Raw genomic sequence first — 84,405 nt, 5'->3', positions numbered from 1 at the left:
CCGCTGGTGGCCCCCCCCCTGGGGGCGCCGCAACCGGCTCTCGGTGTTCCCTGCGGTGCTTCAGGGACGGCGGCCGTCGTCGGGGCCTTCGGCCCCGGCGTCGATGTCGGCCGCGATCTCCTTGCGGATCGCGTCCATGTCGAGCGCGCGGACCTGCTTGATCAGGTCCTCCAGGGCGGGCTCGGGCAGCGCGCCCGGCTGGGCGAAGACGACGATGCCGTCACGGATGGCCATGACGGTGGGAATCGAGGTGATGTCGAACCCCTCCGCCAGACCGCGCTCGGCCTCCGTGTCGATCTTGCCGAACTTGATGTCCTCGTGCTTCTGGGAGGCCTTCTCGAAGATCGGCCCGAAGGTCCGGCAGGGACCGCACCACGCCGCCCAGAAGTCGAGGAGGACGATGCCCTCGTCGGCGATGTCGTTGAAGTTCGTCTCGGTCACCGCGATGGTCGCCACAGGTGGTTCCTCGTCTCGTGTCTCGTCGTTTTCGATCGGCATAACCATCTACCCGGTTCCCGAATTCCGCACCTCCACGCCCTGCCGGACCGCCTGCCCCGCAGGGGCTACTGACGGCCGGCGGGGAGGCGGAGGCCGAGGAGCAGCGGGTCGTGGTCGGAGGACCGGAAGGCCTGCGGTGAGTACAGCGCGGGCGGGTTGAACTCGGTGTTGTAGTCCATGAACCTGCCCTCGTCCGCGTTGATGTGCCAGATCGTCGCGCCGGTCACCAGCTTGAGGAGGCGCTCGCCGACGAGCACGTGGTCCAGCTCGCCGGAGAGCCCGCCGAAGACGTAGCTGTAGCGGTCCTTCTTGTCGAGGAACTCCTTGCTGACGCTGGTCAGCTTGCCGGCCTCAAGGGTGTGGATCGGGTCCTCCTCGCCGTAGGCGTTGAGGTCGCCGAGCACGACCGGGTTGGGCAGCGCGAGCGTGTCGATCAGCCCGAGGATGGCCTCGGCCTGGCGGACGCGCTCCGCGTTGAAGCAGCTCTGCCCGTCGCCCTGGTCGAGGTCGGCTCCGGTGGCGCCGTCGCAGCCCTTCGACTTGAAGTGGTTGACGATCATCGTGAACGACGTCCCGTCGCCCTTGACGCGCTGGAACTCCTGGATGAGCGGCGGCCGGCGGAACACCGGGTCGCTGGAGGAGCGGGCGGTGCCGACCGGCTTGACCACCGCGGGCTTGTAGATCACCGCGACCTGGATCGCGTCGGTGCCCGGGACGGGCGAGGTGACGCCCTTGTAGGTGCCCGCACCGACGGCGGCGTTGAGCGCGTCGACCACGGCGTTCAGGGCGGTGGCGCCGTTGTTCTCGACCTCCATGAGCCCGGCGACGTCGGGGTCGAGGCCCTTCAGCGTGGCGACGAGCTTGGCGAGCTGACGGTCGCGCTCCTCGGCGGTGTTGGCGCCCCGCTCGTTCAGCGTGGTGAACCAGTTGAGGGTGTTGAGGCTCGCCACCCTGACGTCGCCGCCGACCTTGGCCGGCTTGGCCGGGCGGGGGTTGTCGGCCTTGAAGACGACCGGCAGCGTCGGCTCCACCCGGTAGACGCCGAAGCCGTAGGTCAGCACGCCGGTGAGCCCGGAGGTGCCGTCACCCACCCGCACGGTGTTGGAGCCGGTCGTGTGGTAGGGCAGGCCGGGCGGGTTCTGCACGTTGGAGGCGTCGTCCAGCAGGATCTGGCGCCGCGCGTTCAGCGCCGGGTCGACGTGGTCGCGGTCGGTCGGCTGGAAGAGCCGTCCTTCCGAGGAGAGGGTGATCTCACCGAAGCGGCCCAGGTTGAACACCTCGGAGACGGTGAGCTTCTCAGGGAAGGTGACGAGCACGCCCTCGAGCGGCTCGAAGCTCGCGCCCGCGGCCGACGGCAGATTCACCTTGGCCGGCTCGACCGTCCCGGTGCCGCAGACGTCGACGGCGGAGACCGAGGTCAGCTCGGTCAGGCCGCTGAACTCGGTCACGGTGCCGCTCACCAGCACCCGGTCGCCGGTGGCGGCGGGCCTGGAGGAGAACACGAAGACCGCGTCGGAGGTGGCCGGGTCGGCGTCCGGCGTCGGGTCCTGGATGTAGAAGCCGCCGAGTCCGCCCGTCGCCTGGTAGTCGCCGGTGACGACGCCTTCGACGCGCACGGTCTGGCCCGCGAGCGGGCTGGCCGCACCACTCCCCTGGACCTGGGCGATCTGGTGGGTCGCCGGGAGCTCGCACGGCTCGACCGTACGGGTCGGCGTGGGGCTCACCGTCGGCGTCTCGGTGGGCGTGGGCGTGTCGGTGGGGGTCGGGGTTTCGGTGGGGGTCGGCGTCGGATCGGTGGGCGTCGGGGTCGGGGTGCCCTCCGTGCCGCAGGGAGCGGCGGGCGTCGCCGAGTTGCGCGGCGCGGGCGCCCCGGCGGCGAAGTCCGCCGCGTTCGCGTCGGTGTCCGCGCAGCCGTGTTCCGCGCGGATCGCGGCGGTGGCGTTGGTCAGGGCGGGGGCCGCCGCGCCCTCGGAGAAGTTGGCCGTGCCGTATCCCACCAGGTCGGCCAGGAGCGCGAGCTGCTCGGCCGTACAGGGCGCCGAGCCTCCGTTGCAGGCGAGGCCGTCGGCCGACCGGACCAGGGCCACCTTGCCGGCGGTGCCGCTGAGGCTGAGGCCGCCCGTGCTGTCGGGGGCGGGCAGCGAGGTGCTGGGGGTCGCTCCGGCGGCCAGCTGGATCAGGTGGTAGCGCCCAGGGGCGAGGCTGCCGGACAGGTCGAGCTTGTTGGCGGCGAAGTTGCCGGTGCCGGTCGCGCTGGCGTACTGGAGGGACCATCCGTCGAGGGAGACCTCGGTGCCGCCGCGGTTGAACAGTTCCACGAAGTCGTTGGTGAACGGGGCGCCGGTGTTGCCACCGCCGCCGTACACCTGGCTGATCACGGCGGTCCCCGGTTCAGCGGAGGCCGGGGACGATGAGAGGGCGGCGACGCCGGCGATGGATATGCCGGCGGCCATGAGGGCGGCGAGCGCCCGGGATAGAGCACGCATGACCGGGAGCGTAGAGCCGGGAAACCCCGCGATCTCGTACTAGAACTAGATAGAAGATGAAATAGCGGAATCTTGACACTTCATGTCGACTAACGGCCGTAGGCTTGGCGTCCTTAGATCTAGCGGGCTTGAGGAATCAGACGCCCCGGATACACTCTGTCAGCTTTCCGTCACGATTTAGCGACCTGTTACCCGACATTGGGTATGACTTTGGCATGACGCCCCCGCTGAAGATTCTCTCTCTCGACGCCGGCTGGAAGACGTGTGACGCCTCCGCCGACTGCGCGGGCATCCCGTGCAGGCCGCACGACCGCTGCACGGCCCACCTGACGCCGGCCGAGCTGGAGGTGTTCCTTGTCGGGCTGGCTCCCGGCCACGGCGTCGACCTGCGTGGCACCGTCGTCACCGAGGACCTGCTCACCCGGGTCCTCGACGCGGTGGGACGCCACCTCGGCCGGGCCAGGTTCGACCGCGCCCACTTCACCGGCCCGGCGCGCTTCGCCGAGGTGGTCTTCGCCGGGGACGCGACCTTCGACCACGCGCGGTTCGACCGCCTCGCCTCCTTCTTCGGCACGCGCTTCACCCGCAACGCCTCCTTCCGCGAGGCCCGCTTCTCCCGCGAGTTCTCCATGCACGGAGCCCGCGTCCGGGGGCACGGCGCGTTCGACCGCGTGCGCATCGGCAGCGACGCGCTCTTCGGCGAGGCCAGGTTCGGCAGGGACGCCTCCTTCCACGGCGCCGAGTTCCACGGTTTCACGGCCTTCGACCACGCGATGTTCGACGGTGACGCGATCTTCCGCGCGGCGCGCTTCCGCCGGGCGGTGTCCTATCGCAAGGCGGTCTTCGCCGGCACCGCCGGGTTCGAGGGGGCGGGCTTCCACAGCGGCGTCTTCCTCACCCAGATCCGCGTCGGCCGCCGGCTGGCGCTCTCCGGCATCCACGCCTCGGGCCCGCTGGAGCTGGAGGTCACGGGCTGCCCCGTCGACCTGGCGGGCGCCAGGATCTCCGGCCGGCTCACCGCGCGGCTGTCGGACGCCGACCTCGACCTGCGCGAGGCCCTCCTGACCGCGACGGCGGCCGTCTTCACCCGCACCGGAAGGCTGCGGGTGGTGTCCCTGGACCGCCTGGACGCCTGCGCGCTCACGCTGACCGGCGCCGATCTCAGTGGCTGCCGGCTGGCCCAGGTGCGGCGGCCGGAGGCGCTGCGGCTGTCGGCCTGCACCTTCGCCGCCACGCCGAAAGGCGTACGCGTCGGGCTGCGCTGGCCCCCGGTCCTGTGGTGGACCAGCCGCCGCGTCGTGGCCGACGAGCACGCCTGGCGCGGCTGGTCCTCCTGGGCGGACCAGCCGCTGGACCCCGGCCGCCTGGCCGGGCTGTACGAGCGGCTCCGGCGCGCGGTCGACGACAAGAAGACCTCCGCGGACTTCGCCTTCGGCGCCATGGAGATGCGCCGCCTGGCGACGCGCAGGCGCCGGGTCAGGATCGCCCTCGCGGCGTACTGGCTGGCCTGCGGGTACGGCCTGCGCATGGGACGCACGCTCTGCTGGCTGACCCTGGTCACGGCGGTCACCGCGGCGGCCCTGTTCTGGTCGGCCGGCGCCCACCCGGCCAGACGCCCCATCAGCCACCGCTCCCCCACCCCGGCGCCCGCCGCGCACGCTTCCCCGGCGGGCGTGAACTGACCCCGAGTGGACCGGCCCCACGGCCGGACCGGTTGGTCCAGTGTTTTTTCCTACCTGTGCACCAGGGGTGTGTCAGGGATTCCCCCGATTACCCACCTCCCCTACCCGACGACACAATGGGGACCTGACGCGCATCACGGGCGGAACCTGGGGAGAACATGGCGAGCGCGAGTGTCATCGACGATTACGTGGCCACGCTCGACCGGACGCTGCGCGGGCCGGCGCGGGTCAGGCGCGACATGGTGACCGAAGCGCGCGACAGCCTCGCCGACACCGCCGACGCCTACCTCGCGGAGGGCGTGGACCGGGCCGAGGCCGAACGGATGGCGGTGGCCGAGTTCGGGCCGGTCAGGGTGATCGCCCCCGGCTACCAGGAGGAACTCGCCGCGCACCAGGGCCGCCGGACCGCCGCGGTGCTGTTCATCACCGTGCCGCTCCTGACCGTCATGTGGAGCGGCATCTGGAAGATCTTCCCCGAGCCCCCGCCGGCCGCCATGGCCGCGAAGCCCGCCTGGTTCACGCCGCTCTCGCACTTTCTCGACTGGTTCCAGCTCTGCATGGGCGTCGTCGGCGCCTTGGCCCTGTTGACCCTCGGACGGCCGCCGCGGCGCATGCGGCACCCCGGCCTGGTCACCCGGGCGCTGGGCATCCTGGTGTGGATCCAGGTGCCGGCGGTCCTGCTGATGTCGGCGGCGCTGTCGGCGGGCAACGCCGCCGCGCTGAGAGGCTTCTCCGACTACCCCCCGGGGGCGGTGGCGAGCACCCTCAGCTATCTGGTGGCGGGCTGGCTGCTGTACAGCGCGACCCGCTGCCTGATCGCCTCCCGCCCCCTGCCCATGGCGCCCACAGTCCGGCGGCAGCGAGTGCTCGGCTGAGGCGGCGGCTCAGAGGCGGACGCGGGCAGGTCACTCTTGCGGGCCTGACTCCTGGCGGTGTCACTCTTGCGGTCGGGGCGCGAGCACGCTGCCGATCGCGTCGGTGAACTGCCGCCATGACGACCGCTCGCCGGCCAGTGCGGCACGCCCGCTCTGGGTGAGCCGGTAGGTGCGGCGCTTGCGGCCCGCCACCGTCGCCCACTCGCTCGTCAGGTGGCCCAGGCGCTCCAGCCTGCGCAGCGCGGGATAGACCGTGCCGGTCGGCACGCTGAGCGCGCCTCCGCTGCGCTCCTGCAACGCCTCGATGATCGCGTATCCGTGCAGCGGCTCGTGTTCCAGGACGGAGAGCAGCAGAGCGTCCATGTGGCCGCGAAGCGCGTCGGGATTCACCGCTAAAGCCTATCCAGGTGCGTCATGCGACCCAGTCTATAGGTAGGCTCTCTACATGTAGGCAGACACAACTAGGGAAGAGGAGCCATGGACGTGCTCGACCTGGCCCGGCTGCAGTTCGCGGTGACGGGAAGCCTGCACTTCCTGTTCGTCGTGCTCACACTGGGCATGGCCCCCCTCGTCGCGATCATGCAGACCCGCCACGCCATCAGCGGCAAGCCGGTCTTCGAGCGCATGACCCGGTTCTGGGGTCAGATCTACGTGATCAACTACGCGCTCGGCGTGTTCACCGGCCTGGTGATGGAGTTCCAGTTCGGGCTGAGCTGGGGCGGCCTGACCCACTTCGCCGGCGACGTGTTCGGGGCGCCGCTCGCGATCGAGTCCCTCGTGGCCTTCTTCCTGGAGTCCACCTTCCTCGGCCTGTGGATCTTCGGCTGGAACCGCCTGCCGAAGAGACTCCATCTGGCGTGCATCTGGCTGGTCACGCTCACGGCCTACGCCAGCGCGTTCTGGATCATGGTGGCCAACTCCTTCCTGCAGCACCCGGCCGGCAGCGTCCGGCGGGGCGACCACCTGGTCCTGACCGACTTCTCCGCGCTGCTCACCAACCCCAGCCTGCTGATGGCCTTCCCGCACGTCATCGGCGCGGGACTGTTCGCCGGCAGCTTCGTCATCATCGGCGCCAGCGCCTACCAGCTCTTCCGCCGGACCCCCGAGCAGGAGTTCTTCCGCAGATCGCTGCGCACGGGCGTGGTCTGGGCGTTCGTCGGCACCAACCTCGCCGTCGGCTTCGGATACGCCCAGTTCGCGTTCGTCGGCGACATCCAGCCCGACAAGTTCAAGGGCGCGCTGCCCGGAGCCGCGCTCGGCAACATGATCCTCATCGGGCAGCTCGTCCACACCATCGTGATGTTCGTGCTGCTGCCACTGCTGTTCCGCAACCTGCTCGCCCGCGCTCGGTGGATGCACCCGGTGCTCATGCTCATGACGCCGCTGCCGTTCGTCGCCGCGATCCTGGGCTGGCTCACCCGCGAGGTCGGCCGACAGCCGTGGCTCGTGTACGGCCGGCTCACCGTGGCCGACGCCATGTCTCCCGGCCTCACCAAGGAGATGGTGACCCTGTCCTTCGCCGCCTTCGCGGGCGTGCTGGGGCTGCTCGCCCTCGCCGACTACCTGCTGATCGCCCGGGTGGTGCGGCGCGGCCCCACGCAGGTCGATCTCGGCGCCGCCGAGCCCGCCGAGCCCTCACCCGAGCCGGCCCTCGTCCTCTGACCGCCGTTCCCTCCCCCGTACCCCCTTTGAGGAGCTCCCCCCATGGAGATCATCTGGCTTGCGATCCTCGGCGTGCTGCTGATCGGCTACTTCGCCCTGGAAGGCTTCGACATCGGCGTGGGGATGATGCTCCCCGTGCTCAGCCGGGCCCGGGAGCGCGCCGGGGAGCCGGGCCCCCGCCGCCGGCACCGGGACCGCCTCGTGGCCGCGATGGCCCCCTTCGTGCTCGCCAACGAGATCTGGCTCATCGCCGCCGCGGGCACGCTGTTCGGCGCGTTCCCCTCGCTCGAGGGCACGGTGGTCAACGGCCTGTACCCGGTCGTGGTGGCCCTGCTGGTGTCCTGGATCCTGCGCGACGCGGGGCTGTGGTTCCGGCGCAGGCTCGACGGCGCCGCCTGGGGCGCGTTCTGGGACGCGATCCTGTGCGCCGCCTCCTGGGGCCTCGCCCTGAGCTGGGGAGTGGCCCTCGCCTCCGTGGTGCGGGGACTGCCTGACCGCCCGTTCGACCTGATCGGCCTGTTGTACGGCGCCGTGGTGGCCGCCGCGTTCGCCTTCCACGGCCGCGCCTTCACGGTGTGGCGGCTGTCGGGCCCGAGCGAGGCGCGCGGCACCGGCCGGCGCCTGCGGCTCTCGGCCGCCGTCGCGGCGCTGCCCGTCGCGGTGCCGCTGGTCCTGCTGGCGCCGGCGCTGCTCGATCACGCGGCCCCGTCGGCGACACTGAATGTGCTCAATCTCATCGTCCTGCCCGTCACTCCCATCATGGTGGCGGCGCAAGTATGGGTGTGGCGCACGTTCGGTCCCATCCGGTCCGCCGGCGCCACCACGGCCATCCCGTCGTTCTTCTGAGGAGCCGATGCACAAGGATCTCCTGCGCCTCGCGCGCAGCGAGCGGGCGGTCCGCCTCCATCTGCTGGTGTGCGCCGTGGCGGCCGTCCTCGCGGGGCTGCTCGTGCTGGCGCAGGCCGAGCTGCTGTCGGGTGTGCTGTCGGGCGCGTTCACCACGGCGGCACTGCTCCCGCTGGCGGCCGTGGTGGTGGTGCGGGCGCTTTTCGGCGGCCTGCAGGGGGTCGCCGCGGGCCGCACGGCCACGGCGCTGAAGTCGGTGCTGCGGGGCCGGCTGCTCTCCCGTCTGCGCGATCTCGGGCCCGCCCGGCTCACCGCGCACCGTTCGGGCGAGCTCGTCACGCTGGCGGGGCGCGGCCTGGACGCGCTCGATCCCTACATCACCGGCTACCTTCCGGCGGTCGCGGTGGCCGGTGTGGTGCCCCTCGCCGTGCTGGTCCGGCTCTTCGTCGCCGACCTCGGCACCGCCGTGATCGTCCTGCTGACGCTTCCCCTGATCCCGGTCTTCGGCGCGCTGGTCGGCTGGCAGACCAAGGCGGTCACCGAGCGGCAGTGGCGGGCGCTCTCGCGCCTCGGCGGCCACTTCCTGGACGTCGTCCGCGGCCTTCCGACGCTGCGCGCGTTCGGGCGGGCGCGCTACCAGGCCACGGTGATCCGGCAGGTGGCCGACGCGCACCGTTCGGCCACCATGCGCACGCTCCGTGTGGCGTTCCTGTCCTCGCTGGTGCTGGAACTGGTCGCCTCGCTGTCCCTGGCGCTCGTCGCCGTACCGGTCGGCCTGCGGCTGCTGTCGGGCTCGCTGGACCTGCGCACGGCCCTGCTGGTCCTGCTGCTCGCCCCGGAGGCGTACATCCCGCTGCGGGCGATGGGCACGAAGTTCCACGCCGCCATGGAGGGCGTCGCCGCCGCGGACGACACCTTCGCCGTCCTGGAACCGGACCCGGAGCCGGCTCCTGAGCCCGAGCCGGAGCCGGAATCGGCTCCTGGATCGCGACGGGCGCCGCGACCGGCGCCCGCCACGGACGAGGCCGCGACCGGCGGGGATCCGGCGGTCCTGCCGCCGCAGGGCGTGCCGGAGATCCGGCTGGAGAACGTCACGGTCCGCTACCCGGGCCGCGAGGACGCCGCGCTCGACGACGTCTCGCTGGTCGTCGCCCCCGGCGAGCGCCTGGCCCTGGTGGGCGAGAGCGGCGCGGGCAAGAGCACCCTGCTGCACCTGCTGCTCGGCTTCGTGACCCCGTCCGAGGGCCGCGTGCTGGTCGGCGGGGTCGACCTTTCGGCCCTGGACGTCGATCTGTGGCGCCGGCGGCTGGCGTTCGTGCCGCAACGGCCCCACCTGTTCGCCACCTCCGTGGCCGACAACATCCGGCTCGGCTCGTCCGCCTCCCCCGAGGAGGTCCGCGCGGCGGCGGAGGCCGCCCGGGCCGGCGAGTTCGTGGCGGCCCTGCCCGAGGGGTACGCCACCGTGATCGGCGAGCGCGGGGCCGGGCTGTCGGCGGGCCAGCGGCAGCGCATCGCCCTCGCCCGGGCCTTCTGCCGGCCGGACGCCGAGATGCTGCTGCTGGACGAGCCGACCGCGCGCCTGGACGGCAGGAGCGAGGCCGCCATCGTCGAGGCCACCCGGACGCTCGCCGAAGGACGCACCGCCGTGATCGTCGCACACCGCCCCGCCATGATCGATCTGGCCGACCGGGTCGTCCGCGTGGAGGCGGGGAAGGTCGTGTCCGACCACCTGGTACCCCGGCCCTCCGGCGGCGCGGAACCCGTCCGGGAACCGAGAACCCCAGACGGCGCGGAACCCGCCCAGGAACCGAGAACTTCGGGCGGCGCGCAGGTCGGAGGTTCGCGATGAGCACAGGAACCCTGCCCGGCACCACGGCGAGCGAGCGCGCGGCCTCCCCGAACGGCCGGGGGCTGCTAGCGGGGATGGGCGGCCGGATGCTGGCCGCCGTCGCCGCGGGCGCAGCCGCCGAGCTGGCCGCCCTCGGGCTCATCGGGGCGGCGGCGTGGCTGATCACCCGGGCGGCGGAGCAGCCGCCGCTCGCCGCCCTCAGCGTCGCGATCGTCGCCGTGCGGGCCTTCGCGACCAGCCGTGGCCTCTTCCGGTACGGCGAGCGCCTCGCCGGGCACGACGTCGCGCTGCGCGCGCAGGCCACGACGCGCGAGCGGCTGTACGCGGCGCTCATCCCGTCGGGGCCGCTCGGCCACCGGGGCGCCGACCTGCTGAGCCGGATGGTGGACGACACCGACGCTGTCCAGGACCTGCTGGTCCGCTGCCTGCAGCCCGCGCTCGCCGCCGCGGTGACCGCCGTCGCCGCGGTGACGCTCGGCGCGTTCCTGCTGCCCGCCGCCGCCCTGGTCCTTCTGGCGGGGCTGCTCGTCGCGGGGTTGCTGCTGCCCGCCGGCGCGGCCGCCGCCGCCCGGCGCTGGTCGGCCCGTGTCGCCCCGGCGCGGGCGGAGCTGGCGGCACGGGTCGCCGACCTGGTGCACGGGAGCGCCGACCTCGCCGCGTACGGGGCCGGCGAGCGGGCGCTGGCCGCCTCCGCCGAGTCCGACGCGAAGCTGGCGGCGCTGGAGCGGCGGCAGAGCAGGGCGAACGCCGCCGCTCTCGCGCTCGGCACGCTGGTCCAGGGCCTCACCGTGGCGGCGATCGTGCTCGTCGCCCACCGCGCCGGAATCGGGCAGGTGCCGACCGCCGTGCTGGCGCTGACCGCGCTGGTGTCGTTCGAGCCGGTGCTGCCGCTGGCGGCGGCGGGCGAGCGGTTCGCCGGGGTGACGGCGGCGCTGCGCAGGCTGCGGGAGGTCCAGGCCACGCCGGCCGCCGTACCGGAGCCGGCGGCGCCCGCGCCCCCGCCGGACGCGCCGCTGACCGTGCGGGTCGCGGACCTGGTGGTGCGCCACGCCGCGGGCAGGGCACCCGCCCTCGACGGGGTCTCCCTGACCTTGACCCCCGGCAGGCGGGTGGCCGTGGTCGGGCCGAGCGGGGCCGGCAAGAGCACCCTGCTGTCCGCGCTCATGCGCACCGTCGATTTCGAGGCGGGCCGGATCCTGATCAACGACACCGACGTCCGCGAGCTCTCCCCCGACGACGTCCGCGCCATGATCACCGGCCTGACGCAGGACCCGTACGTCTTCCGCGCGACCCTGCGCGACAACCTGCGGCTGGCCGGTCCGGAGGCGGACGAGGAAGAGCTCGCGCGGGCCGTGCACCGGGCGCGCCTTTCCACCTGGGTCGAGCGGATCGGCTGGGACGTGACGCTCGGCGAGGACGGCCGCACGGTGTCGGGAGGCCAGCTCCAGCGGCTCGCCCTGGCCCGCGCGCTGCTGCACGATCCCGAGATCCTCCTGCTCGACGAGCCGGCGGAGTCTCTGGACGGGGCCACGGCCGACGCGCTGATGGCCGACCTGCTCGACGTCACCCACGGGCGCACGACGCTGCTGGTGACCCACCGCCTGCACGGCCTGGAAAGCGTGGACGAGATCATCGTCCTTTCGGGCGGCCGGGTGACACAGCGCGGCCACCACGACGAGCTGGTGGCCGTACCGGGCTACTACCGGGACCTGTGGGAGTCCGAGGCCCTCACCGCGCCGGCCTCCTGACGTCCCCGCACCCGCACTGACACCTCGCCCCCGTACTGACACCTCGCCCCCGTACACCGGCGGCTCTTCGCGCTCGCCCGCCGCCGTCCCCGGCGAACCGCCTTCCCACTCTGCGCCGCACACTGGTTTACAACGCAAACCACTCTGGTTTATAGTTCAAACCAGTTTACGGTTCCTATCGAGGAGTGGTCATGCGGCCTGGCGACGCTGAGGACGCCGAGGACGAGCGGGCGCTGAGCCCGGAGGAGATGCTCCGGATCATCGAGAGCCAGCGCGCCGTGACGGCGCGCCGGCTCGGGGGCGACCCTCCGGTGTTCTACGTCGTCTGGGGGCTGGCGTGGCTGGTCGGGTTCGGCGCGTTCTTCCTGCACTACGGCCTCTCCGGCCGGTCGTACGCGCCCATCTCCGTCGGCTCGGCCACGGCGATCCTCTTCGCGGCGATGGCACTGGCCATCGCCATCACCTCCTACGTGGGGTGGAAGCAGAACAGCCAGGTGCGCGGGGTGTCGCAGGACCGCGCAACGATGTACGGCCTGTCATGGTTCTTCGCGTTCTTCGGTATGGGCATCATCGGCAGCCACTTCGACAAGGTGCTGCCGCCGGCCGAGTCGGGCCTGCTCTGGGCGTCCCTGTCGGTCTGGATCGTCAGCATCCTGTTCATGGCGGGGGCGGCGGTGTGGCGCCAGCCGGCGATGTTCTTCGTCGGCGTGTGGATCGCCGCCGTCAACATGGTCGGGGTGCCGGCCGGGCCGGGCTGGCACGCGCTGCTCGTGTCGGCCGGGGTCGGCGGCGGCTTCATCGCCATCGGCGCGGTCCTGCGCGTGCGGCTGCGCCCGGGGAAGGCATGAGCCCCGCCGGCGCGCTCCCCGAGCTTGACCCGGTCATCCATGCCCAGGCACGCCTGCGCGTCGTCACCGCGCTGTCCACGTTGCCGGAGGGAGACCAGATCAGCTTCCCGGGGCTGAAGGACCTCCTCGGCATGACGGCGGGCAACCTGTCGGTCCACCTCAGCAAGCTCGAGGACGCGGGATACGTCGAGATCGGCAAGACCCACCGGGGACGGACCCCCGTGACCTACGTGGCGCTCACCCGGCGGGGCCGCCTGGCCTTCGACGACTACACCACCGCCATCCGCGCGCTGCTCGACATGGCCGGCACCCACCCGGCGCAGGGGCGGCCGACATCCGACACGAATCCGAAAGAGACGGGGCAGAAACCATGACCGAGACACTCGCCCGCGCGGTGGAGGTCAGCCGCCGGTACGGCGACGTGACGGCGCTCCACCCGACCTCCCTGGACATCCGCGCCGGCGAGCTCATCGGCCTGCTCGGCCCGAACGGCGCGGGCAAGTCGACGCTGGTCAACCTCCTCGCCGGGCTGCGTCGGCCCACCTCCGGCTCGATCAGCCTGTTCGGCGGATCGCCCGGCGACCCGGTCCACCGCCGCTCGCTCGGCACGACCCCCCAGGAGACCGGGCTGCCGCCGACCCTGAAGGTCCGCGAGTGCGTCGACTTCGTCTCCGCGCACTATCCCTCGCGGGCCGACCGCGACGAGTTGCTCGAGCGCTTCGGGCTCGCCGAGCTGCGCGACCGGCAGATCGGCGGCCTGTCCGGCGGCCAGAAGCGGCGGATCGCGGTCGCCCTGGCGTTCGCCGGGCGTCCCCGGCTCGTCCTGCTCGACGAGCCGACCACCGGCCTGGACGTGGAGGCCCGCCGCGCGCTGTGGGACGCCATCCGCGACTTCCACGCCGGCGGCGGCACGGTGTTGCTGACCAGCCACTACCTGGAGGAGATCGAGGCACTGGCCGAACGGGTGGTCGTCCTCGGCGAGGGCCGCGTCCTCGCCGACGACAGCCTCGCGTCGGTGCGCGGCATGGTCGGCGTCCGCCGGGTCACCCTGACCGCCGCCGGCCTGCCCGAGCTGCCGGGCGTGCTCGGCGTCGAGACCGACGGGGCAAGGACGCACCTGCTGACCTCCGACGCCGACCGGCTGGTCCGCGAGCTGGTCCTGGCCGACGTCCCCTTCTCCGGGCTGGAGATCCGGGCCACCACCCTGGAGGAGGCGTTCCTGGCGATCACCGCCCAGGACGCCCACCCCACGGCGGTCTGAGCCCCCGTCCGGCACATCGGCCCGGCGCTCTGGACCCACGCCCTCCGCCCAGGGCCCGTACCGGCGCCGCCGCTCCGACACCCCCCGACCACGCCCTCAGGGAGAGCCCGATGTCACTCGTCGTCACGCACGTGAAGTACCAGTTCCTGGAGACCATCCGCATCCCCATCGCGGTGATCGGCAACATGTTCTTCCCCGCCGCGTCGATGCTGTTCTTCGTCGTCCCGTTCGCGGGCGACGACCCGGTGGCCGCGACGTACGCGACCGGGTCGATGATGACGTTCGCGGTGATGTCCACCTGCCTGTTCACCTACGGCATCGGCGTCTCGGAGGACCGGGCGCAACCGTGGGATCCCTATCTGCGCACGCTGCCCGCCGGCCCCTGGCCGAGGTTCGCCGGGCGGCTGGTGACCGGCATGGCGTTCATGGGCATCGCGCTGGTGCCCGTCGTCCTGATCGCGGCGTTCCTCACCAAGGCGACCGTCAGCCCGCTCGGAGCGCTGCTTGGGCTTGGGGCGCTGGCCATCGCCTCGCTCCCGTTCACCTTGCTCGGCCTGCTCATCGGGTACGCCCTGCCGTCGAAGGCGGCGATCGCGGTCGCGCAGATCCTGTTCTTCCCGCTGGCCTTCGGCGGTGGGCTGCTGAGCGCCCCGGGCAACGCGCCGTCGTTCATCGAGACCATCGCGCCGTTCCTGCCGACCCGCGGCTCGGTCGAGCTGGTCTGGGCGGCCACGGGAGACTTCACGCCGCACGTGGTCTCGCTGGTCATGCTCGCCGTCTGGACCGTCGTCGCCGGCGCGCTCGCCGCATGGGCCTACCGCCGCGACGAGGGCCGCAGGTTCTCCTGACCATCAGAGAAGCGGATGCGCCGCCGGGCCCGCAGCGTACCCGGCGGCGCATCCCGTCATGAGGTGCTCAGCTCGTGGTCGTCTTCTGCGTCAGGGTGACGGTGACCGTCGAGGTGGCGCCGCCGCGCACGTACGTCAGCGCGACCTTGGTGCCCGGCTGGTAGCCGCGGACGGCGCCCACCACCGTCTCGGCGCCGGACACGGGCTTGCCGTCGATCTGGGTGATCAGGTCGCCCGCCTTGAGCCCCGCCTGCTCGGCCGGGCTGCCGCTCTGCACGGAGCCGACGACGGCCCCCTGGACGTCGCCGGTGGCGTCCGCCACGCTGACGCCGAGGAAGGCGTGGGTGACCTTGCCCGACTTGATCAGCTGGTCGGCCACCTGGTGGGCGGTGTTGATCGGGATCGCGAAGCCCACGCCGATGTTGCCGTCGCCGCCGTTGGTCGCGATGGCGCTGTTGATGCCCACGACCTCGCCCGAGGCGTTGACCAGGGCGCCGCCCGAGTTGCCGGGGTTGATGGCCGCGTCGGTCTGGATGGCGCCGCCGATGGTCGTGCCGGTGCTCTGCGGCTGCGTCTGGCCCTGGCCGAAACCGCCGTCGCCCCAGCCGGGCGGCAACTGCTGCTGGCGCTGCTGCTGAGACTGGTCGCCGACGGTCAGCGTGCGGTCGAGCGCGCTTACGATGCCGGCGGTGACCGAGCCCTCCAGCCCCAGCGGGCTGCCGATGGCCAGCACCGCGTCGCCGACGCTCAGCTTGTCGCTGTCGCCGAGCGTCGCCGCGGTCAGCCCGGACACGCCCTGCGCGCGCACGACCGCGAGGTCGGTGGCGGGGTCGGTGCCGACGACGGTGGCCGAGGCGGTCTTGCCGTCACTGAACTTCACCTGGACCTTGGCGTCCTGCCCGACGCCCGAGACCACATGGTTGTTGGTGAGGATCAGGCCGTCCTGCGACAGGACCACGCCTGACCCCTCGCCCTGGCCGGCGGCGCTGCTCACGGTGATGGACACCACCGAGGGCTGCACGGCCCGGGCCACGTCGGCGACCGTCGTCACGGCGGCGTCGGACGCGGGCCGGACGATCGGGCTGGAGATCACGGTCCGGGTCCCGGCGGCGGCCGTGGCGACGAAGGCCCCCGCGGCTCCGCCTCCTACCGCCACGGCCGCGAGCGCGAGGCCCGCCACCGCCTTGCGGCCGGTCGTCCACCATCCGGGCGCCGCGCCGGCCGGCACGGCGCCTTCCCGCAGGGTGGGCATGCGGTCGGTGTCGCCGGCGGAAGGGCCGGCGGCGCTCCAGTGGCTCCGGAAGCCTCCCGTCTCGGGCGGGGTCCGGCCGAACTGGGTCCACCCCCGCGACTTCGGCGCCTCGGCCGGAGTGGTGTTTTCTGTCGCCTGCTCACGCGGGTCTTCGGTGCTCATCTCTTCCCCCAAGCTCGTCCGCACTCGCCGCTATTGTGCGGCGGCCGGTTGAGGACCGGTAAATCAATGATGGCGCACGGGCGATAAGAGCTGCCTAAGCCCTGACTGGACGTTACCTGAACGTCCCGCGCGCCTCCGGCGGACAGAGTGGAACATCCATGGACGGTACCGCGGACGGGCTGATCAGCGGGCGCCACAGGCCTCGCAACAGGCACGACCCCGTGCGCGGGCCGGCCGGAAATGTAAAGCCGGGATAAGGAGGAAAGCCTTCGGAAATACCGGTGCCGGGCGCATGGCGAAGGAGCATGCCCGCGACCTCCGGTGGCCATTCCAGAGAGTGCCGGATGATCGCCGGGGTAGGTTTCTCCAGGCACAAGCCCGTCCACCGTTACGGGCGCTTCGGGGGGTATTAAATATGAGACATATAGCTATATTGGTGGCCACGCTGGCGGGACTGACGATGGGTGCCTCGCCGGCCGCCGCCGAGGACGATCCTCTCGACTCGCTCTGGCTGCAGCAGACCGAGCGTCCCTCCCTTTCCATCACGACTCCCGACATCACCGGCCATCCCCACACGATCGGCTTCGTCGACATCGACGGGCACGCCGTGACCGAGGGGGACATCGTCATCGGCACCCCCGCCGACGCCTTCGCCGGGAAGATCCTGATGCCGGGCATATTCCCCGAGGCCGACCCGGACCTCCGCTCCGCAGCGGCGTTCCCGGACTCGACGCTCGCCGACCGGCCGGCCCGCTCGGCGGACTGCCCGAGATCCTCGGCCGGCGTGGCCACGACGCAGGCCGGAGCCCTGTGGCCGGACAAGAAGGTGCCCTACGTCCTGTCCCCCACCCTTTCCACGGCGGCCCGAGACGCGGTCACGCAGGCGATGAAGGACTTCCACGACAACACCTGCGTGCGTTTCATCCCCCGCACCGGCGAGACGGGGTATCTGAACATCATCTCCGGCAGGGGCTGTTACTCCTATGTCGGACGGGTGGGTTATCGGCCGCAGGACGTCTCGATCGGCAACGGCTGCGAGCGGAAGGGCATCGCCATTCACGAACTCCTGCACGCCATCGGCTTCTATCACGAGCATTCCCGTGCCGATCGGGACGGCGCGGTGACCGTTCACCTGGAGAACGTGATGAAGGGTTACGAGCCCCAGTTCCAGAAGCTCTCGCCCCCGCAGAACCGCCTCTTCGGCACCCTCGACTACGGTTCCGTGATGCTGTACGGGCGCAATTTCTTCAGCGCCAACGGGCTGGACACGCTCGTGCCCAACGTCCCGGCGCAGATCGGCCAGCGAGACGGTTTCAGCCCGGCGGACCTGGCCGCCGTCCGCACGCTGTACGGCTGCGCGTAGCGCCGGCGCGGACCCCGCCTCAGAAGGCGGCGCGCCAGTACTCGTCCCTCAGCAGGCGCTTGTAGAGCTTCCCCGTCGGATGACGGGGAAGCTCCGCCCGGAAGTCGACCGATTTCGGGCACTTGTAGTGGGCCAGGCGGGACCGGCAGTACTCGATCAGCTCCGCCTCCAGCGCCGGCCCCGCCTCAGCAGGGTCGACGGGCTGGACGACGGCCTTGACCGCCTCCCCCATCTCCTCGTCCGGCACGCCGAAGACGGCCACGTCCGCCACCTTGGGGTGGACCGACAGGACGTTCTCCGCCTCCTGCGGGTAGATGTTCACCCCGCCCGAGATGATCATGTACGAGCGGCGGTCGGTGAGGTACAGGAACCCGTCCTGGTCCAGGTAGCCGACGTCCCCCAGCGTCGTCCAGCCCCGCCCGCGCGGGTCCTGCGACGCCCGGGTCTTCTCCGGGTCACCGTGGTACTCGAACCGCGGGCCGTCGGAGAAGTAGACCGTGCCGTGCTCGCCGGGCGGCAGCTCGTCGCCGTTCTCGTCGCACACGTGCGTGACGCCGAGCAGCGGGCGCCCGACCGTGCCCTTGTGGGCGAGCCAGTCCTGCGGTCCGGCGTAGAGGAAGCCGTTGCCCTCGGTGCCGGCGTAGTACTCGTGCACGATCGGGCCCCACCAGTCCATCATCTGTTCCTTGACCGGGACCGGGCACGGCGCGGCGGCGTGGATGGCGCAGGTCAGCGAGGACAGGTCGTACTTGTTCCGCACGGCCTCCGGCAGCTTCAGCATCTTGATGAACATCGTCGGGACCCACTGGGAGTGCGTGACGCGGTACTTCTCGATCAGCGCGAGCGCCTGCTCGGGGTCGAACCTCTCCATCACCACGACGGTCGCGCCGACGCGCTGGAACGTCATGCAGTAACGCAGCGGCGCGGCGTGGTACAGCGGGGCCGGCGAGAGGTACACCGAATCGGCCGACGGGGCGAACAGGAACTGCACGAGCTGCAGCAGCGCGCCCGGCGTGTCGAGCGGCGCGTTGCCCAGCGGCGGCTTGACCCCCTTCGGGCGCCCGGTGGTGCCGGAGGAGTACAGCATGTCCGAGCCCTGGCACTCGTCCTCGACGGGGACCGGCGGCTGCGCCGCCACCGCCTCCTCGTAGGACTCGAAGCCCGGGGCGACACCGTCGATCATCAGCCTGAGCCGCACGTGCGGGGTCCGCTCGGTGATCGAGGTCGCCACCCCGGCAAGCGCCGCCGAGGAGATGAAGACCTCGGCCCCGCAGTTGTCGACGATGTAGGCGAGCTCGTCCGGCTGGAGCCGGGAGCTGATCGCCGTGTAGTACAGCCCGGAGCGGTGCGCGGCCCAAGCGACGACCAGGAACAGCGGGTGGTTCTCCAGCATGAAGGCGACGTGCTGCCCCGGCCGGAGCCCGGCGGAGCGGAAGACCCGCGCGAGCCGGTTGGACTCCTCGTCCAGCTCGCGATAGGTGACCACACGCCCGGAAGCGGCCATGATCACGGCCGGCTTGTCGGGCGTCTTGGCTGCGACTGCTCCCGGATGCATAAAACCGAACGCTACTCGGTTGCCTGCCCCGTGAAAAGCACCCACTTACCGGGCGTCCCGGCACTCTCGATCGAGCCCCGCGGCCTCAGGATCCGCCGTGCCCGCTCACCGCGCGCGGAAGCTCTCACCTGATCGCTCCCGGCCGTTTCCGGGCCGCGGCCTCGCTCATACGCCGGTCCGGTAGGGATCGCGAAGCGGCTCCACACGCGCGGCGAACTCGGCCTTCACCCGCTCCATCTTCGGCCCCGGAGCGTAGAAGCGGCCCTTGGTCTCGCCGTAAGGGGTGAGCCAGTCACGGGCGGCCAGTTCCCGCAGGTCGCGCGCCGCCTGCCCCTGGCTCAGCGACTCCTTCGCCTGGTAGGTGCCGCGCCGGAGCCGCCTGCTCACGAAGACCTGGTAGAGGGCCGGCACGCACCGGGTGTGCAGGCCCTCCTTGTCGACCTGCTCCTCCAGCAGCAGCCACACCTCCCCCGCCTCGGCGAGGCGACGCCGCACCCGCTGGGCCTGCATGTGATGCGCCCGCAGGCAGAAGCGGACCCAGGAGAGCGTGTGATCATGCGGATTCCAGGCTCCCTGCTGGACCTCACGCAGAGCCCGGTAATAGTCGACGGTGTTCTCGCCCAGGCCCAGCCATTCCTCGATTGAGCAGAACTCGGGGGTGAGGATCCGCTCCCTGCCGAGAACCAGCGTCTGCAGAGCCCTGGACATGCGTCCGTTGCCGTCGCGCCAGGGGTGGATCGCGACAAGATTGAAATGTGCCATCGCGGCCCGGACGTACCTCGGCACGTCGAGGTCTCCTCCATTGAGCCACTCGATCAGCTCGTCGAGCAGACCCGGGACCTCTTCCGCGTCCGGGCCCTCGTAGACGACCTCACCGGTCGCGGAGTTGCGGACGTAGATGCCGCCCGGCCGCACGGTGCCCGGGCTCTTGTCGTGGTGATGGCCGATCATCATGAAGTTCAGCGCGTTCAGCGATCCCGCGTCGAAGCGGAACGCGCGCGCCGTGGACAGATGCCGGACATAGGTGAGCGCCCGCCGGCATCCGGCGATCTCGCGCGCCACCGCCGAGGAGGTCTCCAGCGGCTCCTCGCCCAGCATGATGGACTCGATGTCCTCCACGCTGGCGCGGTATCCCTCGATGGAGTTGGACCCCTGGATCGCCCGCGCCTGGAGCTGCCGCCTGAGCTGGCCGTCCCAGCGATGCGGCTCGGCAAGGCGGTATTTGAGGTCGCGCCGCATGTCCTCGATCTCATCGAGGACCGCCTTGTCGGCCGGTTCCAGCTCCGGCGTTCCGTACAGCATGGCCTCATAACAGCATGGACGAATCATCCGATCAAGCAACCGGATGATTCGTCCATATTTGTGCGCCTACCGGTCCGGCCGGAGCCGGCCCGGCACCGATGCCCAGGTCAGGCGGCCCGGGCCGATGCGCCGTCCCGTCAGGCGGCGGCGGTCTCCACCACCGTGGCCGGGGTCAGCGCGATCTCCAGCACCTCGCGCACGTCGCTCACCGCGTGCACGGTCAGCTCGGCGCGCACCTCCGCGGGCACGTCGTCGAGGTCGGGCTCGTTGCGCGCCGGGATGAGCACCGTGGTGATGCCGGCCCGGTGGGCGGCGAGCAGCTTCTGCTTGACCCCGCCGATCGGCAGCACCCGTCCGGTGAGCGAGACCTCGCCGGTCATCGCCACGTCCGACCGCACCGGGCGGCCCGAGAGCAGCGAGGCCAGGGCTGTGGTCATCGTGACACCCGCCGAGGGGCCGTCCTTCGGGATCGCGCCCGCCGGGACGTGGATGTGCACGGACCTGTCCTTGAGCGACCCGACCGGCAGCTCCAGCTCCGCCCCGCGCGAGCGCAGGTAGGACAGCGCGATCTGCGCCGACTCCTTCATCACGTCGCCGAGCTGCCCGGTGAGCGTGACCGCCGTGGAGCCGGTCTCCGGGTCGGCCAGCGACGCCTCGACGTACAGGACGTCACCGCCCGCGCCGGTCACCGCCAGCCCCGTCGCGACCCCCGGCACGACCGTACGCTGCGCCGACTCCGGCAGCGAGGACTCCGGGACGTGCCGCGGCCTGCCGAGGTAATCGACCAGGTCACCGGCTCCGACGTGCACCGGCAGCGCCGACTCCTCCATGGCGGCCTTCGCCGTCACCTTGCGGAGCACCCGCGCGATCGACCTCTCCAGCGAACGGACGCCCGCCTCCCGGGTGTACTCCCCGGCGAGCCTGCGCAGCGCCTCGTCGTCCACCGTGACCTCGGCGGAGGTCAGGCCCGCCTTGTCGAGCTGGCGCGGCAGCAGGTGGTCGCGGGCGATCGCGACCTTCTCGTCCTCGGTGTACCCGTCGAGCGTCACGATCTCCATGCGGTCGAGCAGCGGGCTGGGAACGGCCTCCAGGACGTTCGCGGTCGCCAGGAAGAGCACGTCCGACAGGTCGAGCTCCACCTCCAGGTAGTGGTCGCGGAAGGTGTGGTTCTGCGCCGGGTCCAGGACCTCCAGCAGCGCCGCCGTCGGGTCGCCGCGGTAGTCGGCGCCCACCTTGTCGACCTCGTCGAGCAGGACGACCGGGTTCATGCTCCCGGCCTCGCGGATGGCGCGCACGATGCGGCCCGGCAGCGCGCCGACGTAGGTGCGCCGGTGGCCGCGGATCTCGGCCTCGTCCCGGACGCCGCCGAGGGCGACCCGGACGAACTTGCGGCCCATGGCGCGCGCCACCGACTCGCCGAGGGAGGTCTTGCCCACTCCGGGAGGGCCGGCCAGCGCCAGGACGGCGCCGCTGCGGCGCCCGCCCACCACGCCGAGCCCCTGGTCGGCGCGCCGCTTGCGCACCGCGAGGTACTCGACGATGCGCTCCTTGACGTCGTCGAGGCCGGTGTGGTCGGCGTCCAGCACGGCCCGCGCGGCGGCGATGTCGTAGGAGTCCTCGGTGCGCTCGTTCCACGGGATGTCGAGGACCGTGTCCAGCCAGGTGCGGATCCAGCCGCTCTCCGGGGACTGGTCGGAGGTGCGCTCGAGCTTGTCGACCTCCTTGAGCGCGGCCTCGCGGACCTTCTCCGGCAGGTCGGCCGCCTCCACGCGGGCGCGGTAGTCCTCCTCCTCGGAGGAGGCCTCGCCGTTCAGCTCGGCCAGCTCCTTGCGGACGGCGGCGAGCTGCTGGCGCAGCAGGAACTCGCGCTGCTGCTTCTCCATGCCCTCCTGGACGTCCTTGCGGATCGTCTCGGCGACGTCCAGCTCGGCCAGGTGCTCACGGGCCCACTCGACCAGCAGGGCGAGCCGCTCCGCGGGGTCGGGGTTCTCCAGCAGCTCGACCTTCTGGGGCGTGGTGAGCCACGGCGCGTAGCCGGAGCTGTCGGCGAGCACCGACGCGTCCTCGATCTGGTTGATCGCGTCGACGATCTGCCACGCGCCGCGCTTCTGCATGATGGTGGTGGCCAGGGCCTTGTACTCCTTGGCCGACTCCTCGGCGCGTCCGTCGGCGGGGACGGTCTCCATGAGGGTCGACTCCACCCACAGGGCGGCGCCGGGTCCCGTGGTGCCCGAGCCCATCCGCACCCGCTCGACGCCGCGGACGACGGCGGCGGGCTCGCCGCCGGGAAGCCTTCCGACCTGCTCCACGACCGCGGAGACGCCCACCGCGCCGTACTTGCCGTCGATGCGTGGAACTAGCAGCACCTGCGGCTTGCTCTGCTTCGATGTGGCCCTCGCGGCGTCGATGGCGGCCCGCACCTCGGCGTCCGACAGGTCGAGGGGAACGACCATGCCGGGCAGGACGACCTCGTCGTCCAGCGGGAGCACCGGAAGGATCAAGCTCTGACTCATGCGAACTCCAAAGGTTGAGTTACACCGACTCAATTAATGAGAGCCCGAGATTGTTCCCAACCCTGCGCATGTTCGCTTGCAGCGATCGTAATTCTGTAATCCTCACCCCCCAGCACCCCTCCGCCCCCCTCCATCCCGGCCGCTTCCCCTCCCCGTCCCGGCACCTCTCCGCTCCCACAGGCAGCTCACTCTCCGCCCGAGACCCCCCGAGAACCCCTCTCCGTCCGGGAACCCCCACCCGCCCGGGAACCCTCTCCGCCGCCGGGCAACTTCCCTCCCCGCACGAGTGCCCCCTTCCCGCGGTGTGGTGCTCGGGTACTTGGCGCCGGGGCGGCGGGAAGGGGTGCGGCGGACCCGGCGCCATCGTGCGGCGGGACCCGGCGAGCGTTCGTGATCGGTGCACTGGCTCTCTGGGGTGACGGCGGAAGATCCTCCCTAGGTACGACGTCACGCTCGCAGAGCGCTCGTAACCTTGGCCAGTTGACCTCCTCCCCCTCGTGAACGAGGGGGATCCCGACCCTCGCGGGTCAGGTTTCCTGCTTCACCGCCGGTCGCCCGCCAGAGAGGACTCTCTCTTTGAGGTCCACCGATTCGACTCCACACCATCCGACACCGTTCCACACCGTGCGACGACACCGTTCCACCCCCGTGCCGCGTTACCTCCCCGCCTGAAGGCGGAGGTCTCCACGCTTAAGGAGATTCGATGAGCTCCCGTGCCTGGGCCAGTCTGGTGCGGCCGGTGCGGCCGCTGGTCTCGGCGCTGGTGACCGGCACCGCCGAGCCGGCGACCCCCCGGTCACCGCGGCTGCGGCTCCGTCTGCCCCTCGCTCTGCGCCCGCTTCCCTTCGCCACCGTCGATCTCGTCGTCGTGGGCGACTTCGTACTCGCCTACATCCTCTACGCCAGCGGCATATCCGTGATGCAGGGAGCGGCGACCCTGCCCGAGCCCGGCAGCCACGGACCGATCATGTATCTCCTGGCCGCCGGTTTCTCCGTGCCGCTCGCGCTGCGCGACCGCTGGCCGGTCGCGGCGTGGCGGATCACCGCCGCGACGGTGATCCTCGGCGCCGCCAACCTCGACGTGCTCGGCGTGGAAGCATCCGTTCCGGCGGGCGAGGTACTCCCCTACAACGCCGGCGAGACGATCTGCTACCTGCTCTGTGCCTACTCCGTGGCCGTCCGCGCCGGTGGGGAGGTCACGCTCGGCGTGTGGATCGTGTCCGTCGTGGGCTCGTGGATCATCCACCCCAACTCGATGTTCCTGGCCTCCACCATGGTGACCGTCGCCCTGCTCTTCGGCTACAACGTGCGGGCGCGCAGGCGGGCGACCAACCGGCTGGCCGAAGAGCGGCAGCGGGGCGAGGAGCAGCGGGCCGCCAGGTCAGTACTGGAGGAGCGCGCCCGCATCGCCCGCGAGTTGCACGACATCGTGGCCCACCACATGTCGGTGATCGCGATCCAGGCGGAGGCCGTGCCGCTGCGGGCCACCGGCGACCCCGTGCGGCTGGAGGCCGGGCTCGCCGAGATCCGCGTCCTGTCGCTCGCGGCCCTGGCGGAGATGCGCCAGGTGCTCGGGGCACTGCGCGGCGAGGACGGCCGCCGCGAGACCGCGCCGCAGCCGGGGCTCGGCCGGCTCGACGACCTGACCGGGAACGCCCGTTCCGGCGGGCTCGCGGTCACGGTGGACGTCACCGGCTCGCTGGAGCTCCCCCCGGCGGTGGGCCTGTCCGCGTACCGGATCCTGCAGGAGTCGCTGAGCAACGCCATGCGGCACGCGCCGGGGTCGTCCGTGCGCATCGAGATCGTCCGCACGACCACAGAGCTGCGGCTTCAGGTGACCAGCGGTCCCGGGCGCAGGCCGGCCTCCCCCGGCACAGGCCCTGACCTCACCGGACGGCCCCCGCGCGACCGCCAGGAGCGTACCCCGCCTCCTTCCGGCGGCGGTCAGGGGATCATCGGCATGCGGGAGCGGGCCATCCTGCTGGGCGGCACCCTGGAGGCCGCGCCGACCCCCGGCGGCGGCTTCGCCGTCACCGCGACCCTGCCCATCGTGGAGGACGAGTGATCCGGGTCCTGATCGCCGACGACCAAGGCATGGTCCGCACCGGCTTCACCACCTTCCTCGGCACGCAACCCGACATCGAGGTCGTCGGCGAGGCCGTCAACGGCCTGGAGGCGGTCGCCAGGGCCGCCGAGCTCGAGCCGGACGTGGTGCTGATGGATGTCCGGATGCCGGTGATGGACGGGCTGGAGGCGACCCGCCGGATCCTCGCCTGCACGCTCACGAAGATCCTCATCCTGACCACCTTCGACCTCGACGACTACGTCTACGAGGCGCTGCGAGCGGGGGCGAGCGGCTTCCTGCTCAAGGACGCCTCCGCCCAGCAGCTCGTCGAGGCCGTCAGGATCGTCGCGTCCGGGGAGGCCCTGCTGGCCCCCTCGGTCACCAAGCGGCTCATCGCCGAGTTCGCCCGCCTCGGCGGTCCGCGCGCCCCCACCGTCAAGCGGCTGGACGACCTGACCGAACGCGAGACCGAGGTGCTGGCCTTGATAGCCCAGGGCCTGTCCAACGGCGAGATCGCGGGCCGGCTCGTGGTCTCCGAGCAGACCGTCAAGACCCACGTCGGCCGGATCCTCATGAAGCTCGGCCTGCGCGACCGCGCCCAGGCCATTGTCTTCGCCTACGAGACCGGCCTGGTCCGCCCCAACGAATAGAACATCCACGACCGACACACCGGGAGTTGGGAAAAGCGAGCGCCGGGTCGGCGAGGTCGCGCTGGAGGGTGACGCGGAGGACCACTCCGTGAGGGGACGCGGGTTAGGGATCTTGGTTCGTAGCTTTCGTCTGGTTCGCAGCATTTAGCGCGATCAGACAGGAGGCTTCCTCGTGGCCCGGAGCGTCTTCACCGCCGTGTCCTTCACCGCCTTGTCCCTCACCGGCGCCCTCGGCGCGCTCACCCTGCTGGCCCCCGCCACCGGCGATCACATGGTGCGGGTCTTCGGCGACCTCGCCACCGCCGACCGCGTGACGGTCATCGTCCCCGGCTCCGACGTCACACGTGCCACCTTCGACGGCGGCCGGCGCAAGCCGTACAGCACGCCGGGCGGAGCGGCTCGGGCCCTGATCGCCGAGGCACGGGCCGTCGACTCCCGGGCGCGACCCGCGGTGATCGCGTGGCTGGGGTACGACAGCCCGCGGACGATCAGCCTCGCGGTGGCCACCGACCTCGCCGCCGCGCGAGGCGCCGACGCGCTGCGCCGCACCGTCGGGGAGATCAAGCGCGTCACGCGCGCTCCGGTGACCCTTCTTTGCCACAGCTACGGTTCCGTCGTCTGCGCCAAGGCCTTGCCCGGTCTGCCCGTCGACGACGTGGCCGTGTTCGGCAGCCCGGGGCTCGGGGTGGGCAGCGCGGGCGACCTCGGCTCGGCGGCGCGGCTGTGGGCGGGGCGGGGCGCGAACGACTGGGTGCGTTTCGTCCCGCCGCTGAGGTTCGGGCCCCTCGGGTTCGGCGCCGATCCGGTACGGCCGTCGTTCGGCGCGCGGATCTTCGCCGCCGGCGCGGCCGGGCACAGCGACTACTTCCAGCCGGGAAGCGTCTCCCTGCGCAACCTGACGCTGATCGCCCTCGGCCGCCTCTCCGAAGTGGGCATCCTCCGATGAGCACGATCGGGCGGAGGCGGGCAGGACTCGCGGGGACGAGGGTCGCGCGGAGCTGGGCGCGGTTCGCGGAGCGGACCGAGGCGGCCACACCGGAGGGGCGGGATCGAGGGGCCGACGCGCTGCGGGCCATCGCCATCGTCGGGGTCATCGCCGGGCACTGGCTGGTCACGGCCTGGGTGGTGGACGGCCTGGGGCACGTTCGCGTCACCAGTCCGCTCGCCTCCATGCCGGGCTTCACGCCGCTGTCGTGGGTGCTGCAGACCCTGGCCGTCTTCTTCTTCGTGGGCGGGTACGCGGCCGGTGGAAGCCTGGCCCGCTCCCGGGACGCCCGGTCCTGGCTGCGGGCGCGGATCCGCCGCCTGCTGGGCCCGGTCGGGCCGCTCCTGCTGGTGTGGGCCGCCCTGCTCGCCGTGCTGGCCGGCATCGGGATGCCGCCGGGGTCGCTGCGCTCGCTCGCCGTGCCCGCTCTCGGCCCGCTGTGGTTCCTCGCGGTGTTCGGCCTGCTCACCGCCGCCACGCCGCTGCTGGTCAGGGTGCGGCCCTACCTGCTGGTCTGCGCGATGGTGGCGGTGGTGCTGGTCGTCGACGCGGTGCGCTTCGGGTCCGGCGGCCCGGGCTGGCTCGGCTGGACGAACGTGGCCGCGGGCTGGCTGGTCCCCTACGCCCTCGGGCTCGCCCGGGCGCGCACCGGCCTGTCCCCGTCCTCGCCGCGTGCCGCCTCGGGACCCTCCGCGGAGGCGTCCGGCATCCCGCACCCGGGGCGTGCGCGCAGGTGGATCGAGGGCAGGTGGGGGGCGGTGGCCATGCTGACCGGCGGGGTGGCCGGGACCGTCGTCCTGGTCACCGCGTTCGGCTACCCCGCCAGCATGATCGGCGTCACCGGGGCGCGGGTGTCCAACCTGAGCCCGCCCACGCTGGCCGCCGTCTGCTTCGGGGTCGCCCAGGTCGGACTGGCCCTGCTGCTCCACCGGCCGCTGGCCGCCCTGATGCGCCGCCCGCGGCTGTGGGCCGGGGTGGTGCTGGCGAACCTCTCCGCGATGACCGTCTTCCTGTGGCACCAGACGGCGCTGGCGGTGGTCGTGCTGGCCGCGCTTCCCTTCGGCACCGCCGTCCCGGGACTGCTCGCCCCGCCCGACTCGGCCGCCTGGGTGGTGCAGCGGCTGTCCTGGCTGCCGCTCCCGGCCGCCCTGGTCGCCGCAGCCTGTGCGATCTTCTTCCGCCGGAGTGGCCCGTACGGAAGGCAGCCGGCAGCCGGGTTGGAGACGTCTCTCCGGGCACGTGACACGGCTCGGTGACCACGGCGAACCGGCTGATGGTCCCATATCGAGTTATTCGCCCGCACATATACATCACTCCAAGGTGGAGCAAATCCATCCTCCGGCGTGACCGCCCGCCTTCGGATCGCCTTCCCGATGTGATCATTGCGGCACGTCGAGTCAGAGGAGTTCACTTGAAGGACGATCCGATGCTCCCGAATGTGGTGGCCGAAGCGCTCGCGACGTACCGGGCGGCGCTTGCCGAGCACGGCATGAGCTGGGGCGAGCCGCTGATCCCCTACGTCAGGCTGATGAGCGTGTCGCGGTTCGCCGACGAGGAGCGGTTCTTCCGCGCCGCCTTCGCCCGGGTGCGGGCCGAACTGCCGGAGGGCACCGAAGCCGAACACGAGGCCCGGGTGTTCGAGCTGGACTTCGACGAGGTGCTCCGGGACATGCTCACGCTCGACGAGGAGCCGCCGGACGCGCTCGCCGTGCTGCGGCTCACGGAGGAAGGGCACCGCCTGCACGGCCGCGCGCGCACCGTGCTGGGCTCGCGGCCGGTGCCGCTGACCCTGCTGATCGACAACGCTCGCGCGTCGGCGGTGGAGGTCGTCGCCGGTGACAAGGCGTACCGCCTCGCCGCGGGCGGCGCCCGCCTGGTCGACCTGGACACCGATACCGAGGTGGCCGCCTTCCCCCGAGGCCCTCTGGACGCCACGGCCGAGGCGAGCGCCAGGGCCGAGGCGACCGGCGAGGTTGAGCGGGTGGACCTGTCCGGGCTCACTCGCCCGGCCACCCCGGCGCGGCTCAGGTTACGCGCGGGGTTCCCCTGCCGGTGGAGCGTGTGGAGTGCGGGGCACCAGGGCTGGTATCCCGATGCCGCGCCCGCGAGGCGCGACCATCACGGCATCCCGTACTTCCACGGTGACGACATCGAGCTGGAGGTCCCCTCCGAGCCGCTGACCGTCCGGGTGACGCGGGGGATGGAGTACGGCTTCGCCGAGACGAAGGTCACCCCGTCGGGAGAGACGCTGCTCGAGCTGGTACCCGAGCGGCTGTACGACGCGGCCGCCACAGGATGGTATGGGGCGGACCTGCACGTGCACCTCAACTTCGTCGGGGACCTCGTCGCCACCCCGGCCATGGCGGCGGCCATGCAGCACGGCGAGGACCTGCACGTCCTCAATCTGCTCGCCGCGAACGTGTCCGGCCCGCGGGTGTTCGACCAGGAGGCGCTGGAGCACTGGGCGGGCCGGGATCTGCCGTGGTCGGACGCGACCCACCTGGCCCGCATGGGCGTCGAGTACCGCAACGACCTGCTCGGGCACCTCCACGCCTTCGGCATGACCGCTCCGCCCGGCCACTACCACAGCGGGTTCGACGGCGACCCCGACTGGCCGCCCCACGCCATGGTGTGCAAGGAGTTGCGCGACCTCGGCGCGATCGTCGGCTACGCCCACCCTTTCATGTCGCTGATCGAAACGCCGGAGGACATCATCGGCACCGGGCGGCCACAGTGCTCGGCGCGGATGGCGGTGGTGGACGCCGCGCTCGGCCTGGTCGACAGCATGGAGATCCTGCACTTCGCGTCCGCCGCCGGATCGTCGGCGGTGTACCGCCGGCTGCTCGGCGCGGGCAACCGGCTCGCCGCCGTCGCGGGCAGCGACTCGATGGTGTCGTTCACCCGCCAGCGGATGGAGATGGTGGCGAGCCCGCTCGGCTGGGAGCGGACGTACGCCAAGGTCAGCGGACCGCTGACCGCCGAATCCTACGCCAAGGCCGTGCGCCGGGGCCGGACGTTCGCGACCACGGGCCCGTTCGTCGAGCTCAGCGTGGACGGACACGAGCCGGGGGACCGCCTGGACCGTGTGCCAGGCGACCGGGTCGCGGTCACGGCCAGGGTCATCGGTCCGGAGGTGGAGCGGCTGGAGATCCGCACCGCGGACGGTGTGCTCGCCGACGGGCCGCCCGCGCAGGTCACCGCCGAGCTTGTCGTCGGGGAGCCGACCTACATCCTCGCGATCGCGGAGGGCGGCCCCCATCCGCGATCCCTGTACACCTCGGTGTTCGCGCACACCAGCCCGGTGTACGTGGACGTCGGCGGTCGCAGGGTCGCCCGGCCCGAGGACGTCCGGTGGTGCCTTTCGTGGCTGGAACGGCTGGAGGACCTGATCCGCGGCCGGGCACGGTTCGACAGCAAGCGACAGCTCGAGGACCACCTCGCGCTGATCGACGAGGCCAGGCGCGTTTATCTCCGCCGGTTGCCCCGCTGACGCCCGGCCGGAGCGCCCGCAACGGTACAGCCGGGGCCGGGCCCGCCCGGCCGGTCCACGGCAAGCCAGGCATGCCCGACAAATAGTGACGGATCAGCAAAGGACATAGGACTCCGCCAGGTCCAGCATGATGGTTCGCATGGAGAACGACGGCATACGTCTCAGGTCCCCCCGCGGCCGATGGGTGCTGTTCGCCACCGTCCTCGGCTCCGGCATGGCCTTCCTGGACGGCACCGTCGTCAACGTGGCGCTGCCGAGGCTCGGCGAGGAACTCGGCGCCTCGATGTCCGGGCTCCAGTGGACGGTGAACGCCTACACCCTCACCCTCGCCGGGTTGATCCTGCTCGGCGGCTCCCTCGGCGACCGGTACGGCCGTCGTAAGATCTTCGTCATCGGCGTCGCGTGGTTCGCCCTCGCCTCGGCCCTGTGCGGGCTGGCGCCCAACATCCAGACGCTGGTCCTCGCCCGCGCGCTGCAGGGGATCGGCGGAGCGCTCCTCACCCCCGGCTCGCTCGCGATCATCCAGTCGTCCTTCGTCCGTGACGACCGTCCGCGTGCCGTCGGCGCCTGGTCGGGCCTCGGCGGCGTCGCCGGCGCCATCGGCCCGCTGCTCGGCGGCTGGCTCGTGGAGACGGCGGGCTGGCGCTGGGTGTTCCTGATCAACCTGCCGCTCGCGGCGCTCACGATCGTGGTCGCCGCGCGGCACGTGCCCGAGACCCGGGACGAGGGCACCTCCGGCCGCTTCGACGTGCTGGGCGCCGCGCTCGCCGCCGCCTCCCTGGCCGGGATCACCTACGGGCTGATCGAGCGCGGGACCGCGGTGCCGGTCGTCGCGGCGGTCGTGGGCGTCGCACTGGGAGTGGCCTTCGTGGTGCTGGAGGCCCGCCGCTCCCGGGGCGGCGCCGTGTCCCCACTGGTGCCGGTCCGCGTCTTCGCCTCCCGCGAGTTCACCGCCGTGAACGTGGTGACGCTGATCATGTACGCGGCGATGGGCGTGGTGTTCTTCCTGCTCGTCGTGGAACTGCAGGTCGCCGCCGGGTTCTCGCCGCTGGCCGCCGGGTCGGCGATGCTCCCCGTCATGCTGCTGATGCTGCTGCTGTCCCCCCGCGCGGGAGAGCTCGCCAAGCGGATCGGGCCGCGCCTGCCGATGACCGTCGGCATCCTGCTGTGCGCGGGAGGGCTGCTGCTGATGAGCCGCGTCGGGCCGGGCGCGTCCTACCTTCTGGACGTGCTGCCCGCGGTCGCGGTCTTCGGCCTCGGGCTATCCTCCGCGGTCGCCCCGCTGACCGCGACGGTGCTGGCCACGGCCGAGGAGCGGTACGCGGGAGTCGCCAGCGGCGTCAACAACGCCGTCGCCCGGACGGGCAGCCTGCTCGCCGTCGCCGCCGTTCCCCCGCTGGTCGGGCTCACCGGCGCCGCCTACACCTCGGCGACCGCCTTCACCTCGGGCTTCCGGACCGCCATCCTGCTCAGCGCGGCCATGATGGTCTGCGCGGCGCTGCTGACCTTCCTCACGATCAGGACGAACGTCCTGCGCGAACCCGAACGCAAGATGGCCTGCAATCTGGACGCCCCACCCCTGGAGCCCTGCGAGCCCAGCGAGGAGGCCCGTAAGCACGCCTAGCGTGGTCTCCGCGAGACTTCCCCTGCGTCCGCGTACGTGCGGCGCCCGGCGACCTCGCGGACGTACCCGGACGGGCGGCCTAGGGGAAGATCGTGAGGAGTTCGCTCGTCCAGGAGGGGGAGTCGATGATCGAGATGCCGTCGGCGGTCGCCGCGTAGAGGTAGCGGCCGTCCGGGCTCGCCGCCATCCCGGTGGCGAACGCGCCCACCTTGATCGCCCGGGGCACGACACGGACGGCCATCACGTCTATGACGGTAACGCCGTCGGACCAGCCGTTGGTGACGTACACCTGGCCACCGCCACCGCCGACGACTACCCCCGACCAGCCGTCGAAGAGGCCCATCATGTTGGCTTCGATGCTGAGGTCCAGCCGCTTCCCGACGATGCCGCCGGTCGCAGTGTTGATCACCTCGAAGCCTTCGTCGCTGAGGTTCCAGATCCCGCCCGTGCTGACGTAGAGACGGGCACCGTCCTGGCTGATGGCCAGTCCGCCGGGATGGTCGCCGACGGAAATGGGCGCTCCCGTGGTCGTGCCGGTCGCCGTGTCGATCACCGACACCTGGTCCGAGTCGCTGTCGGCCACGTAGACGCGCCGCCCGTCCAGGCTGACGACGATCCCGGAAGGCCCGGCACCGACGGGGATGGGCCGGCCCACGGTCGCGTTCGTGGTCGTGTCGATCACCGACACGCTGCCGGAGTCACGGTTCGACACGTAGGCGCGCCGGCCGTCCGGGGAGATGGCGATGCCCGCGGGCCCCTTGCCCACGCTGATCGGCTGCCCGACGATCGCGTTCGTCCCGGTGTCCACCACCCGGACCGTGTCGGTGTCGGCGCGGGTGATGTACGCGCGGCGGCCGTCGGGGGTGAGCGCCATCTGGTAGAAGGGCTGGTAGCCGTTCCCGAGCACGACCGGCCGCCCGATGACCCGCTTGGTGGCGGCGTCGATGGTCCACATCCGCGCCCCGCCGGAGTAGCGGAGGTCTCCGACGGCGTAGACGCGGGTGCCGTCCGGGCTGACGGCGACGGAGGTCATCATGACGGAAAGCTCGTCGTAGCGGACGACGACGGCCGACCCGGTCCCCACGGTGAGACCTGCGAGGACCAGCAGGGTGAGCAGGCCCGTGCGCGCGCTGAAACGCGACGTCCGCGCCCGCTCCGGCGACGGCGTCTCCGGTGCCGTGGTCGCCGCGGACGGTTCCGCTGCCGTGGCCAGTGCGGACGGTTCCGGCGCCGTCGTTTCCGGTGCGGTGGTCAGTGCGGACGGTTCCGGTGCCGTGCCGGGCGCAGAGGGATCCGGTGCCGCACCGGGTGTTTCCGGTGCCGTGGTGGTGCTGTCCGGTGTGGGTGGTTCCGCGGCCGGATCCGGCGCGCGCCGCCAGAGCCCGGCCGCCAGGAGAAGCGGCACGAGCGTGCAGCCGAAGGCGACGACCTCGGCGGATCCGAGCGACTCATGGCCCAGGACGAGCGCGAGCCCGCCGGCGAAGATCGCCGTGCCGCCCGCGATCCAGCCGGCGAGCAGCGAGAGCCCGAGCCGGCGCGAGGTGGCCGCCACCGCGCCGGCCGGCAGGACGAGCGCGAGCACCGCCGCCACGAAGAACGGCGCGACCCAGACCCGCAGATCCCTGTCGACCCGTTTCGTGGCGGCGACCTCCGCGAGCTCGCCGAGCAGGGCCAGCGTGCCCAGGATCGCGGAGACCACCACCGACCACCGGACCCGGCCCCGGGGCAGGACGAGCGCGAAACGCGCGGCCGGGTCCCGCCAGAGCGCGAGCCCGGCGCAGACGGCCGCCAGGACCATGATCGCGTGCCCTGCGGGCTCGGCCGGGAGCCTGCCGGCGAAGTCCGGACCCAACCCGAAGTCGCCGGCGAAGAAGGCCAGGCCGCAGGCCGAGGCGGCGCCGGCGCCGATCAGGACGCCGGGCCCGATGAGCGATCTCGTCCGAGGCAGGACCGCCAGGACGGCCCCGATCAGGGCCAGTGCGGCCATGCAGGCCGTGTACCAGGCGAAGACGGCCCCGGCACCCGGCTCCAGCTTGAAGAAGGAAGCACTGTGGCGCAGCTCCGACTCCACGGCGGACGCCCGGGAAGCGTGCCACACCACCTCCCCCACGGTCAGCAGCACCCCGGCCGAGGCCGCGAGGGCTCCGGCCACCGTGGAGATGTGCCGCCACGGCGCAAGGAGGACGCGCGCGGCCTTCCCCGGCCATCCGGCCGGGCCCGGCGCGGACCGCGACCTCTCGCCGCCGGCGCTCGAGGGCGACGCGGGCGCGGAATCGCCCGCCCGCCGGTCGGGGGCGCCCGGCGCGGACGCACCCCCGGCCAGAGACGCCAGCCGCGCGGACGCCGCCGTCGAGACGAGCCTGCTGTCGTCGTGGGCCAGGCGCTCGAGCTCGGCCTGGACGGTGGCGCGGACGGTGTCGTTGCCGATGCGGTGGAGGTGGGCGAGCCCGTCAAGCGCGTCGAGCCGGTCCGTCGCGATGGGGCTGCCGAGCGCGTTGCGCAGATGCGCCGGCAGGGTCCAGTGGACGTTCCGGGCGATGACGATGCGGCCCTCGACGTCGTCCTGCTTCTTGGGGCGCTGCTGCGGCATCTCGTCGACCACGCGCTCGTGCACGTAGCTGTACAGCTCGTCGACGGTGATGTCCCCGTCCCCGTCCAGATCGGCGCGGCCGTCCCTCAGGCCCTCCACCAGGTGGCGGGTGAACACCGACTGCGCGGCCTCGCCCCGCAGCCGGTCGCCCTCGAAGGAGTACTGGGTGGCGTCGGATGCGGTGAGGACGGCACGCCCGCGGCCCCGGAAGCGCTCCAGGGAGTGCACGTCAGGGTCGGCCTTCGCCAGCCGTCCCGGCGGGAACGCGCCGCTGTAGCAGCAGTCGAGGATGAGGATCTTCTGCCGCGAGGCGCATCCCTCCATCGCCTGGTCGATCTGCTCGGCGGACAGGGCCGTGAACAGCAGCCCGTCCCGGCGCGTGTTGGCCATCGCCAGGAACAGCCGGCCCGCGTCGTCCTTCAGCCCGTGCCCGGTGAAGTACAGCAATGTCAGGTCGTCCCGCCGCCGATCCCGGTAGAGCTCGCCGATGGCCTCGCCCACCCGGTGGTGCGGCTCGTTGATCAGGGTGGTGACCTCGAAACCGGCGATCTGCGGGTCCCGCAGGACGGCGGCGAAGGCCTCCGCGTCGTGGGCGGGCGACGTGAGCCGCCGCAGCCCGGGGTCCTCGTACGCATAGCTGGCGATCACCAGCGCCAGTCGTCGGCCCATGGGAGCCCCGCTACCGCGTCGAATGGCGGCGCAGGTACGCCTCGACGAGGTCACGCTGCTGGTCGGGCGATGCCCGCTCCAGCTCGATGGTGTCGCCGTCGATGGTCACCGCGACCCGGTGCCTGCCCTGCTGCCGGCCGAGCCAGTCGCGTACCGTGTCGATCAGCGCCGTGAAGACGCCTCCCGAGGCGCTCAACGCCACCACGATCGCCCCCAGCGTGAGCGGGTCGGCGCCCTTGGCGCCCTCCGGAGCCGCCTCGCCCGGCGCCCAGCCGACCGACTCCACATCGAGTTCGGCGAGCTCGCCTCGCAGCCGCCGGACGAGCCGCTCAGCCTGCTCGGGCTCGGTGCCCGCCTCAGGGACGATGACCAGCGCCAGACTGAGCCCATCATCCGTACCCATGACGTCTCCCATGCGCACCCACCCACGGAACCGGCAGTCCAGGCCAGATCATCCTCTCGGCCGACCGGCACTGACAAGGGGTCGAGATCCCTTGACTTTCCGTGATCGCCGTCAGGCCTCCGCGACGAGGTGCCGCCGGTTGGCCAGGCCTCAGCCCTTGAGGCCTGAGCGGGAGATGCCCTCGATCACCCATCGTTGTGCCGCCAGGTAGAGCAGGATCACCGGGAGGCTGGCGATCACCGCTCCGGCCATGAGCAGGTCGTAGCGGATGTTGTTGGCGCTCTGGAAGTTGCCGAGGCCGGCGGGCAGGGTCAGCGAGTCGGGGCTGAGCAGCACGTAGATGGGCCACAGGAAGTCGTTCCAGTTGGTCAGGAACGACAGCAGGAACAGCGTGACGAGCGCGGGCCTGGCCAGTGGGAGCGCGATGGCGGTGAAGATCTGCCAGCGGTTGCAGCCGTCCAGCTCGGCGGCCTCCTCCAGCTCGCCGGGGAGCGTGAGGAAGAACTGCCGCAGGAAGAAGACCCCGAAGCCGCCCGCCGCGGCCGGGACGATGACGGCGGGCAGGCTGTCGACCCAGGACAGCTCGTTGACGATGAGGAAGTTCGGGATGAGCAGCACGACCGGCGGCACGAACAGCGTCGCGACGACCACGGTGAAGATGGCCGACCGCCCGCGGAAGCGCAGCCGCGCGAGCGCGTAGGCGGCCGGGGCCGCGGTGAGCAGCACCAGGACGGCGTGGCCGGTCGCCGCGATGAGGCTGTTGGCGAACCAGGTCAGGATCGGGCTGTCGGGGCTGTTGAGGATCTCCCGGTAGGCGCCGGTGGTGGCCGGGCTCGGGATCCACTGCGGTTCGGTGGACCCGGCGCCCTCGCGCGTCTTGAAGGAGGTCAGCAGCATGTACACGAGCGGGCTGATGTAGAGCGCGGCGACGACGGCCAGCACCAGGTGGAGCAGGGCGCGTCGGACCCGCCGGGCGGCCGGGGCGGCGGTCAAGGCTCGCTCCTCTCGCCGAAGGCACCGGAGGCCGCGGTGTTCATGGCTTGCTCCTGTCGCGGAAGGCGCCGAAGACCAGGGCGCTCGCGCACATCAGGAACCCGGCGAGGATGAAGCTCATCGCCGAGGCGGTCCCCATGTCGAACTGCCGCAGGCCGGTCTCGGCGATGAGGTAGATCGCGGTCTTGGTCTGGTCGGCGGGCGCGCCCGAGGTGATCAGGTACGACTGGCCGAACATGTTGGCCGAGGCGAGGATCGTGGCGTTGACCACGAACACGGTGACCGGCCGCAGCCCGGGGAGCGTCACCGCGCGGAACCGGGCCAGCGGGCCGGCGCCGTCCACCATGGCCGCCTCGTACAGCTCGCGCGGGATGTCCTGCAGCCCGGCCAGGAAGATCACGGCGTTCAGGCCGAGGGTCCACCACACGGTGACGCCGACCAGGGCGATCCACGCCGGCGGCACGTCAGTGGTCCACTGCACGTCGAGGCCGAGGTAATGGTCGACCAGGCCGATGTTGCCGTCAAGCAGGTACCGCCAGACGAACCCGACGACGGCCACGCCGAGCACGTACGGGGCGAAGTAGACGGCGCGGTAGACGTTGCGCCCCCGGAACCGGCCGTTCATCAGCAGTGCGACCAGCAGGGGCAGCAGGATGAGCAGCGGCACCGAGGCGACGGTGAACACGCCGGTGGCGCGCATGGCCATCCAGAAGCGCGAGCCGTCGACGCTCGCGGGGTCGAACAGCTCGGTGTAGTGCTCCAGCCCCACGAACGGCTTGGCCGGCAGGCTGATGTCCCATTCGTGCAGGCTGGTCCAGAACCCGAAGCCGATCGGCAGCACCATGAACACGGCGAACAGCAGCAGGTACGGCGCGAGGAAGGCGTACGGGGTCCACCAGCGCATCCTGCGCGCGGCCCCCGCGGGAGCGGCGGTGGCCGCTCCCGCGAGGTCCGCCGAGCGGGTGAGCACGCTCACTGGGCGTACTTCCTCTTGTTGTCGGCCAGCAGCTTGTCGGCGGTCACCACGCCCTCCTTCAGCGCGTCAGCGGGGCTCGACTGCTTGAGCACCGCCTTGGCGACGGCCAGCTCCAGGGCCTTGGACTGGACGTCGCCGACGCCGGGCAGGGCGGGCAGGAAGTGGAAGACACCCGGGTCGGCGGCCAGCTTGATCTGCGGCAGGTCGGCGATCGACGGGTCCTGCCGGACGGAGTTGCGGGCGGGGATCATCCCGGCCTTGGCCCATTCGGTGGACTGCCGGCTGATGTGGTCGATGAAGAACTTCGCCGCCTGCACCTTGTTGGCGTCCTTGGCCGCCTGGGCGGTCATCACCAGGTTGTGCGAGGAGCTCCACACGGCCGCGCTGTCGCCGATGGCCGGGACCGGGGACAGTCCCCAGCGCAGGTTCGGGGCGTTGGTCTTGAGGTCGTTGATCTGCCAGATGCCGTCCCAGGTGAAGCTCACCTTGTCGTTCTTGAAGGCGGCGTACTGGGTGTCGATCGCGACCTTCTCGGGGCTGTACCCCTTGTCGATCTGCTCGACCATCCACGCCAGCGCCTGCGCCCCCTGGTCGGAACCCCAGAGCGCCTTGGTGCCGTCCTCGCTGTACAGCCGGCCGCCGTTCTGCCACAGCAGGGTCATGAACATCAGGTGCGCGGGCCACTTGTTGGGCATCCAGAACGGCTTGGCGACGCCGGCCTTGGCCAGTTCGGCGAGCGCGTCCTGGTAGGTGGCCTTGTCCGCGGGGGCCTCCTTGAGGCCGATCTTGTCCAGGTGGGCGGCGTTCCAGTAGTCGCCCAGGCAGTGGACGTCCAGCGGAACGCTGTAGCGCTTGCCGCCGTAGACGCCGGCCTGCCAGACGGCGGGGATGAAGTCGGCGTCGCTGAGCTTGAGCGCGGAGACGACGTCGTCGAGCGGGCTCAGCACCGAGCGGACGGCGAAGGTGCCGATCCAGTCGATGTGGATGACCGCCACGTCCGGGCCCTTGCCCGCGGCGATGGCGGTGGGCATCGCCGGGTAGAGGTCCTCCCAGCGGCGGGTGACGTTGCGGACCTCGATCCTGCCGGCGTACTCCTTGTTGAAGGCGTCGAGCATGGCGCGGAAGTGCGGGCCGTCCCCGCCGGTGAAGCCGTTCCAGAACTCCAGGTTGACCTTGGGCCCGTTGTACTCCCCACCGGAGAAGGTGGGCGCGGCCGAGGCGGGCGCGGAGGACCCGCTCCCGATCTTGGTGCCGCCGCCGCAGGCGGCCAGTGTCGCGGTCAGCCCGACGGCCCCGGACAGGCCGAGGAAGGAGCGGCGGGACAGGGGACTGGTCATGGTGCACTCCTGGCGGTGAGGGGAGCGAAGCGGACAATAGTCCAAGAAACGGGCGGAAGCGCAAGAGTGGCGCGGCGGCCGTCGAGGGCCAGGCCGGCGCCGGGACGGGGGACGACCCGGTCGGGCGCGCTCGCGGTGTTGCGCGCGGAGGCGTCCTGGTCGGCGAGCTCGAGGTGCTCCACGACGCGCGTCCCCGCGGGAAGCTCGATCTCCATCGCGCAGGGGCCGTGGCGGTCGCGGTTGACGGCGAACAGCGTGAGCTCGCCGGAATCCGGGTCATGGGTGGCGGTCGCCCAGATCGCGGGCACCTCGCCGTACTTGGCGGTGCTGATCGTGCGGCACTCGGGCTCCACCCGCAGCACCTCGCCGCGGGCGTACCGCGCGGTCAGCGCGAACGGGTGGAAGATCGTCTGCCGCCACGCCGGCCCGCCGGGCTCGGTCATGATCGGCGCGATCACGTTCGCGAGCTGCGCCTGGCAGGCGACGCCCACCCGGTCGGCGTTGCGCAGCAGCGTGATCAGCAGGCTGCCGACCACGACGGCGTCGGTGACGTCGTAGGAGTCCTCGATGAGCCGGGGGTGCTCGGACCACTCCAGCGACGACTCGCCGTGGAAGCGGCTCTGGTACCAGACGTTCCACTCGTCGAACGACAGCTTGATCTGCTTGCGGTCGCGCAGCTTGGCGCCGACATGGTCGGCCGTCGCCACGATGGACCCGATCATGTGGTCCATGTCGGCGGCACTGGCCAGGAAGGAGTCGGCGTCCCCGTCGGAGGGGTCGTAGTACGCGTGCAGCGAGATGTAGTCGACCATGTCGTAGGTCGCCTCGAGCACCTCGGCCTCCCAGGCGCCGAAGGTGGGCATCCCGCTGTTGGAGCTGCCGCAGGCGACCAGGGACAGCGCGGGGTCGAAGCGCTTGAGGGCCCTCGCCGTCTCGGCGGCCAGCCTGCCGTACTCCCCCGCGGTCTTGTGCCCCATCTGCCAGGGGCCGTCCAGCTCGTTGCCCAGGCACCACAGGCGGATGTCGTGCGGCTTGTCGACACCGTGGGCGCGGCGCAGCTCCGACAGGCGGGTGCCGCCGGGGTAGTTGGCGTACTCGACCAGCTCCAGCGCCTCGGCGACGCCGCGGGTGCCGAGGTTGAGCGCCATCATCGGCTCGACGCCCGCCTTGGCGGCCCAGGTCATGAATTCGTTGAGCCCGAAGCTGTTGTCCTCGCGGCTGCGCCAGGCGAGGTCGAGGCGGGCCGGCCGGTCCGCCACGGGGCCGACGCCGTCCTCCCATCGGTAGTTGGAGACGAAGTTCCCGCCCGGATAGCGCACCACGGTGACGCCGAGCTCGCGGGTCAGCTCCAGCACGTCGGCGCGGAAGCCGTCGGCGTCGGCCAGCGGGTGTCCCGGCTCGAAGACGCCGGTGTAGACGCTCCTGCCCATGTGCTCGACGAACGAGCCGAACAGGCGCGGCTCCACTGGTCCGATCCGGAAGGAGGGGTCAAGGGTGAGACGAGCAGCCGGTGCCAAGGCACGACCTCTCTTGTTTCTGCGCGGTCAGTGGTAGGTGTGTTTGTACAACGTTGTTTCAACGTTGTAAACAGGTCCCCTCCGGGTCGATATCGTGACGTTACGATCGACCGGGCCGGTACGGTCGACCTGGGCCGCGAGCCGGGGCCTACGACGTGAAAGGTGGCCGCACGTGGGAGTGAGCCTGCGCGATGTCGCGCACCTGGCCGGAGTGTCGGTGAAGACCGTCTCCAACGTGGTCAACGGCTACGCGCACGTCTCACCGGCCACCAGGCGGAAGGTCGAGCAGGCGCTGTCGGAGCTGGACTACCGGCCGAACCTCTCGGCCCGCAACCTCCGCCAGGGCCGCACCGGGGTGATCGCGCTCGGCCTGCCCGAGATCGACATGCCGTACTTCGCCGAGCTGTCGCGATTCGTCATCGCCGCCGCGGCCGAGCACCGCTGGATCGTGGTCATCGAGCAGACCGACGGCGACCTGCGGCGCGAGCGCCAGGTGCTCGACGGGGTACGCGACCACCGCATCGACGGGCTCATCCTCAGCCCGGTGGCGATCGGCAAGGAGGAGCTCGCCGCGCGCACCGACGACACCGCGCTGGTCCTGCTCGGCGAGCGCATCCACGACGGCCCCGCCGACCATGTGGCCATCGACAACGTGCGCGCCGCCAGGGACATCACCGAGCACCTGATCGGCCTCGGCCGCACCCGCATCGCCGCGCTCGGCGCCCAGGAGAACGCCGCCAGCGGCACCGCGCCGCTGCGGCTGGCCGGCTACCGCGAGGCGATCGCCGCGCACGGCCTGCCGGAGACGGTGCTGGAGGTCGAGCGGTACGGCAGGCCGGAGGGCGCCGCCGCCATGTCGGCCCTCCTGGCCTCCCCCGAGCGGCCCGACGCCGTCTTCTGCTTCAACGACCTGCTCGCCCTCGGCGCCATGCGGGCCATCCTGTCCTCCGGCCTGCGCGTCCCGCAGGACATCGCCGTCGCCGGGCTGGACGACATCGAGGACGGCAGGTTCCACACCCCCACCCTCACCACCGTCGCCCCCGACAAGGCCCAGCTCGCCCGCATCGCCGTCGACCTGCTCAAGCAACGCCTCGACGGCCCCGCCTACCGTCCCGTCGCAGAGATCCGCGCCGACTACGAGCTGGTGATCAGGGAGAGCACCGCCACTCCAGGCCCAGGACACTAGCGAGCGACTCGTGCTCGCCGCCGGGCCCGGGGAATCCGTGAACGGTAGATCGAGATCTTCTCTGCGCGCGTCCCGCAGACCAAGATCCGGCCAACTGTTGGAACGGCGGCACGTGTCGGATGCCCTCTGCCGCTCCCGCCAGGCGAATCTTCCGTCCAGCGCCGGTGCCGGTCACCCGGCCCGGCGGACGAAGGCTTTCTGCCCGACGAGAGGAACACGCAGATGAGGCACATCCCACGGATGTGTTACCCGCTCGCCGCCCTGGCGGTGGCGGCAGTACCGCTGACAACGCTCGGCGCGGCCCAGGCCGAGGCCACGCCGGCCGCCCCCGCCCGGACGGCCCTGCGGGCCGCGCCGGATCCCGCGACGTGCCCCGAACAGGTGTCACTGCTCAACGGCGGGTTCGAGCAGCCGGCCGTCACCGGCAGAACGTGGGCCTCGCTCCCCGACGCCTCGCAGCCCGGCGCACCGAACTCGGTGCCGGGCTGGCTGACCACCGCCACCGACCACATGATCGAGATCTGGGCCAGCCCGCCGAACCCGACCAACACCCCGCCCGCCGAGGGCAGGCAGCTCGCCGAGCTGAACGCGAACCAGGTCTCGACCCTCTACCAGGACCGCCCGACCACGCCCGGCAAGACGCTGTACTGGCGGCTGTCCCACCGTGGCCGGATGGGCGTCGACACGATGGCGCTGGACATCGGCGCCCCGGCAGCCCCGGTGCAACAGCAGGTCATGTCCGACGGCACCGCGAAGTGGGGCACCTACTCCGGCACCTACACCGTGCCCGTCGGCCAGACGACCACCAGATTCGCCTTCCGGTCCATCTCGGCGGCCGGGGGAAGCCGCTCCGTCGGCAACCTCCTGGACGACATCTCCTTCGGAACCCCGCCGTGCGTCATCGTCACCAAGACCGCGAGCCCGCAGGGGCCGGTCGACGTCGGGGACGTGGTCACCTACCGGCTGACCGCCACCAACAAGGGCGGCGGCGCGGCGGAGAACGTCCGGCTCACCGACACCATCCCGGCGGGGGCCGCCTACGTGCCCGGCTCGCTCCGCGTGGTGGACGGCCCCAACAGCGGCGCCAAGACCGACCGGCTCGGCGACGACCAGGCCGAATTCGATCCGGCGACCGGCAAGCTCTCCTTCGCCCTCGGGGACGGCGCGACCGGCACGGCCGCGGGCCGGCTGCCCAACACCACCACCCTGCCGGACGGCACCACCGTGGAGTTCCGGGTCAAGGTCGATCGGGCCGCCGCGGGCAAGCAGATCGCCAACCAGGGCGTCGCCGGCTACGAGGACCGGCTCGGCCCGGCCCCTCAGCCGCTGACCTCCACCAGCGGCGAGGTCGCCACCAGGGTCAACCCGGCCGTGGACCTGAGCGTGGTCAAGTCCGCCGACCTGACCAGGGTCACCGTGGGCCAGACCGTCACCTACCGCGTGGCCGTCCACAACGCCGGGCCCAGCGACGCCACCGGCGTCACCGTCAAGGACGTGCTCCCGGCCAACCTCGGCCTGCTGTCCGCGACGCCGTCCGCCGGCGACTACGCACCGGCCGGCGGGACGTGGACGGTGGGCGCGCTGGCCAGTGGCGCCACGGCCACGCTGACCATCCATGCCAAGGCGACAGCGGTCGGAGAGACGACCAACACCGCCACCGTCAGCGGCAAGGAGATGGACCTCGACCCGGCCAACAACACCGACACCGTCAAGGTCTGCGTCGATCCCGAGCCCTTCTGCCCGTACTGCAGGCCAGGGCAGGGGCGGACGACAGGGTCCTGACCCGCTCGGGGTCTGCGGCATTCCTCTCGCCGGGCTCCGCTCCGGGAAAGACGCGCCCTGCCACGAGTCGCCTCGTGGCAGAGCGCGCTCATATCAACGGGCGCCGCATCACTTCGGTTTCCGGATGCCTTGGGGTACGTTGACTTCAGAATCGGTCGGCTGAGCGGCTGATCACAATGTAATCCGAGGTATAGATCATGATCGACCGCACGCGTCTGGCCGGGCTGCTCGCGCGGGAGCGCGGTGCGTTCCGGGAGCGGAACCCGCGGTCGGCGGCGGCGTACCAGCAGGCGCGGGCGCACCTGTTCGGCGGCGTGCCGATGACGTGGATGAACAAGACCGCCGCCGGCTTCCCCCTCTACATGGACCGGGCGCGCGGCGCCCGGGTCACCGACCTGGACGGCCACGAGTACGTCGACCTGTGCCTCGGCGACACCGGCGCCATGGCGGGACACTCGCCCCGGGCGACCGTGGACGCGGTGGCCGAACGCTTCGCCGTGCTCGGCGGCGCCACGGTCATGATGCCCACCGAGGACGCGACCTGGGTCGGCGCCGAGCTCGGCCGCCGCTTCGGTGTGCCCTACTGGAGCTTCTCGCTGACCGCCACCGACGCCAACCGCTGGGCCATCCGGCTGGCCCGCGCGGTCACCGGGCGGCCCAGGATCCTGGTGAACAGCTACTGCTACCACGGCAGCGTCGACGAGGTCCTGCTGGTGGTCGGCCCGGACGGCGAGCAGGTGTCCCGCGAGGGCAACGTCGGCGCCCCGGTCGACCCCACCGTGACCTCCCGCGTGGTCGAGTTCAACGATCTGGCGTCGCTGGAGCGCGAACTGTCCTACGGCGACGTCGCCGCCGTCCTCATGGAGCCCGCCCTCACCAACATCGGCATCGTCCTGCCCGAACCCGGTTACCTCGACGAGGTGCGGGAGCTGACCCGGCGGTACGGCACCCTGCTGGTCAACGACGAGACGCACACCTTCTCAGCCGGGCCCGGCGGCTGCACGCGGGCGTGGGGGCTGCGGCCCGACATCGTCACCATCGGCAAGGCGATCGGCGGCGGCATCCCGAGCGGCGGGTACGGCCTGTCGGCCGAGGTCGCGGCCAGGGTCGACGGCATGACCGGCCTGGACCTGGTCGACATGGGCGGCGTCGGCGGCACGCTCGCCGGCAACGCGCTGTCGGTCGCCGCCATGCGCGCCACGCTGGAGCACGTGCTCACCGACGAGGCGTTCGATCGGATGATCGCCCTGGCCGTCCGCTTCACCAAGGGCGTCCAGGAGGTCATCGACCGGAACGCGCTGCCCTGGTCGGTCACCCGGCTCGGGGCCCGCGCCGAGTACCGCTTCACCAGCCCGGCGCCGCGCGACGGCGGCGAGTCCAACGCGGCCGGCGACCCCGAGCTGGACGACTACCTGCACGTGTACCTGGCCAACCGGGGCGTGCTGCTCACCCCGTTCCACAACATGGCGCTGATGTGCCCGGACACCACCGAGTCCGACGTCGACCGCCACTACGAGATCTTCGCGGCCGCCGTGTCGGAGCTCGTCGCGTGAGCCCGCCGTCCGGAACCGGTCCCACGAGCCCGCCGGTCGCGGCGGGCCAGGTGAGCCCGCCATCCATGGTCCTGCCGGCGCGGGACCGCCAGAGGGCGGGCCGGTGAACCTCGACGACATCGACCGCATCGTGCTGCGCGAGCTGCAGCGGGACGGCCGGGTCTCCTACACCGCGCTCGCCGAGGCGACCGGGCTCTCGGCCCCCGCCGTACGGCAGCGGGTGCAGCGGCTGCGCGACGAGGGGGTCGTCCAGATCGTCGGGGTCACCGACCCGATGGCGCTCGGGCTGCCCGTCATGGCGCTGATCGGCGTGCGGGTGGACACCGACGTGCACACCGTGGCCGACCGCGTCAGCGAGCTGTCCGGTGTGATCTACGTGGTGCTCACCTCGGGCTCGTTCGACATGTTCGTCGAGGTGGTGTGCAAGGAGCCCGCCGAGCTGCTCGCCATCCTCAACGACCACATCAAACGCGTCCCGGGCGTCACCCGGGCCGAGGCGTTCACCTACTTCGGCATCCACACCCACCGCTTCGCCTGGCCGGCCGGCTGACCCTCCCCGCGCGGGAGCCCGGCCCCATACCGCGACAGGAGGCCGCCAAGGTCAGCGGTCACGCCACCAAGGTCACCGAAGGCGATCGCCAAAGCGGCCGATACCGGTTCATTCCGGCAGGCTGACGATCATCTTCCCGGTGTTCTCGCCGCGGAGCATGCCGAGGAAGGCTTCGACGTTGTTCTCGATGCCCTCGACGAAGGTCTCGTGGTAGCGCAGCCGGCCCTCGCGGATCCAGCCGCCGACCTCTTCGACGAACTTCGGCCGCAGATCGTAGTGGTCGCCGACCAGCATGCCCCGCAGCGTGAGCCGCTTGCCGATGGTCAGGAAGAGGTTGCGCGGAGCGGAGGCCGGCTCGGTCGCGTTGTACTGGGCGATCATCCCGCACAGCGCGACGCGGCCGTGCAGGTTCAGGGCGGACAGCGCGGCCTCCAGATGCTCCCCGCCGACGTTGTCGAAGTAGACGTCGATGCCGCCGGGCGCGGCCTGGGCGAGCTGCTCGGCGACCGGGCCGTTCTTGTAGTTGAAGGCGGCGTCGAAGCCGTACTCCTCCACCAGCAGCTTGACCTTCTCATCGGAACCCGCGCTCCCGATGACGCGGGCGGCGCCCTTCAGCTTGGCGATCTGCCCGACCTCGCTGCCGACCGCGCCCGCCGCGCCGGAGACGAAGACGGTGTCGCCCTCGGCGAACTCCGCCGTGCGGAGCAGACCCGCGTACGCGGTCAGGCCGGTCATGCCCAGCACGCCGAGGTTGGCGCTGAGCGGAGCCGCCGCCGGATCGACGCGGACGGCTTCCGCGGCGCCGGCCAGCGCGTACTCGCGCCAGCCCAGCCCGTGCAGGACGTGGTCGCCCACCGCCACGCCCTCGGCGCCGGAGGCCACCACCCGGCCGAGGGCCCCGCCGTGCATTGGGTGGTCGAGCCGGTAGGGCTCGGCATAGGACTTCGCGTCGTTCATGCGTCCGCGCATGTAGGGGTCGACGGACAGGTACAGGTTCCGCACGAGGATCTGGCCCGGTCCCGGCTCGGGAATCGGGACCTCGCGCAGGGCGAAGTCCGCGGGCGTGGGCACACCCCGGGGGCGTGCGACCAGGTGCCATTCGCGGCTGGTGCCGTGCGGAGTCGTCATGATGATGCTTCCTTTCAGGGGTCGGATCGCCGGCCGGCGGCGGCTCACGCGTGCTACGCGGCCATGGCCTTCCTGTTCGTCCACGGCGGCGTACCGGTGGCGGCGGCGGGGGAGACCGGAGAGGAACTTGAGATGCTCAAGCAACCGTCTTCATGTAATCCCCGATACTTGATGATGTCAAGTATGCTTGAGTCCATGCCCGACACCACTGCGCCGGCCGCCGACGACCTGATCGAGCCCCTGGCACGTGCGGTCCGCGGCTACTACGACGACTTCGCCGTCGTCTCGGCGCGCCATGGCCTGACCACCGCTCAGGCCCGCGTACTGATCGCGCTGGAGGAGCCGCTGTCCATGCGCGCCCTCGCCGACCACCTGCTGTGCGACGCCTCCAACGCCACCGGGCTCATCGCCCGCATGGAGGCCCGCGGCCTGGTCCAGCGAGCCCTCTCCCCCTCGGACCGGCGCATCAAGGTCGTGACGGCCACCACGGAGGGAACCGAGCTCGCCCACCTCATCCGCGACGAACTGCACTCCGTCCGCGCCGCCCTGGAAGCCCTCACCCCTGACGAACGCGCCACCCTGCTTCCCCTACTGAACCGCCTGGCCGACCTGCTCGACCACCACAGCCCGCAACGCCACCCCACCCCATCCCCCACCTGACCGCCCCAGCACCCACCCGACCACCCAGCCCGCGCGATATCACGACCACCGATGCTCAACGCTTCCACGCCGAGTGGGAGAACCCCGGCCAGGCAAGAGAGATGGCTGACGCCCTGCAAGAGGCTCAGCCCGCAGGCGGATACACCGTCACGACCCGCTTCTTGCTGGGCCCACTGGAGATCTTCGTCGGAGTGGTTCTCGTTGCAGTTCTCGTCGTAGTTCTTCGCCGTGCCAGGCGGCTCCAGCAGCCGGCCCAGCGTCGACGCCATCCGGTGGAAGTCGGCCCAGCAGGGCGCGGCGACACGGTTTCACATCTGGCGTAGGGCCAATTCAGAAAGCCGCTTCCTAACAGTTGACGTGACCGTAGTGTAAATGTAACCTTCGGGCAATGTCCTGCAAGAACCTTGCAAATCACTGTTCATTTCTCTCTATTCTCCGCAAGTTCTGGTTGGAGCGCACTGCGTCCGTGCGCCTGGCCCCGCCCCCATCCCCATGGAGGGACCAGGTGATGTCGGCTACCGCATTGCGCGGTCGGTCGCCGCCCAAAGCGGCACCGACCCAGCGCTTTCCTTCCTCTGCGTTGAGATCAGCACCCCCCGCGACGGCTCCCCGCCGCCCCCTGCGGCCCTGGCGAGAGATAGAGAACGCAATGAGCAAAAAGCACCCTGTTTTACGGCTGATCGGGGCGGTGCTGGCGACCAGCCTGCTCGTCCTCGCCGGACCGGTACTCCCGGCCTCGGCCGCGGGCCCCAACCTGGCGGCCGGCAAGACCATGTCGGCGAGCAGCTCCACCGACGTCTACGGAGCGGGCAACGCCAACGACGGCAACCAGAACACCTACTGGGAGAGCGCCAACAACGCCTTCCCGCAGTGGATCCAGGTGGACCTCGGGTCCGCCGTCAGCGTGAACCAGGTCATCCTGAAGGTCCCCGCCCCGAGCGGGTGGGCCACCAGGACGGAGACCCTGTCGGTCCTGACCGGGACCTCGGGCACCCCGACCACCACGACCGTCGGCTCCGCGGGATACACCTTCAACCCCGCCACCGGCAACACTGTGACGATCAACTTCACCGCGACGACCGCGCGGTACGTCCGGCTGAACATCACCGGCAACACCGGTTGGCCGGCCGGCCAGATCTCCGAGTTCGAGGTGTACGGCCCAGCGGGCCCGGGTGTCGACAACGAGCCTCCGTCCGTGCCGGGCAACCTCGCCTACACCGAGCCCGGCTCCGGCCAGATCAGGCTGACGTGGAACGCCTCCACCGACAACGTCGGCGTCACCGGCTATGACGTCTACGCCAACAACGCGCTGCGCGGCAGCGTGGCGGGCAACGTCCTGACCTACACCGACACGCAGCCGGACACGGCCACGGTGTCGTACTACGTCAGGGCCAAGGACGCCGCGGGCAACCAGTCCAATCCCAGCGACACGGTCACGCGCACCGGCACGGGCGGTCCCGGGACCAACCTGGCGGTCGGCAAGCCGATCACCGCGTCCGGCTCGGTCTTCACGTTCGTGCCGGCCAACGCCAACGACAACAGCACCGCGACGTACTGGGAAGGCGCCGGCGGCAGCTACCCCAACACGCTCACCGTGCAGCTCGGGTCGAACGCCGACGTCAGCCAGGTCGTCGTCAAGCTGAACCCCGACAGCTCCTGGGGGCCCCGGACCCAGACCATCCAGGTGCTCGGGCGTGAGCAGAGCTCCAGCACGTTCACCAACCTGACCCAGCCGATCGTCGCCCAGTTCGCCCCCGACAGCGGCAACACCGTGTCGTTCCCGGTCAGCGGCAGGGTCGCCGACGTGCAGCTCAAGTTCACGAGCAACTCCGGCGCCCCCGCGGGCCAGGCCGCCGAGTTCCAGGTCATCGGCGTCCCAGCGCCGAACCCCGACCTCACGGTCACCGACGTCTCGTGGACTCCGGCCTCCCCGAACGAGACCAACGCGATCACGCTGTCAGCCACGGTCAGGAACTCGGGCACCCTGGCCTCCCCTGCGGACAGCGTCAACTTCAACCTAGGCGGCGCCCTGGTCGGCACCGTCGCGGTCCCCGCCCTGGCCATCAACGGCACCGCCACGGTGACCCACGACATCGGCACCCGCGGTGAAGGGACCTACACGGTCAGCGCCAGGGTGGACGCGGACAACACGGTCTTCGAGCAGAACGAGAACAACAACACCTTCACCGCGACGTCGTCGCTGGTGGTCTCGCAGGCTCCCGGCCCCGACCTACAGGTCCTCAGCATCAGCTCCAATCCGCCGAACCCGGCCGTCGGAGCGGCGGTGACGTTCAACGTGGCGGTGAAGAACCGCGGCACCACCGCGTCGGGCGCGACCACAGTCACTCGTGTGGCGGTGGGCGGCACCACGCTCAACACCAACACCCCGTCGATCGCGGCAGGGGCGACGACGAACGTGGCCATCAGCGGCAGCTGGACGGCGACCAGTGGCGGCGCCACCATCACCGCAACCGCCGATGCGACGAACGTCGTCACCGAGACCAACGAGACCAACAACGCGTTCTCGCAGGCGATCGTGGTCGGCCGCGGGGCGGCGGTTCCGTGGGTCGAGTACGAGGCCGAGGCCGCCAGTTACCAGGGCACCCTGCTGACGGCCGACCCGCTGCGCACCTTCGGGCACACCAACTTCGCCACCGAGTCCTCCGGCAGGCAGTCGGTGCGCCTGAACAGCACAGGCCAGTTCGTCGAGTTCACCTCGACCAACCCGACCAACTCGATCGTGGTGCGCAACTCCATCCCCGATGCGCCGAACGGCGGCGGCATCGACGCCACCATCAGCCTCTACATCAACGACACCTTCGCGCAGAAGCTGACCCTCTCGTCGCGTCACAGCTGGCTGTACGGGAACACCGACGGCCCCGAAGCACTGACGAACACCCCCCAGGCCGACGCCCGGCGGTTGTTCGACGAGGCGCATGCACTCCTGTCGACGAGCTACCCGGCGGGCACCAAGTTCCGGTTGCAGCGCGATGCGACCGACACGGCCTCCTTCTACATCATCGACCTGATCGACCTGGAGCAGGTGGCGGCACCGGCGAGCCAGCCGGCCGGCTGCACCTCGATCACGGCCTACGGTGCGGTGCCCAACGACGGGCTCGACGACACGGCCGCCATCCAGCGGGCGGTGACGGACGACCAGAACGGGGTCATCAGCTGCGTGTGGATCCCGGCGGGGCAATGGCGCCAGGAGCAGAAGATCCTCACCGACGACCCGCTGAACCGGGGTCAGTACAACCAGGTGGGCATCAGCAACGTCACGATCCGCGGCGCGGGCATGTGGCACTCCCAGCTGTACACCCTCACCGAGCCGCAGGACGTGGTGGGCGGCATCAACCACCCGCACGAGGGCAACTTCGGCTTCGACATCGACGACAACGTCCAGATCTCCGACATCGCCATCTTCGGCTCGGGGCGTATTCGCGGTGGAGACGGCAATGACGAAGGCGGAGTGGGCCTGAACGGGCGGTTCGGCAAGAACACCAAAATCTCCAACGTGTGGATCGAACACGCCAACGTGGGTGTCTGGGTCGGTCGTGACTACGACAACATCCCTGCGCTGTGGGGGCCTGCCGATGGGCTTGAGTTCAGCGGCATGCGCATCCGCGACACCTACGCCGACGGCATCAACTTCACCAACGGCACGCGCAACTCGAAGGTGTTCAACTCATCCTTCCGCACCACCGGCGACGACGCCCTGGCGGTCTGGGCCAACCAGGCCGTGAAGGACCAGGTCGTCGACAACACGCACGACAACCACTTCATCAACAACACCGTCCAGCTGCCCTGGCGAGCGAACGGCATCGCGATCTACGGCGGCTACGACAACTCGATCGAGAACAACCTGATCTACGACACCATGAACTACCCGGGCATCATGCTGGCGACCGACCACAGTCCCCTGCCCTTCTCGGGGACCACGTTGATCGCCAACAACGCGATCTACCGCGGTGGCGGCGTCTTCTGGAATGAGGATCAGGAGTTCGGCGCCATCACGTTGTTCCCGTCGAGCAAGGACATCACCGGTGTCACCATCCGCGACACCGACATCTACGACTCGACCTACGACGGCATCCAGTTCAAGACAGGTGGCGGCAACATGCCGGGCGTCGCGATCACCAATGTGAAGATCGACAAGTCCAACAACGGCGCCGGCATTCTGGCCATGAGCGGCGCTCGCGGTAACGCGACGCTGACGAACGTGACCATAACCAACTCGGCCAAGGGCAACATCGTGACGCAACCAGGGTCGACCTTCGTGATCACAGGCGGCTAGTCCTTTCGAGAACCGCCTCGCATAACGACCACGTGGGGTTCGGTGCGTGAACGACGACCAGCCATGTGGCGTGCTCCGTCTGATGAACCGGAGCACGCTCATGGCTGGTCGTATGCCGACTCCTCGTCGACGTCTCGCGCCCCGAGGTCAACACACAGTGGACCGACAGCGGCGACGCCCACGAGCAACGCGGGCTCAAGCACCGGGGCCGCGACGACGTACGCCCCGTGCCCATCCCTCGCCTGGCCGCCGGTTTCGCCGTGGGGACCACCACGGCCTGGCGCTACGTTCGCGAAGTCGTCGATCTCCTGGCCGCCCTGGCCGACGACGTGCGCCCCGCCGTCGAGCGCGCATCCCGGCTGGCCTACACCATCCTGGATGGCACTCTCATCCCGACTACCTGTGCGGAGGCGTTCCCAGATCGACGTGAGCAGAACCCACCGTCCACAGCCCCCGCGGGCACCGCCCGCCCCTCGGCCTCGGAGGGCTCGTGTCCCGTGGGAGTTCGGTCAGCAGGCGGTCGGCGTGGTGCTGGTGCCGGCCGCGCACGCCGCGAGCACCGCGCGGCTCCTCAGCTGGTCCAAGGTGGGCGTGCCGACCGCGGGCTCGCTTGCCACGGGGACGGGGTTGTCCGTCGTGACCGGGTCGGGGACGTCCACCGCCGAGGCGTCAGGGTCGTCCGTGGGGTCCGGGACGGGGGCAGCCGTCGACGTCCCGTCCGGGTTGTCGTCGTGCGGGAAGTCCGAGGGCTTGGGGGGCCTCGGGGAGGGCATGTCCGGCGGCTCCTCCACGGGCGCCGGGGCGCCGTTGAGAATCTGGTTCACCCGTTCCGGGTCGTCCATGAGCGGCGCGATGACCGGCCGGCCCGGTGCCTGCTCGACGAACACGCCCTCGCCGATCGGCACATGCACCGAGGCCAGGTAGCCGGCCAGCGCCTGGGGCACCGCCCGCCCCTCGGCCTGGTACCGCTCCAGGGCGTTGTGCACGTAGAACAGGCCGTGCCCCGCGCTGCCGATGGAGGCCCGCAGGTCGGCCAGGGTGCTCTCCTTCGGCTGCTCGATCTGCAGCCGGATCTGGCCGTTCTGCTGGCCCAGGCCGAGCTTTCCGGACAGGACGCGGTCCACCTTGACGACGAGACTGGCTTTGCGGATCGCCGCGTCGGGAGTGTCGTAGCCGACGACGGGCGCGGCGCCCGCGCTGTCGTCGGAGCCGAAGGCGATCCCCGGCTCGATGCCGACGACGGTGCCCTCCAGCAGCGCCGCGGCGGGGGTGAAGGCGCCGGAGGCGGGCGCGCCGGGCGTCAGGTCGTCCAGCGAGTCGTACAGGTACGTGCCGGTCGACTCACCCGCGCCGGAGCGCATCAAGGACCAGAACGAGGGAGCGGCCTCGCCCGGCCAGGAGGCGGCCACTCCGTCGGCGGTCACCAGGCCGAGTGCGACGACGAGGGTGAGGCCCACCCCCGCGGTGCGGGATTGGAGCATCTTCGACATGTGTCCCGTCCTCAGCCGGCGACCTTCATGTACGAGGTCAGCGACGAGTAGTTGTAGTAGTGGTCCCTGTTGTCCGCCTGCGGGCAGGCCGCGAGCGGGGCCAGGAGCAGGCCTCGGGTTCCCGATTCGCTGTGGGGGGTTTGGGGCACCCGTATTCCTTCCGAAGGTAAAGGCGCAAACACGGTGATCTTCGCGGCCCTGTAATCGTTACGCGACCCCTGGCGCGGAGTCGGCGACGGCCGCCGCCGCGCCGACTCCGGTTCACGGGATGGACGGGAAGAGGGCCGCGGGGAGCCCGAACGCGGTGAACACCTGCTGGTCCTGGAATACCACGTTGTGGGTGATCCCCGCCGGTGTCACGGTGAGCACCTGCAGGGTGTGCAGCCGGTAGGCGCCGTCGTCGGCCCGGGAGGCGTTCGTCGCGATCTTGTAGAGCCAGGTGCGAACCGAGGCCAGCTCGTGGTCGTAGCGCCCCCTGGCTCCCCAGGCGCGCAGCATCGTCTCCTGGACCAGGTCCTCCGCCTCGTGGACCGAGCCGAGCATCCGGTAGCAGTGCACCAGGAGCTCATGCCGGTATGGTCCGGCGTGCGCCTCGAAGTCCTCGTCGATCGTGTTCGGCACGGTGGATCCCCTCAGTGCGGGATGGGTGCGACCCGCGTCGCGCGGGCCGCACCCATCGCCATGATGCCCGGTCAGCGGGCCGCACCCATCGCCATGACGCCGGTCAGCGAGCGGGCGCATTCGCGTAGGCCGCGACCAGCCATCGCCCGTCCTGCTTGGACAGGACCCAGGTGGCGAGCCGCTCACGCTCGGCCGGGAAGTGCCGCTCCCCGGCCATGACGATGCCGGCCTTGCTCACCACGATGGCGGTGTCCCCGCCGATGACACGGATGTCCTGCGGGTCGTCGATCGCCCGGGACCCCTTCAAGGGGCCGGCGAACGCGCCGGCCATGTAGTCGCGGACCGCGGACCGGCCCCGGTGGAACACCCCAGGCATCACCACGGTGGCGTCGTCGGCGTACAACGCGGCGAAGGCGTCGGCGTCGTTGTCGGCCCATGCCGCGTAAATCCGGCGGAGCACATCGCGCACAGCGCCCGAGTCGCCGGTGCCGGTACGGGTATCGCTCGACTCATTACTGATCATCTGAAGTCGTCCTTCCCTGCTTCGCGGTACCGGAACGGCCAGGAGCGGCCGGCCGGTCGGTGGGTATACCGGCGGCACGGCTTCGGCTCATCGGTCTCCGGCGAAGTTTCTTTCACCGTTTCGCGGCAGCACGCATGGCGGCGTTTCGCGGCAGCACGCGAGGCGGTGACGACCCCGCCGGTCATGGTCCCGCGCGCTCACCTTCGCCCGCCCAGGGCATATCGTCGTGCCGTTAGATGTGGGTGCATGGTGGTCTGGGAGGTTTTGTGACGTACGACGTGACGAAGGTACGGGCGCGGTTCCCCGCGCTGGAGGAAGGCGCGGCGCACTTCGACGGCCCCGGCGGCTCTCAGACGCCCGATGACGTCGCCGAGGCGGTGGCCGCCGCGCTCAGGGCGGCCGTCGCCAACCGCGGATCGCAGACGGCCGCCGAGCGCCGCGCCGACGAGATCGTCATCGCGGCGCGTCAGGCGATGGCCGACCTGCTCGCCGGCACGCCGGCCGGCATCGTGTTCGGCCGCAGCATGACGCAGCTGACCTACGACCTGGCCCGCGCCCTGGCCAAGGAGTGGGGGCCACAGGACGAGGTCGTGGTCACCCGGCTCGACCACGACGCGAACATCCGCCCGTGGGTGCACGCCGCCGAGCCGCGCGGGGTCACGGTGCGCTGGGCGGACTTCGATCGTGAGAGCGGCGAGCTGGACGTCGCCGCCATCGCCGGCCTGCTCACCGAGCGCACCAGGATCGTCGCCGTCACCGGGGCGTCCAACCTGCTCGGCACCCGGCCGGACATCCCGGCGATCGCCGAGCGGGTGCACGCGGCCGGGGCGCTGCTGTACGTCGACGGCGTGCACCTGACCCCGCACAGCCTGGTCGACGTGGGATCGCTGGGCGCCGACTTCTACGCCTGCTCGCCGTACAAGTTCCTCGGCCCGCACCTCGGCGTCCTCGCCGCCCGCCCGGAGCTGCTCGAGACCGTACACCCGGACAAGCTGCTCCCGGCCACGAACGCGGTGCCCGAGCGCTTCGAGCTGGGCACGCTGCCCTACGAGCTGCTCGCGGGCACGACGGCGGCGGTCGACTTCCTCGCCGGCCTGGTCCCCGGCGAGGGAGACCGCAGAGAACGCCTGGCCCGCTCGATGGACGAGCTGGAACGGCACGAGGAGGCCATGCTGGACCGGCTCGACACCGGGCTGGCGGAGATCACCGGGGTCACCCTGCACGGTTCAGCCCGGCGCAGGCGCACGCCCACCACGTTGTTCTCGGTCGACGGTGTCGCGGCGGACGAGGTCTACGAGTTCCTGGCGGCGCGCGGGGTCAACGCCCCGGCGGGGAGCTTCTACGCACTTGAGTGCAGCCGGTGGCTGGGGCTCGGCGACGACGGAGCGGTCCGCGCCGGGATCGCGCCGTACACCGACGAGTCCGACGTCGACCGGCTGCTGGAGGGCATCCGCGAACTGACCGGCTGACCCGGGCCTCGGCCGGTCCCACACGGGTCCGGCGCGGCCGGCGGTGCGCGCGGCGTCCCCTGGCCGCTCGGGTGCGGGCGTGGCATGGCAGGGTATTCGGGGCCGTCTCTGCTCGTGGGAGTGGAAGGCGACCCAGCACGCCAGCAGGGCCAGCGCGAACGCCGGTAGCCAGGCCAGCCGGGCGAACAGCCAGCCGGGACCGTCGGGGGCGGTGTGCAGGCCGGGCAGCGCCTCGCCGGTGAGCATGCCGAGCGCGGTGATCGCGATCATGGCGGTCTGGTGCCAGAGGAAGACCGTCATCGCGGAGAGGTTGGCGAGTGCCACGACCGCCCAGGCGGCGGGGCGGCGTAGCACCCGCCGCAGCGGGCCGAGCAGCAGCAGGGCCGCCCCGCACTGGGCGAGGCCGAAGGCGACGGCCGCGAGGGTGGGCGGGGCCTGGTTGGAGATGCGGGCGCCTGGAACCCCCACCATGGCGGCCGGGTAGCCGGCCCACAGGACGAGCGCGGCGGTGGCGGCGGCGCCGCCGAGCAGCATCGCCCATCCGGTCGCGCGGCTGCGCAGCCGGTCGCGCGCCCAGGCAGCGCCCAGGCAGTACGGGACCAGCCAGCCGGCCGCCACGTTGATCCAGCACAGCCAGGCGGGCCCGCCCAGGCCGAACCGGACCAGGTCGACGAGCGCGACGGTGACGAGCGGCCACGACGGGTGCAGCCTGGCGACCATCGGGGTCGCCGCCGTCAGCGCCGCGAAGACCAGCAGGAACCACAGCGGGGACCACACCAGCTTGGCCAGCGTGCGTACGGTCCCCAGGTCGGCGCCGAAGGCGAGCATCGTGACCGCCAGCACGCTCCACACCGCCACCACGGCGGCGAGCGGCCTGAACAGGCGGGTCATCCGGGTGCTGAGCCACTGCCCGTACGCGGTGCCCCGGAGGCGCGCGGAGGCGTGGCTCTTGGCCGCCACCTGCCCGCCTACCAGGAAGAACACCGCCATGGTCTGCAGGATCCAGGAGGCGGGGGCGAGTTGGGGCATGTTCCGGAGCGGGCTGGCGACGCGGACGGTGCCGCTGTCGGTGACCAGGGCGGTCACCAGCCAGTGGCCGAGCACCACGCCGAGGATGGCCAAGGCGCGCAGTGCGTCGAGGGCGCGGTCGCGGCCGGGGGGCGTCGCCGTATGGACGCGCTCGACGAGATCACGCATCACGGCCCGCCTCGGCGGGGGCCCGTCCGGAGACGATCCGGGCGATGTTCGAAAGCGATAGGGAACCGGCTTTCAGGTAATCGCTGTGGCCGCCGTCGCCCGCCGCGAAGAGCCGGGCGCCGAACCGCGGGGAGACCGGGTCGGTGCCGAATCCGATGGTGACGAAGGGAAGCCGGAGCCGCGTGTGCGGCACGTGGGCGATCCAGTCGCCGGTCCCCCGGCCGGCCCAGACGGTGGCCCGGGTGCGCAGCGCGGCGGCGTCGTCGACGGCGGCCCCGGCGCTGCCGTACAGGACGATGTCGGCGACGTCCAGCCCGGGCGCGGCACGGCCGCAGACCACGCTCCCATAGGAGTGACACAGAAGGGAGACGCGGGCGCCGGGCTTGACCGCGCTCAGCTCCCGCACGAACGCGCGCAGGTCCGGGGCCGCCCGGTCGGCGCGGCCGGGCATCAGCGCCTGAAGGGTCACGGTACCGGGGGTCCGGTATCCGAGCCAGGCGATGACGGCGGACCGGTCGCCGAGCGCCTGTCGCAGCCTCATCGAACCGCCTCGCAGGAGCCCGTACTTGTCGAGGTCGGTGTCGGAGCCGGGGACCAGCACGGCGATCCGCTCGGCCGCCGTCAGGTCGCCGAAGACCTCGACGGCGCGACCGCCGTCGCGGCCGTCGAAGGACAGGAATCGGCGCGCGGGATCCGCCATGGCGCGGAGCATCGCGGCCCGCCACCGATCGCCATGACCCGCGGCCATCCGTTCAGCCGCCCAGATGCCATCCCGGCTGGCGGCGTACCGCTCGGCGAGGACCGCGGGTGTCGCGGCCCGTAACGGGGCCAGGGTGGCGGGAACGGGCGCCGGGACGGCCGCGGGGCGTGCCGCGCCCGTCACCGGCACCACCACCGAAGCCGCGATGAGCGCGGCGAGCAGGGCACGGCGCAGCCGGGGCCGGTTGACTTCGATCACCCGACAAAGGTGCCGCAGGCGGCATCCGCACCACATCGGACCGCTGGTGGCATTCGCGACAACGCCGGTGGACCGTGGGTGTACACCCGTGGTCCGATGCTCGGGCGAAGAGCATCCGGCTACGCTCTGGACATGCACGTCGCACCGCCGCTACCTCTGCTGAAGCGAGTGCCGCCAGGCGTTTGGACGACTCTGACCTGGTGTGCGGGCCTGGCGTTCACGTTCCTCATGCGCGTCAGGCTGCCCGGTGAGTCGGAGCCCGCCGTGGTCGCCGGGGTCTTGGTCTACCGGTGGGACGGTTTGGCGTTCCTGGCGGTGGCCACCGCGCTGGTGCTGGCCGGTAGCGCTCTGCAGCGCCGTCGGCCGATGCCGGCCATGGCCCTGTTGCTGGCCGCGTCCACCATCGCGTGCGTCCCGCTGGGCGTCGGGGAGATCCCGTTGGCTCAGTTCCTCGCGGTCGATGTCGCGCTGTACTTCATCGCGGCCACCCGGTCGCGCCGGACCGGGATCGTCGCCGTCGCCATGGCGCTCGCCGTACTGGCCGGCTACCTGACCACGCGGCTGCTGTCCGGCTGGGTCGTCGGAACCTCGGCGGAGCTGGCCGTGGCCCTGACGGCCGCCATCGCGTGGCTGGTCGGCAATTCGGCGCACCAGGCCCACGAGTACGCCGAGAAACTGCGGGACCAGGCCGCGGCGCAGGCGGTCACCGACGAACGGCTCCGGATCGCGCGCGAGCTGCACGACATGGTCGCCCACAGCATCGGCATCATTGCCCTGCAGGCCGGCGCGGCACGCCGGGTCATCGGCACGCAGCCGGCGCGGGCGCGCGACGCGCTGGGCGAGATCGAGACGGTCGGCCGGGAGACGTTGTCGGGGCTGCGCCGGATGCTCGGCGCGCTCCGTCAGCCCGAACCGGGGCGGCCACCACAGGCGGCGCCGCTCGATCCGGGGCTCGGTCCGGGGCTCGGTCTGGCCGACGTCGACCGGCTGGCCGCGACGACGACAGATGCCGGCGTCCGTGTCGACGTGCGGTGGCGAGGCGAGCGGCGTCCCCTGCCTGCGGAGATCGACACAGCCGCCTATCGCATCATTCAGGAGGCACTCACCAACGTGGTGCGCCATGCCGGCACCCACTCCTGCCGGGTGTCCATCGATTACCAGGACAAGGAGTTGTCCATCGAGGTCCTCGACAGCGGGCGCGGGCGCAGTCGCACTGGAGGAAGCCAATACGGCCTGGTCGGGATGCGCGAGCGGGTCGGCCTGCTCCACGGAGAGTTCTCCGCCGGACCGCGTCCCGAAGGCGGCTTCCGGGTGTCGGCCCGCCTGCCCGTACCGGCCGGAGTCCGATGACCGTCCGCGTCGTACTCGCCGACGACCAGCCCCTGATCCGCACCGCTCTGCAGATGGTCATCGCCGACATCCCCGATCTCGAAGTCGTCGGGGAGGCCGGAACCGGCGCGGAAGCGGTCCATCTGGCCGAGAACCTCCACCCCGATGTCGTGGTGATGGACATCCGCATGCCGGGCATGGACGGCATCGAGGCGACCCGGCTGGTCACCGCAGGTCCCGGCGGAGCCCGCGTCATCGTCCTGACCACCTTCGATGACGACGACCACGTCTATGGCGCGCTGCGCGCCGGCGCATCAGGATTCCTCGTCAAGGACATGGCCCTGGACGACATCCTCGCGGCGATCCGTGTCGTCGCCGCCGGCGACGCCCTGATCGCGCCCAGCGTCACCCGCCGCCTGATCGCGGAGTTCGCCGGCCGCCCCGAGCCCGCAGCAGCACTCGCGCCCGCGCCACGCAGGGTCGAGGGCATCACCGAGCGGGAGCGCGAGGTGCTGACCCTGGTCGCACGCGGCATGTCCAACACCGAGATCGCCGCCGACCTGGTCATCAGCGTCTCCACCGTCAAGGCGTACGTGACACGGCTGCTGGCCAAGCTCGACGCCCGCGACCGCGTCCAGCTCGTCATCATCGCCTACGAGGCAGGCCTGGCGTCACCTTCCCGGTGATGACGATCCGGCGCTCCGGGATTCGTGCCATCCATGGCGTGGTGCGGTCAGGTGAGGATGCCGCGCAGGCCGGTGGCGAGGCGTTCGTAGTCCTGCTCGCGGTTGTAGACCTGGGCCGACAGGCGCAGGAGGCCGGCGCCGGGCCAGGGCTTGATGCCCGCCCGGCAGCCGAGCTTGCGGTAGATCTCGGCGGACAGGGCCTCGGCGCGCGGCTGCGTCTCGGCCACGCCGTCCGGGAGCCGCAGGACGCACATCGCCAGCTCCGGGTCCGAGCGCCAGGGGCGCAGCCCGGTGGCGCCGGCGACGATGGACCGGCCCCGCGCGACCAGCTCGGCGTTGCGGGCCTGGACGGCGTGCAGCCCGAGGTCGTCGAACACCCGCAGGCCGTGCGGCGCCGCCAGCCAGGCCGTGTAGTCCCGCGTGCCCTGGAACTCGACGCTCTTGGGGAAGCCCGCCTCCTGATAGAAGGAGGGGATCAGCGGCTCCACCCGGTCGCGCCACGCCGGCGCGACGGCCAGCACGCCCGACGGCCGCGGCCCGAACGCCCATTTGTGCAGGTTGCCGGTCCAGAAGTCGGCGCCCAGCTCGCTCAGGTCCAGCTCCAGCATGCCGGGCGCGTGCGCCGCGTCCACGATCGTGACGACGCCGAGGGCCCGGAACCCGTCCACCAGCCGGCGCGCCGGCAGCAGGCGAGCCGTGTTGGAGGTGATGTGGTCGAAGACGGCCACCTTGGTGCGCGGCGTGACCGAGCCGAGGAAGGCATCGGCGGCCTCGTCGCCCGACCACTCGCCGTCCGCCTGACCCGGAAGAGTCACCATGACGACCTCGGCCCCGGCCCGCTCGGCCGCCCGCCGTACCGCGATCTCGACGGCCCCGTAGGTGTGGTCGCTGATCAGGATCTGGTCTCCGGGGGCGAGCGGCACGCTGTTCAGCGCGACCGCGACGCCCTCGGTCACGTTGGAGACGAACGCGAGGCCGTCGGGCTCGGCCCCGAGGAACGCCGCCACCTCGTTCCTCGCCTTGGCGACGCGGTCCATGACCGTGGCGAAGAACACGTCGGGGTTGCGCTCGAGCTCCAGGCGCAACTCGTTCTGCGCCACCCGCACGCGATGCGGCACCGCGCCGAACGAGCCGTGGTTCAGATGCGCGACCGAGGGATCCAAGCTGAAGTCGTCAATGTTCACAACCGGGACATTAACCGGTCCCCCTCCGCCGCAGGACGCCAGCCCTTCCCCCGGCATCCGGTACGCCACCCGCGGCACGAACCCGAGCGCCGGCGGCGCGGCCGCTCCTCTCCGGCGCGACCGCCGCGGCGGATGAGACCGCCGCGGTCAGAAGGTGAAGCGCTGGGTGCGGACGCTGTTGTCGAAGTTGGACAGCAGGAGCTCGGGGTCGCCGACGGCCTGGATGCCGGGCAGGCGGGTGAACAGCTCGCGGTACATGATCTTGATTTCCTGGCGGGCGAGGTTGGCGCCGAGGCAGAAGTGCGGGCCGGGCCCGCCGAAGCCGACGTGCGGGTTCGGTTTGCGGGTGATGTCGTACCGGTCGGGGTGGTCGAAGACGTCCTCGTCCCGGTTGGCGGAGCCGTAGAACAGCACCACCTTGTCGCCGGGCGCGAGCCGTACCCCGCGGATCTCGTACTCCTCGGTGACCGTCCGCCGGAACTGCATGATCGGCGAGACGTGGCGGACGGTCTCCTCGATCGCGCCGCCGATGTGGCCGTCGAAGTCGCCGACGAGGCGCTCGCGCTCGCCGGGGTTGTCGGTGAGCAGCTTGAGCCCGTGGGCCATCGTGTTGCGGGCGGTCTCGTTGCCCGCGACGAGCAGCAGGGTGAAGAAGGAGCCGAGCTCCTTCGGCGTCAGCCGCTCACCGTCGACGTTGGCGTTGACCAGCGCGGACACCAGGTCGCTCGCGGGGTTCTTCTCCCGCTCGCGCCCCAGGTTGATCACCAGGCGCTGGAGGGCGAACAGCGCCGCCATGTTGCGCCCCGCCATCGCGACGGTGCGGGGAAGGCTCATGCGCACGCCGGTGTAGGCCGTGGAGGCGTCCACGTGCTCGTGGACCTTGGCCCGGATGCCGTCGGGAACGCCCATCATGTCGCAGATGACGTGGATGGGCAGCCGGGAGGCGACCTGCGCCACGAAGTCGCGCGGCCCCTCCTTCACCACGTCGTCCACGATGCGCTCGGCGGCCTTCGCGATGTCGTCGTTGAGGCCGCTCAGCATCTTGGGCGAGAACGCGCGCGAGACGATGCGGCGCAGGCGCGCGTGGCGGGGGTCGTCCAGGTTGACCATCGAGTCGCCGAAGACGTGCTTCACCCAGCCGGGCGGCTCGGGATTGGTCACGGCCGGCTCGCTGGAGAACACCTTGGCGTTGCGGCTCGCCTCCACCACGTCGGCGTGCCGCACCAGGGCGTAGAACCCCTTGCCCGAACGGAGCAGGGGCACCCGGCGCTCGGGGAAGAACACCGGATGGTCGAGCCGCCTCAGCCGCGCGAAGTCGCGTTCGCGCTCACTCGGCGGCCTGCGCCAGAACGCGAGGCCCGCGAGGTCGATGCCTGTGTCCACCGCCGTTGTCACGGTCCTATCCTGGCACGCCCTTTACCCGCCCGCCCGCGGGCCCGAGATCTTGCACGCCCCTGGGCCCGGTCGTCGCCGGTCAGCGGTACGGCTGCCATCTCGTGGTCAGGTCGCGGGCCCGGAAGGTCCGCATGCGATGCTCCCACTGGGAGCGGATCGAGGGGTTGCTGCGCAGGATGGGCAGGACGCTGGTGACGAGCTTCAGCTCCCGCAGGCGCCGCAGCACCGGGAAACCGTCCCACTCGGTGACGTCGGCGCCGTAGTGCTTGGCCAGCATCGCGTGGTCGTCGGTCGCGTAGTCCAGGCGCAGCCTGCCGACCGCGACCGGGGCCAGGTCCCACTCGCGCGGGCCGAGGCCGGTGCTGTCGAAGTCGCACAGCACCGGGCCGTGCGGGCCGGCGATGACGTTGCCGAGGAACGCGTCCCCGTGGATGACGCCCGGCGGCAGCACGAAGCGCAGCCGCGCGAGCTGCTCCTCGACCTCGTCGCACTCCTGCAGCAGGAACGTGTGGTCGCCGGCGTCCAGCTCCTCGGGCTCGGCCAGCCGCTGGCGCACCTCCTGCATCGGACGCCACTGCGGCAGGCCCGCGGGGGCGCCGGGCAGGCGGTGCAGGCGCTTGAGCAGGACGGCCAGGCCGGCGCCGTCCGGCCGGGGCCCGGTGTCCGGGACGTGCTCCCACAGCGTGATCATCTGGCCGTGCAGCCGGATGGGCTGCTCGAACCCCGGCAGCAGCCGCACCGCGGGGTAGTCGTGCGCGGCGAGCCAGCGGGCGACCCGTACGACGAGCCCGGCCCGCTCGCGGGCGGCGGTGGACCCGGCGATGCGCACCACCACCGGGTCGGCGCGCAGCCGGAACACCGCGTTGTTGGTGAACTTGATCAGCTCGGCCCGGTCGGGGTCCAGGCCCGTCTCGGCGCAGAGGGCTTCAAGGAGGAAGCGCAGGTTGTCCCGGGTGAGCCCGCCCGAGGGGTCGACCGTGGTGACGCTCATACGGCCCGCAGGTCCGCGATGCGCCGGCAGAGCTCCCGGGCGTCCGAGCTGTGCGGCCGGCTCGCCGCGGCCGCCTCCAGCGGGGCCAGGCGGTCGATGGTCCGCACGGACCTGATCTGGGTGACCAGGGTGACGGCCTCGTGCCCGTCGATGACGCCGCTGTCGACCTCGCCGAGCAGCAGCCGCACCGTCGCGAGGCCGATCAGCTCGAACACCTTGCTGCGCGCCATGTCCTGTTCCCGGCTCCGGACGCTGCTGGACAGCAGCTCGGCGGCCATGGGCAGGTGGCCGGGTTCGGCGCTCGCGAGGGCCGCGTGGGTCATGCCGCCGGCGGCCTCCAGGTCGACCTCGCCGAAGAACCGCACCCAGGACGGGGCCGCCTCGCGGTCGGCCCGGTTGAACTCGTCGCGTGCCCTGTTGATGGACTTCATCGCGAGCCGCTCGTCGCCGAGCAGGGCGTACGCCCAGGCCTCGTTGGCGCACAGCATGGCGACGGTCAGCTCGCAGCTGGCGTCCTGCGCGCAGATCTGGCCGAGCTGGAAGAACCGTAACGCGTCCTCGGTGCGGCCGAGGTGCAGGTGGACCCGCCCCATCCGGTACAGGATGTTCGCCGCCAGCGAGGGGTCGTGGGCGTGCTTGGCCTGTTCGAGGGCGCGGGCGAGGTGCCGGCGCGCGGCGCCGTAGAGGCCGACGTCGAAGGACGTCCATCCGGCGAGGTTGTGCTGGTCGGCCAGGGCGCGGTGCAGGCGGTGCCCGACGCGCTCGGAGCAGGTGGCGCGCAGCAGGTGCTGCGACCAGGTGAGCTGGGCGACCACCGCGTCCCGGCAGACGCCGCCGCCGTAGCGGTAGTCGAGCGCGCGGAGCGACTGGGTGACGGTCTCCACCTGCTCCACCTCGACGTCGCCGATGCGGGCGGGCACGGGGGTGTCGACGCGGGCCAGCGGCATGCGCCAGTCGTCGGCGGTCGCCACCACGGCCCCGATGGTGACCTGCGCGGCGTGGGCCAGCAGCCGGCGGACCTGCTCGTCCTCGTCGGCGTCGTCCTCGTAGCCGGCGGGCAGCGGGCAGATGACGCTCTGGGAGGCGTCGTCGTAGGCCAGGCCCATGTACCCGCGCGGCACGCCGAGGCCGTCGGCGATGCGCACCAGCACGTCGTAGGCCATGACCTGCCGGCCGTTGAGGATCTCGGATATCTCCGACTGCGACTGCCCTGTGAGCGCGGCGATGCGCCGCTGGGAGATCCCGACGCGCTGCAGGAGCAGGTAGACGGTGGCGATGTCGCGCACCGCCAGAGCCTGGCGCATCTGGGGCCGCTCCCAGATGGCGAAGCTGATCGCCTGCTCGTTCGCATGAGTGACGTTCATGCCGACCTTCCACAGTGAACTGTGCTGACCTCTCAGGTAACCAGGTGCCGCGGGGTTTCGGAGGGGATAACGGTCGGACCGATCGCCCGGGCAGATCGGCTCCACCGATCGAAGGAGACCGGAGATGGGTATCGGTGAGGCGGCTTACCACCATTGGCGCAGGTGCCCCACCATGGAGGCCAATCCCGGGGGATCACCGCGCGCATCCTCCGCCGGCTCATCGGTAGACAAGCCCAAGGAGTGATCAGCCCATGCGCGCCGAGCAGCCCGTCCCGAAGGAGGCTCACCACCGCACCGGGGTCCTGGCGCGGGAACGGCCGCCCGACGGCCCCCAGGTCCCCTTCCAGGACACCTTCCGGGTGCTGGTGACGATGCTGCGGCCGGGCTCGGCCTCGCGCTGCGCCCGCGCGGCGGTGCGCGAGGCCCTGTCCAGGGCCGGGGTGACCGACGAGGGCATCGGGGACGCCGAGATCATCGTGGCCGAGCTCGCCGCCAACGCCGAGAAGCACGCGCACGGGCCGTACGAGCTGCGGATCCACTGCCTGAGCGGCATCCCGATGTGGTGCGAGATGGTGGACGGCGGCCGGGAGCTGGGCGAGATCCCGGCCATCCTGACCGGCCTGCAGGCGGCCACGCTGGTCGACCTGGCGCCGTTCGCGGAGAGCGGCCGGGGGCTGCTGCTGGCCCACCGGCTGTCCCATGGCCACTGCTACGCCTACCCGACCACGATGTCCGTGGGCGGCGCGGCCGGCAAGGCGGTGGCCTTCGCCCTTCCCACCCCGGCGAGCGGCGGGAAGGGCTGACGGCTTCGGGGTGGGCGTGCTCGCCGGGGGTTCAGGTCGCGGCGGTCACCGTGACGGTGGCCGAGGTGGACCGGTCGCCCGAGGAGACGGTGAGGGTCGCCTGCCCTGGACGCACGGCGGTGAGCCGGCCGGCCGACAGGTCGAGCACCGCCACCACGCCGTGCCGCCGCGCCGCGTCCTTGGCCTCCCGCGGCGACTCGGCGACCGCGAGGGCCCGGTCCCCGCTCCAGGTCACGCTGGCCGGGTACCGGAGGGGGAAGGTGAGCCCGAAGGCCGTCGTGGTCCCGGTGGCCGAGACCTCCTCGCTCGCTCCCACGGTCAGCGCGCCCGGCGCCGAGAGGGAGAGCTTGTCGAACAGCGGGTTCACCCGTGCCGTCAGCCATTCACGCGTCGCCGGGCTCGGCAGGCCCGCCTTGACCTCGCCGGGCCGGGGGTCAACGCCGACGAGCATCCAGCCGAAGAATCCGCCCTTGTCCGGCGAGCTGTAGGGGGTCTTGCCCACGGCCGGGGTGTTGATCTCGGCCACGCCGTCCACCCTGGTGACGGCCGCGGTGTGGGCGTGGCCGCTGAACACCGCGACAGGCTTGCCGGCGCTCTCGCGGAATCCGGCCAGCCACTTCTCCATCAGGCCGGCCTCCAGCTGGTCGGAGAACTGCGAGCCGCCCGCTCCGGAGGGGTCGTGCAGCGGGTGGTGGAACACCAGCGCCAGCGACTTCACCGAGCGGTCCTTCTCCGCCTTCGCCAGTTCGTCGCGGAGCTCGGGCACCTGCGACCAGTCGGAGATCCGCAGCCCGCCGAGCGTGGTGTTCATCAGGACGAAGCGGGTGCCCTTGTGGTCGAACACCTGGTGGGCCGGCCGGCCGGTGGCGAGGAACGCGTCCAGGGTCCCGGTCGCCGTCGCGCCGGACTCGTGGTTGCCGGGAGTCCAGTGCACGGGAATGTCCGCGGGCACGTTGTCCTTCAGGATCTGCTCCGCGAAGGCGAAGTCCGCCGGCGCATTGCTATCCACGAAGTCACCATTTATCAGGATGAAGTCCGGCTTAGCGGCGACCGCCTGCCGTAGCGCCGCCGCGGCCTGCTGCGCCGCGAACGAGGATGGCCCCGCCGCCGCGCTCACGTGCAGGTCCGACATGACGGCGAAGCGCCAGCGATCCTTGCCGATGTCCGCCTGCCGCAGGACGAACGGGTCGGAGCCGACGGTCGTGTCCGCCGTGGCCTCCTGGCCGACCAGCGCGGTGAGCGCGTCGAACCTGAGCTCGCCCGCGTCCTTGGCCAGGTTCGAGGTCTCCACGACGTAGAGGTTGTTGAGGGTGATCGGCTCGGAGAACCCGGCGGGCAGCGTGCCCTCCACCCACTTCCAGCCCGTCCAGTCGACGACGGCCGCGAAGGTGAAGGGCACGTTCGTCGTCCCCTGCGAGCGCAGGGTCGCGCGCAGCCAGTGCTTCTTGCCGTCCCCGTACGCCCACACGCCGAGGCGCCTGGTGCCGTGCGGGAGGGTCAGCGCCGAGGGCTTGGCCACCGCGTACGCGGCGGAGGTCCCAGAGGTCCCGGTGAAGTCGTACCTCAGCGCGAGCGCCCGGTTCCCCGCCGGGGCGCCGGGCCGGTCGGATCCGTCCACGGCCGCGACCGAGGCGACGGCCTTGGAGGCGGAGGCCGCCCATGTCTCGCCCGCCTCGAACTCGGCCAGCGACTGGCGTTTCAGGCCGACCACGACGGGCAGCCGCGCCACCTTGCCCTGCACGCTCGCGGTGACGACGGTGGCCGTTCCGCCGGGCGCGTCCAGCCCGGTGACCGTGAGCGACCCGTCGTCCCTGGCCTCGACCTTGACCACCGCGGAGTCGTACTCCAGATCGGCGTCGCGGGCGGCGACCGGCGCGTCGAACCCGTCGGCGTCGTATCCGCGCACTCCGACCACCGTCGAGTCGCCGGTCTCCAGGGTCAGGCTCGCGGCGGTGAACTTCGCGGTGGACAGCTCGCCGAGCACGCGAAGATCGGTGTGCCCGCGCGCCCGTCCGGCCCGGGCCGTCAGATCGCCCTCGCCGGAGCGCTCGGCGCGCAGGACGCCGTCGCGCACCTCGCCCAGCCGGCCCGCGTCCCATCTCACACGGTCTCCGCCGAGGTCGGCGGGGGCGTAGGTCTCGTCGTACCCCGCGGCAGACACCCGCACGGTCAGGCCGGGGAACACGCGCGCCGCGCTCGCGCGCACCGCGAGGCCCTTCGGCGTGCCAGAGCCCTTGGCCGCGTACAGGCCCACCCCGCTCGGGATCAGCCGCTCGCCGCCGTCTGAGGGGGTGTTGACCACGCTGACCCCGGCGTCTCCTGGGGTACGGGCCACGATGTCGGAGGAGCCTCCGCCGTCCAGCATGAACGCCTCGCGGGCGCCGAGCCGCACGAGCAGCTTGGCGGTCTCGTCGAAGCTCAGCCCGGCCGAGAAGTTGGCCGAGCCGTCCACCGTCACGAGCAGGAGCCGGCGGCCGCCGTCGGCCCAGCCGATCGCGGTGCGCGGCTTGGGTGCGTCGTTGCCGGTCGACGGCGGGAAGTCGATGGCCTGGCCGTCGCGTACGAGCACCTCGCCGCTGCCGAGCGCCGTCCGCAGCTTCGCCGGTGAGTCGGTGCGCAGCCCCACGTCCAGGGCGACGGCGTCGCCGGGCTTGGCGGCGGCGAGCGTGGCCGCGGCGGCCCCCTGGCCGACGACGACCAGGCCGCCGTCCGGCACGGGGGTGTTCGTGACCGCGGCGTTGACGGCGGTGACGGCTCCGCCGGTGACCACCAGCTCGGTCAGGGCGCCGGAGTGCGGGATCAGGGTGCGATTGCCCGGGCCCCACTGGTCGGTGAAGACGGTGACGGCATTGGCGGGGATGGCTGCGGTGTTCAGGCTCGCGACCGGGTGGCCGGTGCCCGCGACCGTGACCGTGCCCTCCAGCAGGGCGTTCGCGAGCCGCGCGACCTTGTCCTCCCCGACGGCGGCGACCGTGCGGCCCTGGCTGGTGGCCTTGCGCAGCTCGCCGTCCCTGACCTCGGGCCCGATGACGGCGTTGGTGTCGTTGATGTCGTAGTAGTCGCCGTTGACCGCGGCGACCGCCGACCGCGCGTCCGCGGCCTTCGACAGCGGCTGGGTCTCGGTCAGCCTGCCGCCGACCAGGCCGACGTCCACCCCTGGGCCCGACAGGTCGGCGTTCAGCACGTGGGCCCGCGTCCAGCCGTCGCGCCCGAAGGTGTCGAAGGTGGTGAGGACGATGCCCGGGGCCACCGTCCGATCGGTTCTGCCCGCCTCTACCGAGACGCCGGGAACGGTCGTCTGGTAGTCGGGCCGCCCCGCTCTCGGAGCGTCGGCCTGTGCCGTTCCCTGGGCCACCCCGGGAAGACCGATGACGAGCGCCACGGCGACCGCGCGCGCGAGATTACGCATTTCCACCTCCAAGTACGAACGGGCCTGAAGGTAGACAGACACGGAGCCGATCTTGGGTCCATGTCATGACATACCGGTGACATCGCGAAGAACATTTCGACGATCAGTCGTAGGGGTGAAGAACATCTTCGCGATCAGTTGTAGAGCCTCCGGGCCGTCCTGACAACAGCCGTCAACGGGAGATCCAACGCGTCCCGCGGGCGTGGGCGCTACCGCGCAGGTCAGGGGCCACGGCCGCCGGACGGCGGGATCTGACGTTCCGTTCAGCCGACCGACGTGGGGACTTCATGCTGCTGTGAGCCGGATGTCCAGGTCTGCGGGGACGATCCGGAGTATGAGTGCCTCGCGCGCGTCCCGCCTCCTCGCCGCCGCGACCCTCGTGGTCGTCCCCCTGCTCCCTCCACCCGCCGCCCAGGCCCAGACCGCCCGCGCCACACCCACCGCCCTCTCCCCTGCCATATCGGCCCATTCCATGTCCGCCTCCGCCGTGCCGGACCGCGCGGTAGCCGCCCAGGCCGTGGTGCCGGCCCGTGCGCCCGGCAAGGAGTGCGACACCGCCTATCTCGCCGTGGCCGCGCCGTACGACACCGTGGACGGGCAGGCGCGCGCGGGCACCGTCACGCTGTACGACGGCACCAAGAAGGCCGCCGTGCTCTCCCAGGGAACCCACGGGCTGCCCGGCACCCCCGAACCCGGCGACTCGTTCGGCTCCGCGGTGGTCGCGGGCGACTTCGACGGGGACGGCTGCGCCGACCTGGCGATCGGCGCGTCGGAGGAGTTCGCCGGCACGCCGGTGCCCGACGGCGCCGACGGCAACGGCATCGTGTACCTGCTGCGCGGCACGGCGAACGGCCTCCGGGCGGCCGGGACCCTCGACGTCACCCGCCTCGGCCGTTCACGCGACACCGACCGGTTCGGCGCCGCGCTGGCCGCCGGCGATCTGGACGGCGACGGCGACGACGAGTTGGTGGTCGGCATCCCCGGCCTGTCCGAGGGCGGCGGCGCCGGGATCTTCGGCCTCAAGGGGCGCGCGGCCTCCGGCAAGGGAACCCTCATCACCCAGGCCACCTCCTGGGTCGCGCAGGACCACCTCGAGACCGACCAGTTCGGGGCCGCCCTCGCGGTGGGCGACTTCGACGGCGACGGCAAGGCCGAACTGGCCGTCGGCGCGCCCAGCCACACCATCGGCGCCACCACCTCCGGCGGTGGCCTGGTCGTCATCGCCGACCTGCGGGCCCGGCAGGCCGGCGTCTACAACCAGAACAGCCCCGGCGTGCCCGGCGAGGCCGAGAAGTGGGACTCCTTCGGCGCGGCGCTCGCGGCCGGCGACTTCGACCACGACGGCCGCGACGACCTGGCCATCGGCGTCCCCGGTGAGGGCCTGGACGCCTTCCAGGACGGCCCCATGTACGGCAACGGCGGCGTGCACGTCCTGTACGGCACGTCCCGGGGGCTCACCGCGATCGGCGGCGAGTTCTGGTCGCGCAAGACCAAGGGCATCAGGGGCAAGAGCCTCAACACCGACCGGCTCGGCTCGGCGCTCGCCGCCGGCGACCTCAACGGCGACGGCGACGCCGAACTGGCCATCGGCCTTCCCGGCGGCAACACCGTCCTGGTCCTCCCCGGCACCCGCACCGGCGGGCTGACCGCCCGGCACCACGTGCTGCTGAAGGGACGGCCCGGCCACCCCGGCGACCTGTACGGCTCCTCGGTGGCCATCACCCGCTCCGGCCTGACCATCGGCTCACCCGGCGCCGGCCGCGTCACCCTGATCCCCTCGAAGCCCCGCAAAGGCTCCTACACCGGCCTGCGCACGACCGGCGCCCACCCGCTCTCAGGTCAATCCACCGGCCTCTTCGGCTTCGCCGTCACCTCCTGAGGCGTGCTGCGAATAGGGTTGACTCAGGGAACTGCGCCGCCCTCGACGCCGGCCATGGCGGGCCGGCGCCTGTCGCCGCCCAGCCGGGAATGCCGGCCGGCTCCCACTCGGGGTCAGGTGAGGGTGCGTTCGCCGGCGGGGATGGTGAAGGTGGCGGCGGTTCTGGCGGGGGCGCCTTTGCGGCTGATGTAGTCGAGGGTGCGGAAGTCGGCCTTCAGCTCGTCCGGGGTGGCGTCGCACATGATGTAGCCGCGGCGCTCGTTGACGAACTTCAGGTGAGGGTTCTCGGCGACCAGCGCGGCGTCCCTGGCCGGGTCGTGGTAGCCGTCCCCGTCGCTGGAGATGGAGGTGGCCACCAGCTCGACGCCGACCCGCGCGGAGTCCGGGTCGTCGAAGTCGGCCGGCAGGTCGGAGGCGGAGGCCACGTGGGCGTCGCCGGTGAGCACGATGGAGTCGCCCGCCGGCGAGGAGGCGAGGGTGGCCAGCAGCCTGTCGCGCTCGGCCGGGTAGCCGTCCCAGGCGTCCACGTTCAGCTCCCTGCCGGGGCCGAGGTGGTAGTCGCGCTGGCCGACGATGACCTGCTGGGCGATGAGGTTCCAGGCGCCGGGCGCCGACGACAGCCCTTCGGCCAGCCACTTCATCTGGTCGGCTCCGAGCATGACGCGCTCCTGGCCGAGACGCTCGTCGCATCCGGAGCGCATGCCGTCGTCGCACGGCTGCTCGTCGCGGAACTGCCGGCTGTCGAGCAGGTGGAACGTCGCGAGGGATCCCCACGAGACCCTCCGGTTGATCCTGATGCCGTGGCCCCGGGCGACGGCGGACCTGCGCAGCGGCATGTGCTCGTAGTACGCCTGGAAGCCCGCCGCCTTGCGTGCGGCGAAGCCGGGGACGAGCGTGCCCGGGTTGTCGCCGGCCCAGTTGTTCTCGACCTCGTGATCGTCGAAGATCACCAGCCAGGGGCTGTTGAGGTGGGCGCGCTGGAGGTCGGGGTCGGTCTTGTACTGCGCGTGCCGCGTCCGGTAATCGGCGAGCGTCTGCAGCTTGCCGCCCACGTGCTCGCGCACGTTGCCCTGGGCCGCCGTGTAGACGCCGCCGGAGTACTCGTAGATGTAGTCGCCGAGGTGGACGACCAGGTCGGGGTGCTGCTCCGCCATCCGGCGGTAGGCCGTGTAGTAGCCGTGCTCGTACTGGGCGCAGGACACGGCCGCGAAGGTGAAGGACGCCGGCGTGGTGCCCGGGGCGGGCGCGGTGCGGGTGCGTCCGGCCGGGGAGAGGTGGCCGCCCGCGCGGAAGCGGTAGAAGTACTCCCGTCCCGGCTCGAGGCCCTGGAGCTCCACGTGCACCGCGTGCGCGGATCCGGGACGGGCGGTCGCGGTGCCGGTGCGCACCACCTGGCGGAAACGCTCGTCGGTGGCCACCTGCCACCCCACCTCGGCGTCCCGGGCCGGCATGCCGCCGTGCCCGTCGGGGGCGAGGGGGTCGGGCGCGAGCCGGGTCCACAGCACGAACCCGTCGGCGGCCGGGTCACCGGAGGCGATGCCCAGCGTGAACGGGTCCGGTGCGATGCGGCCGGCGCCCGCCGGGGCCGCCTGGACGCTCCCCCGGGTCGTGGTGGACGCGCCGGCGGAGGCGGGTGACATCAGGCCGCCGGCTCCCGCGACGGCGGCGGCGATCAGGAACGCTCTGCGTGACGGGTTCTGGTCCACGTCTATTAGTGCAGGCTGCCCGGCTGACCTGCGAGCGAGTGCGTGATGTCGGCCGCGTGAACACCTGCCGCACAGGCAGGCGGGCTACCCGGATGGTTGAACGCCCGCCGACGCGGAGGCGACCGGTTCCGGCATTCCAGGCGAAGCCTGCGGGTGGGGGACGTTCGAAGCGAAGCGTGCGGGCGGGGGGACGTTCCGGGCGGAGCGCCGGGGGGAGGCCGGGCTCCGCGGGAGGCTGGGTCGCGGGCGAGCCCGCCGGGCGGATGAGGCCCGGCGGGCTCGCGGCCGGCGGGGGCCGGTCAGGTGACCCTGCGTTTGCCGTACAGGGTGCTGGCCAGCAGGACTCCGATGATCGCCAGGATGATCTGCAGGATGAGCTCTATCCAGTCGATGCCTCTGGTGGTGGCGACTCCCAGAGCCCCGGCGATGGCCGTGCCGATCAGAGCCGCGACGATGCCGATCACGATGGTGAGCCAGATCGGGATGTTCTGCCGCCCGGGGATGAGAAGCCGCGCGAGCACACCGATCACCAGACCCACGATGATCGCACTGATAATACCGGTGACAGCCATTCACGCCTCCGTTATTCCGTTGTTATACGTATGCCCGCATAAGGGATGCTCAATACGTCATCGCAGGTCAGAGCGTGAAGTGTCCTACATGTCAGGAGCGCGAGGGCGGTCAGAGGGTCTGGTCCGGTGCGGCGAGGGCCAGGCTGAGGTCGGCGCGCAGGGTCTCGGCGTCACGGAAGTGGACGGCGCTCATGCCCGCCGACTCCGCGCCGTTGACGTTCACCAGGCGGTCGTCGACGAACACGAAGTCCTCCGGCCGGGCCCCGAGGGCGGCCGCGACCCTGAGGTAGATCTCCGCGTCCGGCTTCACCAGGCCCATGTGACCGCTGTAGAACCGGGCGTTCATGTTCTGGATCCAGGGCAGCCTCTCGACGCCCGCCGCGACGCAGACCGGGGCGTTGGACAGCAGCGCCACCGGGCACCCGGCCTGCCTGAACTCCGACAGGACCGCCACGGCGTCCTCGTTGGGGTGAGTCCAGCTCTCGACGTCGAGCGAGATCAGCCGCTCCACCTCGTCGTCGCTCGCCCTGCGGTCCAGCACCTCAGACCAGTACACGCCCGGCGTCATGGTGCCCCGGTCGAACTCCAGCCTGTGCTCCCAGTAGCCCCGCCAGAACTCGGCGGCGTCGATGCCCGCGGCCGCCACCATCCGCTCGCGGTCGGCCGCGGGCTGCGCATGACTCAGCACTTCTCCGTAGTCGAAAAGGACCCATTTCATGATCGCGATAGTACCGAAGTCAGGAGGCGAGGAACGGCCGCACGTGCTCGTTGACCGCTCCGCAGGCCAGGTAGTTGCGCGCGGTGTGGAAGTCCGCCCAGTTGATGTTGACCTTCTCGTCGGTGGTGACGCCGTCGAAACGGCTCTTCAAGGCCCCGGGGATGGCGGCGATGTCGTCCTTGTCGGCGATGTTCACCCAGCGGCGCACCCCGCTGGGACACCGGCCGCGCCCGGCCGCCGGAAGCGGCTGGAGCCGCTCGAAGACGACGTTGCGCATCGCCAGCGGGCTGCCGAGCGTGACGAACAGTTCGACCGAGAGGTCGGGATGGGCCCACAGCGCCTCGTAGGCCACGACGCTCCCCAGCGAGTGGGCGATGAGCACCTTGGGCTTGTTGCGGCGGATCGCGTCGGCCACGGCGTCACGCGAACGCACCCTCGCCGCCGCGTCCGCGCCGGCGAAGTAGGCCGCGACCTCGGGGCAGAAATCCTCGGCGAAGTCCTTGGCCCTCGGCCCGAGCTTCAGCAGCAGCCACTCGGCGAACCGGTGGATCAGCCCGGTGAGCGTCTCCCCCGCGCCGGACCCGGCCCCGCCCAGCTGCTCCATCCAGCCGGCCAGCACGAGCTGGGAGGGCGGGTCCATCTTGCGCAGGTCACGCCTGGTCGCGGGCGGCGTCTCCTCGCGGAGCAGGTGGGCGTAGTAGGCCACCTCGCTGACGTAGGACTGCCCGGCGTACGGGACGCCGCCTCCGAGGCCGGCGTGCAGGTAGCGGTTCCACTTGTCCCGCATGACCTCGGCCGCGCCCCGCGCGGAACCCGCGGCCGCGAAGTAGCGGTACTTGCCGATGCCGTGAACCCCCACGATGCTCGCCACCGCACGGCCTCCCACGTCGTGTGCGTACTCGGCCCGGCAGGCGCTGGGAGTACAGGGACACTGTGCTCCAGCCCGGCGATCTTAGCAAGCGGCTTCACCCAGGTCACCGGACACTGACCCGCCGGGAAGTGCAACAAATGGGTTGATCCCTGGCGGGCCCTAGCGGCTACGCTGGGGGAATGCCCGGTCCACTTCTCGTACGCAACTCGCTCGCCATCCCGGAGGCCGAGCTGAGCTGGCGTTTCTCGCGTTCCTCCGGGCCGGGCGGCCAGGGCGTCAACACCACCGACAGCCGCGTGGAGCTGAGCTTCGACCTCCAGGCCACCGAGGCCCTCCCGCCGCCGCTCAAGGCCCGCGCGCTGGAGCGGCTCGGCTCCCGGATGGTCGACGGCGTCATCACGATCACCGCCTCGGAGTACCGCTCGCAGCTGCGCAACCGCGAGGCCGCGCGGGTCCGCCTGTCGCGCCTGCTCGAGGACGCCGTCGCTCCCCCGCCCGCCAAGCGCCGGTCCACCAAGCCGTCCCGCCGCGCGGTCCAGCGACGTCTCACGGCCAAGAAGCACCGCTCCGACATCAAGCGCCTGCGCCGCACCGACGAGAGCTGACCCTCGGCGGCCGTCAGGTCCGGCGGTCCTCCATCTCCCAGATGTGGTCGATCACGTGCCAGGCGATGCGCCGGGCGGCGTACCGGGCCGGCCAGCCGCCCGGGCGCAGGGGTGAACCGTCGGAGGGCTTGCCCAGCACGCCGGCGATCTCGTCGCGCATCGCCGCCCGGGCCACGTGGTCATCCGGCGCGAACGGCCGGTGCCGCACGCCGATCTGGCGCGCGTAGGACCGCTCGGCCTCCACCACGTGCGACACCATCTTGTCGCGGTCCCGGCCGCCGCCGCGCGGCCCCTTGCGCAGTTCCTCAGGAGAGGCGGCGGCGACCTCGTCGAACACCTCCCAGGCCGCCCGGACCAGCGCGGTGCCGCGCTCGGCGGTCGCCACGTCGACCGGGTGGGCGTCGATCTCGGGAACGGCCCCGGGAGCGCCGAAGTCGGTGGTCGAGTTCCCCGGCGTCCGCTCGACGACGGTGAACGCGTCGGGTTCGAATGGAAGCCCGGCCCGCTCGGCGATCACCCGGTAGCGGGGGATGTACTCGGCGAGCGCCGCCAAGGCGCCCTCCTCCCCCTTGCCGACGCGGCACCAGCCCGGCCAGTCGTAGGCGCAGGCGAAGACCTTCTTGGGACCCAGCTCCAGATAAACGTCCGTCATGTCACCATCCTGCCCAGAAAGCCTGACAGGGTATGGCAGTCATTTCACGAGGTCGATGAGATCCGCCACGGAGTCGACGATGCGCGAGGGACGGAACGGGTAGCGGTCGACCTGGTCCTTGGAGGTCACCCCGGTGAGCACGAGGATCGTGTGCAGCCCCGCCTCCATGCCGGACACGATGTCGGTGTCCATCCGGTCGCCGATCATGACGGTGCTCTCGCTGTGCCCGTCGATGGCGTTCAGGGCACTACGCATCATCATCGGGTTCGGCTTGCCCACGAAGTAGGGCTCCACGCCCGTGGCCTTGGTGATCATCGCGGCGACCGCTCCGCAGGCGGGCAGCGAGCCCTCGTTGGACGGGCCCACGGCGTCGGGGTTGGTGGCGATGAAGCGACTGCCGGCGTCGATGAGGCGGATGGCCTTGGTTATCGCCGTGAAGCTGTAGGTGCGGGTCTCGCCGAGCACCACGTAGTCGGGAGCGGTGTCGGTCAGGATGTACCCCGCGTCGTGCAGGGCCGTGGTCAGGCCCGACTCGCCGATGACGTACGCCGACCCGCCGGGCCGCTGGTCGTCCAGGAACCTGGCGGTGGCCAGCGCCGAAGTCCAGATCGACTCCGGCGGCACCTCAAGGCCGACGCCGCGCAGCCGTACGGACAGGTCGCGCGGGGTGTAGATGGAGTTGTTGGTCAGCACCAGGAACCGCTTGCCGGAGTCTCGCAGCCTGCGGATGAACTCATCGGCCCCCGGCACGGGGCTCCCCTCGTGGACGAGGACGCCGTCCATGTCCGACAGCCAGCATTCGATCGGCTTGCGCTCGTTCACCGTTCCCCCGCGTTCGACGTCCTTGGCTTACGAACCCAGGATGACAGGTGCATGGCCGACATTTCACCCGCCGTCACCGCGGCGCGGTCATCTCATGGTGCGCCAGGTCTGCTCCTCGACCAGTTCCCTGCTCCGCCACCCGGCTGGGGTACGGACCATGCGGTGGTGGTACCAGCCGCCGCCCTGGATCAGGCCGGGGGTGTCGGCGGCGACGGCCTCCCTGGAAGGCGCGAGCGTGTCGGCGAAGGAGGCCACCACGAGGGCCTCGTCCCCGTTCTCGCCCTCGAACCGGATGGACATCGCGCCGATGAGGTGCAGGCGTCCCGGCCAGCGCCGCAGGACGTCCGCCAGCCACGCCTGGGCCTCCCGCCTCGTGCCCTTGATGCCGCCGGCCGACGTGTAGTCGATAATCGCGTCCTCGGTGAACACGGTGTCGAGCCGGTCCCACTCGCCGCTGTCCACGGCATACGCGTACCGGGCCAGCACGTCGGCCATCTCCAGCCGATCGGCTGTTTCCTTCATGGAGATCATGCCGCTATCCAACCAAACGCTTGGTGTAATTTCGAGGCCCATCTTCCTCGGCTGCTCTCACACTCCGGCGCGATCGCCCTAGGCTCCGGGAGCCAGGGCCTCCAGGGTCTCCTCCGCGCGGCGCATCGACGCGGCGGGGTCGGCGTCCGGGGGGCCGACCTCGGGGTCGAAATTGAGGTCGTGGAACAGCTCGGTGACCCCGGTGGCGGCCAGGGCCTCGACGTCCGCCCGGATCTCGTCCAGCGACCCGCTCAAGGGCGCACGATCGGGCAGGCCGCCCTCCCGCACCTTGGTGACGCCCCGGCACACGAACCGCAGGGCGCCGGGGTCACGCCCGGCGGCGCGGGCGGCCTCCTTTACAATGTAGATCTGGTGGTCGATCGTGGCGAGGTCCGCCCTGCTGGAGCTGATCCAGCCGTCCCCCAGCTCGCCGGCCCGCCGGAGCGCCACCTCGGCCGTCCCGCCGAGCAGCACGGGCGGCACGGGGTGCGGCTTCGGGTCCTGGTGCGACGGCGGGATCTCGTAGAACTCCCCCTTGTGCGAAACGATGTCGTCGTGCCACAGCCGGCGCAGCACCTGCAGGTACTCGACCGCGCGGCGTCCCCTGCCCTCCATGGGCACCCCTGAGGCCACGAACTCCTCGGGCAGCCAGCCGAGGCCGAGCCCCACGTCCAGCCGCCCGCCCGACACGTCCTGCAACGTGGCGAGCTGCTTGGCCAGCAGCGCCGGAGAGAAGAACGGCATGTTCAGCACCGCGACCCCGAGCCGGACGCGGCTCGTCACCCCCGCCAGGTACGCCAGGGTCACGATCGGGTCCTGGACGCTGCGGTATTGCGGCCCCATGGGATGGCCGACCGGGTAGAGCAATCGCTGGAAGGTCCACAGCGAGTCGTAGCCGAGCTCCTCGGCGCGGCGCGCGAGACGAAGCATGTTGGCGGGCGTCGCCCACGAGCCCGAGACGGGAACTCCAAAGCCGATCCTCATGGTCCTCACCCTATGACCCCGCCCTTAGATTGGACCGGTGACCCTTCCTGGCGAGAAAGCGTGACCACACCCCTGGCCGAGCGGCTGTCCCGCCTCGCCCGCGAACACGCGGCGTCGGCGGGCGGAGCGAGACGGAGCGGCGGGATCCCGGAGGAGCCGGATGGGCGGGCCGGGCCGGATGGGCGGGCCGCCACCGCGCGGGGCGGGGCGGCGACGCCGGCGGTCGCGATCCTGAAGGACACCCGCGTGCTCGTCGTGCGGGCCGGCGACGTGGTCGTCAAGGCACATCCCGAGGGCACCGACGAGGCGGCCCTCACCGCACGCCTGCGCGCGGCCCTCGCGCTGCCCGGGGTGCTGCTCCCGCCGCTCACCGACCGGGTGGAACACGTCGCGGGCCGGCCGGTCACGGTGTGGCCGGCGGGCGAGCCGGTGGAGCCGTCCGATCCCGCCGCGGCCCCCTGGGAGGCCGCGGCCGGGCTGCTCGCCCGGCTGCACGCCGTGCCCGCGGCCGGCCTGGCCCTCCCCCCGTCCGGCGGACCGGCCCGCGTGCCGCGTGCCGTCAGCAGGCTGGACGCCCTGGACGGCGCGTACGCCGGTCCGGCCGCGGTCATCCGCGAGGCGTTTCGGACCCTTCCCGTCCTGTCCGGGGCGGGCGGCACAGGGCCAGGTGCGGGGAGACCGGCCCACGGTGACTGGCATCTCGGCCAGATCGTCCGGTATGAGGGCGAGTGGGTGCTCATCGACGTCGACGACCTCGGCGCCGGGGATCCGGCGTGGGACCTCGCCCGCCCCGCGGCCTGGTTCGCGACCGGGCTGCTCGACCCGGACCTGTGGGGGCGCTTCCTCACCGCCTACCTCGACGCCGGCGGATCCGCCGTGTCACGCGCCGATCCGTGGCGGGAACTGGACGCCCCGGCCCGTGCGTTGACGGTCCAGTTGGCGGCCACGGCGGTGGCGGCGGCGGGCGCGGAGGGCCGTCCTTTGGACGAAGTGGAGCAGGCCCTCGTCTCCTCCTGCGGGAGGATCGCGCACGCCGCCGTCCGGCCGTAGGCTCGCCTTTGAGGCCACTTGAAGGAGAGCGACCCGATGCGTTGCCCGAAGTGCAGCGGTAACATGCGGACCTACGACCGCAACGGCGTCCACATTGAGCAGTGCGAGAACTGCCGTGGCATCTTCCTGGACTACGGAGAGCTCGAGACCCTCGCCAGGGTCGAGAGCCAGTGGTCCCAGCAGCACTACTCCTCCCCGCCCCCGCCGCACGGCGGACCGGCATGGGGCGCGCCGCACCACGGTCACCGCGGTCACCGCGACCGCGGCTTCATGGGGATGCTGTTCTCCAGCTAACACTCCCGCGACCAGCCGTCGACCGGTCGCATTCGGCGACCGGTCGGCGCGGGTCACAGGGTCAGGCGGGGAAGCTGTGGCTTCGGGGGGAGCCCCTTACGCGACTTCGAGCACGATCTTGCCGCGGGTGTGACCGAGGCTCCCGGTCTTGTGCGCCTGCGCCGCCTGCGCCAACGGCCACGTGCTGTCGATTTCCACGCGGATCTTGCCTTGTTCGATCAGTTCGGTGAGCTGGTCGAGGGCGTGGTGATCGGGCTCTACCAGAATCCAGGTCAGGCGCACGCCGGCCTCGGCCGCCGCTCGCTCGGCCGCCGGTGCCGGGGGGTCGGGTGTGGTGATCAGCAGGCCGCCGGGACGCAACGTCGGCACGACACGGGTGGTGTGGTCGCCACCGAGGAGATCGAGCACGACATCGATGTCGCGCACCACCTCCCCGACGTCCGTCACGGTGTAGTCGACGAGTTCGTCCGCGCCCAGGTCACGCAGGAGATCATGCTTTCCGGCGCTCGCGGTGCCGATGACATGAGCTCCGCGGGCTTTGGCGATCTGCACGGCGAGGTGACCGACCCCGCCACCCGCGGCAAGGATCAGGACCCGCCGCCCGGCAGCGATCTTGGCGGTGTCCACCAGCGCCTGCCACGCCGTCAACCCCGCAAGCGGCACCGCCGCCGCCCGCACGTGATCGATGCTGGCGGGTTTGCGGGCAAGGTGGCGCGGCGGCGCGGAAACATACTCGGCATAGGCGTTCGCGCGGCCGGGGAACCGTGGCATGCCATACACCTCGTCACCCACCTCGAAACGGGTCACGCCCGGCCCGACCTCCTCGACCACACCCGACACGTCCCACCCGGGCACCAGCGGTCCGTCCCCCAGCAGCCCGGCGATTCCCCCACCCGCGCGGGTCTTCCAGTCCACCGGGTTCACCCCCGCGGCACACACCCGGACCAGCACCTCGCCCGGCAACGCACTGGGACGATTGACCTGGACGATCTCCAACTCCTGGCCAGGGCCGTAGGCTTCCTGCCGTGCGACGCGCATCGTGAGCTCCATGAAAAAGGATTCCCTTCCAGACAGATCCGACGTGGGCGACCGCCGCGGTCGATCGCGCCTACCGGCCCGGAAACTACCCCGAGGGTGCTAGTTACCCGCAAGGGCCAGTACTATCCATTCGGCAAGTACTATCCATTCGGAAGTATGAGCTCGGAGGGAGACTGGCCGCGGCGATGGTGAGGGCCTGCGCGACAGACCGACACGAGAAGCACGACATCTACTCCGCCCAATGTCCGGGCCGCGACGTGCTCTATCTCCTGGCCAACAAGTGGTCGACCCTGATCATCGGCGCGCTCGAAGAACAACCCCACAGATTCGGTGAACTGCAAAGCAGGCTTCAGGGCGTGAGTCCCAAGGTGCTCACCCAGACACTGCGCAAGCTTGAGGACTTCGGCTTCGTCGACCGCACCATCTACCCGGAAGTACCGTTGCACGTCGAATACGCCCTCACCGACATCGGTCGAGGCGTCGCCACACCACTGGCAGCACTGCGCAACTGGATAGAAGTCAACCTCGACAAGATTCACACGACGTAGCGTCGGTTCCTTCGCCGCCTTCGCGGCTCGAAGTGACCGCCGCCCAGCAGGAGCCGTTACGCGATGGCCGCCCCCACTTCAGCAGCGACAGGTCGACCGCGTTCGCCGGCGCCTGCATGCCGGCCTCGTTCGAGCGCTACGACCATTCATGGAGACCGGGTGCCCTGAAGGTCAGCGATGACCTGAGCCGCATCGGCGAATCGGAATTGCGGGTGCCATACGGGCAGCCGCACGAAGGTGCGGTGCCCGCCGTGCGGAGAGAACGCCGGGCCGGCGGTGAGCCGGATTCCGCGTACCAAAGCACGCTGCGCGAGGGCCACGGCGTCCTGACCGGTGTCGGTCCAGAGGCCTGACCCGCCCACGGGGGTGCTCCAATGCCAACGGGGCAAAACGGTACGGAGGACCTCTGCGGTGACCGCGAACTGCCGTGCCAGGAACTCGCGGCGCAGTTCCCGCTGCCGATCCGCCTGGGGCAGCAGCTGCAGCGCCGCCAATTGGTCGGCGATCGGGCCGCCGAGGTCGATGCTGCCGCGCAGCGCCGCGAGCCGTCCGATGATCTCCCGAGGCCCTCGTACCCATCCCACTCGCAGCCCGCCCCAGAACAGCTTCGACAGCGTGCCCACGATCAGCAGTCGTTCAGGGTCGGCCATTCGTTCGAGCCCCGGCATCGGCTGCGACCGGAACCAGCCGAGCTCGGCCTGCGACTGGTCGTCGACCACGAGAGTGCCGCGCCTGGCCGCGATGTCGGCGAGGACTCTGCGCTGCGCCTCCGGCATGTGGGCACCGGTCGGGTTGTGCAGCGCGGTCTGTACGTAGAGCAGATCCGCGTCGCCGATGGCGGCCTCGAGAAGGCTCAGGTCCACGCCGGCCGGGGTCAAAGGGATGCCCCGCAGGCGGCCGCCCGCGGCCGCCAAGGCTTCCAGAGCCCCTCGGTAGCTGGGGTCTTCGACGAGGGTCGACGTGCCGGGCCCGGCGAGGGCGGTCGCGATCAACCAGATGGCCTGTTGGGAGCCTGCGGTGACCATCACCTGGTCCGTACGCGTGGGCAGACCCTGCTCCGTGATGCGGGCGGCGAGCGCGGCACGCAGTTCCGGCAGTCCTGCGGGGTGGTACCCGGTCTCATGGAGGTGGTGCTCGAGCAGCTGCCTGCTGACCTCCGGCATGACGCGTGCGACCAGCTCGGAGCCGGGAAGCGCCCCGGAGGAGAGATCGACGACCACCCGGCCGTCACCGAACGAGCTCAGCCGTCCCTCATCGGGCCGTACCAGGCCTGCGGCTCTGCGGACATACGTGCCCGAACCGCGCATCGCGGTCAAGCGGCCACTCGCTGTGAGCTCGGTGTACGCCCGGGCAACCGTGCCCCTGGCCACACCGAGCGCGGTCGCCAGCGCCCGCTGGCCGGGCATACGCCAGCCGGCCGGCAGGTACGAGCCGTCGATCAGCTCAGCGAGCGCGTCCCGGAGCGGGACGCTCACGGGCGTTTCGTCGCGCCACACGCCGAGCAACCGGGCCACACGCTCGGCCTCTCCGCTCGTCCGCATCGATCGCACACCTCTCAGCCTTGGTCCACTTGGTCTCAAGTGGACCACTCGGGACGCTCCCACCCTGTCACAATGCCCAGCACAGGGCTCGAAGGAGAGCAGGAGGCATACAGGATGGCCACGGTCGTTCTCATCGGCACGATGGACACCAAGGGCGAGGAGTACGCGTGGATCGCCGACCGGGTACGCGCGCACGGGGCGAGCACCGTCACGATCGACGTCGGGCTGTTCTCGGAATCAGCCGCGGACGTCACCGCTTCGCAGGTCGCCCAGGCCGGGCATGCCGATCTCACGGCGCTACGGGAGGCACGCGATCGGGGCGCGGCCATGGAGGCGATGGCCTCCGGCGCCACGTCGGTGACCCTCGCGCTGCATGCGGAGGGCCGGCTCGACGGCGTGCTCGCCGTCGGCGGTTCCGGTGGCTCGTCGGTCGCGTCCCGCGCGATGCGCGCCCTGCCGGTCGGGGTGCCGAAACTGCTGGTCTCCACGATGGCCTCGGGTGATGTCTCGCCCTACGTCGGCGAGAGTGACGTGACGCTCATGCACTCGGTGGTCGACGTCGCCGGGATCAACTCCGTTTCCGAGCAGGTCTTCGCCAACGCCGCCGCGGCGATCGCCGCGATGGCCGCGGAGCAGGAGGCCCGGCGCACCGCACCGGCCGGCGAGCAGCGGCCACTGGTGGGTCTGACGATGTTCGGCCTGACCACGCCGGCCGTCGACGAGGCACGGGCGGAGCTGGTCGGCCTCGGTTACGAACCGCTCGTCTTCCATGCCACCGGTGCCGGCGGGCGCGCGATGGAGAAGCTCGTGCGCGACGGCCGGCTCGTGGGAGTGCTCGACCTGACCACCACGGAACTCGCCGACGATCTCGTGGGCGGTGTGCTGAGCGCGGGGCCGCACCGGCTGGAGGCGGCCGGTGAGCAGGGCATCCCCCAGGTCGTCTCGCTCGGCGCACTCGACTTGGTCAACTTCGGGCCGCGTGAGACAGTGCCCGGCGCTTTCGCTGACCGGACCTTCGTGATCCACAATCCGACCGTCACGTTGATGCGGACCACGCCGGAGGAGAACGCCGAACTCGGCCGGCGCATCGGTACGAAGTTGTCCCGTGCCCGCGGGCCGGTCACGGTGCTTCTTCCGCTGCGCGGTGTGAGCGGCATCGACAAGGAGGGCGGCCCGTTCCGGGACGCCGCGGCGGACGGAGAGCTCTTCTCAGCGCTGCGGGGTGCGCTCACCGGGTCGCCGGCTGAGATCGTCGAGGTGGACTCGCACATCAACGACCGCGGGTTCGGGCGCGACGCCGCACGGCGCCTGCACGGGCTGATCACCTCGTTTCGGTGATGGGGCGGGCGGTCGAAGCGGCGCGGCCGTGAGCTGGAGCAACCAGCTGGTATGGCTGAGCAGCAGGTGCCCACCCCGTGCGTGGGCGGGAAGGAACGCGATCATGGACCGGAACACGGCACTCGAACGGCTCAGGACGACCGTCGCGGCAGGCCGGCCGATCATCGGCGGCGGCGCCGGAACGGGCATCTCCGCCAAGTCGGCCGAGGCGGGCGGCATCGACCTGCTCATCGTCTACAACTCGGGGCGGTACCGGATGGCCGGCCGGGGATCCCTCGCGGGCCTGCTGGCCTACGGCGACGCGAACGCCATCGTCATGGAGATGGCGGACGAGGTGCTCCCCGTGGTCGAAGACACGCCCGTACTCGCGGGCGTCAACGGCACGGACCCGTTCCGGGTGATGGGCCGCTTCCTCGACAAGGTCAAGGAAGCCGGGTTCACCGGCGTGCAGAACTTCCCGACGGTAGGGCTGATCGACGGCGTCTTCCGCCAGAACCTGGAGGAGACCGGGATGGGCTTCGACCTGGAGATCAAGATGATCGCGGCCGCACACGAACGCGAACTGCTGACCGCACCGTACGTGTTCGACGTCGACCAGGCCACCGCCATGGCCGAGGCCGGCGCCGATGTCCTCG

68 protein-coding genes and 2 pseudogenes (1 of these 70 only partly in view) are annotated in these 84,405 nt (G+C 71.5%); 35 read left to right on the top strand and 35 right to left on the bottom strand.

The window, feature by feature from the left end; translation table 11 throughout:
• Positions 1-60 precede the first annotated feature (60 nt).
• Positions 61-456 carry a thioredoxin family protein gene (locus MYF83_RS05740; protein ID WP_248959111.1) on the bottom strand — a complete coding sequence of 132 codons (396 nt, stop codon included), beginning with the start codon at positions 454-456 and terminating at the stop codon, positions 61-63.
• 107 nt (positions 457-563) lie between these two features.
• Positions 564-2,984, bottom strand: a complete 2,421-nt coding sequence (locus MYF83_RS05735; protein ID WP_248959110.1) for an ExeM/NucH family extracellular endonuclease — start codon at positions 2,982-2,984, stop codon at positions 564-566.
• Positions 2,985-3,199: 215 nt separating this feature from the next.
• Between MYF83_RS05735 and MYF83_RS05730 the strand changes: the two genes are divergently transcribed.
• Positions 3,200-4,666, top strand: coding sequence for a pentapeptide repeat-containing protein (locus MYF83_RS05730; protein WP_248959109.1), 1,467 nt, complete (start codon positions 3,200-3,202; stop codon positions 4,664-4,666).
• 158 nt (positions 4,667-4,824) lie between these two features.
• Positions 4,825-5,541, top strand: a complete 717-nt coding sequence (locus MYF83_RS05725; protein WP_248959108.1) for a permease prefix domain 1-containing protein — start codon at positions 4,825-4,827, stop codon at positions 5,539-5,541.
• 60 nt (positions 5,542-5,601) lie between these two features.
• Here the strand turns inward: MYF83_RS05725 and MYF83_RS05720 are convergent, their stop codons facing one another.
• Positions 5,602-5,931 (bottom strand): PadR family transcriptional regulator, encoded by a 330-nt coding sequence (locus tag MYF83_RS05720; protein WP_248959107.1) that lies wholly within the window; start codon positions 5,929-5,931, stop codon positions 5,602-5,604.
• A gap of 87 nt (positions 5,932-6,018) precedes the next feature.
• On the opposite strand from MYF83_RS05720, the gene MYF83_RS05715 reads away from it, so the two are divergent.
• From MYF83_RS05715 to MYF83_RS05680, 8 genes are all read left to right on the top strand, one after another.
• Positions 6,019-7,203, top strand: a complete 1,185-nt coding sequence (locus MYF83_RS05715; RefSeq protein WP_248959106.1) for a cytochrome ubiquinol oxidase subunit I — start codon at positions 6,019-6,021, stop codon at positions 7,201-7,203.
• A 42-nt stretch (positions 7,204-7,245) separates the two neighbouring features.
• Entirely contained in the window at positions 7,246-8,049 is an 804-nt protein-coding gene (locus MYF83_RS05710) for a cytochrome d ubiquinol oxidase subunit II (protein ID WP_248959105.1), read from the top strand.
• A gap of 7 nt (positions 8,050-8,056) precedes the next feature.
• Positions 8,057-9,898: a thiol reductant ABC exporter subunit CydD gene (gene cydD, locus MYF83_RS05705; protein ID WP_248959104.1), complete on the top strand. Its 1,842-nt coding sequence runs from the start codon at positions 8,057-8,059 to the stop codon at positions 9,896-9,898.
• Entirely contained in the window at positions 9,895-11,646 is a 1,752-nt protein-coding gene (gene cydC, locus MYF83_RS05700; RefSeq protein ID WP_248959103.1) for a thiol reductant ABC exporter subunit CydC, read from the top strand. The genes cydD and cydC overlap by 4 nt, the downstream gene beginning before the upstream one ends.
• A 191-nt stretch (positions 11,647-11,837) precedes the next feature.
• Complete coding sequence (locus tag MYF83_RS05695; protein ID WP_248959102.1) at positions 11,838-12,494, top strand: hypothetical protein; 657 nt, start codon at positions 11,838-11,840, stop codon at positions 12,492-12,494.
• Positions 12,491-12,868: a winged helix-turn-helix domain-containing protein gene (locus tag MYF83_RS05690; RefSeq protein WP_248959101.1), complete on the top strand. Its 378-nt coding sequence runs from the start codon at positions 12,491-12,493 to the stop codon at positions 12,866-12,868. The genes MYF83_RS05695 and MYF83_RS05690 overlap by 4 nt, the downstream gene beginning before the upstream one ends.
• Positions 12,865-13,755, top strand: a complete 891-nt coding sequence (locus MYF83_RS05685; protein ID WP_248959100.1) for an ABC transporter ATP-binding protein — start codon at positions 12,865-12,867, stop codon at positions 13,753-13,755. The genes MYF83_RS05690 and MYF83_RS05685 overlap by 4 nt, the downstream gene beginning before the upstream one ends.
• Positions 13,756-13,865: 110 nt before the next feature.
• Positions 13,866-14,603 carry an ABC transporter permease gene (locus tag MYF83_RS05680; RefSeq protein ID WP_248959099.1) on the top strand — a complete coding sequence of 246 codons (738 nt, stop codon included), beginning with the start codon at positions 13,866-13,868 and terminating at the stop codon, positions 14,601-14,603.
• Positions 14,604-14,670: 67 nt separating this feature from the next.
• Here the strand turns inward: MYF83_RS05680 and MYF83_RS05675 are convergent, their stop codons facing one another.
• Entirely contained in the window at positions 14,671-16,017 is a 1,347-nt protein-coding gene (locus MYF83_RS05675; protein ID WP_248959098.1) for a S1C family serine protease, read from the bottom strand.
• 415 nt (positions 16,018-16,432) lie between these two features.
• On the opposite strand from MYF83_RS05675, the gene MYF83_RS05670 reads away from it, so the two are divergent.
• On the top strand, positions 16,433-17,380 hold the full coding sequence (locus tag MYF83_RS05670) for a M12 family metallopeptidase (protein ID WP_248959097.1): 948 nt from the start codon (positions 16,433-16,435) through the stop codon (positions 17,378-17,380).
• A gap of 19 nt (positions 17,381-17,399) precedes the next feature.
• Here the strand turns inward: MYF83_RS05670 and MYF83_RS05665 are convergent, their stop codons facing one another.
• From MYF83_RS05665 to lon, 3 genes are all read right to left on the bottom strand, one after another.
• Complete coding sequence (locus tag MYF83_RS05665; RefSeq protein WP_248959096.1) at positions 17,400-18,935, bottom strand: AMP-binding protein; 1,536 nt, start codon at positions 18,933-18,935, stop codon at positions 17,400-17,402.
• Between the two features lie 165 nt (positions 18,936-19,100).
• Positions 19,101-20,237 carry a Fic family protein gene (locus tag MYF83_RS05660; RefSeq protein WP_248959095.1) on the bottom strand — a complete coding sequence of 379 codons (1,137 nt, stop codon included), beginning with the start codon at positions 20,235-20,237 and terminating at the stop codon, positions 19,101-19,103.
• A gap of 137 nt (positions 20,238-20,374) precedes the next feature.
• Positions 20,375-22,750, bottom strand: a complete 2,376-nt coding sequence (gene lon / locus MYF83_RS05655) for an endopeptidase La (protein WP_248959094.1) — start codon at positions 22,748-22,750, stop codon at positions 20,375-20,377.
• A gap of 703 nt (positions 22,751-23,453) precedes the next feature.
• Here lon and MYF83_RS05650 point away from each other — a divergent pair.
• The 6 genes from MYF83_RS05650 to MYF83_RS05625 all read left to right on the top strand — a co-directional run bounded on the left by MYF83_RS05650 (position 23,454) and on the right by MYF83_RS05625 (position 31,564).
• Positions 23,454-24,815, top strand: a complete 1,362-nt coding sequence (locus MYF83_RS05650; RefSeq protein WP_248959093.1) for a sensor histidine kinase — start codon at positions 23,454-23,456, stop codon at positions 24,813-24,815.
• Positions 24,812-25,465, top strand: a complete 654-nt coding sequence (locus tag MYF83_RS05645) for a response regulator (RefSeq protein ID WP_248959092.1) — start codon at positions 24,812-24,814, stop codon at positions 25,463-25,465. The genes MYF83_RS05650 and MYF83_RS05645 overlap by 4 nt, the downstream gene beginning before the upstream one ends.
• A gap of 172 nt (positions 25,466-25,637) precedes the next feature.
• Positions 25,638-26,411, top strand: a complete 774-nt coding sequence (locus MYF83_RS05640) for an alpha/beta hydrolase (RefSeq protein WP_248959091.1) — start codon at positions 25,638-25,640, stop codon at positions 26,409-26,411.
• A complete protein-coding gene (locus MYF83_RS05635) occupies positions 26,408-27,706 on the top strand; it encodes an acyltransferase family protein (RefSeq protein ID WP_248959090.1) in 1,299 nt (432 codons plus the stop codon). The genes MYF83_RS05640 and MYF83_RS05635 overlap by 4 nt, the downstream gene beginning before the upstream one ends.
• Before the next feature lie 155 nt (positions 27,707-27,861).
• A complete protein-coding gene (locus MYF83_RS05630) occupies positions 27,862-29,940 on the top strand; it encodes a CehA/McbA family metallohydrolase (RefSeq protein ID WP_248959089.1) in 2,079 nt (692 codons plus the stop codon).
• Between the two features lie 139 nt (positions 29,941-30,079).
• The gene (locus MYF83_RS05625) at positions 30,080-31,564 is read left to right on the top strand and encodes an MFS transporter (RefSeq protein WP_248959088.1); all 1,485 of its coding nucleotides are present in this window, start codon (positions 30,080-30,082) and stop codon (positions 31,562-31,564) included.
• Between the two features lie 79 nt (positions 31,565-31,643).
• Here MYF83_RS05625 and MYF83_RS05620 read toward each other — a convergent pair whose 3' ends face one another.
• From MYF83_RS05620 to arfA, 6 genes are all read right to left on the bottom strand, one after another.
• Positions 31,644-34,823 carry a caspase, EACC1-associated type gene (locus MYF83_RS05620; RefSeq protein ID WP_248959087.1) on the bottom strand — a complete coding sequence of 1,060 codons (3,180 nt, stop codon included), beginning with the start codon at positions 34,821-34,823 and terminating at the stop codon, positions 31,644-31,646.
• Between the two features lie 10 nt (positions 34,824-34,833).
• Positions 34,834-35,226 (bottom strand): effector-associated constant component EACC1, encoded by a 393-nt coding sequence (locus tag MYF83_RS05615; RefSeq protein WP_248959086.1) that lies wholly within the window; start codon positions 35,224-35,226, stop codon positions 34,834-34,836.
• 150 nt (positions 35,227-35,376) lie between these two features.
• Complete coding sequence (locus MYF83_RS05610) at positions 35,377-36,219, bottom strand: carbohydrate ABC transporter permease (protein ID WP_248959085.1); 843 nt, start codon at positions 36,217-36,219, stop codon at positions 35,377-35,379.
• A gap of 40 nt (positions 36,220-36,259) precedes the next feature.
• On the bottom strand, positions 36,260-37,195 hold the full coding sequence (locus MYF83_RS05605; protein ID WP_248959084.1) for a carbohydrate ABC transporter permease: 936 nt from the start codon (positions 37,193-37,195) through the stop codon (positions 36,260-36,262).
• Entirely contained in the window at positions 37,192-38,532 is a 1,341-nt protein-coding gene (locus MYF83_RS05600) for an ABC transporter substrate-binding protein (RefSeq protein WP_248959083.1), read from the bottom strand. Before MYF83_RS05600 ends, MYF83_RS05605 begins: the two co-directional genes overlap by 4 nt.
• Positions 38,529-40,049, bottom strand: coding sequence for an arabinosylfuranosidase ArfA (gene arfA / locus MYF83_RS05595; RefSeq protein WP_372500093.1), 1,521 nt, complete (start codon positions 40,047-40,049; stop codon positions 38,529-38,531). Before arfA ends, MYF83_RS05600 begins: the two co-directional genes overlap by 4 nt.
• 172 nt (positions 40,050-40,221) lie before the next feature.
• Here arfA and MYF83_RS05590 point away from each other — a divergent pair, with 172 nt between their 5' ends.
• The 4 genes from MYF83_RS05590 (at position 40,222) to MYF83_RS43615 (ending at position 45,120) form a co-directional block, all read left to right on the top strand.
• Positions 40,222-41,235: a LacI family DNA-binding transcriptional regulator gene (locus MYF83_RS05590; protein ID WP_248959082.1), complete on the top strand. Its 1,014-nt coding sequence runs from the start codon at positions 40,222-40,224 to the stop codon at positions 41,233-41,235.
• A gap of 222 nt (positions 41,236-41,457) precedes the next feature.
• Positions 41,458-43,017: a CLIPPER-2 domain-containing protein gene (locus MYF83_RS05585; protein ID WP_248959081.1), complete on the top strand. Its 1,560-nt coding sequence runs from the start codon at positions 41,458-41,460 to the stop codon at positions 43,015-43,017.
• A gap of 197 nt (positions 43,018-43,214) precedes the next feature.
• Entirely contained in the window at positions 43,215-44,570 is a 1,356-nt protein-coding gene (locus MYF83_RS05580) for a transaminase (protein WP_248959080.1), read from the top strand.
• A gap of 103 nt (positions 44,571-44,673) precedes the next feature.
• Positions 44,674-45,120 carry an Lrp/AsnC family transcriptional regulator gene (locus MYF83_RS43615; RefSeq protein WP_248959079.1) on the top strand — a complete coding sequence of 149 codons (447 nt, stop codon included), beginning with the start codon at positions 44,674-44,676 and terminating at the stop codon, positions 45,118-45,120.
• A 108-nt stretch (positions 45,121-45,228) separates the two neighbouring features.
• On the opposite strand, the gene MYF83_RS05570 is transcribed toward MYF83_RS43615, so the two are convergent.
• Complete coding sequence (locus MYF83_RS05570) at positions 45,229-46,248, bottom strand: NADP-dependent oxidoreductase (RefSeq protein WP_248959078.1); 1,020 nt, start codon at positions 46,246-46,248, stop codon at positions 45,229-45,231.
• Positions 46,249-46,443: 195 nt separating this feature from the next.
• Here MYF83_RS05570 and MYF83_RS05565 point away from each other — a divergent pair, with 195 nt between their 5' ends.
• The 3 genes and pseudogenes from MYF83_RS05565 to MYF83_RS05555 form a co-directional block, all read left to right on the top strand.
• Entirely contained in the window at positions 46,444-46,908 is a 465-nt protein-coding gene (locus MYF83_RS05565) for a MarR family winged helix-turn-helix transcriptional regulator (protein ID WP_248959077.1), read from the top strand.
• A gap of 649 nt (positions 46,909-47,557) precedes the next feature.
• Positions 47,558-51,202 (top strand): CARDB domain-containing protein, encoded by a 3,645-nt coding sequence (locus MYF83_RS05560; RefSeq protein WP_248959076.1) that lies wholly within the window; start codon positions 47,558-47,560, stop codon positions 51,200-51,202.
• Positions 51,203-51,441: 239 nt separating this feature from the next.
• Positions 51,442-51,597, top strand: a pseudogene (locus MYF83_RS05555) (helix-turn-helix domain-containing protein); the annotation flags it as partial.
• A 114-nt stretch (positions 51,598-51,711) separates the two neighbouring features.
• Here the strand turns inward: MYF83_RS05555 and MYF83_RS05550 are convergent.
• The 4 genes from MYF83_RS05550 to MYF83_RS05535 all read right to left on the bottom strand — a co-directional run bounded on the left by MYF83_RS05550 (position 51,712) and on the right by MYF83_RS05535 (position 53,836).
• The gene (locus MYF83_RS05550; RefSeq protein ID WP_248959075.1) at positions 51,712-52,692 is read right to left on the bottom strand and encodes a hypothetical protein; all 981 of its coding nucleotides are present in this window, start codon (positions 52,690-52,692) and stop codon (positions 51,712-51,714) included.
• Between the two features lie 11 nt (positions 52,693-52,703).
• Positions 52,704-52,841 carry a hypothetical protein gene (locus MYF83_RS05545; RefSeq protein WP_248959189.1) on the bottom strand — a complete coding sequence of 46 codons (138 nt, stop codon included), beginning with the start codon at positions 52,839-52,841 and terminating at the stop codon, positions 52,704-52,706.
• A 112-nt stretch (positions 52,842-52,953) separates the two neighbouring features.
• On the bottom strand, positions 52,954-53,313 hold the full coding sequence (locus tag MYF83_RS44155; protein ID WP_372500092.1) for a sigma factor: 360 nt from the start codon (positions 53,311-53,313) through the stop codon (positions 52,954-52,956).
• Positions 53,314-53,416: 103 nt separating this feature from the next.
• The gene (locus MYF83_RS05535; protein WP_248959074.1) at positions 53,417-53,836 is read right to left on the bottom strand and encodes an SgcJ/EcaC family oxidoreductase; all 420 of its coding nucleotides are present in this window, start codon (positions 53,834-53,836) and stop codon (positions 53,417-53,419) included.
• A 266-nt stretch (positions 53,837-54,102) separates the two neighbouring features.
• Here MYF83_RS05535 and MYF83_RS05530 point away from each other — a divergent pair, with 266 nt between their 5' ends.
• On the top strand, positions 54,103-55,305 hold the full coding sequence (locus MYF83_RS05530; RefSeq protein ID WP_248959073.1) for a cysteine desulfurase-like protein: 1,203 nt from the start codon (positions 54,103-54,105) through the stop codon (positions 55,303-55,305).
• Positions 55,306-55,443: 138 nt separating this feature from the next.
• Here MYF83_RS05530 and MYF83_RS05525 read toward each other — a convergent pair.
• A pseudogene (locus MYF83_RS05525) lies at positions 55,444-56,502 on the bottom strand (acyltransferase family protein); the annotation flags it as partial.
• Positions 56,495-57,460, bottom strand: coding sequence for an alpha/beta hydrolase (locus MYF83_RS05520; RefSeq protein WP_248959072.1), 966 nt, complete (start codon positions 57,458-57,460; stop codon positions 56,495-56,497). The gene MYF83_RS05520 and the pseudogene MYF83_RS05525, both read right to left, overlap by 8 nt.
• Before the next feature lie 228 nt (positions 57,461-57,688).
• On the opposite strand from MYF83_RS05520, the gene MYF83_RS05515 reads away from it, so the two are divergent.
• Together MYF83_RS05515 and MYF83_RS05510 are read left to right on the top strand one after the other, a co-directional pair.
• Entirely contained in the window at positions 57,689-58,810 is a 1,122-nt protein-coding gene (locus MYF83_RS05515; protein ID WP_248959071.1) for a sensor histidine kinase, read from the top strand.
• Positions 58,807-59,475 (top strand): response regulator, encoded by a 669-nt coding sequence (locus tag MYF83_RS05510; RefSeq protein WP_248959070.1) that lies wholly within the window; start codon positions 58,807-58,809, stop codon positions 59,473-59,475. Before MYF83_RS05515 ends, MYF83_RS05510 begins: the two co-directional genes overlap by 4 nt.
• Positions 59,476-59,522: 47 nt before the next feature.
• On the opposite strand, the gene MYF83_RS05505 is transcribed toward MYF83_RS05510, so the two are convergent.
• The 4 genes from MYF83_RS05505 to MYF83_RS05490 all read right to left on the bottom strand — a co-directional run bounded on the left by MYF83_RS05505 (position 59,523) and on the right by MYF83_RS05490 (position 64,409).
• Complete coding sequence (locus MYF83_RS05505; protein WP_248959069.1) at positions 59,523-60,659, bottom strand: aminotransferase class V-fold PLP-dependent enzyme; 1,137 nt, start codon at positions 60,657-60,659, stop codon at positions 59,523-59,525.
• 147 nt (positions 60,660-60,806) lie between these two features.
• Complete coding sequence (locus MYF83_RS05500; RefSeq protein ID WP_248959068.1) at positions 60,807-62,054, bottom strand: cytochrome P450; 1,248 nt, start codon at positions 62,052-62,054, stop codon at positions 60,807-60,809.
• Positions 62,055-62,133: 79 nt separating this feature from the next.
• Complete coding sequence (locus MYF83_RS05495; protein ID WP_248959067.1) at positions 62,134-63,045, bottom strand: phosphotransferase enzyme family protein; 912 nt, start codon at positions 63,043-63,045, stop codon at positions 62,134-62,136.
• Positions 63,042-64,409 carry an NsdA family TPR-like regulatory protein gene (locus MYF83_RS05490; protein ID WP_248959066.1) on the bottom strand — a complete coding sequence of 456 codons (1,368 nt, stop codon included), beginning with the start codon at positions 64,407-64,409 and terminating at the stop codon, positions 63,042-63,044. Before MYF83_RS05490 ends, MYF83_RS05495 begins: the two co-directional genes overlap by 4 nt.
• A gap of 251 nt (positions 64,410-64,660) precedes the next feature.
• On the opposite strand from MYF83_RS05490, the gene MYF83_RS05485 reads away from it, so the two are divergent.
• Positions 64,661-65,212, top strand: coding sequence for an ATP-binding protein (locus MYF83_RS05485; RefSeq protein WP_248959065.1), 552 nt, complete (start codon positions 64,661-64,663; stop codon positions 65,210-65,212).
• Positions 65,213-65,243: 31 nt separating this feature from the next.
• Here the strand turns inward: MYF83_RS05485 and MYF83_RS05480 are convergent, their stop codons facing one another.
• Positions 65,244-68,621, bottom strand: a complete 3,378-nt coding sequence (locus MYF83_RS05480) for a phosphodiester glycosidase family protein (protein WP_248959064.1) — start codon at positions 68,619-68,621, stop codon at positions 65,244-65,246.
• A gap of 334 nt (positions 68,622-68,955) precedes the next feature.
• Here MYF83_RS05480 and MYF83_RS05475 point away from each other — a divergent pair, with 334 nt between their 5' ends.
• Positions 68,956-70,500, top strand: a complete 1,545-nt coding sequence (locus tag MYF83_RS05475) for an FG-GAP repeat protein (RefSeq protein WP_248959063.1) — start codon at positions 68,956-68,958, stop codon at positions 70,498-70,500.
• Positions 70,501-70,613: 113 nt separating this feature from the next.
• On the opposite strand, the gene MYF83_RS05470 is transcribed toward MYF83_RS05475, so the two are convergent.
• From MYF83_RS05470 to MYF83_RS05455, 4 genes are all read right to left on the bottom strand, one after another.
• Complete coding sequence (locus MYF83_RS05470) at positions 70,614-72,206, bottom strand: alkaline phosphatase D family protein (protein WP_248959062.1); 1,593 nt, start codon at positions 72,204-72,206, stop codon at positions 70,614-70,616.
• A gap of 299 nt (positions 72,207-72,505) precedes the next feature.
• Positions 72,506-72,778 (bottom strand): GlsB/YeaQ/YmgE family stress response membrane protein, encoded by a 273-nt coding sequence (locus tag MYF83_RS05465; RefSeq protein WP_248959061.1) that lies wholly within the window; start codon positions 72,776-72,778, stop codon positions 72,506-72,508.
• Between the two features lie 109 nt (positions 72,779-72,887).
• Positions 72,888-73,496 carry an HAD family hydrolase gene (locus MYF83_RS05460; RefSeq protein WP_248959060.1) on the bottom strand — a complete coding sequence of 203 codons (609 nt, stop codon included), beginning with the start codon at positions 73,494-73,496 and terminating at the stop codon, positions 72,888-72,890.
• A 19-nt stretch (positions 73,497-73,515) separates the two neighbouring features.
• Positions 73,516-74,367 (bottom strand): alpha/beta hydrolase family protein, encoded by an 852-nt coding sequence (locus tag MYF83_RS05455; RefSeq protein ID WP_248959059.1) that lies wholly within the window; start codon positions 74,365-74,367, stop codon positions 73,516-73,518.
• A gap of 179 nt (positions 74,368-74,546) precedes the next feature.
• On the opposite strand from MYF83_RS05455, the gene arfB reads away from it, so the two are divergent.
• On the top strand, positions 74,547-74,972 hold the full coding sequence (gene arfB, locus MYF83_RS05450; protein ID WP_248959058.1) for an alternative ribosome rescue aminoacyl-tRNA hydrolase ArfB: 426 nt from the start codon (positions 74,547-74,549) through the stop codon (positions 74,970-74,972).
• A gap of 13 nt (positions 74,973-74,985) precedes the next feature.
• Here arfB and MYF83_RS05445 read toward each other — a convergent pair whose 3' ends face one another.
• The 4 genes from MYF83_RS05445 to MYF83_RS05430 all read right to left on the bottom strand — a co-directional run bounded on the left by MYF83_RS05445 (position 74,986) and on the right by MYF83_RS05430 (position 77,961).
• Positions 74,986-75,624 carry a DinB family protein gene (locus MYF83_RS05445; RefSeq protein ID WP_248959057.1) on the bottom strand — a complete coding sequence of 213 codons (639 nt, stop codon included), beginning with the start codon at positions 75,622-75,624 and terminating at the stop codon, positions 74,986-74,988.
• A 39-nt stretch (positions 75,625-75,663) separates the two neighbouring features.
• Positions 75,664-76,446 carry an HAD-IIA family hydrolase gene (locus MYF83_RS05440; RefSeq protein ID WP_248959056.1) on the bottom strand — a complete coding sequence of 261 codons (783 nt, stop codon included), beginning with the start codon at positions 76,444-76,446 and terminating at the stop codon, positions 75,664-75,666.
• A gap of 87 nt (positions 76,447-76,533) precedes the next feature.
• Positions 76,534-76,977: a nuclear transport factor 2 family protein gene (locus MYF83_RS05435; RefSeq protein WP_248959055.1), complete on the bottom strand. Its 444-nt coding sequence runs from the start codon at positions 76,975-76,977 to the stop codon at positions 76,534-76,536.
• A 78-nt stretch (positions 76,978-77,055) separates the two neighbouring features.
• Positions 77,056-77,961: a TIGR03619 family F420-dependent LLM class oxidoreductase gene (locus MYF83_RS05430; RefSeq protein WP_248959054.1), complete on the bottom strand. Its 906-nt coding sequence runs from the start codon at positions 77,959-77,961 to the stop codon at positions 77,056-77,058.
• 60 nt (positions 77,962-78,021) lie between these two features.
• Between MYF83_RS05430 and MYF83_RS05425 the strand changes: the two genes are divergently transcribed.
• Both MYF83_RS05425 and MYF83_RS05420 read left to right on the top strand, forming a co-directional pair.
• The gene (locus MYF83_RS05425) at positions 78,022-79,011 is read left to right on the top strand and encodes a phosphotransferase family protein (protein WP_248959053.1); all 990 of its coding nucleotides are present in this window, start codon (positions 78,022-78,024) and stop codon (positions 79,009-79,011) included.
• A gap of 36 nt (positions 79,012-79,047) precedes the next feature.
• Positions 79,048-79,305 (top strand): TFIIB-type zinc ribbon-containing protein, encoded by a 258-nt coding sequence (locus MYF83_RS05420; protein WP_279339126.1) that lies wholly within the window; start codon positions 79,048-79,050, stop codon positions 79,303-79,305.
• 96 nt (positions 79,306-79,401) lie between these two features.
• Here MYF83_RS05420 and MYF83_RS05415 read toward each other — a convergent pair whose 3' ends face one another.
• Positions 79,402-80,355 carry an NADP-dependent oxidoreductase gene (locus MYF83_RS05415; protein ID WP_248959051.1) on the bottom strand — a complete coding sequence of 318 codons (954 nt, stop codon included), beginning with the start codon at positions 80,353-80,355 and terminating at the stop codon, positions 79,402-79,404.
• 245 nt (positions 80,356-80,600) lie between these two features.
• Between MYF83_RS05415 and MYF83_RS05410 the strand changes: the two genes are divergently transcribed.
• Entirely contained in the window at positions 80,601-80,891 is a 291-nt protein-coding gene (locus MYF83_RS05410; protein WP_248959050.1) for a winged helix-turn-helix transcriptional regulator, read from the top strand.
• 146 nt (positions 80,892-81,037) lie between these two features.
• Here MYF83_RS05410 and MYF83_RS05405 read toward each other — a convergent pair whose 3' ends face one another.
• Positions 81,038-82,432, bottom strand: coding sequence for an aminotransferase-like domain-containing protein (locus MYF83_RS05405; RefSeq protein ID WP_248959049.1), 1,395 nt, complete (start codon positions 82,430-82,432; stop codon positions 81,038-81,040).
• A gap of 114 nt (positions 82,433-82,546) precedes the next feature.
• On the opposite strand from MYF83_RS05405, the gene MYF83_RS05400 reads away from it, so the two are divergent.
• A complete protein-coding gene (locus MYF83_RS05400) occupies positions 82,547-83,770 on the top strand; it encodes a Tm-1-like ATP-binding domain-containing protein (RefSeq protein WP_248959048.1) in 1,224 nt (407 codons plus the stop codon).
• A 103-nt stretch (positions 83,771-83,873) separates the two neighbouring features.
• Positions 83,874-84,405 carry the 5' portion of a phosphoenolpyruvate hydrolase family protein gene (locus MYF83_RS05395; RefSeq protein WP_248959047.1) on the top strand. Its footprint extends 296 nt past the window's final position, so only the first 532 of its 828 coding nucleotides appear in the window; its start codon is at positions 83,874-83,876; its stop codon lies beyond the right edge, outside the window.

Origin of the sequence: Sphaerisporangium perillae (genome assembly GCF_023276435.1) — a bacterium.
GTDB classification, from domain to species: Bacteria; Actinomycetota; Actinomycetes; order Streptosporangiales; family Streptosporangiaceae; genus Sphaerisporangium; species Sphaerisporangium perillae.
This window is presented reverse-complemented; position numbering and strand designations above follow the sequence as displayed.

Excerpts from the sequence above, each read along its gene's own strand:
- MYF83_RS05735 (WP_248959110.1), bottom strand. The coding sequence starts at position 2,984 with ATGCGTGCTCTATCCCGGGCGCTCGCCGCCCTCATGGCCGCCGGCATA.
- MYF83_RS05730 (WP_248959109.1), top strand. The coding sequence starts at position 3,200 with ATGACGCCCCCGCTGAAGATTCTCTCTCTCGACGCCGGCTGGAAGACG.
- MYF83_RS05725 (WP_248959108.1), top strand. The coding sequence starts at position 4,825 with ATGGCGAGCGCGAGTGTCATCGACGATTACGTGGCCACGCTCGACCGG.
- MYF83_RS05715 (WP_248959106.1), top strand. The coding sequence starts at position 6,019 with ATGGACGTGCTCGACCTGGCCCGGCTGCAGTTCGCGGTGACGGGAAGC.
- MYF83_RS05710 (WP_248959105.1), top strand. The coding sequence starts at position 7,246 with ATGGAGATCATCTGGCTTGCGATCCTCGGCGTGCTGCTGATCGGCTAC.
- cydD (WP_248959104.1), top strand. The coding sequence starts at position 8,057 with ATGCACAAGGATCTCCTGCGCCTCGCGCGCAGCGAGCGGGCGGTCCGC.
- cydC (WP_248959103.1), top strand. The coding sequence starts at position 9,895 with ATGAGCACAGGAACCCTGCCCGGCACCACGGCGAGCGAGCGCGCGGCC.
- MYF83_RS05695 (WP_248959102.1), top strand. The coding sequence starts at position 11,838 with ATGCGGCCTGGCGACGCTGAGGACGCCGAGGACGAGCGGGCGCTGAGC.
- MYF83_RS05690 (WP_248959101.1), top strand. The coding sequence starts at position 12,491 with ATGAGCCCCGCCGGCGCGCTCCCCGAGCTTGACCCGGTCATCCATGCC.
- MYF83_RS05685 (WP_248959100.1), top strand. The coding sequence starts at position 12,865 with ATGACCGAGACACTCGCCCGCGCGGTGGAGGTCAGCCGCCGGTACGGC.
- MYF83_RS05680 (WP_248959099.1), top strand. The coding sequence starts at position 13,866 with ATGTCACTCGTCGTCACGCACGTGAAGTACCAGTTCCTGGAGACCATC.
- MYF83_RS05675 (WP_248959098.1), bottom strand. The coding sequence starts at position 16,017 with ATGAGCACCGAAGACCCGCGTGAGCAGGCGACAGAAAACACCACTCCG.
- MYF83_RS05670 (WP_248959097.1), top strand. The coding sequence starts at position 16,433 with ATGAGACATATAGCTATATTGGTGGCCACGCTGGCGGGACTGACGATG.
- MYF83_RS05665 (WP_248959096.1), bottom strand. The coding sequence starts at position 18,935 with ATGCATCCGGGAGCAGTCGCAGCCAAGACGCCCGACAAGCCGGCCGTG.
- MYF83_RS05660 (WP_248959095.1), bottom strand. The coding sequence starts at position 20,237 with ATGCTGTACGGAACGCCGGAGCTGGAACCGGCCGACAAGGCGGTCCTC.
- lon (WP_248959094.1), bottom strand. The coding sequence starts at position 22,750 with ATGAGTCAGAGCTTGATCCTTCCGGTGCTCCCGCTGGACGACGAGGTC.
- MYF83_RS05650 (WP_248959093.1), top strand. The coding sequence starts at position 23,454 with ATGAGCTCCCGTGCCTGGGCCAGTCTGGTGCGGCCGGTGCGGCCGCTG.
- MYF83_RS05635 (WP_248959090.1), top strand. The coding sequence starts at position 26,408 with ATGAGCACGATCGGGCGGAGGCGGGCAGGACTCGCGGGGACGAGGGTC.
- MYF83_RS05625 (WP_248959088.1), top strand. The coding sequence starts at position 30,080 with ATGGAGAACGACGGCATACGTCTCAGGTCCCCCCGCGGCCGATGGGTG.
- MYF83_RS05620 (WP_248959087.1), bottom strand. The coding sequence starts at position 34,823 with ATGGGCCGACGACTGGCGCTGGTGATCGCCAGCTATGCGTACGAGGAC.
- MYF83_RS05615 (WP_248959086.1), bottom strand. The coding sequence starts at position 35,226 with ATGGGTACGGATGATGGGCTCAGTCTGGCGCTGGTCATCGTCCCTGAG.
- MYF83_RS05600 (WP_248959083.1), bottom strand. The coding sequence starts at position 38,532 with ATGACCAGTCCCCTGTCCCGCCGCTCCTTCCTCGGCCTGTCCGGGGCC.
- MYF83_RS05585 (WP_248959081.1), top strand. The coding sequence starts at position 41,458 with ATGAGGCACATCCCACGGATGTGTTACCCGCTCGCCGCCCTGGCGGTG.
- MYF83_RS05580 (WP_248959080.1), top strand. The coding sequence starts at position 43,215 with ATGATCGACCGCACGCGTCTGGCCGGGCTGCTCGCGCGGGAGCGCGGT.
- MYF83_RS05570 (WP_248959078.1), bottom strand. The coding sequence starts at position 46,248 with ATGACGACTCCGCACGGCACCAGCCGCGAATGGCACCTGGTCGCACGC.
- MYF83_RS05565 (WP_248959077.1), top strand. The coding sequence starts at position 46,444 with ATGCCCGACACCACTGCGCCGGCCGCCGACGACCTGATCGAGCCCCTG.
- MYF83_RS05560 (WP_248959076.1), top strand. The coding sequence starts at position 47,558 with ATGAGCAAAAAGCACCCTGTTTTACGGCTGATCGGGGCGGTGCTGGCG.
- MYF83_RS05550 (WP_248959075.1), bottom strand. The coding sequence starts at position 52,692 with ATGTCGAAGATGCTCCAATCCCGCACCGCGGGGGTGGGCCTCACCCTC.
- MYF83_RS05535 (WP_248959074.1), bottom strand. The coding sequence starts at position 53,836 with ATGATCAGTAATGAGTCGAGCGATACCCGTACCGGCACCGGCGACTCG.
- MYF83_RS05515 (WP_248959071.1), top strand. The coding sequence starts at position 57,689 with ATGCGCGTCAGGCTGCCCGGTGAGTCGGAGCCCGCCGTGGTCGCCGGG.
- MYF83_RS05510 (WP_248959070.1), top strand. The coding sequence starts at position 58,807 with ATGACCGTCCGCGTCGTACTCGCCGACGACCAGCCCCTGATCCGCACC.
- MYF83_RS05495 (WP_248959067.1), bottom strand. The coding sequence starts at position 63,045 with ATGAGCGTCACCACGGTCGACCCCTCGGGCGGGCTCACCCGGGACAAC.
- MYF83_RS05490 (WP_248959066.1), bottom strand. The coding sequence starts at position 64,409 with ATGAACGTCACTCATGCGAACGAGCAGGCGATCAGCTTCGCCATCTGG.
- MYF83_RS05485 (WP_248959065.1), top strand. The coding sequence starts at position 64,661 with ATGCGCGCCGAGCAGCCCGTCCCGAAGGAGGCTCACCACCGCACCGGG.
- MYF83_RS05480 (WP_248959064.1), bottom strand. The coding sequence starts at position 68,621 with ATGCGTAATCTCGCGCGCGCGGTCGCCGTGGCGCTCGTCATCGGTCTT.
- MYF83_RS05475 (WP_248959063.1), top strand. The coding sequence starts at position 68,956 with ATGAGTGCCTCGCGCGCGTCCCGCCTCCTCGCCGCCGCGACCCTCGTG.
- MYF83_RS05465 (WP_248959061.1), bottom strand. The coding sequence starts at position 72,778 with ATGGCTGTCACCGGTATTATCAGTGCGATCATCGTGGGTCTGGTGATC.
- MYF83_RS05460 (WP_248959060.1), bottom strand. The coding sequence starts at position 73,496 with ATGAAATGGGTCCTTTTCGACTACGGAGAAGTGCTGAGTCATGCGCAG.
- arfB (WP_248959058.1), top strand. The coding sequence starts at position 74,547 with ATGCCCGGTCCACTTCTCGTACGCAACTCGCTCGCCATCCCGGAGGCC.
- MYF83_RS05445 (WP_248959057.1), bottom strand. The coding sequence starts at position 75,624 with ATGACGGACGTTTATCTGGAGCTGGGTCCCAAGAAGGTCTTCGCCTGC.
- MYF83_RS05435 (WP_248959055.1), bottom strand. The coding sequence starts at position 76,977 with ATGATCTCCATGAAGGAAACAGCCGATCGGCTGGAGATGGCCGACGTG.
- MYF83_RS05430 (WP_248959054.1), bottom strand. The coding sequence starts at position 77,961 with ATGAGGATCGGCTTTGGAGTTCCCGTCTCGGGCTCGTGGGCGACGCCC.
- MYF83_RS05420 (WP_279339126.1), top strand. The coding sequence starts at position 79,048 with ATGCGTTGCCCGAAGTGCAGCGGTAACATGCGGACCTACGACCGCAAC.
- MYF83_RS05415 (WP_248959051.1), bottom strand. The coding sequence starts at position 80,355 with ATGGAGCTCACGATGCGCGTCGCACGGCAGGAAGCCTACGGCCCTGGC.
- MYF83_RS05405 (WP_248959049.1), bottom strand. The coding sequence starts at position 82,432 with ATGCGGACGAGCGGAGAGGCCGAGCGTGTGGCCCGGTTGCTCGGCGTG.
- MYF83_RS05400 (WP_248959048.1), top strand. The coding sequence starts at position 82,547 with ATGGCCACGGTCGTTCTCATCGGCACGATGGACACCAAGGGCGAGGAG.